Origin of the sequence: Streptomyces sp. NBC_01089 (genome assembly GCF_045162975.1) — a bacterium.
In the GTDB taxonomy this organism is placed as follows: domain Bacteria; phylum Actinomycetota; class Actinomycetes; order Streptomycetales; family Streptomycetaceae; genus Streptomyces.
In genome coordinates this window covers 6,102,508-6,215,448 of sequence record NZ_CP108660.1, presented here as the reverse complement: position 1 = coordinate 6,215,448, position 112,941 = coordinate 6,102,508, and the positions used below count along the sequence as shown (strand labels likewise).

Annotated in this window: 101 protein-coding genes, 1 other RNA gene and 1 pseudogene (2 of these 103 cut by a window edge); 50 read left to right on the top strand and 53 right to left on the bottom strand. The window is 71.0% G+C overall.

Translation table 11 applies throughout. From position 1 onward, the window contains the following. The 4 genes in view from OG510_RS27935 to argH are tightly spaced (at most 26 nt apart) and all read left to right on the top strand, a layout consistent with a single transcriptional unit that may run on beyond the window. A protein-coding gene (locus tag OG510_RS27935; protein WP_406140448.1) for an ABC transporter substrate-binding protein crosses the window boundary here: on the top strand, positions 1-721 show its 3' portion. Its footprint begins 215 nt before the window's first position; only the last 721 of its 936 coding nucleotides appear in the window; its start codon lies beyond the left edge, outside the window; the stop codon is at positions 719-721. Beyond that, positions 718-1,968 carry an amidohydrolase family protein gene (locus OG510_RS27930; RefSeq protein WP_406140446.1) on the top strand — a complete coding sequence of 417 codons (1,251 nt, stop codon included), beginning with the start codon at positions 718-720 and terminating at the stop codon, positions 1,966-1,968. Before OG510_RS27935 ends, OG510_RS27930 begins: the two co-directional genes overlap by 4 nt. After that, a complete protein-coding gene (locus OG510_RS27925; protein ID WP_406140444.1) occupies positions 1,965-2,654 on the top strand; it encodes an AroM family protein in 690 nt (229 codons plus the stop codon). Before OG510_RS27930 ends, OG510_RS27925 begins: the two co-directional genes overlap by 4 nt. 26 nt (positions 2,655-2,680) lie before the next feature. After that, positions 2,681-3,976, top strand: coding sequence for an argininosuccinate lyase (gene argH, locus OG510_RS27920; protein ID WP_406140443.1), 1,296 nt, complete (start codon positions 2,681-2,683; stop codon positions 3,974-3,976). Positions 3,977-4,071: 95 nt separating this feature from the next. Here the strand turns inward: argH and OG510_RS27915 are convergent. After that, a pseudogene (locus OG510_RS27915) lies at positions 4,072-4,158 on the bottom strand (glutamine synthetase); the annotation flags it as partial. A gap of 821 nt (positions 4,159-4,979) precedes the next feature. Between OG510_RS27915 and OG510_RS27910 the strand changes: the two are divergent. Beyond that, the gene (locus OG510_RS27910) at positions 4,980-6,647 is read left to right on the top strand and encodes a hypothetical protein (RefSeq protein WP_406140441.1); all 1,668 of its coding nucleotides are present in this window, start codon (positions 4,980-4,982) and stop codon (positions 6,645-6,647) included. 237 nt (positions 6,648-6,884) lie between these two features. On the opposite strand, the gene OG510_RS27905 is transcribed toward OG510_RS27910, so the two are convergent. Further along, positions 6,885-7,693, bottom strand: a protein-coding gene (locus OG510_RS27905) for an IS5 family transposase (RefSeq protein ID WP_406140440.1) whose coding sequence is annotated in 2 segments (ribosomal slippage) — positions 6,885-7,354 and positions 7,354-7,693 — 810 coding nt in all. Because the reading frame shifts where the segments join, the coding sequence is not laid out codon by codon here. Positions 7,694-7,853: 160 nt separating this feature from the next. Between OG510_RS27905 and OG510_RS27900 the strand changes: the two genes are divergently transcribed. Beyond that, positions 7,854-9,092, top strand: coding sequence for a tyrosine-type recombinase/integrase (locus OG510_RS27900; RefSeq protein WP_406140439.1), 1,239 nt, complete (start codon positions 7,854-7,856; stop codon positions 9,090-9,092). 188 nt (positions 9,093-9,280) lie between these two features. On the opposite strand, the gene OG510_RS27895 is transcribed toward OG510_RS27900, so the two are convergent. Further along, complete coding sequence (locus OG510_RS27895) at positions 9,281-9,907, bottom strand: ribonuclease D (RefSeq protein ID WP_406140437.1); 627 nt, start codon at positions 9,905-9,907, stop codon at positions 9,281-9,283. Positions 9,908-9,914: 7 nt separating this feature from the next. Beyond that, entirely contained in the window at positions 9,915-10,694 is a 780-nt protein-coding gene (locus tag OG510_RS27890; protein WP_406140435.1) for a hypothetical protein, read from the bottom strand. 454 nt (positions 10,695-11,148) lie between these two features. Here OG510_RS27890 and OG510_RS27885 point away from each other — a divergent pair, with 454 nt between their 5' ends. Further along, complete coding sequence (locus tag OG510_RS27885; protein WP_406140434.1) at positions 11,149-11,775, top strand: hypothetical protein; 627 nt, start codon at positions 11,149-11,151, stop codon at positions 11,773-11,775. 130 nt (positions 11,776-11,905) lie between these two features. Here OG510_RS27885 and OG510_RS27880 read toward each other — a convergent pair whose 3' ends face one another. From OG510_RS27880 to OG510_RS27850, 7 genes are all read right to left on the bottom strand, one after another. Then, positions 11,906-13,267 carry a glutamine synthetase family protein gene (locus OG510_RS27880; RefSeq protein WP_164259935.1) on the bottom strand — a complete coding sequence of 454 codons (1,362 nt, stop codon included), beginning with the start codon at positions 13,265-13,267 and terminating at the stop codon, positions 11,906-11,908. 172 nt (positions 13,268-13,439) lie between these two features. After that, the gene (locus OG510_RS27875; RefSeq protein ID WP_406140432.1) at positions 13,440-15,212 is read right to left on the bottom strand and encodes a complex I subunit 5 family protein; all 1,773 of its coding nucleotides are present in this window, start codon (positions 15,210-15,212) and stop codon (positions 13,440-13,442) included. Beyond that, positions 15,209-15,556, bottom strand: coding sequence for a sodium:proton antiporter (locus OG510_RS27870; protein WP_406140431.1), 348 nt, complete (start codon positions 15,554-15,556; stop codon positions 15,209-15,211). The genes OG510_RS27875 and OG510_RS27870 overlap by 4 nt, the downstream gene beginning before the upstream one ends. Beyond that, positions 15,556-16,317: an MnhB domain-containing protein gene (locus OG510_RS27865; RefSeq protein WP_406140429.1), complete on the bottom strand. Its 762-nt coding sequence runs from the start codon at positions 16,315-16,317 to the stop codon at positions 15,556-15,558. Before OG510_RS27865 ends, OG510_RS27870 begins: the two co-directional genes overlap by 1 nt. Beyond that, a complete protein-coding gene (locus tag OG510_RS27860) occupies positions 16,314-16,580 on the bottom strand; it encodes a DUF4040 domain-containing protein (protein ID WP_164259940.1) in 267 nt (88 codons plus the stop codon). The genes OG510_RS27865 and OG510_RS27860 overlap by 4 nt, the downstream gene beginning before the upstream one ends. After that, a complete protein-coding gene (locus tag OG510_RS27855) occupies positions 16,573-17,031 on the bottom strand; it encodes a monovalent cation/H+ antiporter complex subunit F (RefSeq protein ID WP_406140427.1) in 459 nt (152 codons plus the stop codon). The genes OG510_RS27860 and OG510_RS27855 overlap by 8 nt, the downstream gene beginning before the upstream one ends. Then, a complete protein-coding gene (locus OG510_RS27850) occupies positions 17,028-17,201 on the bottom strand; it encodes a hypothetical protein (protein WP_406140426.1) in 174 nt (57 codons plus the stop codon). The genes OG510_RS27855 and OG510_RS27850 overlap by 4 nt, the downstream gene beginning before the upstream one ends. Before the next feature lie 142 nt (positions 17,202-17,343). On the opposite strand from OG510_RS27850, the gene OG510_RS27845 reads away from it, so the two are divergent. The 4 genes from OG510_RS27845 (at position 17,344) to OG510_RS27830 (ending at position 22,687) form a co-directional block, all read left to right on the top strand. Next, positions 17,344-18,033 (top strand): DUF3105 domain-containing protein, encoded by a 690-nt coding sequence (locus OG510_RS27845; protein ID WP_406140424.1) that lies wholly within the window; start codon positions 17,344-17,346, stop codon positions 18,031-18,033. After that, the gene (locus OG510_RS27840; protein WP_406140422.1) at positions 18,030-18,692 is read left to right on the top strand and encodes a DUF305 domain-containing protein; all 663 of its coding nucleotides are present in this window, start codon (positions 18,030-18,032) and stop codon (positions 18,690-18,692) included. Before OG510_RS27845 ends, OG510_RS27840 begins: the two co-directional genes overlap by 4 nt. A 109-nt stretch (positions 18,693-18,801) precedes the next feature. Continuing rightward, a complete protein-coding gene (locus OG510_RS27835) occupies positions 18,802-20,754 on the top strand; it encodes a protease pro-enzyme activation domain-containing protein (protein WP_406140420.1) in 1,953 nt (650 codons plus the stop codon). 181 nt (positions 20,755-20,935) lie between these two features. Beyond that, positions 20,936-22,687, top strand: a complete 1,752-nt coding sequence (locus tag OG510_RS27830; protein WP_406140419.1) for an NAD+ synthase — start codon at positions 20,936-20,938, stop codon at positions 22,685-22,687. Here the strand turns inward: OG510_RS27830 and OG510_RS27825 are convergent. From OG510_RS27825 to OG510_RS27810, 4 genes are all read right to left on the bottom strand, one after another. Next, on the bottom strand, positions 22,659-23,882 hold the full coding sequence (locus tag OG510_RS27825; protein WP_406140418.1) for an MFS transporter: 1,224 nt from the start codon (positions 23,880-23,882) through the stop codon (positions 22,659-22,661). The two genes, OG510_RS27830 and OG510_RS27825, sit on opposite strands and share 29 nt — an antisense overlap. Before the next feature lie 199 nt (positions 23,883-24,081). Next, positions 24,082-25,110, bottom strand: a complete 1,029-nt coding sequence (locus OG510_RS27820; RefSeq protein WP_406140417.1) for an endonuclease/exonuclease/phosphatase family protein — start codon at positions 25,108-25,110, stop codon at positions 24,082-24,084. A 153-nt stretch (positions 25,111-25,263) separates the two neighbouring features. Then, positions 25,264-25,899: a TetR/AcrR family transcriptional regulator gene (locus OG510_RS27815; RefSeq protein WP_406140416.1), complete on the bottom strand. Its 636-nt coding sequence runs from the start codon at positions 25,897-25,899 to the stop codon at positions 25,264-25,266. Between the two features lie 25 nt (positions 25,900-25,924). After that, complete coding sequence (locus OG510_RS27810; protein WP_406140415.1) at positions 25,925-27,535, bottom strand: MFS transporter; 1,611 nt, start codon at positions 27,533-27,535, stop codon at positions 25,925-25,927. A 152-nt stretch (positions 27,536-27,687) separates the two neighbouring features. On the opposite strand from OG510_RS27810, the gene panB reads away from it, so the two are divergent. The 4 genes from panB (at position 27,688) to OG510_RS27790 (ending at position 31,731) form a co-directional block, all read left to right on the top strand. Further along, entirely contained in the window at positions 27,688-28,620 is a 933-nt protein-coding gene (panB, locus tag OG510_RS27805) for a 3-methyl-2-oxobutanoate hydroxymethyltransferase (RefSeq protein ID WP_406140413.1), read from the top strand. 118 nt (positions 28,621-28,738) lie between these two features. Then, positions 28,739-29,779 (top strand): ATP-binding cassette domain-containing protein, encoded by a 1,041-nt coding sequence (locus tag OG510_RS27800; RefSeq protein WP_406142591.1) that lies wholly within the window; start codon positions 28,739-28,741, stop codon positions 29,777-29,779. Next, on the top strand, positions 29,776-30,612 hold the full coding sequence (locus OG510_RS27795) for an ABC transporter permease (protein WP_406140411.1): 837 nt from the start codon (positions 29,776-29,778) through the stop codon (positions 30,610-30,612). The genes OG510_RS27800 and OG510_RS27795 overlap by 4 nt, the downstream gene beginning before the upstream one ends. A gap of 237 nt (positions 30,613-30,849) precedes the next feature. After that, positions 30,850-31,731: an NmrA/HSCARG family protein gene (locus OG510_RS27790; RefSeq protein ID WP_406140409.1), complete on the top strand. Its 882-nt coding sequence runs from the start codon at positions 30,850-30,852 to the stop codon at positions 31,729-31,731. A gap of 74 nt (positions 31,732-31,805) precedes the next feature. Here the strand turns inward: OG510_RS27790 and OG510_RS27785 are convergent, their stop codons facing one another. Further along, the gene (locus tag OG510_RS27785) at positions 31,806-35,345 is read right to left on the bottom strand and encodes an AfsR/SARP family transcriptional regulator (RefSeq protein WP_406140407.1); all 3,540 of its coding nucleotides are present in this window, start codon (positions 35,343-35,345) and stop codon (positions 31,806-31,808) included. A 160-nt stretch (positions 35,346-35,505) separates the two neighbouring features. On the opposite strand from OG510_RS27785, the gene OG510_RS27780 reads away from it, so the two are divergent. Beyond that, a complete protein-coding gene (locus tag OG510_RS27780; protein ID WP_406140405.1) occupies positions 35,506-36,309 on the top strand; it encodes a site-2 protease family protein in 804 nt (267 codons plus the stop codon). A 73-nt stretch (positions 36,310-36,382) separates the two neighbouring features. Here OG510_RS27780 and OG510_RS27775 read toward each other — a convergent pair whose 3' ends face one another. Together OG510_RS27775 and npdG are read right to left on the bottom strand one after the other, a co-directional pair. Continuing rightward, a complete protein-coding gene (locus OG510_RS27775; RefSeq protein ID WP_164266854.1) occupies positions 36,383-36,574 on the bottom strand; it encodes a hypothetical protein in 192 nt (63 codons plus the stop codon). Positions 36,575-36,639: 65 nt separating this feature from the next. Then, a complete protein-coding gene (gene npdG, locus OG510_RS27770) occupies positions 36,640-37,344 on the bottom strand; it encodes an NADPH-dependent F420 reductase (protein ID WP_406140404.1) in 705 nt (234 codons plus the stop codon). Between the two features lie 95 nt (positions 37,345-37,439). Here npdG and OG510_RS27765 point away from each other — a divergent pair, with 95 nt between their 5' ends. Further along, the gene (locus OG510_RS27765; RefSeq protein WP_406140402.1) at positions 37,440-38,042 is read left to right on the top strand and encodes a hypothetical protein; all 603 of its coding nucleotides are present in this window, start codon (positions 37,440-37,442) and stop codon (positions 38,040-38,042) included. A gap of 43 nt (positions 38,043-38,085) precedes the next feature. Continuing rightward, positions 38,086-39,384, top strand: a complete 1,299-nt coding sequence (locus OG510_RS27760) for an MFS transporter (RefSeq protein WP_406140401.1) — start codon at positions 38,086-38,088, stop codon at positions 39,382-39,384. 11 nt (positions 39,385-39,395) lie between these two features. On the opposite strand, the gene OG510_RS27755 is transcribed toward OG510_RS27760, so the two are convergent. After that, the gene (locus tag OG510_RS27755) at positions 39,396-39,626 is read right to left on the bottom strand and encodes a hypothetical protein (RefSeq protein ID WP_164266862.1); all 231 of its coding nucleotides are present in this window, start codon (positions 39,624-39,626) and stop codon (positions 39,396-39,398) included. A 30-nt stretch (positions 39,627-39,656) separates the two neighbouring features. On the opposite strand from OG510_RS27755, the gene map reads away from it, so the two are divergent. Both map and OG510_RS27745 read left to right on the top strand, forming a co-directional pair. Then, entirely contained in the window at positions 39,657-40,514 is an 858-nt protein-coding gene (gene map, locus OG510_RS27750; RefSeq protein WP_406140399.1) for a type I methionyl aminopeptidase, read from the top strand. Positions 40,515-40,643: 129 nt separating this feature from the next. Further along, a complete protein-coding gene (locus OG510_RS27745; protein ID WP_406140397.1) occupies positions 40,644-41,294 on the top strand; it encodes a heme oxygenase (biliverdin-producing) in 651 nt (216 codons plus the stop codon). Between the two features lie 113 nt (positions 41,295-41,407). Here OG510_RS27745 and OG510_RS27740 read toward each other — a convergent pair whose 3' ends face one another. The 4 genes from OG510_RS27740 to OG510_RS27725 all read right to left on the bottom strand — a co-directional run bounded on the left by OG510_RS27740 (position 41,408) and on the right by OG510_RS27725 (position 46,560). Then, positions 41,408-42,415 (bottom strand): urease accessory protein UreD, encoded by a 1,008-nt coding sequence (locus OG510_RS27740; protein ID WP_406140395.1) that lies wholly within the window; start codon positions 42,413-42,415, stop codon positions 41,408-41,410. 131 nt (positions 42,416-42,546) lie between these two features. Further along, positions 42,547-43,287 (bottom strand): urease accessory protein UreF, encoded by a 741-nt coding sequence (locus OG510_RS27735; protein WP_406140394.1) that lies wholly within the window; start codon positions 43,285-43,287, stop codon positions 42,547-42,549. 226 nt (positions 43,288-43,513) lie between these two features. Beyond that, positions 43,514-45,064, bottom strand: coding sequence for an HtaA domain-containing protein (locus tag OG510_RS27730; protein ID WP_406140392.1), 1,551 nt, complete (start codon positions 45,062-45,064; stop codon positions 43,514-43,516). Between the two features lie 92 nt (positions 45,065-45,156). After that, complete coding sequence (locus tag OG510_RS27725; protein WP_406140391.1) at positions 45,157-46,560, bottom strand: HtaA domain-containing protein; 1,404 nt, start codon at positions 46,558-46,560, stop codon at positions 45,157-45,159. Positions 46,561-46,674: 114 nt separating this feature from the next. Here OG510_RS27725 and OG510_RS27720 point away from each other — a divergent pair, with 114 nt between their 5' ends. The 4 genes from OG510_RS27720 (at position 46,675) to OG510_RS27705 (ending at position 50,925) form a co-directional block, all read left to right on the top strand. Next, positions 46,675-47,697 carry a hemin ABC transporter substrate-binding protein gene (locus tag OG510_RS27720; RefSeq protein WP_406140390.1) on the top strand — a complete coding sequence of 341 codons (1,023 nt, stop codon included), beginning with the start codon at positions 46,675-46,677 and terminating at the stop codon, positions 47,695-47,697. Positions 47,698-47,700: 3 nt separating this feature from the next. Beyond that, positions 47,701-48,813, top strand: a complete 1,113-nt coding sequence (locus OG510_RS27715) for a FecCD family ABC transporter permease (protein ID WP_406140388.1) — start codon at positions 47,701-47,703, stop codon at positions 48,811-48,813. Positions 48,814-48,928: 115 nt separating this feature from the next. After that, a complete protein-coding gene (locus OG510_RS27710; RefSeq protein WP_406140386.1) occupies positions 48,929-49,774 on the top strand; it encodes a heme ABC transporter ATP-binding protein in 846 nt (281 codons plus the stop codon). Between the two features lie 173 nt (positions 49,775-49,947). Beyond that, entirely contained in the window at positions 49,948-50,925 is a 978-nt protein-coding gene (locus tag OG510_RS27705) for a hypothetical protein (protein ID WP_406140385.1), read from the top strand. Between the two features lie 137 nt (positions 50,926-51,062). Here the strand turns inward: OG510_RS27705 and OG510_RS27700 are convergent, their stop codons facing one another. Both OG510_RS27700 and OG510_RS27695 read right to left on the bottom strand, forming a co-directional pair. Continuing rightward, the gene (locus OG510_RS27700; protein WP_164266539.1) at positions 51,063-51,791 is read right to left on the bottom strand and encodes a bifunctional DNA primase/polymerase; all 729 of its coding nucleotides are present in this window, start codon (positions 51,789-51,791) and stop codon (positions 51,063-51,065) included. Between the two features lie 94 nt (positions 51,792-51,885). Further along, on the bottom strand, positions 51,886-52,557 hold the full coding sequence (locus OG510_RS27695) for a TetR/AcrR family transcriptional regulator (RefSeq protein WP_406140383.1): 672 nt from the start codon (positions 52,555-52,557) through the stop codon (positions 51,886-51,888). 265 nt (positions 52,558-52,822) lie between these two features. Between OG510_RS27695 and ddaH the strand changes: the two genes are divergently transcribed. Continuing rightward, complete coding sequence (gene ddaH / locus OG510_RS27690; protein ID WP_406140381.1) at positions 52,823-53,692, top strand: dimethylargininase; 870 nt, start codon at positions 52,823-52,825, stop codon at positions 53,690-53,692. Between the two features lie 23 nt (positions 53,693-53,715). Here the strand turns inward: ddaH and OG510_RS27685 are convergent, their stop codons facing one another. From OG510_RS27685 to OG510_RS27625, 13 genes are all read right to left on the bottom strand, one after another. Then, positions 53,716-54,759: a small ribosomal subunit Rsm22 family protein gene (locus tag OG510_RS27685; RefSeq protein ID WP_406140380.1), complete on the bottom strand. Its 1,044-nt coding sequence runs from the start codon at positions 54,757-54,759 to the stop codon at positions 53,716-53,718. A gap of 139 nt (positions 54,760-54,898) precedes the next feature. Then, positions 54,899-55,672, bottom strand: coding sequence for a glycosyltransferase family 2 protein (locus tag OG510_RS27680; protein WP_406140378.1), 774 nt, complete (start codon positions 55,670-55,672; stop codon positions 54,899-54,901). A 171-nt stretch (positions 55,673-55,843) separates the two neighbouring features. Continuing rightward, entirely contained in the window at positions 55,844-57,298 is a 1,455-nt protein-coding gene (locus OG510_RS27675; protein WP_406140377.1) for an alpha/beta fold hydrolase, read from the bottom strand. A 283-nt stretch (positions 57,299-57,581) separates the two neighbouring features. Continuing rightward, positions 57,582-58,646 (bottom strand): hypothetical protein, encoded by a 1,065-nt coding sequence (locus tag OG510_RS27670; RefSeq protein WP_406140376.1) that lies wholly within the window; start codon positions 58,644-58,646, stop codon positions 57,582-57,584. Positions 58,647-58,751: 105 nt separating this feature from the next. Continuing rightward, positions 58,752-60,413 carry an OPT/YSL family transporter gene (locus tag OG510_RS27665; protein WP_406140374.1) on the bottom strand — a complete coding sequence of 554 codons (1,662 nt, stop codon included), beginning with the start codon at positions 60,411-60,413 and terminating at the stop codon, positions 58,752-58,754. Between the two features lie 269 nt (positions 60,414-60,682). Beyond that, positions 60,683-61,486, bottom strand: coding sequence for an IclR family transcriptional regulator (locus tag OG510_RS27660; protein ID WP_406140373.1), 804 nt, complete (start codon positions 61,484-61,486; stop codon positions 60,683-60,685). 321 nt (positions 61,487-61,807) lie between these two features. Then, complete coding sequence (locus tag OG510_RS27655; protein ID WP_406140372.1) at positions 61,808-63,034, bottom strand: beta-ketoacyl-[acyl-carrier-protein] synthase family protein; 1,227 nt, start codon at positions 63,032-63,034, stop codon at positions 61,808-61,810. After that, positions 63,031-63,276, bottom strand: a complete 246-nt coding sequence (locus OG510_RS27650; RefSeq protein WP_406140371.1) for an acyl carrier protein — start codon at positions 63,274-63,276, stop codon at positions 63,031-63,033. The genes OG510_RS27655 and OG510_RS27650 overlap by 4 nt, the downstream gene beginning before the upstream one ends. A gap of 182 nt (positions 63,277-63,458) precedes the next feature. Then, the gene (locus OG510_RS27645) at positions 63,459-63,593 is read right to left on the bottom strand and encodes a hypothetical protein (protein WP_406140369.1); all 135 of its coding nucleotides are present in this window, start codon (positions 63,591-63,593) and stop codon (positions 63,459-63,461) included. Next, positions 63,590-65,455 (bottom strand): acyl-CoA dehydrogenase, encoded by a 1,866-nt coding sequence (locus tag OG510_RS27640; RefSeq protein WP_406140367.1) that lies wholly within the window; start codon positions 65,453-65,455, stop codon positions 63,590-63,592. Before OG510_RS27640 ends, OG510_RS27645 begins: the two co-directional genes overlap by 4 nt. Before the next feature lie 153 nt (positions 65,456-65,608). Continuing rightward, a complete protein-coding gene (locus tag OG510_RS27635) occupies positions 65,609-66,835 on the bottom strand; it encodes a beta-ketoacyl-[acyl-carrier-protein] synthase family protein (RefSeq protein WP_406140365.1) in 1,227 nt (408 codons plus the stop codon). After that, entirely contained in the window at positions 66,832-67,971 is a 1,140-nt protein-coding gene (locus OG510_RS27630; protein ID WP_406142590.1) for a beta-ketoacyl-ACP synthase 3, read from the bottom strand. Before OG510_RS27630 ends, OG510_RS27635 begins: the two co-directional genes overlap by 4 nt. Positions 67,972-68,216: 245 nt before the next feature. After that, positions 68,217-69,506, bottom strand: a complete 1,290-nt coding sequence (locus tag OG510_RS27625) for a multidrug effflux MFS transporter (RefSeq protein ID WP_406140364.1) — start codon at positions 69,504-69,506, stop codon at positions 68,217-68,219. Positions 69,507-69,561: 55 nt separating this feature from the next. Between OG510_RS27625 and OG510_RS27620 the strand changes: the two genes are divergently transcribed. The 4 genes from OG510_RS27620 to OG510_RS27605 all read left to right on the top strand — a co-directional run bounded on the left by OG510_RS27620 (position 69,562) and on the right by OG510_RS27605 (position 72,822). Beyond that, the gene (locus tag OG510_RS27620) at positions 69,562-70,578 is read left to right on the top strand and encodes a Gfo/Idh/MocA family protein (RefSeq protein ID WP_406140363.1); all 1,017 of its coding nucleotides are present in this window, start codon (positions 69,562-69,564) and stop codon (positions 70,576-70,578) included. A gap of 74 nt (positions 70,579-70,652) precedes the next feature. Beyond that, positions 70,653-71,468, top strand: a complete 816-nt coding sequence (locus tag OG510_RS27615) for an SDR family oxidoreductase (protein WP_406140361.1) — start codon at positions 70,653-70,655, stop codon at positions 71,466-71,468. Positions 71,469-71,569: 101 nt separating this feature from the next. Then, the gene (locus tag OG510_RS27610) at positions 71,570-71,905 is read left to right on the top strand and encodes a MazG-like family protein (protein WP_406140360.1); all 336 of its coding nucleotides are present in this window, start codon (positions 71,570-71,572) and stop codon (positions 71,903-71,905) included. A gap of 29 nt (positions 71,906-71,934) precedes the next feature. Continuing rightward, a complete protein-coding gene (locus tag OG510_RS27605; RefSeq protein ID WP_406140358.1) occupies positions 71,935-72,822 on the top strand; it encodes a PhzF family phenazine biosynthesis protein in 888 nt (295 codons plus the stop codon). A gap of 107 nt (positions 72,823-72,929) precedes the next feature. Here the strand turns inward: OG510_RS27605 and OG510_RS27600 are convergent, their stop codons facing one another. Together OG510_RS27600 and OG510_RS27595 are read right to left on the bottom strand one after the other, a co-directional pair. After that, positions 72,930-74,078 carry a D-alanyl-D-alanine carboxypeptidase family protein gene (locus tag OG510_RS27600; protein ID WP_406140357.1) on the bottom strand — a complete coding sequence of 383 codons (1,149 nt, stop codon included), beginning with the start codon at positions 74,076-74,078 and terminating at the stop codon, positions 72,930-72,932. A 132-nt stretch (positions 74,079-74,210) separates the two neighbouring features. Next, positions 74,211-74,477 carry a hypothetical protein gene (locus OG510_RS27595; protein ID WP_406140356.1) on the bottom strand — a complete coding sequence of 89 codons (267 nt, stop codon included), beginning with the start codon at positions 74,475-74,477 and terminating at the stop codon, positions 74,211-74,213. A gap of 268 nt (positions 74,478-74,745) precedes the next feature. Between OG510_RS27595 and OG510_RS27590 the strand changes: the two genes are divergently transcribed. The 7 genes from OG510_RS27590 (at position 74,746) to OG510_RS27560 (ending at position 82,673) form a co-directional block, all read left to right on the top strand. Beyond that, positions 74,746-75,741, top strand: a complete 996-nt coding sequence (locus OG510_RS27590; RefSeq protein ID WP_406140354.1) for a LuxR C-terminal-related transcriptional regulator — start codon at positions 74,746-74,748, stop codon at positions 75,739-75,741. A gap of 248 nt (positions 75,742-75,989) precedes the next feature. After that, positions 75,990-76,199: a hypothetical protein gene (locus OG510_RS27585; protein ID WP_406140352.1), complete on the top strand. Its 210-nt coding sequence runs from the start codon at positions 75,990-75,992 to the stop codon at positions 76,197-76,199. A gap of 162 nt (positions 76,200-76,361) precedes the next feature. Beyond that, positions 76,362-77,369, top strand: coding sequence for a DMT family transporter (locus OG510_RS27580; protein ID WP_406140351.1), 1,008 nt, complete (start codon positions 76,362-76,364; stop codon positions 77,367-77,369). Positions 77,370-77,404: 35 nt separating this feature from the next. Further along, positions 77,405-78,592 carry a M20/M25/M40 family metallo-hydrolase gene (locus OG510_RS27575; protein WP_406140349.1) on the top strand — a complete coding sequence of 396 codons (1,188 nt, stop codon included), beginning with the start codon at positions 77,405-77,407 and terminating at the stop codon, positions 78,590-78,592. A 226-nt stretch (positions 78,593-78,818) separates the two neighbouring features. Then, on the top strand, positions 78,819-79,097 hold the full coding sequence (locus OG510_RS27570) for a DUF3311 domain-containing protein (protein ID WP_406140347.1): 279 nt from the start codon (positions 78,819-78,821) through the stop codon (positions 79,095-79,097). Then, positions 79,094-80,587, top strand: coding sequence for a sodium:solute symporter (locus OG510_RS27565; protein WP_406140345.1), 1,494 nt, complete (start codon positions 79,094-79,096; stop codon positions 80,585-80,587). The genes OG510_RS27570 and OG510_RS27565 overlap by 4 nt, the downstream gene beginning before the upstream one ends. 529 nt (positions 80,588-81,116) lie before the next feature. Then, the gene (locus OG510_RS27560; RefSeq protein ID WP_406140344.1) at positions 81,117-82,673 is read left to right on the top strand and encodes an APC family permease; all 1,557 of its coding nucleotides are present in this window, start codon (positions 81,117-81,119) and stop codon (positions 82,671-82,673) included. Here the strand turns inward: OG510_RS27560 and OG510_RS27555 are convergent. Further along, a complete protein-coding gene (locus tag OG510_RS27555; protein WP_406140343.1) occupies positions 82,651-84,258 on the bottom strand; it encodes a PucR family transcriptional regulator in 1,608 nt (535 codons plus the stop codon). The genes OG510_RS27560 and OG510_RS27555 overlap by 23 nt on opposite strands. Positions 84,259-84,326: 68 nt before the next feature. On the opposite strand from OG510_RS27555, the gene OG510_RS27550 reads away from it, so the two are divergent. The 3 genes from OG510_RS27550 (at position 84,327) to hisD (ending at position 88,828) form a co-directional block, all read left to right on the top strand. Continuing rightward, positions 84,327-85,805, top strand: a complete 1,479-nt coding sequence (locus tag OG510_RS27550; protein ID WP_406140342.1) for a zinc-binding dehydrogenase — start codon at positions 84,327-84,329, stop codon at positions 85,803-85,805. A 137-nt stretch (positions 85,806-85,942) separates the two neighbouring features. After that, complete coding sequence (locus OG510_RS27545; RefSeq protein WP_406140341.1) at positions 85,943-87,436, top strand: CoA-acylating methylmalonate-semialdehyde dehydrogenase; 1,494 nt, start codon at positions 85,943-85,945, stop codon at positions 87,434-87,436. Positions 87,437-87,499: 63 nt separating this feature from the next. Further along, the gene (gene hisD / locus OG510_RS27540; RefSeq protein ID WP_406140340.1) at positions 87,500-88,828 is read left to right on the top strand and encodes a histidinol dehydrogenase; all 1,329 of its coding nucleotides are present in this window, start codon (positions 87,500-87,502) and stop codon (positions 88,826-88,828) included. A 2-nt stretch (positions 88,829-88,830) separates the two neighbouring features. On the opposite strand, the gene OG510_RS27535 is transcribed toward hisD, so the two are convergent. Next, the gene (locus OG510_RS27535; RefSeq protein ID WP_406140339.1) at positions 88,831-89,883 is read right to left on the bottom strand and encodes a LacI family DNA-binding transcriptional regulator; all 1,053 of its coding nucleotides are present in this window, start codon (positions 89,881-89,883) and stop codon (positions 88,831-88,833) included. A 293-nt stretch (positions 89,884-90,176) separates the two neighbouring features. Here OG510_RS27535 and OG510_RS27530 point away from each other — a divergent pair, with 293 nt between their 5' ends. Genes OG510_RS27530 through OG510_RS27520 form a run of 3 tightly spaced genes read left to right on the top strand, consistent with a single transcriptional unit; the run spans position 90,177 to position 94,407 of the window. Beyond that, complete coding sequence (locus OG510_RS27530) at positions 90,177-91,751, top strand: GMC family oxidoreductase (protein ID WP_406140337.1); 1,575 nt, start codon at positions 90,177-90,179, stop codon at positions 91,749-91,751. 2 nt (positions 91,752-91,753) lie between these two features. Beyond that, positions 91,754-93,550, top strand: coding sequence for a thiamine pyrophosphate-binding protein (locus tag OG510_RS27525; protein WP_406140335.1), 1,797 nt, complete (start codon positions 91,754-91,756; stop codon positions 93,548-93,550). A 20-nt stretch (positions 93,551-93,570) separates the two neighbouring features. Continuing rightward, positions 93,571-94,407 (top strand): sugar phosphate isomerase/epimerase family protein, encoded by an 837-nt coding sequence (locus tag OG510_RS27520; RefSeq protein ID WP_406140334.1) that lies wholly within the window; start codon positions 93,571-93,573, stop codon positions 94,405-94,407. 160 nt (positions 94,408-94,567) lie between these two features. Here OG510_RS27520 and rnpB read toward each other — a convergent pair. Together rnpB and OG510_RS27510 are read right to left on the bottom strand one after the other, a co-directional pair. Continuing rightward, positions 94,568-94,972, bottom strand: an RNA gene (gene rnpB, locus OG510_RS27515) — RNase P RNA component class A. 53 nt (positions 94,973-95,025) lie between these two features. Then, on the bottom strand, positions 95,026-95,595 hold the full coding sequence (locus tag OG510_RS27510; protein WP_406142588.1) for a Uma2 family endonuclease: 570 nt from the start codon (positions 95,593-95,595) through the stop codon (positions 95,026-95,028). A 227-nt stretch (positions 95,596-95,822) separates the two neighbouring features. Between OG510_RS27510 and yaaA the strand changes: the two genes are divergently transcribed. Further along, complete coding sequence (gene yaaA / locus OG510_RS27505; protein ID WP_406140332.1) at positions 95,823-96,605, top strand: peroxide stress protein YaaA; 783 nt, start codon at positions 95,823-95,825, stop codon at positions 96,603-96,605. A gap of 212 nt (positions 96,606-96,817) precedes the next feature. After that, positions 96,818-97,435: a bifunctional 4-hydroxy-2-oxoglutarate aldolase/2-dehydro-3-deoxy-phosphogluconate aldolase gene (gene eda / locus OG510_RS27500; RefSeq protein ID WP_406140330.1), complete on the top strand. Its 618-nt coding sequence runs from the start codon at positions 96,818-96,820 to the stop codon at positions 97,433-97,435. Between the two features lie 91 nt (positions 97,436-97,526). Here eda and OG510_RS27495 read toward each other — a convergent pair whose 3' ends face one another. From OG510_RS27495 to OG510_RS27480, 4 genes are all read right to left on the bottom strand, one after another. Then, positions 97,527-98,834 carry a bifunctional RNase H/acid phosphatase gene (locus tag OG510_RS27495; RefSeq protein ID WP_406140328.1) on the bottom strand — a complete coding sequence of 436 codons (1,308 nt, stop codon included), beginning with the start codon at positions 98,832-98,834 and terminating at the stop codon, positions 97,527-97,529. Continuing rightward, positions 98,834-99,577: a zinc ribbon domain-containing protein gene (locus OG510_RS27490; protein WP_203599647.1), complete on the bottom strand. Its 744-nt coding sequence runs from the start codon at positions 99,575-99,577 to the stop codon at positions 98,834-98,836. The genes OG510_RS27495 and OG510_RS27490 overlap by 1 nt, the downstream gene beginning before the upstream one ends. Continuing rightward, positions 99,574-100,443: a Nif3-like dinuclear metal center hexameric protein gene (locus OG510_RS27485; RefSeq protein ID WP_164264295.1), complete on the bottom strand. Its 870-nt coding sequence runs from the start codon at positions 100,441-100,443 to the stop codon at positions 99,574-99,576. Before OG510_RS27485 ends, OG510_RS27490 begins: the two co-directional genes overlap by 4 nt. 205 nt (positions 100,444-100,648) lie before the next feature. Beyond that, positions 100,649-101,692 carry an ABC transporter substrate-binding protein gene (locus OG510_RS27480; RefSeq protein ID WP_406140325.1) on the bottom strand — a complete coding sequence of 348 codons (1,044 nt, stop codon included), beginning with the start codon at positions 101,690-101,692 and terminating at the stop codon, positions 100,649-100,651. A gap of 187 nt (positions 101,693-101,879) precedes the next feature. Here OG510_RS27480 and OG510_RS27475 point away from each other — a divergent pair, with 187 nt between their 5' ends. Both OG510_RS27475 and OG510_RS27470 read left to right on the top strand, forming a co-directional pair. Beyond that, positions 101,880-103,241 (top strand): hypothetical protein, encoded by a 1,362-nt coding sequence (locus tag OG510_RS27475; RefSeq protein ID WP_406140323.1) that lies wholly within the window; start codon positions 101,880-101,882, stop codon positions 103,239-103,241. 121 nt (positions 103,242-103,362) lie between these two features. Next, entirely contained in the window at positions 103,363-103,542 is a 180-nt protein-coding gene (locus OG510_RS27470) for a hypothetical protein (protein WP_164267072.1), read from the top strand. Positions 103,543-103,723: 181 nt separating this feature from the next. On the opposite strand, the gene OG510_RS27465 is transcribed toward OG510_RS27470, so the two are convergent. The 3 genes from OG510_RS27465 to OG510_RS27455 all read right to left on the bottom strand — a co-directional run bounded on the left by OG510_RS27465 (position 103,724) and on the right by OG510_RS27455 (position 106,769). Continuing rightward, the gene (locus tag OG510_RS27465) at positions 103,724-104,665 is read right to left on the bottom strand and encodes a 3-oxoacyl-ACP reductase (protein WP_406140321.1); all 942 of its coding nucleotides are present in this window, start codon (positions 104,663-104,665) and stop codon (positions 103,724-103,726) included. A 99-nt stretch (positions 104,666-104,764) separates the two neighbouring features. Beyond that, positions 104,765-105,841, bottom strand: a complete 1,077-nt coding sequence (locus OG510_RS27460) for a Zn-dependent alcohol dehydrogenase (RefSeq protein ID WP_164267074.1) — start codon at positions 105,839-105,841, stop codon at positions 104,765-104,767. A 73-nt stretch (positions 105,842-105,914) separates the two neighbouring features. Next, complete coding sequence (locus tag OG510_RS27455) at positions 105,915-106,769, bottom strand: MaoC/PaaZ C-terminal domain-containing protein (protein ID WP_406140320.1); 855 nt, start codon at positions 106,767-106,769, stop codon at positions 105,915-105,917. A gap of 340 nt (positions 106,770-107,109) precedes the next feature. Here OG510_RS27455 and OG510_RS27450 point away from each other — a divergent pair, with 340 nt between their 5' ends. From OG510_RS27450 to OG510_RS27435, 4 genes are read left to right on the top strand one after another with little or no spacing between them, the layout of a single operon-like run. Continuing rightward, positions 107,110-108,081: an ABC transporter ATP-binding protein gene (locus tag OG510_RS27450; protein WP_406140318.1), complete on the top strand. Its 972-nt coding sequence runs from the start codon at positions 107,110-107,112 to the stop codon at positions 108,079-108,081. Beyond that, positions 108,081-108,806: an ABC transporter permease gene (locus OG510_RS27445; RefSeq protein ID WP_406140315.1), complete on the top strand. Its 726-nt coding sequence runs from the start codon at positions 108,081-108,083 to the stop codon at positions 108,804-108,806. The genes OG510_RS27450 and OG510_RS27445 overlap by 1 nt, the downstream gene beginning before the upstream one ends. An 11-nt stretch (positions 108,807-108,817) precedes the next feature. Then, a complete protein-coding gene (locus OG510_RS27440) occupies positions 108,818-110,068 on the top strand; it encodes a sensor histidine kinase (RefSeq protein ID WP_406140313.1) in 1,251 nt (416 codons plus the stop codon). 30 nt (positions 110,069-110,098) lie between these two features. Then, the gene (locus OG510_RS27435) at positions 110,099-110,737 is read left to right on the top strand and encodes a response regulator (RefSeq protein ID WP_406140311.1); all 639 of its coding nucleotides are present in this window, start codon (positions 110,099-110,101) and stop codon (positions 110,735-110,737) included. A 17-nt stretch (positions 110,738-110,754) separates the two neighbouring features. Here OG510_RS27435 and OG510_RS27430 read toward each other — a convergent pair whose 3' ends face one another. Both OG510_RS27430 and OG510_RS27425 read right to left on the bottom strand, forming a co-directional pair. After that, the gene (locus tag OG510_RS27430) at positions 110,755-112,221 is read right to left on the bottom strand and encodes an MFS transporter (RefSeq protein WP_406140309.1); all 1,467 of its coding nucleotides are present in this window, start codon (positions 112,219-112,221) and stop codon (positions 110,755-110,757) included. 111 nt (positions 112,222-112,332) lie between these two features. Then, positions 112,333-112,941 carry the 3' portion of a lipid-transfer protein gene (locus OG510_RS27425; protein WP_406140307.1) on the bottom strand. 582 nt of this gene lie beyond the right edge of the window, so the window shows 609 of its 1,191 coding nt (coding positions 583-1,191); its start codon lies beyond the right edge, outside the window — the gene reads right to left on this strand; the stop codon is at positions 112,333-112,335.

Below are 112,941 nucleotides of genomic sequence, written 5' to 3'. Positions count from 1 at the left end.
GAACCCCATCTTCGCGCCGATGGAGTTCAAGCCACCGGGCTCGGCGGAGATGCACGGATTCGATCTGGACTTCGCGCGGGCGCTGGCCAGGACGCTCGGGGTCCGCCTGCAGGTGTCGGTCTCGCCGTTCGACCAGCTGATCAACTCGCTCAACACCGACCGCGTGGACCTGGTGATCTCCGGGCTGTCCGACTCCAGGGCCCGGGAGCAGACCCTGGACATGATCGATTACTTCCGGTCCGGCGCCCAGGTCTTCACCACCACACGGAAGGCGGGCGCCCAGCACGGCCTCCGGGAGCTGTGCGGACGGTCGATCGGGCTGAGCAAGACCACCGACAACTACGGCACGATCCAGAAGTTCAGCGCCGAACAGTGTGTGGCGGCCGGGAAGCCACCGATCGACATCGTCGGCGTGGACTCGTCGGCCAGCGCCCGACTGCAGCTGCAGCAGGGCCGGGTGGACGCCTCCGTACAGGAACCGGAGACGCTCGCCTACGTCATGAAGCAGGCGCCCGGCACGTTCGTCCGGCTGGGGAAGCCGCTGAACCCCGCCCCGTACGCGATCGCGATCTCCAAGCAGAAGAAGCAACTCACGACGGCGGTGCTCCACGCGGCCCGCAAGCTCTTCGACGACGGCGTGTACGCCGAGTTGCTGAGGACCTGGAACTTGCAGGGGTCCGCGCTACCGAAACCTGGCTTGAACCTGAAGGGAAGGCAATGAGCGGAGAAGACCTCAACGTGGTGGGCGCCGCGGCCCTCGTCCTCGTCCGGGACGACGGCGGCCCCCGGCGCGGACGGGCGCAGGGCGAGGTGGAGATCCTCGCCGACGGCGCGGTCGCCATCCGGTCCGGCCGCATCGTGGCCGCAGGACCGACCGACGAGGTGCTGCGCGCCGCGGGCCCCGCCCCGACGCTTGACGCCCGCGGACGCACCGTTCTGCCGGGGCTGGTCGAGTCCCACACCCACCCGCTCTTCGGCGGTGACCGGCACCACGAGTACGCGGAGAAGCTCTCCGGCACAGTCCCGCGGGACCCGACCGCGCCGCGCGGGATAGGCGCGGCCGTGCTGCACACCCGCGAGGCCGATGACGGTGCGCTGCTCTCCGACGCGGCACGTGCCTACGCGAAGCTGCTGCGCGGGGGCGCCACGACCGTCGAGGTGAAGACGGGGTACGGACAGTCGACGCGTCAGGAGCTGCGCGCACTCGACCTGCTGCACCGCTCGCGCGCCACGACCCCGCAGTCGCTGGTGCTGACCTTCCTCGGTGCGCATGTGGTGCCCCCCGAGGCGGCGGACGCGGAGAGCTACGCCGGGCTCGTACGCGACGAGATGCTGCCCGCCGTGGTCGAGCAGGGCATCGCCGACCTGCACGACCTCGTGTGCGAGAGGGGAGTCTTCGACGAGGGCCTCGCCGCGGAACTGCTGGACGCCTCCCGGAAGGCGGGACTCCCCGCACGGGTGCACGCCGACGCCAATGCCGCCTCGCGCGGCTGGGCGACGGCGGTCGCAGGCGGCGCGATCGCCGCCGACCACCTGACCTACACCCCGGACTCCGAGATCCGTGAGGTGGGAACCACCTCCACGGTCGCCGTGCTGCTGCCGGTCGCCGAGCAGCTCTATCTCGACGAACGCCGGGCCAACGCACGGCTGTTCATCGACGAGGGTGTCCCGGTGGCGCTGGCGACCGACTACTGCTCCGCCCTCCATCCGACGTCGACGCTGCTCAGCCTCGCGCTCGGGACCAGCTGGTTCCGCATGACCCCTGCCGAAGCGATCGTCGCGACCACACTGAACGCCGCCTACGCCTGCGCACGCGGCCACGACCGCGGCTCGATCGACATCGGGAAGCGCGGCGATCTCACCATCGTCGACTGCCCGCATCCCAACGAGATCTGCGTCAGCATGGGCACCGCGCCCCTCGGCGCGGTGGTCATCGAGGGACGCGTCGTCCTGGGCGGCTCCGCATGAGGCCCATCGGACTGCTCACCATCGGCCAGAGCCCGCGATCCGACATCGAGCCGACCCTCGCCGACATCCTCGGGGCGGACGTCCCGTTGGTGTGTGAGGGCGCGCTGGACGGCCTGTCGTCCGGACAGCTCGGCGAGCTGGAGGCCCCGGTGGGCCCGGCGGGCATCGAAACACGGCTCGCCGACGGCAGCACCGTCGTGGTCCGGCGTGACGCACTGCCGCCGCTGCTGCGGGCTGCCGCGGCCAGGCTGCCGTCCGACGTACGGCTCGCGGCCTATCTGTGTACCGGCGCACTCCCGGACATCGGGCGCGAGGAACTGCTGGTCCTCGACTCCGGCGCCGTCCTGCACGGCACTGTCGCCGCCACGGCGCAGGGCCGGCGGCTGGGTGTGATCAGCCTCCCCTCCGACCTCGCCGATGCGCCCGAGTCCTGGGCCCACCATGGTCCGGAGGTGCTGTACGCCGCGGCCGACCCGTACGGCGGCGGGCCGCCCGTGGCCGAGGCCGCACGCGAACTGGCCGACTCCGGCGCGACGCTCCTGGTACTGGACTGCATGGGTTTCGGCGCCGGGCACCAGGCGGAGGCCGCACACGGCTCCGGCCTCCCGGTGATCTGCCCCGCCGTGGTGCTCGGCCACACGCTCACCGCTCTCACCGTGCCGGACCCCGGCCACCGCGCACGCTGACGAGACCCCGACGAAACGGAGTAGGAATGACCACCCGACCCAAGCCCCTGTGGAGCGGACGCCTGGAACGCGGCCTCGATCCAGAGGTGTTCGACTTCAGCGTGCTCGTCGAGCAGGATCGCCGGCTGCTGCCGTACGACATCAGGGCCTCGATCGTCCACGTCCGCATGCTCGAACGCCAGGGGCTGCTCGACGCGTCCGATGCGCGGGCGCTGCGGGACGCGCTGGCCGAGGTGGAGTTCGCCCCCGACCGGGACGAGGACATCCACTCCATGATCGAGCGCATCCTCGTCGAGCGCCTCGGTGAACTCGGGAAGCGCGTGCACGCCGGGCGCTCCCGCAACGACCAGACGGCCGTGGCCACCCGGCTGTGGGCCCGTGACGCCGCCGCCGGGGCGGCGCGCTCGGTGGGCAAGCTGGTACAGACCCTCCTCGACCGGGCACGCGGCGAAGGCGATCTGATCCTCCCCGGCTACACCCACCTGCAGCGCGCGCAGCCGATCACCCTGGGGCACCATCTCGCGGCGCACGCCACCGCACTCCTGCGTGACATCGCCCGGTTCGACGCCGCAGGAGAAGCCGCCGCCGTCTCGCCGCTCGGCGCGGGGGCTCTCGCGGGAAGCAGCCTCGGTCTTGACCCGGAGTTCAGCGCGGACGAACTCGGCATGACGGCGAGCTTCGAGAACAGCCTCGACGCCGTGTCCGACCGGGACTTCCTGCTCGACCTGTGCTACGCGGCGACGGTGACGATGGTGCACCTCTCACGCATGGCCGAGGAGCTCGTGCTGTGGACCTCGCAGGAGTTCGCCTTCGCGGAGCTGGCGGACTCCGTCGCGACCGGTTCCAGCATGATGCCGCAGAAGAAGAACCCCGATGTCGCCGAACTCGTGCGGGGACGCACCGGCATCGCCATCGGCAGGCTCACCGGGCTGCTCGCCCTGCACAAGGGGATTCCTCTCTCGTACAACCGCGACCTGCAGGACACCAGGCCGGAGGCGTACGAGCAGATCGACGCCGTACGGCAGTCCGCGGAGGTGTTCTCGCTGGCCTACGCCACGATCGGATTCAACGCCGACACCATGCACGCGGCCGCGGCCGACGGGCGCACGGTGGCGACCGATGTGGCGGAACGACTGGTCGTCGAGGGGAGCACCTTCCGTGACGCCCACCACGCCGTCGCCGCGCGAGTCGCCGCGGGCGAGCAGTTCACGTCCCCCACGGTCGAGGAGGCGGTCGCCGCACGTCACGCGCGGGGTATGCCCGCCGCCTACCGGGAGCAGCTCGACCGGCTCCAGGCGCGCCTCGACGGCCTCGTGCCGTAGGCGCGGCGGCCGTCAGGGCGAACGAGACGGCTCCGGGCCGACGGCGGGATGCCGCCGGCCCGGGTGGCTTTCTCACCCGGTGAGAAAGCCACCCCCTACAGCACCGGCAGGTTCTTCCGCAGCTCGAAGGCCGTGACCTCGCTGCGGTACTCCTCCCACTCCTGCTTCTTGTTGCGCAGGAATTGATGAGCGCTGCCGGCGGCCTGCGGCTGTCCGGCCCAGAACCCCACTGACCAGCTGCGCGAGGGTCGCTGACGGTCGTTGTTGGTCGCTACGGGCCGCCCTCTGACGGCCCAGCGACGGCCCAGGGATGGCCCAGGGATGGCGCCCTCAGCTACGCCGCGCATGGGGAACACGGTGGTAGTGCCTCGCAACTGAACGGCTTTCAAGACCGTGGGGCTTGCGGCTGTCGCACCCTCCTGACCAGCCAAAACCAGCTCACCCTCGAACGTGTATCCACATTTGGCCCGCCCCTGGCCCACAGGGTGATCAGAAGCGGTTCGGTAGGGCGCGGTGTGGACACGATGAGCGGCATGACGTCCGACGAGGAAGCCATAGCAGTAGGGCGCACTCTCGCCGCGCGGGCACACGAGGTGGGGTTCGTCCGTGAGCCGTGGCGCGCAGCTCTTCAGTGGGTTAGCGGGGTCAGGCCCGCGCCCACGTCATTCTCGGTGCATGACCTGGATGAGTACGGCTATCACGGTGCATGCCCCCACCACCGCTGCCCCGACATCGGGAGCGCAAAGGGTGAGGCCCCCGGTCACAAGTCCGACCAGCACGACGAGAGCATGACGCGACTTTCCTGCCTTCATGTGGATCTACCTTCCGTGTCCCAAGTACCTTTCACATCAAGCGTGTTCGCATTGGGATGGGCGCTGACAGCCTCAGGACAAGCGTTGACAGCCTGAGACAGGAGCCGCCTGAGCTTGACGGCGTGTGACACGCCCTGACTGTGGCGCCCTGGCTTCAAGCACCTGACAGGTGTTCGTCGGAAGGAGAGCTGATGGCTACCGCTCAGGCATGGAGGAGACCCGAGCTGGCCGGTCAGCCTCATCTGACAAAGCTCAACGGTGAACTTCACGATCTACGGCTCGACGCCGGCCTACCGTCTGCACGTTCCATTCGGGATCGGGTGGGGAAGGACGCGCAGGGCTACTGGATCGTGAACCATCAGGCGGTGTTGGACGCGTTTCAGAAACCCAACCTGCCGACGTGGGGGCGTCTAGAAGTCATCGTCGACGTTCTGGCCAAACTTGCGCGTCGCGAAAATACAGAACGTGAAGTCAACCGGTTCAAATACCTATGGAAGCGAGCATTCCAGGAAACGGCCGCTCAAGCTTCGGTCGAGCCGCCTGAATCCGAATCTCTTTGCGAAGGCGACCGCGACAATGGACCGGAAGTTGCCGATCGCCCGGAGGAGGCAGCCAGCCAGCGCAGGGACGAGGACGCGCGGGGCCCTTCAACTACAGATGCCGAAACACCTGCGGACCCCGACGACTTCGAGAGGCGCATCAACTACGCGGAGGAGTCGCTCAAGGGACTAATCATCAATGCATCGCAAGCACTGTGGAACGACAAAGACGCTTTGAGGGTATTCCTAGGTATCGTGCGCCGCAGCCCAGGGTTTGTTCGACTGGCCGATGCGAGTGCAGAGAATCGTCCGGCGAACGCGACCTTTTATGGAGTTAAGAGCAGGGAGTTCGAATTGGAACCCTCTCCGGCTCAGCTTGAATTGGTAATGCTCCACAATCTCCTGGAGAAGTACAGGGCGAAGCGGAAATGGTCCTTCACTCGCCTTGAGGAGCAAACCGGTGTTTCGTCGGATGCGTGGATTCGGTGGCACACGCATCGTGAGCTACCTGACCTCGAAGCTCTCGTTGCGTTCTCGAACGTGATGGGGCTGGACTTAGAAGATCACGTGCTACTGCTCGGCCTATGGGAGCGGGCTCGGAATGCACTGGACGTGACCGCCAACTACGAGGCTCTGCCGGATTCGATCAGTTTCGATGATGCGTGGGAGATGCGTAGCCCGAATGCGTCCAGGATGTGGGCTCTTGCTGGAGTCGGGGGCAGTGACCTGACTGCGTTCGGGCCCGATCTGGCTTCCGGGACGGCTCCAGCGTTCATCGTTGCCGGGCCGCCTGGGTCGGGGCGTTCTACCGCCTTGACGACTATTGCACGCTCGCTACTTGCCTCGAAGGTTCAGCTCGTGCTGGCTGCCCCAAAACCGTCTCCTTTGCGCGATATTACAGAGCATGACGGCGTGATGACCTGCCTCGATCAGGGCGAGTTCAAGAATGAGCGCCTAGAGGGATTGATTTCACGAGCTTCCAAGGAGAGTCCGATCGCATTTGTGATTGATGACGCCGAGGCCGTGGACAACATTGACTCTCGGCGCGTGATGTTGAATCTTCTACAGCATGGATTTGACGATGGAATCGCAGTCGTTCTAGGCGGACATGAAGGCGAACTCGGTTCGACTGGCTATTGGTTGAGTGAGGCAAGGAAAGCCCACCGAGGGATGTTGCTAGCACCAAGGGAGAAGTATTCAGGACGCCTCATCGGAACCAAGATGGCAGACGCCATGGTCGGTGGAGATGTAATCCCTGGGAGGGGTTGGCTTCACCTCGGCGACGGCAAACTGATCGCAGTCGTGGTGCCTACCGGATGAGCCTTGGATGCGCGCTGACCTGCCGCGCGCGTGGTCCCAGTCCCACGTGTCCAGCTCCGTGTAGGCAGGCTTCGCCCCGTGTCACGGGATCATCGCCCTCTCGGGGCCGAGTGTGCTCGCACTGGCGTCCCTCTTCATGCTTCGGCGCACGGACGGAACACAGACGCGCGCCGCAAGCCAAGCGCACGCCGCTGCTACGCAGGCGGCCACTGCACCGCCACCGCCTTACTGATCGTTTCAGAATGAGGTCCGGAGTCGTCTCAAGCAGATGATGCTGCAGGCGAGTTGGAGTAGTCCGAGGTGGAGGTCGGCTCGTATCTCGTAGCGGATGCGGAGTCTTTTGAACTGGTGGAGCCAGGCGAAGGTGCGCTCTACGACCCACCGGGTCTTGCCGAGGCCGGAACCGTGCGGGGTGCCGCGGCGGGCGATCTTGGGTGTGATCCCGCGAGCCCGGATGAGACGGCGGTATTTGTCGTAGTCGTAGCCGCGGTCGGCGAACAGTCGCCGGGGCCGGTGGCGTGGCCGGCCGCGCAGGCCGCGGATGCGGGGTATGGCGTCCAGCAGCGGCATGAGCTGGGTGACGTCGTGGCAGTTTCCGCTGGTCAGAGAGACGGCGAGCGGGGTTCCGTGCCGGTCGACGATCAGGTGGTGCTTGCTGCCGGGGCGGGCCCGATCGACTGGCGAAGGTCCGGTGTGAGCCCCCCTTTGAGGGCCCTGATGTGCGAGCCGTCGATCGCGGCGTCGTCCATCTCCAGCAGGCCCTCTTTGCGCAGTTCTGCCAGCAGGACCTCGTGCAGTCGGGGCCATACTCCGGCCTCGGTCCAGTCCCGCAGACGCCGCCAGGCCGTCACCCCGCTGCAGCCCACCCGCTCCGCGGGGACATCCCGCCAGCTCACGCTCTTGCACAGCACGTAAACGATGCCCCGCAGAGCAGTGCGGTCATCCACCGGCAACCGCCCGGGATGCCGATGCCTTCGAGGCGGTCGCTCCGGGAGCAGCGGGGCTATGCGCTCCCACAGATCATCTGGCACAAGGTCAGCAGACACCCACCAGATCCTGCCGACCCGGCACCCAACTGCCAAGCCACCACACCGATCTCATTCTGAAACGATCAACAGAGCTCCAGCCGAAACCACTGTTCAACCTCCCAGGGAGGGCCGCTGGCATGGCCCTCCCTGCGTGCTGTCGAGAAGGGATCCCCGCCGCATGGCCAGCCACATCCAAGACCGCTGGTTCAAGAGCGCCACCAACACCGACGGCAAAACCATCCGTGAAAGGACCGACCGCCACGGCACAGGGCTGCGTTACCGCGCCCGCTACATCGGCCCCGACGGAACCGAGAAGGCGCAGAGCTTCCCCGACGGGCAAAAGCGCCTAGCCGAGCAGTGGCTGACGAAGATCAAGGCCGACATGGACAGCAGCCGGTACATCGACCCGAAGGCCGGGCGCACCACTTTCCGCGAGTACGCCGAGAAGTGGCTCAACTCGCAGACGACCGACCGGACCACGCGGGAACCAGTCAAAGTCCAGATCAGACGCCACGCCATCCCCTACCTGGGTTCGCGCCCGCTCGGTTCCTTCAAGCCAGAGCACATTCGCGACTGGCTCGCCGAGCTGGAGCGGGCGGTGCCCGCATCCTCTTATCGCCGCGTGATCTTCGCGAGCGTATCTGCCGTGTTCACGGCGGCTATGGAGGACGACCACCTACACCGCAACCCATGCAAAGCCACCACCGTGCGGGCCCCGGGCCCGAATAATCGGCGAGTGGTCCCGTGGACTGCTGAGCGCACCTTTGCCGTGCGTGCTGCGCTACCAGAGAGGTACCGCGCAACCATCGACCTTGGCGGCGGCTGCGGGCTACGGCAAGGTGAGATTTTCGGGCTTCCAGTCGATGAGATCGGGTTTGATACCGGCTGGCTGCACGTCGGGTACCAGGTGAAAGTGTCGGACGGGAAGCTGGTGTACTCCCCGCCGAAACGCAACAAGGAGCGCGACGTGCCGCTCGCCGACTCCGTAGCGCTCGCGCTCAAGGAGCATATAGAAGCTCACCCGCCCGTAGCTGTGACGCTGCCGTGGCTGCGTCCTGACGGCCCGCTGGTCACCAAGCGTCTACTGTTCGTTCGCCCCGCCGGTGACGGGGCAGTGCGGCGTACGGACTTCAACACGCGATTCTGGAAGCCCGCCCTAGTAGCCGCCGGCGTCATTCCCGACCCTAAGCCGGGCGACCGTCACCAGGCCGCTCGCGAGCACGGCATGCACGCGCTGAGGCACTTCTATGCGTCCGTGCTTCTAGACGCGGGCGAGAACGTCAAGGCGCTGAGTACGTATCTGGGCCACACAGACCCTGGCTTCACGCTCCGGGTCTACACCCACCTGATGCCAGCCAGCGACGGGCGGTCTCGACAAGCGGTGGACAGCATTTACAGCAGCAGGTGCGTTAGGTAGCTCGACGTTCTACCGCGGTGGAGCTTTCCCCGCTTCATCAAGGCCCTCGCACGGCGCGGCCGCGGGGCCGCCTCAGCGGCCCGGCCTGGCTCATGTCTCCGCCCCGGCTGGCCGGGCCCGGCGGCCCGCTGCGTGCATGCGGGCAAGGTCAGGAAACACCCTCTACGGCTGGGGCGGTCAATCCAGCCTCAGTATTTGAAGGGATCCGCCACGCCATGAAGCCGAAGCTCAACGTGCGCAGGGAGGAAGGCGCAACAGCGATCGTAGAGGTCCAGAAGTCCCCTGCTATCAAGCCGACCTCGAAGAATGTCGTACAGGTCAAGAAGTTTGACCACATCCATGACCGCATACTCAACTTGCTGCTGAGTCAGATCGTCTGCTAGCCAGTCCGTAAACCGGACAGACTTATCGAGCTCCAGCCCAAAGCTCTTGGCCATTAGATGCTTGAGTGAGTACTCGCCCTTGGCGGCACGAGGGGCGAGGAGCTTTGCCGCGATTTTTGTGCAAGCAACCCGCTCCGCCGTCACGTTCCACGCCGCCGCCATGAAGGACAGATCAAAGGGAGCGTGGTGAAAAACCTTAAGCACCCTTTCATCCGCCAATAGGCGACGCAGATTTGGCGGAACCTCGCCAGCAAGGCCAGTGACGACTACTGTTCGCACCGTGGGAGCTGAGAGTTGGCAAGTGCCGATCCGTGCCGCTTGCGGATCGAGCCCATTCGTTTCGATGTCCCAGGCCAGGCGACCGGCTGCGACAATGGCTCGGTAGATCTCGGAGGAGATGTCGCCTGTCAAGACCTGAACATCATCAGCCATAGTCGCGCTACGGGTAGAGTTTGACGCTGGCATCCAGGACCCCTTCGAGATCAGCGCTGAAGAATTCGTAAAGCGAACCGCCTTCTCGGCAGCTAAGGGCAGGAACGGAACCACTACGGCTGTCCTTGTGGTGGTAGAGGCTAACGATGAACACGTCATCAACTCGGTACGCGGTGAAAGCTCTGAACGCAGGTGACACATAGATCTCAACACGCCCGGTTCCGGCTCTCCCGTCGAGATCTTTATACCCATCGACTGCCTCCGTAAGCTTGCTCCGCACGCGGTCCTCGGACATGTGGAAGCGCGTTGCGAGGATCTTGACGCAGTCCGTGTCGTTCGGGTCCGGGAGACAAACCCGAACCCTGGAGTCAGGGCGGGAAGCGATCCGAGTGAGACGCACCTGATGTGTGTTGCGCCACGTCGTAGCCCATGCCGCGAAGATATCTAGCTTCTTTGCGCTACCAAGACGATGCTCCCAGTCGACCACCTTCGAGTAGTCAGTGCCGATTGCATCAAGTCCCGCAGATTCCACGTCGTTCTTCAGACGCAGAACTTCCAGCATCTCCTGGAAGAAGGATCGTCGACCGACCAGCTCCCACAGGAGAGCTAGAGCGACGGAGGCGATCATCAGCCCACCGAATTGGTTCGCGAGCGTTCCGATGGCCTCATGCCGTTCAAACCAACCCAGGCCTGACACGTACAGGAAGCAGATCCCGACGATCAGCGAAATCACCGAGACCAGCCAATACTTCAGGCTGGTCACGCGACGGTACGGGTTGCTCGTCACCTGTTGCCCCTCCTCCACAGATGCGACGGTATCCCGGGCCACTGACAATGAGATGCCGTCGAAGTTGTACAGGGGACTGTAGCGACCTAAGCGAAGCACTGAGCTTCCGTGGTCACTGGGCCAAGGGCTGCGGATCAGCAGAGGGGGCGCCCCTACACACCCGAGCGCCCTTCCGGGCCGTCCTGGGGCCGTGGAAGGGCGCTCGTTGGTGACCAGCGCTGACAACTGGCGACGGCTGTGCCGCAGTTCAGAGCGTTGATCATCCAGTAGACGGCCGCAGGTCACGGCCGTTCGTAATCAGTTGTGGCTGTACTGGTGGGAGAGGCTGAACGGAGCTTGCGACCCGAGTCGCTCAACGAACGGCTTCGACCGCCGTGGCCAGTTCGCCCCCTTGCAGGCGCTTGGTGCACCTGCCACACAGTTGATAGGTGAACCTACAGGGGGAGCGCATCGTATGGCTGCGTTAGGTGGGGACTGGACCGGGCCGTCAGCGTGGGCAGTTGAACGGTTCGGGCAACAAGCCGGCGCGCTCGCTGCCGCCGTGCCGCTGCAACTGGCCAAGGCGCATGCGAAAGCACACGCGACGCACCTTACGGCCAGCCTGAAGAAGCGAAGCCCCTACGGGGTGACGCTCGCGCAAGCAGTACGCGAGTACCTCGCGGACATGGCTCGGGAGCTGGACGAGACAGTGCGCGACGTGCGCGGATACGAGTACGCAGTGGTCAACGAGTGCGCCCTCTTCCCCTACCGGTACGCAGACCGGCCTCGGCCACTGGACCGCGCTCGACTGCCCGCCAACGTGTCCCCCACTCGCCGCCGGCTGTTCTGGGCCCATGGACCGCAGCAGCCGGAAGGCCTGTTCGAGCTGGACGATGGCCTCACGACGGAGGAGTACCTCGGACTGCATGAAGCGTTCGAGGAACTCGGAGCCACGACAAAGCTCGTCTGCGTGTTCTTCACTGCGGACGCGGAGAACGGCATCCACGTCATCCACTGGGGTGAAGCCCTTCTCGAACCCGACCGCTCTTTCACGTGGCCGCACAGCGAGCAGCTCCCGGTTGCACCTGTGCCGCTGGAGTGACGGACGGGCGGCCCGTCCGGCGCCAGACGGCCCACAGACGGCCCAGCCGCAATCAGACAGCCGAGAGGGCCCACGGTCGCCGACCGTGGGCCCTCTCCGGTAAGTGCGCCAGTAGCGCTCTGACCTGCGTCTACAGCACCGGCAGGTTCTTCCGCAGCTCGAAGGCCGTGACCTCGCTGCGGTACTCCTCCCACTCCTGCTTCTTGTTGCGCAGGAAGAAGTCGAAGACATGCTCGCCGAGCGTCTCGGCCACCAGCTCGCTGCGTTCCATCAGTTCGATCGCCTCGCCCAGGTTCTGCGGCAGCGGTTCGATGCCCATCGCGCGGCGTTCCGAGTCGGAGAGTGCCCATACGTCGTCGTCGGCGCCGGCCGGGAGTTCGTAGCTCTCCTCGATGCCCTTGAGGCCCGCGGCGAGCAGCAGCGCGTACGTCAGGTACGGGTTGGCCCCCGAGTCGATGGAGCGGACCTCGACCCGCGCCGAGCCGGTCTTGCCCGGCTTGTACATCGGGACGCGGATCAGCGCGGAGCGGTTGTTGTGGCCCCAGCAGATGTACGAGGGGGCCTCGCCGCCCGCGCCCGCGCTGCGTGCCGAGCCGCCCCAGATGCGCTTGTACGAGTTGACCCACTGGTTGGTGACCGCGCAGACCTCGGCGGCGTGCGTCAGCAGGCCCGCGATGAAGGAGCGGCCCACCTTGGAGAGCTGGTACTCGGAGCCCGACTCGTAGAAGGCGTTGCGGTCGCCCTCGAAGAGCGAGAGGTGGGTGTGCATGCCCGAGCCGGGGTACTCGCTGAACGGCTTCGGCATGAAGGTGGCCTGCACCCCCTGCTCCAGCGCGACCTGCTTCATGACGAGCCGGAAGGTCATGATGTTGTCGGCGGTCGACAGCGCGTCCGCGTACCGCAGATCGATCTCCTGCTGGCCCGGCGCGCCCTCGTGGTGGCTGAACTCGACCGAGATGCCCATGGATTCGAGCATGGTGATCGCCTGGCGGCGGAAGTCCATGCCGACGTTCTGCGGAGTGTGGTCGAAGTAGCCGGAGTTGTCGGCGGGGGTGGGGCGGGTGCCGTCGAGCGGCTTGTCCTTCAGGAGGTAGAACTCGATCTCCGGGTGGGTGTAGAAGGTGAAGCCCAGGTCGGAGGTCTTGGCCAGGATCCGCTTCAGTACGTAGCGGGGATCGGCGAACGACGGGGAGCCGTCCGGCATCAGGATGTCGCAGAACATCCGGGCGGTGCCGGGAGCCTCCGCACGCCACGGCAGGATCTGGAAGGTGCTGGGGTCCGGTTTGGCGATCATGTCGGACTCGTAGACCCGGGCGAAGCCCTCGATGGCCGACCCGTCGAAGCCGATGCCCTCGTCGAACGCCTGCTCAAGCTCGGCGGGGGCCACGGCGACCGACTTCAGGAACCCGAGGACGTCGGTGAACCACAGGCGCACAAAGCGGATGTCGCGCTCCTCCAGCGTACGGAGCACGAATTCCTGCTGTTTATCCATACCGTTCCTACCTATCCTTGCTGGTCAGCCACCTGCTCCCACGCCTCCGGAGTCCCCGGGGCTCATGAGCATCCCACCACACGATTTCCAGCTTGTTGCGAACCCTCGTCCGAACATCTCACCCCGCTCGGGTGTCCCGCAGCCTCCATTGTGAGTCACATGGAAGCGTGCGCTACCAGCGGACCAGCGCACCCAGCAGGGACACCCCCGCGGCCAGCCACGCGACGTAGTCGCCGACGTGCCCCGAGTGGAGCCGGCGCAGTGGCTGGAACCTGGCGGGGCCGCCCGCGCGGGCCGGCCGCCGTACGGCCGCCGTGGCCAGGGCGGCGGCGAGCGCCGTGGACAGCAGCCCCAGGAGCACCCCGGCGGCCGACCACTGCGGCGCGTGCTCCGCCTTCCCCGGGACCGCCTCGTCCAGCGCGTGGCCGATCCCGCCCGCGATGCCCGGTACCAGACCTGCGGCCAGCGCCCCGGCGAGCAGTACCGCGGGTACGACGAGCATGGTGTCGGGCACCCGGGACAGCGGCCGCCCGCCGGTCTCCGGCTCCTCGTGCTCGCCGCTCGTCTCGTACGGCCCGCCGCGCCGCTCGCCGGGGCGCCGGCCGAACCCGCCGAAGACCCGTGCGGCCACGCGCAGCACCGCTCCCCCGGTGAGCGCCGACACCGCGACACAGAGCACCGTGAGGGGCGGTCCTGCCGACTCCTCGATCACCGCCTTGCCCAGCGCCGTACCGAACGGCGGCAGCCCGGCGAGTGCGAGGCCGCCGGCCGTGAACAGCACGCCGACGGCGGGGAGTCCGCGCGCCCTGCCGTGCAGTTCGTGCTCGTCGATGGAGCCGTAGCGGTCGAGGAGGATCCCGGCGCAGGCGAAGAGCGCCGCTTTCACCCCCGCGTGGCCGATTACGTACAGCGCGACGCCCGCCGACGCCTGCGGGGTGAGCAGGCCGAGGCCCGTGAGGAAGAGCCCGGTGTGCGCGACGGTCGAGAAGGCGAGCAGCCGTTTGAGATGGCGCTGGTACCAGCACATGACGGCCCCGACCAGCGCGGTCAGTACGCCGAGTGTCACCAGGGCCCGCTCGGCCGCGGGCGCCGGGACGCCGCCGGGTCCGCCGAAGACGGTCCAGTAGACCCGCCCCGTCCCGTACACCCCGAGCTCGACCATCACCCCGGAGAGCAGCATGCAGACCGGGGTGGGGGCGACCGCGTGCGCGTCGGGGAGCCAGAAGTGGAAGGGGACGGCGGCCGCTTTGACGAGGAGTCCGGTGAGGATGAGGACGAAGGCGGTGAGGACGAGGGCGTCGGGGCCGCCCTGTTCGTCGAGGCGCCGTCCGATGGCCCGCATGCCCAGCTCACCGGTGCGGGCGTAGAGCAGCACGATTCCGGTGAGGGTGGCGTACGCGCCGAGCGAGTTGACGATGCCGAAGGTGAGCGCGCCCTGGACCGCTTTCGCCTCCTCGACCCGGTAGCCGGTGAGCGCGTAGGCGACCACGCTCATCAGCTCGAAGAAGACGAAGGCGTTGAAGAGGTCGCCGGTCAGGACGAAGCCGCACATACCGGCCTGGAAGAGCAGGACGAGCGCGGGGAACGCCCCGGCGTGCCGCAGCGGCGGCTCGGCGAAGTACCGCCAGGAGTAGGCGAGTACGGCGACGACGAGCAGCGAGATGAGGGTGGCGAGGCCGAGCCCGAGCGGGTCGCCGGTCAGGACGATGCCGACGCTCTGTCCGTGCTCAGGGGTCCAGCCGCCGACCCACTCGGCGGTGTGGTCCGTGCCGCCCGTGAGCAGTACGGCGGCGAGCGCGGCGGTGCCGGCGGCGAAGGCGGCGGCGATCCCTTCGGCGGCGATCCTGGGCAGCCTGCGCCCGGCGGCGACCAGCACGACGGCGCCGGCGAGCGGCAGCGCCACGATGAGCGGCAGCAGCTCGTTCAGCTGCCGGGACCCGGTCATCCGCGCAGCTCGGAGAGTTCGTCGGGGTCGACGGTGCCGTGCCGTTTGTCGACCTGCACGACGAGGGCGAGCAGCAGCGCGGTGAGGGTCGCGCCGACCACCACGTCGGTCAGGGCCAGGGCCTGCACGATGGGGTCCACCAGGGGCCGCGAGCCCGGCTTCAGATCGGAGAAGACCGGGGCGGTGCCGCCGTCGCGGTAGCCGACGGAGAGCAGCAGCACATAGGTGGAGGACTGGCAGACGGCGAGGCAGCCGACGGCGTGGATGAGGTTACGGCTGGTGGCGAGGCCGTAGACGCCGATGATGAAGATCCACCCGGCGATCGCGTACGGCAGTACGGACATCACCGCTCCCCCGTCCCTGTGTCCGTGCCCGTGTCCGTCTCCTCGATCTCCAGTGCCTGGTCGAGGAAGCCGGCGAGGAGGACGACCACCGCGCAGGCGACCTCCACGCCGATGGCCGCGTTGAGCAGCGGCACGGTTCCGCCCGACGCGAGGGTGTTGAAGGTGCCGTACGGGAGGAAGTTGGCGAGGAACGACGTCCCGCAGAGGAGCCCCGCGAGCCCCAGGACCAGATACGCGCCCTCACCCGCCGCGTCACCGATGTGGTAGACGCCGATGGGCCTGACCCGCTCCAGCGCCCGGTAGTCGACCGCGATGTAGAGCAGATGCAGGGCGGTGGCCATGACGACGCCGCCCTGGAATCCGCCGCCGGGGCTGAGCTGGCCGTGCGCGACCACGTACGCCCCCGCGAGCAGCGTGACGGGCAGCGCCACCAGCGCGTAGCGGCGCACGGACCGCAGGACGGGCGCGGGCTGGGGGCGGTACTGCCGCTCGCCCCGGGTCTGGCGCAGCAGCACGACCGTGCCGAGGACCGCGCCGAAGAGGATGCTCTCCTCCCCCAGGGTGTCGAAGGCCCGCTGGTCGAAGTTGACGGATGAGATGACGTTGGCGGCGTGGCGGCTCAGCGAGGCCCGCACCGCGCGGTCGCCGTACGGGTGGACGGCGCCGCCGAAGCGCGGGAGCAGCCGGTAGGCGCCGGTGAGCATGGCGGCGAGCCCGGCCAGGCCCGCGGCCAGGACCCACAGGCGCAGCCGCCGGGTCATCCGCTGTGCTCCTTGTGCTCGCCCCGGCGCCTGCGGCGGACCTTGCGTACGGACAGGAGCACCAGCAGCGGGGTGAGCGCCGAGCCCACCGACAGCTGGGAGAGCGCCACGTCCGGGGCCTGGAGGACGGTGAACAGGACGGCCAGCGCGAGGCCGAGGAGCGAGAGGACCAGGGCCTGTCTTGCGGGGTCGCGGACCAGGACGGCCGCGGTGGCCGCGGCCGCGACCAGCAGCAGGGAGATGACGGTCAGTGCGTCAGTCATGGGGCGCCGCCTCCGGGGCCGGGTCGTCGAGTGCCCGGGACGCGACGACGTTCCCGGCGATCAGCAGCGCCCCGATGACGAGCAGTTTGGCCGTCGCCCGGCCGGGACCTGTGACCACGCACAGCGGCAGCACGACCAGCGCGGTGGCGGCGATCGCGGGCCAGGTGGTCCGGGAGCTGTGCGGCGGGTCGTCCGCCAGGTCATCGGCGAGCAGCCGGGCGTACACCAGACTCCCGACCGGGCCGAGCAGCGCCAGTACCAGGGCCAGATCGGTGTACGCGGAGGGGCGGCCGAACCCCTGGGCGAGCAGCAGCAGGGCGAGGCAGACCAGCAGGGTTGCCAGGTTCTGGGCGACGACACGGCGCCGCAGCGGCCCGGTGGCCACCCCCCACAGGGCGGGTGCGACCCCGCACACCAGCAGCGCGGCGGCGGCGAACAGCCAGCCGTTCACCGGTGCTTCACCGCCGTCCGCGCGGCGCGGGCTGCGACCGCCGCCGGCAGCGCGAGCGCCGTTCCCGCCACCGCTTCCAGTCCGTCCACGGTACTGATGAGAATCAGCCACAATCCCGTCAGGGCCGCCCACCAGAGCAGCAGTTCCGCAGCGATCGCGTACTTGTGCACCCTTCGTCCACCTCCGTGTGCCGGTGCCCCGGCCACAGTGCCGCACTCCGGCCGCTCAGGCCCTGTGCCATGCCGCGTGCCCCGCCATTACGATCTGAGCCCCCGGACCGTCCGTATCCCACCAGGACTTGAGGACTCATCGATGGCTTCGACGCAGGGCTCGAAGAACGATCGCAAGACCCGCATAGAGGAGATGCGCCGTGCGGAGAGGTCGCGCGAGCGCCGGGTGCGCATCGCCGTGATCACGGTGGCGGCCGTCGCCGTGGCGGGCCTGATCGGCTTCGGCACGTATCTCGTCAGCGACCACTCGTCCGCCTCGCGGTCCGACAGCACGGCCGGCAGCGCCGCGTCCGACGGCAAGGGCGACGGCGGTACGACGGCCGGGCCCATCAAGGGCGAGAAGGACTGGGACATCAAGAAGCTCGGCCGTACCCACGTCACCACGAAGGTGGACTACCCGATGACGCCGCCGGTGGGCGGGGACCACAACCAGGTCTGGATGAACTGCAACGGGAACGTCTACACCAAGCCGCTCCCGGACATGAACGCCGTGCACTCGCTGGAGCACGGCTCGGTCTGGGTCACCTACACGGACAAGGCCCCGGCCGCCGATGTGAAGAAGCTCGGCGCGAAGGTGGCCAGGACCCCCTACTCGCTGATGAGCCCCTACCCCGGCCAGTCGGGCGCCATCATGCTGAGCGCCTGGGGCAAGCAGGTGACGGTGGACGGCGCCGACGACCCGAGGGTGAACCAGTTCTTCACCAAGTACGTACAGGGCCCGCAGACCCCGGAACCGGGCGCCGCGTGCACGGGCGGGCTGGACGGCCGATGAGCAGGAGCACCCGGCTGATGGCCGTCGCCGCCGCCGTTCTGGTCCTGCTCTGCGCGGCCGCCGCGACCATGGCGTTCACCACCGGCAGTGACAAGGAGACCGCCGCCCCCGCTGCCCGTACGCCCACGGCGGGCTCGGCGGACGCCGGATTCGCGCGTGACATGTCGGTCCACCACCAGCAGGCCGTGGAGATGTCGTTCATCGTGCGGGACCGCACGAACGACGCCGACGTGCGCCGTCTCGCGTACGACATCGCCAACACCCAGGCCAACCAGCGCGGCATGATGACGGGCTGGCTGAATCTCTGGGGCCTGCCGGTGAGCGACGCGGAGCGGCTGCCGATGCAGTGGATGGGGATGGGCCAGGAGCCGTCCACCGACGGGGCGTTGATGCCGGGGATGGCCACCACGGCCCAGCTCGACACCCTGCGGAAGCTGAGTGGCAGAAAGGCGGAGGTCAGCTACCTCCAGCTGATGACGGCCCATCACCGGGGCGGCATCCATATGGCGGAGGGGTGTGTACAGCTCTGCCGGACCGGCGCGGAGAAGAAGCTGGCGCAGGGCATGGTGGCCGCGCAGCAGTCCGAGGTGCAGCTCATGGCCGATCTGCTGAAGGAAAGGGGCGCTTCGGCAACATCGGGATCAACTGCCGGTTCATGACCGTTCCTTGGGGTCTTCTTGGTCATCGCATGCCCCTGGCATGAGCAGTTCATCGGGCAAGGTGTGGCGTACACGCGTACCTGCGACGAACCGCAACACAGGGGGTTCCATGAGATCCAGCCGCTCAAGAATGCGCGCCGGGCTGAGCGTGGCAGCGACACTGCCGCTGCTCGCCGGCGCGCTCGCTCTGTCCATACCCAGCGCCAACGCCGACTCCGGTACGGGCAGCCGCCACACACTCCAGGGCACCAAGCCGCAGTGGGCGAAGGCGTCGGCCGACCGCGGTGCGAGCGCGAACTCGGGCCAGGTGAACGCGCGCGTCTATCTGGCCGGGCGCGACGCCCAGGGCCTGGCCGCGTACGCGAAGCAGGTGTCGGACCCGCAGTCCGCCTCCTACGGCAAGTACCTGAGCGCGAAGCAGGCCAAGGCACGCTTCGGCGCCACGCCCGAGCAGATCAAGCGGGTCACCGCCTGGCTGCGGTCGTCGGGCCTGAAGGTCACCGGCTCGAACCAGCACTATGTCTCGGTCAGCGGTGACGTGAGCGCGGCCGAGAAGGCGTTCTCGACCCAGCTGCACGACTACCGCAAGGGCAGCAAGACCTACCGGGCCCCGACGACGACGGCCTCCGCGCCCGCTTCCCTCCAGGACGCGGTGCTGACGGTCGCCGGCCTCGACAACGCCCCGCACAACGTCAAGCACGACACCACGACGCTGCCCCCGCCCGACGCGGTCTTCAAGAACGCCGGGCCGATGTCGTCGTACTACGGCTCGAAGGTCAACAAGAAGCTGCCGAACGCCTACGGCGAGAAGGCCCCCTACGCCGTCAAGGGCTACACCGGCAAGCAGCTGCGCGCCGCCTACAGCGCGGGCAACAAGACCGGCAAGGGCGTCACGGTCGCCATCACGGACGCCTACGCGTCGCCGACCATCGCGCAGGACTCGGCCAAGTACGCCAAGCGCAACGGCGACAGCAAGTACGCGGCCGGCCAGCTCTCGCAGGTGCTGCCGAGCGACTACACCGACATCGACGAGTGCGGTGCGGCCGGCTGGTACGGCGAGGAGACCCTCGACGTGCAGGCCGTGCACGCGGTGGCGCCCAAGTCGGACATCGTGTACGTCGGTGCCGCCTCCTGCAACGACGACGCGCTGCTCGACTCGCTCGGCAAGGTCGTCGACAACCACCTCGCCGACATCGTCTCCAACTCGTGGGGCGACATCGAGGCCAACGAGACCCCGGCCGTCGCAGCCGCGTACGACCAGGTCTTCCAGCTGGGCGCGGTCGAGGGCATCGGCTTCTACTTCTCCACCGGCGACAACGGCGACGAGGTCGCCAACACCGGTACGAAGCAGGTCGACACCCCGGCCAACTCCGCCTGGGTGACGGCGGTCGGCGGCACGTCGCTGGCCGTCGGCAAGGGTGACAAGTACCAGTGGGAGACCGGCTGGGGCACCCTGAAGTCGAACCTCTCGGACGACCAGAAGACCTGGACGTCCTTCCCCGGCAGCTACAACGGGGGCGCGGGCGGCGGCACCAGCAAGACCGTGGCGCAGCCGTTCTACCAGCGTGGTGTGGTGCCCGGGAAGCTCGCCAAGGCCAACGGCAAGACGGCCATGCGCACCATCCCGGACATCTCCGCGATCGCCGACCCGAACACCGGTTTCCTGGTGGGCCAGACGCAGACCTTCCCGGACGGTTCGCAGCAGTACAGCGAGTACCGCATCGGCGGCACCTCGCTGGCGGCTCCGGTCATCGCGGGTATCCAGGCGCTGGCGCAGCAGGCGCAGCACGGGGTTCCGATCGGGTTCGCCAACCCGTCGATCTACTCCCGCTACGGCACGGCGGCGTACCACGACGTCACCGACCACCCGCTGGGCGCCGGCCGCACCCAGTCGGTCGTCCGGGTGGACTTCGCCAACAGCGTCGACGCGAGCGGCGGTCTGCTGACCTCGCTGCGGACGCTGGGCGCTGACTCCTCGCTGGTCGCCACCGTCGGCTACGACGATGTGACCGGCGTCGGCAGCCCGGGCCGGAGCTACATCAGCTCGTACGCCAGGCGCTGACACCGCCACCGCGGGCAGCACCACCAGCCGCCGCCCCGCCCCCTGCGACCCCGTGGCCACGGGAGGGGGCGGGGCGGCGGCGCCGCGACCGCCGCGCCCTCCGGGGCAGTGGTCCGGGCAGTGACATACCGCGCACCCGCCCAGCAGGACATCGCGTCAGAGAGACGATTACACTGGGCCCGTGCCTCAACTACGCCTCGCACTGAATCAGATCGACTCGACCGTCGGTGACCTCGCCGGGAACGCCGAGGCGATCGTCCACTGGACCCGGCACGCCGTCGGACAGGGCGCCCACCTCGTGGCGTTCCCCGAGATGGTGCTGACCGGATACCCCGTCGAGGACCTGGCCCTGCGGTCGTCCTTCGTCGACGCGTCCCGGGCCGCGCTGCGCGCGCTCGCCGCACGGCTGGACGCCGAGGGACTCGGGGAGGTCCCCGTCGTCGTCGGCTATCTCGACCGCACCGAGAAGGCCCAGCCCCGCTACGGGCAGCCCGCGGGCGCCCCGCGGGACGCCGGGGCCGTGCTGCACCGCGGTGAGGTCGCGCTGACCTTCTCCAAACACCATCTGCCGAACTACGGCGTCTTCGACGAGTTCCGCTACTTCGTGCCCGGCGAGACCCTCCCGGTGATCCGGGTGCACGGCGTCGATGTCGCGCTCGCCATCTGCGAGGACCTCTGGCAGGACGGCGGCCGGGTCCCCGCGACGCGGTCCGCCGGTGCCGGGCTGCTGGTCTCGATCAACGCGTCGCCCTACGAGCTGAACAAGGACGACCAACGCCTCGAACTGGTCCGCAAGCGGGCCAGGGAGGCCGGCTGCACCACCGCGTACGTCGCGATGACCGGCGGCCAGGACGAGCTGGTCTACGACGGCGACTCGATCGTGGTCGACAAGGACGGCGAAGTCGTCGCACGGGCGCCGCAGTTCACCGAGGGCTGTGTCGTGGTCGACCTGGAGCTGCCCGCCGCGGGCCCGGTCCCCTCGGGCGTGGTCGCCGACGGGCTGCGTATCGAGCATGTGACGCTCTCGGACGAGCCGGTCGCCGCGTACCCGGCCGAGCTGCCCGGCGGCTACGCCGACCGGCTCGACGACGACGAGGAGCTGTACACCGCGCTGGTCGTGGGCCTGCGGGCGTACGCCGCTAAGAACGGCTTCTCCTCGGTGCTGATCGGGCTCTCCGGCGGGATCGACTCGGCGCTCGTGGCGGCCATCGCCTGCGACGCCCTCGGCGCGAAGAACGTGTACGGCGTGTCCATGCCGTCCAAGTACTCGTCGGACCACTCCAGGGACGACGCGGCCGAGCTGGCCCGGCGCACCGGGCTGAACTACCGGACCGTGGAGATCGCGCCGATGTTCGACGCGTACATGGACTCGCTCGCGCTCACCGGTCTCGCCGAGGAGAACCTCCAGTCGCGGCTGCGCGGCACCACGCTGATGGCCATCTCCAACCAGGAGGGCCAGATCGTGCTCGCGCCGGGCAACAAGTCCGAGCTGGCGGTGGGGTACTCGACGCTCTACGGCGACTCGGTCGGCGCGTACGGGCCGATCAAGGACGTCTACAAGACCTCGGTCTTCCGGCTCGCCGAGTGGCGCAACCGGGCGGCGGCCGAGCGGGGCCAGACCCCGCCGATCCCGGAGAACTCGATCTCCAAGCCGCCCAGCGCCGAGCTGCGCCCCGGCCAGGTCGACACGGACTCGCTGCCTGACTACGAGGTGCTCGACGCGATCCTGGCGCGGTACGTCGACGCCGACCAGGGCCTCGACACCATTGTCGCGGCCGGTTTCGACCCGGAGCTGACGGCGAAGACGCTCCGGATGGTGGACACCGCGGAGTACAAGCGCCGTCAGTACCCGCCGGGCACCAAGATCTCCGCGAAGGGATTCGGCAAGGACCGGCGGCTGCCGATCACGAACCGCTGGCGCGAGACGAGCTGAGCGCACGCTCCGTACGGGGGCCTTCCGCGACCACGCGGGAGGCCCCCTTCGGCGTACCCCGGTCCAGCACACCCGCGGTCACCGCGATGGCGAGGCCGATCACGGCGAGCACCGCGCCCACCAGGGTCGGCGACATCCAGCCCCAGCCGGCCGCGATGGCGACCCCGCCCAGCCAGGCGCCGCCGGCGTTGGCCAGGTTGAAGGCGGAGTGGTTGGACGCCGAGGCCAGCGTCGGCGCGGAGCTGGCCTTCTTCATCACCAGCATCTGCAGCGGTGTCGTGGTCATGAAACCGACCGCGCCCAGGAGCACCACACTGACCAGCGCGGCCCACTGCACATGGACGGTGAAGTCGAAGGCGACCAGCACGACGGCCAGCCCGCCGAGCGAGCCGTACACGGTCGGGCGCAGTGCCCGGTCGCTCAGCGGTCCGGCGGCCAGCGCGCCCAGCGTCATCCCGATGCCGAAGAGGGCCAGCACCAGGGTCACCGACGACTCGGAGAAGCCCATGACCTCGGTGGTGATCGAGGCGAGATAGCTGTAGACGGCGAAGACCCCGGCGAAGCCGAAGACGGCGGTGAGGAGCCCGAGGAGCACCTGGCGGTTGCCGAGGGCGCGCACCTCGTGGCGCAGGCCCTGGTGCGCGTCGACGGGGACGTACGGAACGAGCCGGGCCAGCGCGGCCAGCGCCACCAGGCCGATCACGCCGACCACGACGAACGTGGCGCGCCAGCCCAGGTGCTGCCCGAGCAGGGTCGCGGCGGGTACGCCGACGATGTTGGCGATCGTCAGGCCGAGGAACATGGTGGCGACGGCGCGGCCGCGCCTGCCCTCGTCGACCAGTCCGGACGCGACGACCGCGCCGACGCCGAAGAAGGCGCCGTGCGGCAGCCCGGCGAGCACCCGCCCGGCCAGCAGCCAGCCGAAGCCGGGCGCGAAGGCGGACGCCAGGTTGCCGATGGTGAACAGGCCCATCAGGAGCAGCAGCATCCGCTTGCGCGGGATGCGGGAGCCGATGGCGGTGAGCAGCGGGGCGCCGACGACGACGCCGATCGCGTAGGCGGAGACGAGATAGCCCGCGGTGGGCACGGATGTGCCCAGGTCGTCGGCGACGTTGGGCAGCAGGCCCATCATCACGAACTCGGTGGTGCCGATGCCGAACGCGGAGATGGCCAGCGCGAGCAGGGCCAGGGGCATGGAGGAAGACCTTCTCTTACGAGAGCGGGAGCACGGGGGACGGTGCGCGGTACGTCGGTGCGGCGGTGCACGGAGAGACCAGCTTAAGTTCTCCTGCTGAACAAAGTCTCCCTGCCGCGTTGTTCCCGCAGGTGAATACCCCGTTAAGTGACGCGTATCTCCCGAGGTCTGCTTCTCCCGGGGCGCGCTCCCCCGGCTCCTAGAGCTTGAGGCGGGCCGCGATCGGCAGATGGTCGCTGCCGGTGCTGGGGAGTGTCCAGGAGGAGACCGGGTCGGCGCCCCTGACCATGATCTGGTCGATCCGCGCCATCGGGAAGCTCGCGGGCCAGCTGAAGCCGAAGCCGTTGCCCGCGGCGCCCTGGGTGGAGCGCATCTGCGAGGTCACCGCGTCCAGCGAACGGTCGTTCATCGTCCCGTTGAGGTCGCCGAGGAGCACCACGTCGTGCAGCGGCTCCTTCCTGATGGCCGCACCCAGCGCGTCCGCGCTCTCGTCGCGCTGCGACGCGGTGAATCCGGCGTCGAGCTTCACCCGTACCGAGGGGAGGTGCGCGACATAGACGGCCACCTTGCCCTTGGGCGTGGCCACCGTGGACCGCATGGCGCGGACCCAGCCGAGCCTTATGTTCACGGGCTCGGTGGCGCTCATCGGGTACTTGCTCCAGAGCCCGACCGTGCCCTCCACCGCGTGGTACGGGTAGGTGGCCGCGAGAGCCTTCGCATACGTGGAGACCTTGCCCGCGGCCAGTTCCTCCAGGGCGACCACGTCGGCGCCCGAAGCGGCGACCTTCTTCGCGGTGCCCACCGGGTCGGGGTTGGCCGCGTTCACGTTGTGGGTGGCGACCACCAGATCGCCGCCTGAGGCCGACTTGTCGGAGATCAGCCCGCCGAAGATGTTCAGCCAGACGATGACGGGCAGCAGCAGGACGATCAGCGCCGTGGCCGAGCGGCGCAGCAGCCCGAGAACGAGCAGCACCGGGATCCCGACGACACCGAACCAGGGCAGGAACGTCTCGGTGAGGCTGCCGAGGTTGCCGACGCTGTTGGGGATCCGGGCGTGGAAGAGCATCGTGAGCGTGAGCAGGACGGCGAAGAGCGCGAGGACGATGCCGCGGCGCCAGATGCCGCGGTCACCGCGCCAGTGGCCGCCGAACAGACGCCGGGCACCGGATTCGGAATGCCCGTGCTCCGAGCTGCCGTGCTCCGTGTCCGTGAAGTGCGCCTGCGCCATACCGTTGCCCTCGCTGCCTTGCCGTACACGCCGTCCCGCCCTTGACACTAAGCGATGGGACGGCACTTTCCGCGCCGTGTTGGCACGGCCCTTCCGTCACGAGGACGTGGCAGGCGGCGCCTGGAGTTCCGGCTGTGACGGAATGCGCATATTTCAGCCGTGCTGCCTCTCGCTCCCACGCGGTGCGAGCCCTTCGAGCAGCGCGTCCACGACCCGCGCGGACAGGCCCTCTTCGAGCTCCGCGTAGGGGCGGAGCACGGTGCGCAGCAGCATGGGCCCCACGATGAGGTCGTTGACCAGGTCAGGGGCCAGGTCGGAGCGGATCTCGCCGCTGGCGATCCCCCGGCGTACGACCTCCATCCCCGTACGGCGCCTGGCCTCGACGACCGTGTCGTGGTACGCCCGCCAGAGTTCCGGATAGTTCTGCATCTGCGCGAAGACGTTGTACAGCAGCGCCGACGAGCGCTTGGCGAGGCCCCGTCTGCGCAGTGATTCGAGCAGGGCGACCAGATCGTCGCGCACCGATGTACCGGGCAGCTCGGGGTCGACGGGCTCGATGTCCTTGAGTACGTCGATGAAGAGCTCCTCCTTGCCCTTCCAGCGGCGGTAGATGGTCGCCTTGCCGACGCCCGCGGTGCGGGCGACGCGCTCGATGGACACCTGGGTGAGCGGGACGCCCTCCTCCAGCAGCTTCACCACGGCCTCGACGATCGACCGTTCGACCGCCTCCGAGCGGGGCCGGCCGCGCCGGTGCTCGGCCGGCCTGTTCTGCTGTTCCGTCGGGGGCACGCCCGCTCCGCCTCTCACTGTCCGTTCAGTCCGTACCGATTGTCGCCGACGCGGGGACGGCGTCCGCCGCCGCTCCGTCGCCGTCGGCGGCCTTCGGGCGTCCGGGCAGGAAGAGCACCACGACGACGGCGCCGAGCAGGGCGACCCCGGCCGAGCCGAGTGCCGTCAGATGCATGGCGTGCAGGAACGCGGTGTCCGCACGGCCCGCGAGCGTCCGGCCCGCGGGGCCGAGCTTCTCCGCGATGCCCAGCGTCGCCTCGATCGACTCCCCCGCCGCCTTGCGCGCACCGGGCGGCACCGCGCCGAGGTGGCCCTCGATGTCACTCCGGTACGAGGCGGACAGCACGGACCCGAGGACGGCGACCCCGAGCGCCCCGCCCACCTGACGGAAGGTGTTGTTGATCGCGGACCCCGAACCGGCCTTCTCGCGGGGCAGCGACTGCATGATCGAGACAGTGACCGGCGGCATGATGTGGGCCATTCCCGTGCCCATGACGAAGAAGACGACCTCCATCACCCAGACGGGCGTATCGGCGCCGAAGAACGCGAAACAGCCGAGCCCGGCGGCGACCAGCACCATGCCGGCCGTGCAGACGGCGCGGGCGCCGAACCGCTCGACGACGAGCCTGGCCCGCGGCGAGAAGATCATCTGGGCCGCGGCGAGCGGAAGCAGCAGGAGGCCGGACTCCAGCGCGCTGTAGCCGCGGACACTCTGCATGTAGAACGCGGAGAAGAAGGTGACGCCCATCAGCGCGAAGAAGACCAGCGCGATGGCGGCGACGGCCGCGGAGAACGCCGGGTTCTTGAAGTAGGTGACGTCGATGGCCGGGTGGCTGCTGCGCTTCTCGTACACCACGAAGCCGATCAGCACCGCGATGCCGCCGAGTGTGGTCAGCAGTACGGACGGTGCGGTGAAGTCGGCCAGTTCACCGCCGCGGATGATCCCGTACACCAGGAGCACGAGACCGACGATGGACAGGCTCACACCCACCGGGTCGATATGGCCCGGGTCGGGGTCCCTGGAGTCGGGGACCAGCAGCACCATCGCGATCAGCGCGACGACCACCACCGGCACGTTGACCAGGAACACCGAGCCCCACCAGAAGTGTTCGAGCAGCACACCGCCGGTGATCGGGCCGATGGCGATGGCCAGGCCGACGCCGCCCGCCCAGATGCCGATGGCCTTGGGCTGCTCGTCGCGCTCGAAGACGTTCATCAGGACGGCGAGGGTGGCGGGCATCACGAAGGCACCGCCGAGGCCCATCACGGCCCGGAACGCGACGAGTTCGGCGGGCGAGGTGGAGAGGGCGGCGAACACCGAGCCGATGCCGAAGACCGCGAGCCCGAAGAGCAGGACCTTCTTGCGGCCGATGCGGTCACCGAGGAGGCCCGCGGTGAAGAGCAGCCCGGCGAAGACCAGCGTGTAGGCGTTGATCGCCCATTCGAGCTGGCTCTGGGTGGCGCCGAGACCGGTGGGCGCGGGGGCGGCGATCGTCTTGACCGCCACATTGAGGATCGAGTTGTCGAGCACCACGATCAGCAGGCTCAGCATCAGCGCGGCCAGGATCGCCCAGCGGCGCCGGTGGACGGCTTCGGGTATGCGGGGCGCTGCGACCGGCCCCGTGGAATTGGTCATGGAAGCAGCGTAGAGCAATTTCGATACGAGACCGTCTCGTATCGAAAAGATTTTACCCGGCGGCGGTCGGCAGGCACGGAGCCCACTTCCGTGCGGCGATGGTGTGGTGCAACCATGGAGGCGGTCCGGGGACGCCGTCAGGGCGCCTCGAGATGACGAACAGGAGCGTTGCGATGACGCGCGCGTTGAACCCTCAGAGCTCCACCCCCTCGCCCGGTGCCACCGTGCCAGGCAGCCCCGCAGCGGAGAAGCCGGCCGACAGCAAGGCGCTGTACGGCGGCCGGAGCAGCAGGCGCATCACCGTCCACGACATCGGCGGCGCCAAGGAGCGCGGCGAGAAGTGGCCGATGCTCACCGCCTACGACGCGATGACCGCGTCCGTCTTCGACGAGGCGGGCATCCCGGTGATGCTCGTCGGCGACTCGATGGGCAACTGCCACCTCGGTTACGACACCACGGTCCCGGTCACCCTCGACGAGATGACGATGCTCGCCGCCGCCGTCGTACGCGGCACCTCGCGGGCCCTGGTCGTCGCCGACCTCACCTTCGGCGCCTACCAGGAGGGCCCCGTCCAGGCGCTGCGCAGCGCGACGCGCCTGGTCAAGGAGGCCGGCGTGGGAGCGGTGAAGCTGGAGGGCGGCGAGCGCTCGCACCAGCAGATCGAGCTGCTGGTGCAGTCCGGCATCCCCGTCATGGGACACATCGGGCTGACCCCGCAGTCCGTCAACTCCATGGGCTACCGGGTGCAGGGCCGCGGCGAGGAGGCCGCGCAGCAGCTGCTGCGCGACGCGAAGTCCGTGCAGGACGCGGGCGCCTTCGCGGTCGTGCTCGAACTCGTACCCGCGGAGCTGGCCGCCGAGGTCACCCGCATCCTGCACATCCCGACCGTCGGCATCGGCGCGGGCCCCGAGTGCGACGCGCAGGTGCTCGTCTACACCGACATGGTCGGTCTGACCGGCGGCAAGGTGCCGCGCTTCACCAAGCAGTACGCGGATCTGCGCCGGACGCTCGGTGACGCGGCGAAGGAGTTCGCCGACGAGGTCGTCGGCGGGACGTTCCCGCAGGAGCAGCACACCTTCCACTAGTCCTTCCGGTTCCTCCGTCCGGATCAGGCCACCGCCGCACGGCCCGACAGCCCGCCGACATCCCCCATCGGCGGGCTGTCGGCATTCTGTCGGTGACTTGTCAGTGGCGGCTGGTCTGATGGTCGGCATGACGCGAAACGACAAGAACCCCGGGAACGGCGGACCCGCCGTACAGGTGCGGGGGCTGGTGAAGCACTACGGGGACACCAAAGCCCTGGACGGCGTGGACCTGGACGTCCAGGAGGGCACGGTCCTCGGTGTGCTCGGGCCCAACGGCGCCGGGAAGACGACGCTCGTACGAGTCCTCTCCACCCTGCTGCAGCCCGACGCGGGCACCGCCACCGTGGCCGGTTACAACGTCCTGACCCAGCCGCGCCAGCTGCGCCGGGTCATCGGCCTCACCGGGCAGTACGCATCGGTCGACGAGAAGCTCTCCGGCTGGGAGAACCTCTACATGATCGGCAGGCTGCTCGACCTGCCCCGCAAGGACGCCAGGCGGCGCGCCGACGAACTGCTCGAGCGGTTCTCGCTGACGGATGCGGCCAAGAAGGCCGCGATGAACTACTCGGGCGGGATGCGCCGCAGGCTCGACCTGGCGGCCTCGATGATCGGCAACCCGTCGGTGCTCTACCTGGACGAGCCGACGACCGGCCTCGACCCGCGTACCCGCAACGAGGTCTGGGACGAGGTGCAGCGGATGGTCGCGGAGGGGGCGACCGTACTCATCACCACCCAGTACATGGAGGAGGCCGAGCAGCTCGCCAACGAGCTGACGGTCATCGACAAGGGCCGGGTCATCGCCAACGGCAAGGTGAACGAGCTGAAGGCGAAGGTCGGCGGCCGCACCCTGCAGATCCAGCCGAGCGACCCCGGGCAGCTCCCCGCCATGGCACGCGCCCTGGCCGAGGCCGGGCTCGACGGTGTCGCGGGCTCGCAGGCGGTGCCCGACGAGGGCCTGCTCAATGTGCCGATCCTCAGCGACGAGCAACTGACCGCGGTGGTCGGCCTGCTGGCGTCGCGCGGCTTCGGCATCACCAACATAGGCACCCACCTGCCCAGCCTGGACGAGGTGTTCCTGGCCATCACCGGTCAGAAGCCCACCGCGGCGCAGGACGGCTACGACGAGAAGACCGACCAGGTCCAGGAGGCCGCGGTATGAGCACGGCAACGATCGAGAAGCCGGCACCGGCCGTGCCGGCCGCGACCGCCGACGAGGGGCGGATCGGACTGCGGGGCAACCTCCGGCACATCGGAGCACTGGCCCGGCGCAACGCGCTGCAGATCAAGGCCGACCCGGAGTCGATGTTCGACGTCCTGCTGATGCCGATCATCTTCACCCTGCTCTTCGTGTTCGTCTTCGGCGGCGCGATCGCGGGCAAGGGCAACCAGACGGAGTACGTCGACTACGTCGTCCCCGGCCTGATGGCGATGATGGGCATGAACATCGCCATGGCCGTCGGCACCGGGGTCAACGACGACTTCAAGAAGGGGGTGATGGACCGGTTCCGCAGCATGCCCATCGCCCGGTCGTCCGTCCTCATCGCGAAGATCGTCGTGGAGATCGGCCGGATGATGGTCGCCATCACGATCCTGCTGACCGTGGGCTTCATCCTGGGTCTCACCATCCACACATCGGTGCTCTCGCTCTTCGCGGCGATCGGCCTGTCGCTGGTGTTCGGCGCCTCACTGATGTGGATCTTCATCCTGCTCGGACTGACCATGAAGACGGCACAGGCCGTCCAGGGGATGGCCATGCTGGTTCTGATGCCGCTGCAGTTCGGATCGTCGATCTTCGCCCCGCCGACCACGATGCCCGGCTGGCTCCAGGCGTTCACCGACTACAACCCGCTCTCCAACCTCGCGGACGCGGCACGGAACCTGATGAACGGCGGCCCCGTCGCGCACTCCGTCCTGATGACGCTCGGCTGGTCGGTGGCGATCACCGCGCTCACCGCGCCGCTGGCGATCCGTAAGTTCCGCAAGAAGACCTGATGCGGCCGCCGGGGCTGACGGTCCGGCTTCGGCGCCCGCGGAGTCGTCGTCCCGCTGCCGCGCGTGCGCGGGACACCGGGCGGGGTTGAGCACAACAGTGGAAGACGAGCGGCCTGCCGCGGCGTGAGGTGGAACACAGCCACTGGACCTCAACCGCGGTTGAGCAAGCAGACTTCCGGTCATGGACGGCGGCCACCTCGTGGCCCCCGTGAACTGCGCAGAGCGAGGAGTCACGTGATGTCCGACAGCCGAGTCGTTGTGGTCACAGGTGCGACGGGGCGGCAGGGCGGTGCCACGGCCCGCGCCCTGCTGAACCGCGGGTGGACGGTGCACGGTCTGGTCCGTGACCCGGGCAGACCCGAGGCGCTGGCGCTGAAGGAGGCCGGCGCCGTTCTGGTCCGCGGGGACCTGGACGACGCGGCCTCGCTGGATGCGGCGCTGGACGGGGCCTACGGCGTTTTCAGCGTGCAGACCTTCACCGGCCCTGACGGCCTGACCGGCGAGGTACGGCAGGGCAGGGCCCTCGCGGACGCGGCTGCCCGCGCCGGCGTCGCACACTTCGTCTACAGCTCCGTCGACGGCGCAGGAAACCCCGGCCGTGTGGCGCACTTCGCGAGCAAGGGCGAGGTGGAGCGGCACATCGAGGCGCTCGCCCTGCCCGCGACGATTCTGCGACCCACCTTCTTCATCACCAACTTCGAACACCTGGGCCCGCAGTGGCAGGACGGCGAGCTGGTGTTCACACTGGCGCTGACGCCGCGGACGAGCCTGCAGATGATCACCCCGGACGACATCGGAGCCTTCGCGGCCGACGCCTTCGACGCCCCTGCGGACTATCTGGGACGCACCGTCGAGTTGGCCGCGGACGCGCTGACCGGCCCGCAGATGGCCGAGGTCTTCGCCCGCGCCGCCGGCCGCCCGGTGCGCTTCCACTCCCAGCCGGCCGAGGAACTCCGCGCGCACAGCGAGGAGATGGCCGCCATGTTCGACTGGTTCAACACCGTGGGCTTCCGCGCCGATCCGGCCGCCCTGCGGGAACGCCACCCCGGCCTGACCACCCTGGCCGCCTGGGTGCGCGACCACTGGTCGGCACCGGTGGAACCGACGCTGCCCGGCTGACGCGCCCGTCGCGGCCCACGCCTGCGTTTGCCGCTACCGGGCGCATCGGCGGCCGGCGCTCGCCGCACCTCAAGTCACGGCTGCTCGCACCGTTCCACCAACGCGATGGCCTCGTCCGGTGTGAGACGGCCGCCCTCGGCGTACGCGCGCTCGTAGTCGGCGTCCCCCAGGGCCGCGCGGGCCGCCGCCTCGGCCTTCTCGCGGTTGGCGCGCTCCGTGGCCGCGCTGAAGTGGCCCGGCGGCAGCTGCGCGTCGGACGCGGCCAGCAGCCGCACCGCGTCCAGCGCGTCCGCCGGCTCCCCGGGGCCCGCCAGCGCCCAGGCGTACGTGACCAAATGGGTGGCGGGCATCTGCGGGGCCACCATCTGCGACAGCGGGTCACCGGTCCGCATCAGTGCCTGCCGCGCCCTGGCGCGGCCCTCGGCGTACCGGCCCTCCTCGTTGTCCAGCCAGGCCATCAGGCCGAACACGATGCCCTCGAAGATGGCGAGCGGGCCCTTCGTGAACTTCTCGTTCAGCAGGCCGAGTTCGGCGCGCGCCTCGGACGTCCTGCCGACGCGGCCCAGCCACATGGCGAGAATCATCCGGGCCATCGGCCAGACCTCGTGCCCGACGTCGGGCCCCTGTTCCTCCTCCAGGACCTGCCGCAGGATCGTCTCGCCCTCATCGTCCAGGCCCGCTTCGAGCAGCACCCCGGCATATCTGGCCCGCAACACCGCGACCTGGGTCCGCGCGCCGAGCCGCTCCGCGTAGCCGAACGCCATCCGGTAGTCCTCACCGGCGAGCAGGAAGTCGCCACGCCGCTCGCGGGCCTCGCCGCGCGCGGACAGCGCCTCGGCCGCCCCCCAGGCGTCGCCGAGCCGGACGAAGATCTCCAGGGCCTCCTCGGCGTCCCTGGTGGCGTCGCCCGCCCAGTCGCTGCGGTTGGCCAGTACGTTGGCCCGCATCTGCAGGGCGCTGGCCAGCTCCCACTCGTATCCGAACTCCCGGCAGGACCGCACCGTGTCGTTGAGCACGTCCCGCAGCCGGCCGGGGGTGCCGGTGAGCATGATCGCGAAGAACCAGAGCGAGGCCGGGGAGCGGCAGGTCTGCGGCAGCCCGGGGCTGTAGGCCGCCACCACCCGGCTGAGCCGCTCCTTGTTCGCCGGTGTGGTCCAGTCGTCGAAATCGTGGTCGGCGGAGGACAGATGGATCAGCCGCACCCCGCGCCGTGCCTCTTCGAGCAGTTCGGGGCTCATCGGCGGCGGGGAGTCCGTGCATCGCGCGTACAGCGGCGGCGCCTTCGCGACCGGCGGCTCGAAGGGATCGGGGCCGAGGTCCGCGGTCGCGCCGCACCAGTGCCGGGAGTCGGCGCGCAGATCGCGCATCTGCCAGAACCAGGCCAGCGAGTGCACCAGGATCAGCGCCTCCTGCTCGTCGCCCGCGGCGACGGCCCGGCGCAGCGCGGTACGTACGTTCTCGTACTCGCGCACCAGCAGGTCGATCGCCGCGAGCTGGCCGTGTCCGCGCAGCTCGGGGTCGGCCAGCCGGGCCAGCTCGCGGTAGTGCACGAGATGGCGGCGCTCGGCGTCGGGGCGGTCCCCCGCCTCGTCCAGCCGCTCGGCCGCGTACTCGCCGACGGTCTCCAGAAGCCGGTAGCGCATCTCGCCCGCGCCCGAAGGGGCGGCCACCACCAGGGACTTGTCGACCAGCGAGCCCAGCACGTGCAGGGCGTCGTCGCCGCACACCGCCTCGACCGCCGCGAGCCCGCAGCCACCGGCGAAGACGGAGAGCCTGCGCAGTACGGTGCGCTCCGGCTCGTCCAGCAGGTCCCAGGACCAGTCGACGACCGCGCGCAGGGTCTGCTGGCGCGCCAGGATGGTACGGGCGCCGCCGGTCAGCAGCCGGAAGCGGTCGTCGAGCCGGTCGGCGATCTGGCGCGGGGAGAGCATCCGCAGCCGGGCGGCGGCGAGTTCGATGGCGAGCGGCAGCCCGTCGAGGCGGCGGCAGATCTCGCCGGCGGCCGCCGGGTCGTCGTCGATACGGAAGCCGGGTCTCGCGGCGCTGCCCCGCTCGGCGAACAGCCGCAGCGCGGACGGCTGGGGCAGCGGCTCCAGGGGGCGTACGACTTCGCCGGGCACCCCGAGCGGCTCCCGGCTGGTGGCGAGGATCGTCAGCCCGGGGCAGCGGGCGAGGAGTTCCTCGGCGAGGGTGGCCGCGGCGGCGACGACGTGTTCGCAGTTGTCGAGGAGGATCAGCATCCGGCGCCGGGAGCAGTGCTCGGCGAGCCGGGTGAGGGGGTCGTCCGCATGCCGGTCGGCAGCACGTATCTCCTCCACGCCCGCGCCGCGCAGCACCGTCTGGCGGGCGCCGAGCGCGCCGAGTACGGCCTCGGGGACGGTCTCCGGGTCGTCCACCGGGGCGAGCTCGGCCAGCCACACCCCGTCCGGCCAGGCCCCGGCTGCCGCCTCGGCCGCCTCCTGGGAGAGCCGGGTCTTCCCGGCCCCGCCCGGACCGAGCAGGGTGACGAGCCGGGCCGACCCGAGGTCGCCGCGCAGGGCGTCGATATCGCTCTCACGCCCGACGAAGCTGGTCAGCCGGGCCCGGAGATTGCCGGGCCGCCCGCGCCCACCGGCACCGTGGTCGGGGACCTGTGTGTCAGGGGTCTGTGTGTCAGAGGTCTGTGTGTCAGAGGTCTGTGTGTCAGGGGTCTGTGTGTCAGGGGTCTGTGTGTCAGGGGTCTGTGTGTCAGGGGTCTGCCCACCTGGGGGGACCGCCCCGCGGGAACCGGCAGTACGGGCAGACACAGCCGCCTCAGCAAGCCCAGCGGCCCCAGCCGACACGGCGGACTCGGCAGGCCCAGCAGCCCCAGTAACCCCAACAGGCCCAACAGGCCCAACAGGCCCAACAGTCTCATCCGGCGACAGCAACTGCACATGCAGCGCGCGCAGTTCGGGCCCCGGGTCCGCGCCGAGCCGCTCCACGAGTCCGCGCCGCACCTCCTCGTACGCCGCGAGCGCCTCCGCGGTCCGCCCCGCGTCCCGCAGCGCCCGGATGCGCAGGGCCTGCAGCGGTTCGTCGATGGGGTGGTCGGCACAGAGCGCGGCCAGTTCCGGCAGCGTCTCATCGGCCCGGCCGAGCGCGAGGGCCGCGGCGAGCGCGGCCCGGCGCGCGTCCAGCCGTCTGGCCTCCCAGCGGGCCGCCACGGCCGTACGGTCGGGGAGATCCGCGAGCACCATCCCCCGCCACAGCGCCAGCGCGTCCTCCAGGAGGCCGGCCGCCTTGGCCGGGTCGCCCTCGTCCAGAGCCCGCGCGCCCTCGCCGGCGAGCCGCTCGAACCGGTACAGATCGACGTCGTCCGCGTCGGCGCACAGCCGGTACCCGCCGTCGGCCGATGCGACGGCCGCGTGCCCGAGCGCCCGCCGCAGCCGGGCCACGAGCGCCTGGAGCGCGCCGGTGGCGTCGGCGGGCGGTTCGCCGTCCCACACCTCGTCGACCAGCACGCCCGCCGGGACGCTCCGGCCCACGCGCAGCGCCAGTACGGTCAGCAGGGCACGCAGCCGCGCCCCGCCGAGCGCGACGGCCGTGCCGTCGGGGCGGAAAGCCTGTGTGGTCGAGAGGATCCGGTAGTGCACGGGCCCATTCTCCGTTACCGCGCCCACTTCAACCGCCCGGTCTCTCAGTCATGCTCCTAGCCTGCCCGGAACCCACGTCCGGCCGCGAGACGTTTACCGCGTGTCACCTGTACGGTCGGGGCTCTTGAGGCCCGGCCCCCACGTATCAGGAGCTCCGTCCATGACCACCGCTTCCACCCGTCGCAGCGAGCGGCGGATCAGTCCGGTCTTCCTGGGGATCGTGGCCGTCATGGCGGTCACCGGCTGGGCGGTGTGGGCGGACTTCTCGAAGGTCCCCGGCTTCTCGGTGTTCCTCTTCGTGACGTCGGCGTGGGTGGTGTCGCTCTGTCTGCACGAGTACGCGCACGCCCGCAGCGCCCTGCACAGCGGTGACATCTCGGTCGGCGCGAAGGGGTATCTCACCCTCAACCCGATGAAGTACACACACGCGATGCTCTCGATCGTGCTGCCGCTGGTCTTCCTGGTGCTGGGCGGGATCGGGCTGCCCGGTGGTGCGGTCTTCATCGAGCGGGGCCGGATCAGGGGCCGCTGGCGGCACAGTCTGATCTCGGCGGCGGGCCCGCTCACGAACGTGCTGTTCGCCTTCGTCTGCACGGCCCCGTTCTGGCTGCACGGGCTGGACGGTATTCCGCCGCTGTTCCGGTATGCGCTGGGCTTCCTGGCGCTGCTCCAGTTCACGGCGGCGATCCTGAACGCCCTGCCGGTGCCGGGCCTCGACGGGTACGGCGTGGTCGAGCCCTGGCTGCCGCACAGCATCCGCCGCCAGGTCGAGCCGTTCGGTCAGGTGGGGATGCTGGCGGTCTTCGCGCTGCTGTGGATCCCGTCGGTCAACCACGCGTTCTTCGACCTGATCGACACGATCCTGCGCGGCGTCGGGGTCAGCGGCAACGACACGTACTGCGGGCAGCAGTTCTACCGCTTCTGGTACGGCAAGCCCGAGGGCTTCTTCTGCCCGACCGGGTGACGGCGGCGGCCGGAGCCGGTGCGGCCGGGCCGGTACCGCGCACGGCGTCAGCGCACGGCGTCAGTAAACGGCGTCAGCGGGTGGCGGGGGCGCCCGCCGACTTCGCGGCGCGGCTCCTGCGCAGATAGAACCAGGCCATGTTCGACGAGAGTCCCGCCAGCAGGATCCAGACGATCCCGATGAGGCTGCCCTGGACGAAGGAGACCACGGCCGCTGCCACGGCGAGGGCGCAGACGACGAGGGCGTACAGAGCGAGGCGGGGCATGGGGGCGGCTCCTGTCCGGGGGCAAAGTCTGTTCGCCCCCAGTGTCCCCCATGCCCCGATCGCGCTCACACGTCGGTGACGCGCAGCCCGGCGTGGGCCTTGTAGCGGCGGTTGACCGAGATCAGGTTGGCGACCAGCGACTCGACCTGGTGGGCGTTGCGCAGCCGTCCGGCGAAGACGCCGCGCATCCCGGCGATCCGCCCGGCGAGCGCCTGCACGATCTCGACGTCGGCGCGCTCCTCGCCCAGCACCATCACATCGGTGTCGATCTCCTCGATGTCCGGGTCCTGGAGCAGGACGGCCGAGAGATGGTGGAAGGCGGCGGCCACCCGGGACTCCGGCAGCAGGGCGGCGGCCTGCTCGGCGGCGCTGCCCTCATCGGGCTTCAGGGCGTACGCGCCCTTCTTGTCGAAGCCGAGCGGGTTGACGCAGTCGACCACGAGCTTGCCCGTCAGCTCGTCGCGCAGCGACTCCAGGGTCTTGGCGTGCCCGTCCCAGGGCACGGCCACGATGACCACGTCGCTGCGGCGTGCGCACTCGGCGTTCTCCGCGCCCTCGACGCCGTGCCCCAGCTCTCCGGCCGCGGTCGTGGCGCGTTCGGCTGCGCGCGAGCCGATGATCACTTTCTGGCCGGCCCTGGCCAGCCGGTAGGCGAGCCCGCGGCCCTGGTCGCCGGTCCCGCCGAGGACGCCGACGACCAGGCCCGAGACGTCGGGGAGGTCCCAGGGATCCCGGGCGGCCGGCTGCTGTGCACTGTCGGTAGAAGTCATGGGCCGACCCTACTTGTTGGTACCCGGCACCCGTACGGATGAGGACCGGCCAACGGCCCCCCGCGGGACGGCCCGATGCGGCAGGATGCCGGGGCATGGATGCCGTACGGGTGGCGCTGCTCCGGGAAGTACTCGCCGGGACGGAGTGGCCGCGCGCGGCCCGCCGCTTCGCCACCGCGCTGCGGTCGTCGGTGGTGCCGCACGGCGGTGGGCTGCTCCTGGTGGGGACCGAGCGGTACGAGCCCTGGCATCTGGCGGCACATCTGGTGGACGAGGCCGCCTGGTCGGGGCTGCCCGAGCTGGCGCCCACCCTGGTACGCCACCGGGTCGGGGGCGGTGAGCCCGCGCATCTGGCCGTGGGGCTGGGCCGGATCGAGGCGGCGGGGCGGGGCGAGACGCTGCTCGTCGTCGCGCCTGAGCTGCCCGGCGAGGGGCTTCTGGAGCGGGTGCACGGGGCGCGGCGTGCGGGGGCCACCGTGCTGGCGCTGGACGGCGGGGATCCCGAGGTGCACGGTCTGGCGCACGAGACGCTGACCGTGGCGGACGGTGACGAGGTGGATCTCGACACCGTGCAGCACCTGGTCAGCGCTGCGGCCGGCGAGAACACCCTGCCCGCGCAGCGCGGCAAGCCACGCTTCCGCGACCGCCTTTCCCGCCTCGCCGACCAGCTGACCGCTCCCCCGCCGAGCCGCTGGTAATCCGGTTGCGGCCGGGCCGCGGAGCACCCGAACATGACCTCTCGTGGCTTCCCGCACGCGGCTCGGCGCGATCCTCCCCGACCTGACTCCCTGGCGCTCGTCCCGGGAGTTCCGGCTGCTCTGGATCCAGGGTCTGATCGCCTTCTTCGGCAGCTCGATGGCGCTGATCGCGCTGCCGCTCCAGATCAAGGACCTCACCGGGTCACCGGCTGCGGTCGGCGCCATGGGGGCGGTCGAGCTGGTGCCGCTGGTCGTCTTCGGGCTGTACGGCGGTGCGCTCGCCGACGCGGCCGACCGGCGCAAGGTCATCCTGGCCACCGAGGCGGGGCTCGGGGTGCTGGCCGTGCTGCTCCTGGTGAACGCGCTGATCCCCGCGCCGATGCTCTGGCCGCTGTACGTCGTGGCCGCCGGGGTCTCGGCGCTGGCCGGGCTCCAGCGGCCCGCGCTCGACTCGCTGCTGGCGCGGATCGTGCCGCACGACCAGCTCACCGCGGCCGCCGCGCTGAACGCGCTGCGCTGGCAGACCGGCGCGATCGCGGGCCCGGCGCTGGCGGGCGTGGTCGTGGCGTACGCCGGGTACCCCACCGCGTACAGCGTCACGGTGCTGGGCTTCACCGTCTCGGTGGCCATGTGCTCACGGCTGTCGCCCGCGCCGCCCTCGCACGACGCCGAGCGGCCGTCGCTGCGCGGGATCGCGGAGGGCGCCCGGTACGCGTGGAGCCGCCCGGTGCTGCTGGGGACGTACGCGATCGACCTGGCCGCGATGTTCTTCGCCTACCCGAACACCGTCTTCCCCTTCCTCGCCGACGATCTGCACGCCACCTGGGCGCTCGGCCTGATGTACGCGGCGGGGTCGGTGGGGTCGGTGCTGCTCAGTCTGACCAGCGGCTGGACGTCGCGGGTCAGACGGCACGGGCTCTTCGTGGTCTTCGGGGCCGCGGGCTGGGGTCTGGCGATCACGGCCGCGGGCTGGTGCACCAACGTCTGGCTCGTACTGCTCTGTCTGGCCTTCGCGGGCGCGGGCGACATGCTCAGCGGCCTCGGCCGCTCCACCATCTGGAACCAGACCATCCCGGAGGAGCTACGGGGCAGGCTGGCGGGCATCGAGGTGCTCTCGTACAGCGTGGGGCCGCAGCTGGGCCAGGTCAGGGCCGGCACCCTGGCCGGCTGGACCGGGACCCGGAACGCGATCTGGAGCGGCGGCCTGGCCTGTGTGGCGTCGGTGGGTGTGCTGGCCGCCGTGCTGCCGAAGCTGCTGACGTACGACGCGGACACCGACGCCGACGCGCGGCTGCGCCGCACCCGCAAGGAGGAGGCGGCGGCCGCGGCGGCGGCTGTCTGACGCGCGGGCCGTCAGCTCTCCTCGTCGGTGGGGGCGCTCTTGTCGTGCCACTTGGGGTCGGTCTCCCACTCCAGGTTGCGCTCGGCCGCCGTCTCCATGGCGTGGGTCGCCTCCTCGCGGGTGGCGTACGGGCCGAAGCGGTCCTTGGCCGGGCACTCGGGGCCCTCTTCGACCTTTTTGTGCTGGATGCAGTAGTACCACTCGCCCGGCTTCGCGGCCGTGCGCCTCTTGAACAAAGCCATGGTCGGCTCCTCTCTCATACACTCGCTGGCATGTCTGGCCAGTCACTGCTCGTACCAGGGGAGCTCTCTCCCACCCGTTCCGTACCCGGAAACATCCGGCGTCCCGAGTACGTGGGCAAGCCCGCGCCGACGCCGTACACCGGTCCGGACGTCCAGGACGCCGACACCGTCGAGCGTATGCGCGTCGCGGGCCGTATCGCCGCACAGGCGATGGCGGAGGCCGCCAAGCACATCGTGCCCGGTGTGACGACGGACGAACTCGACCGGGTCGCCCATGACTTCATGTGCGACCACGGGGCCTACCCGTCGACCCTCGGCTACCGCGGGTTCAAGAAGTCCCTCTGCACCTCGGTCAACGAGGTCATCTGCCACGGGATCCCGGACTCCACGGTGCTCAGGGACGGCGACATCGTGAACCTCGACGTCACCGCGTACATCAACGGGGTGCACGGGGACAACAACGCCACCTACCTCTGCGGGGACGTCGACGAGGAGTCCCGGCTCCTGGTGGAGCGGACCCGGGAGTCGCTCAGCCGGGCCATCAAGGCGGTCAGGCCGGGCCGCCAGATCAACGTCATCGGCCGGGTCATCGAGTCGTACGCCAAGCGCTTCGGCTACGGGGTCGTGAAGGACTTCACCGGACACGGCATCAGTACGTCGTTCCACTCCGGTCTGATCGTCCCGCACTACGACAGCCCGTACGCCACGGAGCTCATCCGGCCCGGTATGACCTTCACGATCGAGCCGATGCTCACCCTCGGCAGCTACGAGTACGACATGTGGGAGGACGGCTGGACCGTGGTGACCAAGGACCGCAGGCGGACCGCGCAGTTCGAGCACACGCTCGTGGTGACGGAGACCGGGGCGGAGATCCTCACGCTGCCGTGATCCGGATTGGCCGGGGGCGGGGCGGGGTACGGCTGTTACCGACAGGACGTCGGAAACCATTGACTTAGGTAAGCCTAAGCATAGAAGATCGAGCCAGGTTCCCGTCCCCCTCGGCCCCGGAGGTCCGCCATGGACGCCTTTTCGACGCTCATCCGCACCGCCTCTCACGAGCTGCACGACCAGGCCAATTCCGCGACGTTCATGAGCGACATGCTGAGCGGCAGGCTCGGGGTGGACGCCTACGCCCGGTACACCGAGCAGCTGTGGTTCGTGTACCGGGCGCTGGAAGAGGGCGCCGACGCGCTGGCCGGGGACTCCGTGGCGGGCCCCTTCATCCTCCCCGAGCTGATGCGCACGGCCGCGCTGGAGCAGGACCTGGCCCATCTGCGCGGGCCCGGCTGGCGGGCGGGGCTGCGGCCGCTGCCCGCCACCACCGCGTACGCGGAGCGGGTGACGCACTGTGCGCGGACCTGGCCGGGCGGCTATGTCGCCCACCACTACACGCGTTACCTCGGAGACCTGTCGGGCGGTCAGATCGTCCGCGACGCGGCGGAGAAGGCATGGGGCTTCCCGCGCAAGGGCGACGGTGTGCGGTTCTACGTGTTCGACCTGATCCCCAACCCGGCCGCGTTCAAGCGTGATTACCGGGAGCTGCTGGACTCGGTGGACGCGGACGACCTGGAGAAGCGGCGGATCGTGGACGAGTGCAAGCACGCCTTCACGCTCAACACGGAGATCTTCCGCGAGCTGGGGCAGGAGTTCACTCCGGTCAGTGCCTGAAGCACGCTTGAAGTTCACCGGCCGGGGCGGGAGTTCGCCCCGGCCACCGTCCGGCATGAGGCGTCCCGGCATGAGACGGCCCGGCGGGAGTTCGCCCGGCCGCGGTGCCCAGGTCAGCGGCCGGCGGTCCTGGTGGCACGGTCCGGGGCGCGCGAGCCGGTGAGCAGACGGCGTGCCGCGTCCCAGCCCGCGTGCCGGGCGGCCGCCACGGACTCCGCGTCGTCGCCCAGCACCCGCAACCACGCGCCGCAGTCGTGCGGCAGCACACTCACTCCGTACCGCAGCCCGGACCGCTGCCCCAGGCCGTCGAGCGCGGTGTGCAGGGCGTCGGCCACCTCGGCCGCGGGCGACCGGCCGGTCACCACGTACAGCGAGGCAAGCTGGGTGTGGCCGGAGAGCATGCCGGGGCCCGACACATCGTGCCGGTCCGGGCACAGCCGTACCGCGTCGAGGGCCAGCAGCCTGCCGTGCGGGCGGCGCACCTCCAGGTCGAGCCCGAGTACGTCGTACCCGTGGCGCCCGCCGGGCCCCGGCCGGCCGGCCGCCACCGTCTCGCCGACGACGAAGGTGGCCGCGGGGTCCGCGGTGATCACGGTGCGCTGGTAGAGCCTGGCACCCGGCAGCGGCACCAGCGGATCCGGCAGGTACTCCAGATACGCGTCGGGTCCTGCCGAGAGGTTGACCAGCCGGGTGGCATAACCCCGCTCCATCGCACGGACCTCGGTCGCGGCTCCCGTCGAGAGATGCGCTTCGGTGTCGGCGCCGCAGCAGACGTCGATACGCTGCCGGTCCTCCTGGACCAGGCCGCCCGCGACGGGGGCCAGCCGGACGAAGGCCATCTGCGGCCGCAGTGGGTCCGGGTACTGCGGCCTGCCGATCCGCAGCGGCATCCTGCTGTACCTGCGGACCAGTTCGGTGCGTCCGCTCTGCCGCTCGAACCCCATCTCCAGGAGGCCGATCCGGTTGGCGGGCTCCCCGGTGGCCGCGCCGGGGGCCGGGGCGTGCCTGGCCACTTCGGGCGGTATCCGGCCCGGGGTGTGGTGCGTGGCGGAGAGCCGCGACGCCCCGCGCGTGCGTCCCGTCGCCGACGCCTCGGGAATGTCGTCCGTGACAAGCGCCATGGTGATTCCTTCCGGTCTGACGGCCGGTGGGCCGGCAAGTCATGCGCTGGGCATTCGTGCGCTGGGAAGTCGTGGCTGTGAAGTCGTGGCTGGGAAGTCGTGGCTGGGAAGTCGTGCGCCGGGGAGCCCGGTCAGTGTGCGGGCGCCGGGGCCGGCGCACGGCCGGAAGTCCCCGACAGGGCCTGGGCGGCGGGCACACAGCCGCCCAGATCGGCGAGTTCACGACGGAGGGCGTCCGCCGTGACCTCCTCGATCACCGGAGCCGCCCCACGCAGCAGCAGCTGGGCCGCGCTGTGGTCGGCCGCCCCCGTACGCCGGGCCGCGGCGGCGAAGGCGGCGCAGAACGCGAACAGCTCGGCGGACACCGCCTGTTGGCGTGGCACACCGGCTCCGGCCTGGATGACGGCGGAGACCACCGCCCGGTTGCCCGGCGCCTCCCTGCGGGCGACCAGGGCGGCGAACTCCTCCACCGCTTCGGAGGGGAACACCGCACGGCCGATGTCGAGCATCCCCCGGCCGGCCCGGGTCGCGGCGGCCCGCTGCTCCCGGCCGAGCTTGGCGGCGTACAGCCGTTCGTCGATCTCGGCCACCTCGCCCCAGCAGCCCTCCGAAGCGGCGGCGTGGGCGAGGGCGAGGGCCGTCGCGTCGGACGGCCCGACACCCTGCCGCAGCAGGGCGTGCAGCAGGGGGCCGAGGCCGTCCTGCTCCACCTGGCCGGGCCGGACGAGGCAGTCCCACTCATAGGCGGGGTCGCACATACCGCCGGGAAACCCGGGGTCGGCCAGTTGCAGGCTGATCAGCAGGGACGCGTGCGGGCCCGGGGCGACCGGGGCTGCGGGCGTCACCGGAGGCCGGGGCCGGTCGGGCTGCACGGCACGTGGCGCCCCTGGCCGGTGCCGGGCGGACCGTCGGCACGTCGGACGGCTGTGGGGCCGTCTCCGTACAGGTACACCGGCTGGCCGACCATGGTTGCCTCGTTTCGGCGGTTCGGGCAGATCACTGAGTGGAGTCGGACACGGCGAAGGCCGCGCTTCCGACGCTACGAGAGCCCGCGGGACCTGCCACTCCAGACGGCCCGATGGAGTGAGCGGCGCGGGGTCAGCCGTGCGTACGCCGCCTGCGCGCCACGGCCACCAGGGCCGCACCCGCCGCGGCGACGGCGGCCGCCGCACCGGCGAGGACACCGGCCGGGATGTCCGTACCGGTGGAGGCGAGTGCGCCTCCGTCCGCGCCACTGCCACCGACGGAGCCGCCCGCCCCGCCCACCGAGCCGCCTCCGACAGTGGAGCCGCCCGCGGTACCGGATCCTCCGCCCGTGCCACCGGCGGCCGCGGTGCCACCGGCGGAACCGGCCGGGAGGTGGGCGTCCGCGCTGAGGGCGAGTGCCACCGTCACCGGGTCGATGGCGTCGCCCGCGTGGTAGAGGGAGCCCGTGGTCTCGTTGGCGAACTGGGCCGCGCCGTCCGCGGTGAAGACCGCCGGGACGTTCTTGAGCTGGACCACATCGTCCTTGGCCGTGTAGTCGGCCCCCGAGAGGTCGAGCGAGGCGAAGTCGACGTCCTGGTGCACCCCTTGGGGTGTGGTGACGTCCGCGCTCAGCGTGCCCGCGGCGCCCTTGGCCACGATGTGGATGTACGAGAGCGCGATGTCGAGTCGGTGCGCGCTGTAGAGGAACCGCACGCTGCCGTCGAAGGCGGCGCTCAGCGTCTTCTTCCCGCTGTTCAGGTCCGCCTGCGCGAGCGGGAAGGCGAAGACGTCCCCGCTCTTCTTCGCACCGGCCGCCGTGCTGATCTCGCCGCCGCTGAGGATGTACGTACGGAAGGACTTCTTGACGCCCCAGGAGAGCGTGCCGTCCACTGCCCGACCGGCCGGCGCCGGGGTCCCGGCCGGGGTCCCGGTGGATGTGGGCCCGGCGGTGGGCCGGTCCGTGGGCTTCCCGGTGGGCTTCCCGGTCGGCTCCTCGGTCGGCCCTGTGCTCGTGCCGGTGCTCGGGCCCGTGCTGGGGCCTGCACTGGGATCCGTGCTGGGATCCGTGCTGGGACCCGTACCGGGGTCAGTCGGGGATGCGAACTCCAGCCGTACGGTGACGGGATCGCCCGCGGCCCCGGCGTACGTCGCCGAGCCCAGCACGTCCCCCGCCTCCTTCGTGAGGGTCGCGGGCAGGTCCTCCATCGAGGCTCCGGTCGCCTTCACCTCGGCGAGCGGAACATCCTGCCGGGTGCCGCCGTCCTTGGTCACATCGGCGGTGATCCGCTGTGCACCGCTGTCGAACCGCAGGTCGGACAGGGTGACTTCGAAGCCGTGGCCCTTGGGCGGCGCGGGCGACGAGAAGGTGACGCTGCCGTCGAAGGCCGCCTTCACCGTGTGCGCGCCGGGGTCGTACGCGCCCTGGGCGCCGCCGAACCGGAAGCTGCCGTCGGTGTTGGTCACGGCGCCGTCGGCCGTTCTTGTCTCACCCGCGGCCATGCCGGTGACGTACGAGCGGTAGGACTCCTTGACGCCCCAGTCCAGAGTGCCGCCCGTGATGTTCAGCGGTGCCTTGGGCGGTCCGTCAGCGGCGAGTGCGGGCAGCGCGAACGCGGTGGCGCCGAGCGCGGTCACGGTGGCGACAGCGGCGGCGAGCGCCATCGGGCGACGGGTAACAGCCATGATCAGGTGTCTCCTTGAGAGATTGCCGACGTGACGGCGTAGCGAAAGGACAGAAGGAGTGGCTTGGCGGCCGGGGGGACGGAGAGCCCCGGTCAGCGCTGCTGTGCGCCCCGGCGTCTGCGGACGGCCAGGAACACCAGAGCGGCGGCGACGACTACCCCCGCGCCGAGAGCGGCATACGTCCCGGTGCGGCCGTCCGCCGACCGGGCCGCCGTGTCCGTGCCCGCGGTGGCCCCGCGCCCGGCCTTCGGCGCCGGGGCCGGTGTGGCGCTCGGTGTGCTGCCCAGGTCGGGCAGGGCGGGCAGGGCGGCCTTGTCGTCGATGGCGACGGCCAGCGACACCGGGTCCATCGCGGTGCCCGGCCGGTACATCGAGCCGAGGAGTTTCGCCCCGCCCGCGGTCAGTTCGGTGGGTGCCTCGTCGAGTGCGATCAGGCCGTGGTCGGCGGTGAGCCGCCCGGCCGCGAAGGTCACCACGGGCGTCCCGGCCGCGGAGAGGGTGCCCCTGCCGCCCTCGACCTTCACGGCCAGACCGGTGAGCCGCACGTCCAGCCGGGTCCCGGTGAAACGGACCGTGCCGGTGAAGTGCGCGTCGAGGGTCTGCTTCTTCTCGTCGTACGTGCCCCGGCCTCCGGCGAAGCGGAAGAGCGCGCCGCCGTCCTGGGCCCCGTCCGACAGGGTCCACTTGCCCCGGGCGACGGCCCCGGTGACGTACTCACGGTAGGTACGGCGCACACCCCAGTCGACAGCGGCGTCGCGGATGGCCCCTGCGGCGCTGTCCTCGGTGGCCTTCCCCGCCGGCTTCCCGGCCGCCGGCGTGCCGGAAGGCTTCCCGGAGGGCTCGCCGGGGTGCGTGGCCGGCGCCAGCACATCGGCCGACAGACTCACCGGGTCGAGCGCCGTACCGGCCGTGTAGTACCCGGCGAACGCGGTGGCACCCTGGGAAGTGAGCGTGGCCGGGAGGGAGTTGAGGGCGATCGGGCTGCCGCCGCCCTTCATGTCGACGCCGGACAGCCCGAGCGTGGCGAGGGGCACCTGCGCCGATGTGGTGAACCGCCCGGTGGCCCTGGACCTGCTGACCATGTCGGCGTACAGCGTGCCCTGCCCGGCGGAGATCCGGACGGTGGGGCGGCTGATGGTGAGGTCGAGTTCCTGGGTGCCGTCCGGTTTCCGGTGGCCGGTGAAGTGGACCCCGCCGGAGAAGGCCGCGGTGAAGGCGCCGCTGTCCGGGGCGTACGAACCGGCCGCCGAGTGGAACCGGAAGCGGCTGCCGCCCACCGTGGCGGCACCGCCCTGGAGCCCCCAACTCCCCTTGGCGATGGGACCGGTGACATAGCTCTGGAAGGAGGACTTGATCCCCCAGTCGAGCCGGCCGCCCTGCACCGTACGGCTTGCCGCGTGGGCCGTGGACGCCGGGAACAGGACCGTGAGCAGGGCCGTCGGCAAGGCCGCGACGAGTGCGACGGCAAGGACACGGACCGGTCTGAACGGCAGCATGGAATCCCCCCCGAAGGGCTGGCGAGTGAGGTAAGGCTAACCTAAGCTATCTCCGACTCGGCTGGAAGCCCTCCGGCCCGGGAACCCCGACGAACCGACAGGACGGTGTCCTCCGTGCGCACATCCCGGACGGCCGGTGTACTGCTCTCCGCGCTCGCCCTCGCCCTGGCCGCCACCGGCTGCGGTACGGACACCACGCCCGCCGCGCGCTCCACCGGCGGCACGGGCACCGCGTCCGCCGCCGCCCCCGCCGACCGCGTCGAACCCCTCGCGGCAGCGCCGCACCCCCGGCTCCCCGCGCAGATACGTTCCGCGGACGGGCGGCGGGTGACGGTCACTTCGACGGACCGGATCGTTCCGCTGACCGGCAGTCTGAGCGAGATCGTCTTCACTCTCGGGCTGGGCAGGCAGGTGGTGGCCCGCGACATCACCGCCACTTTCGAACAGGCGCGGAAGCTGCCGCTGGTGACCCGCGCGCACGACGTGTCGGCCGAGGGCGTCCTCTCACTGCGCCCGACCCTCGTGCTCGCGGACACCACGACCGGGCCGGTGGAGGCCATCGGGCAGATACGGGACGCGGGCATCCCGCTGGTCGTCGTCGACCCGGCGAAGGGCCTGGGCGACATCGGCCGCCGGATCGACGCGGTGGCCGGTGCGCTCGGCGTACCGGAATCGGGCGCGGCGCTGAAGCGGCGCACCGCCCAACGGATCGACGCCGTAAGGAAGTCCGCCCCCGTACGGAAGGGTTCGGCCAGGCCCCGGGTCGCCTTCCTCTATCTGCGCGGCAGCGCCTCCGTCCATCTGCTCGGCGGACGGGACTCCGGGGCCGCCTCGCTCCTGGAGGCGGCCGGTGCGGTCGACGCGGGCAAGGCGTCCGGTCTCGACAAGGACTTCACCCCGATCACCAGCGAGGCACTCGCCAGGGCCGCCCCCGACGCGATCCTGGTCATGACGGCGGGGCTCGCCTCGGTCGGCGGCATCGACGGTCTGGTGAAACTGCCCGGGGTGGCCGAGACCCCGGCCGGGATGGACCGCCGGGTCGTCGCGATCGACGACGGGGTGCTGCTGAACTACGGCCCGCGCACCGACCAGGTACTGAAGTCCCTGGTCACGCAGTTGTACGCGAACGGGAAGTGATCCATGACCACCCGTACCCCCGTCCCCGCACCGGCCGAGGGCACAGCGGCGGGGCCGGCCGGGCCCGCCCCCGGCCCCGAGCCGCGCCACCGGCGCCCGGCCGCCGCCCTGCTGACGGCCGGTCTGCTCTGCGCTCTCGTCCTGCTCTGTCTGCTGTCGGCGGGGACCGGCGCCTACCACATCCCGCTCGGCGACGTCCTCGCCTCGGTCCTGCACCGGGCCGGTCTCGGCGGCTCGGGACTCGACCGGGTCGGCGAGAGCGTCCTGTGGAACGTGCGGCTGCCCCGGGTCGTCCTCGCGCTGCTCGTCGGCGGCTCGCTCGGCTGCGCGGGCGCCCTGATGCAGGGCGTGTTCGGCAATCCGCTCGCCGAACCGGGCGTCATCGGCATCTCGTCCGGCGCGGCGGTCGGCGCGGTCGCCTCCATCGCTCTCGGGCTGACGTTCCTCGGCAACTGGACGGTGACGGTCTGCGCGTTCGCCGCCGGTCTGGTGACCGTGCTGCTGGTGTACACGCTGTCCCGCTCGGGCGGACGGACGGAGGTCGTCACGCTGATCCTCACCGGGATCGCGGTGAACGCCTTCGCCGGGGCGCTGATCGGGCTCTTCATCTTCTTCGCCGACAACGCCCAGATCTCGCAGATCACCTTCTGGCAGCTGGGCTCGCTCGCCCAGGCGACCTGGCCGAAGGTCCTCGCCGTGCTGCCGTGCGCGGTGTTCGGGCTCGCGGTGGCGCCTCTCACCGCGCGGAAGCTGGACCTGCTGGCGCTGGGCGAGCGGCCGGCCCGGCACCTCGGTGTCGACGTCGAACGGCTGCGGATGGTGCTCGTGCTGGTCGTCGCGCTGCTCACGGCGGCCGCGGTGGCCGTCGCCGGGATCATCACCTTCGTGGGGCTGCTGGTCCCGCATCTGCTCCGGATGGCGAACGGCCCCGGGCACCGCTTCCTGATACCGGGCAGCGCGCTGGGCGGCGCGGTGATCCTGGTGGCCGGCGACCTGGCGGCCCGGACGGTGGCGGCCCCTGCCGAGCTGCCGCTGGGGGTGCTGACCGCGCTGTTCGGCAGCCCGTTCTTCTTCTGGCTGCTGCGCAGGACGCGCCGACGCACCGGATGGACGTAGCGGCTGCCCACCCCGCCCACTCCCAGCGCCTGCTCCTGCTCCTGCTCCTGCTTCGGACCCCACCCCGACGCCGTACCGCCGAGGCCCCGACTCCCCCGTACCCATGAGGCGACCCATGCTCCGAGCCCTCTTCCGGCACCGCCCGCGGCAGCTCCCCGTGCCCCGTCCTCCCGGCGCCGCGCTGGCCCATGCCGACCGTCTCTGTCTGAGCCTGGCGGGCCGTGCCGTCCTCCGCGGTGTCGACCTCACCGTCCGGGCCGGTGAACTCCTCGCTCTCGTCGGCCCGAACGGCGCCGGAAAGTCCACGCTGCTCGCCGCTCTGGCCGCCGACCTGCCCGCCACCGACGGCGGGGTACGGATCGACGGGCGCCCCGCCACGTCCTGGCCGCCCGCCGAACTCGCCCTGCGCCGGGCCGTACTCCCCCAGTCCGCCGGCCTCTCCTTCCCCTTTCCCGTCGAGGAGGTCGTCCGGATGGGCCGCGCGCCCTGGGCGGGCACGGAACGCGCGGACGACGACGCACCGGCCGTCGCCGACGCCATGGCCGCCACCGAGGTCGGCGGATTCGCCGCCCGCCCCTTCCCCTCGCTCTCCGGCGGTGAACGCGCCCGGGTCGCCCTGGCCCGCGTCCTCGCCCAGCGGACCCCGCTGCTGCTGCTCGACGAACCGACCGCCGCACTCGATCTGCGCCACCAGGAACTGGTGCTGCGCATCTGCCGGGAGCGGGCCGCCGCCGGGTGCGCGGTCGTCGTGGTCCTGCACGACCTCGGGCTTGCGGCCGCGTACGCCGACCGGGCCGCCGTACTGCACGACGGACGGATCGCCGCCGACGGCCCGCCGTCCCGGGTCTTCACCGAGGAGCTGCTGAGCCGCGTGTACCGGCAGCCCATCGAGGTGCTGGCGCATCCGGGCACCGGGGCTCCGCTGATCATCCCGAAAAGGGCGCCGTCCGGGACGGCTTGAGACCCGCCACGGTCCGCCCGTGCCGCGCTGCCGGCCGGCTCCGCGGGCGCGTGCGGTGCTCCAGGCAACGGTATGGGTGCTGTATCCGGTCCCCACGCCCGTGTCCTTCCTCGCCCCGGTAGGGTTCACCACGTCCTCGAAGGCAGCGGGATCGCAGGAGCAGAAGGCAACTCATGGGCAGGCTGGGGCGGCTGGCGGCGGGGCTCGCGACGACGGCGGCGATAACGCTGACGGCGAGCGGGTGCATGACGGTGCACGGCGAGCTTGAGGTCGTACCGTCGGCGACGAAGGCTGAGGCGGCGCAGGCACTCGCCGCTTTCACCGCCGCGTACAACAAGGCGGACAAGGCGTACGACCCGGCTCTCGACGCGGGCCGGGTCACCGGTCCGCTCGGGGCCATCAACCAGGCGGGGCTCAAGGCACGGCACGTCACCACTCCGGCGGGCAACGCCCAGCACTCGGACCTGAAGCTCACCGACGCCAAGTTCATCATCCCGAAGAAGGCCGGCTGGCCGCGGTGGTTCATCGCCGACACCGACTCCAACCGGGACCAGGACGGCGGCAGCGGCGACACCCGCTGGCTGGTGGTGTTCGTACGGGACGCGGTCGACCAGCAGTGGAAGGCCGCCTATCTGTCGGTCCTGCGCCCGTCCGCGGTCCCCGATTTCGTCACCGACAAGGACGGCTGGGCGCAGCCCGCCGAACCGGCCGACGCCTCACTGGCGGTGGCGCCGCAGAAGCTCAGCGGTGAGTACGCCGCGTATCTGAAGAGCGGCCGCCCGGACCACTTCGCACCGGGCAACGACACCACGGCCTGGCGCCAGGCACGGGAGAAGAACGCGAACCTGCCGGGGCTCTCCACGCAGTACGTGGACCGGGCGCTCACCGACGGCGACTACCGGCCGCTGGGGCTGGCCATCCGGGGCGGCGGGGCGCTGGTGTTCTTCTCCACCCGCTACTACGAGCAGCAGACCGCGGCGAAGGGTCTGCATCTGACGGTGCCCGCGGATGTGAAGGCGCTGACGACCGGTGACGCGAAGAGCACCATCACCAAGGAGCTCGTCTCCAGCCAGGTGGCGCTGGTCCCGGCGAAGGGACAGGTCACCATCCTCGGCCGGCAGGCCGGGCTGACGGCCGCGAAGGGCTCGTAGACGCAGCTGGGCTCCAGGCGCCGCTGGGCCCGGCTGGGCTCGTGGGCGCTTCGGGGCCCGGCAGAGGTCCCGCGGTAGTTCCCGCGGGGCGCACTCCGGTCCGCCTCCGTGCGGCGGACCGGGCGCGGTACGGCTGCTCAGCGGCCGAGGGGCCACGCCACCGCGTGCGCGTCCTGGTCGCCGTCCGAGTGGCGCGCGCAGGCGTCGGTGAGCGTCTCCAGGAGGGTCAGCGGGTCGGGCAGCGGATGTTCGAGCCCGCGCACCCAGTCGACACGGGCTTCACCGGGCAGCCGGGCGGGCGGTACGAGCACATAGCTGCCGCGGCAGTGCCAGCGCAGGCCCGGGTGCTCGTCCATCGTCTCGGGGTGGCAGTCAAGCTCGCACGGCCACCACTCGTCCTCGTCCTCCGGCGTGCCGCGGGTGGCGGTGAAGAAGAGCATCCGGTCGGTGCCCGACTGGGCGACGGGCCCCACCTGGACACCGTGCGCGAGCAGCCGCTCCAGCGCACTGCGCCCCGCGTCGAGCGGCACGTCGAGGACGTCGAGGACCATGCCGGTCGCGGTGATGAAGTTGGCCTCGGGCTGGTTGCGGACCCAGCGCTCGACCTGGGCGCGGTCGGTCGTGGACTGCGTCTGCCAGGCGAAGGAGAGGGGGTGCCTGGCCGGGGTGGGACAGCCCACGCGGTCACAGGAACAGCGGTATCCGACGGGGTGGGCGGCAGGCGAGAGAGGCAGGCCGGCTTCGGCGGCGGCGACGAAGAGCTTCTCGCGCTGGAGGTCGTCTGGAGGGGATTGTCTGGGGCGGCGGCGCAGCCACTGGGTCATTCTGCTCGCCGGGCCACGGTCTCGGCCGAACTCTGTTCCCATCTATCCCCTCACCTCACCCGCTGCATGCACCACGGACCCTCCATGCTGCCACCATCCTGCGCCCCGGGTGACCACACTTACCGGCCGGGGTGGTTCAGCCACCGTCAGGACGGGCTCCGATTCCCCGCAGCACCTGGTCCACACAGATGTCGGCGAAGGCGTGGGTGAGCGGATTGGTGCGCTGGAGCCAGCGGTGGGTGAGCGGCCCGACCAGCATCTCCACGGCGATCCTGATGTCCACGTCAGCGCCGATCTGCCCGGCGGCCACGGCGGACCGCAGCCGCTCCTCGTACAGTCCGAGGGCCGGTTCGAGGAGTTCGCGGGTGAAGCGCCGGCCGAGTTCCGGATCGGTGGACCCGGCCGCGGTGAGGGCGCGGGCGGGGGCGTCGTACTTCTCGTCGTTGAACTGGTCGACGGTGAGCCGCAGCACATGCTTGAGGTCGGCCGCGATGTCGCCGGTGTCGGGGAAGCCGCCCCACTCGCCCTCGTCCTCGGCGTCCCCGGCGAGGGCGACGGACGCGTCGAGCAGGACGGCCGCCTTGGACGGCCACCAGCGGTAGATCGTCTGCTTGCCCACTCCGGCGCGGGCGGCGATGGCCTCGATGGTCAGCTTGTTGTAACCGACCTCTCCGACCAGGGCGAGCGCCGCGTCGAGGATCGCTCTGCGGGAGCGTTCACTGCGGCGGCCGGCATCCGGTGACCTGGCGGGCGGCTTCGCTTCGGGTGACGGGGAGGGGGAAGGGGAAGGGGAAGGAGGCGGGGCCATGGAGGGGAATCTAACATCGGTGGATCCGATACGTATCGTCTCGGTATCCGTGTGATGTGCCGCTTCCGTACGGAGGCCACTTCCGTACGAGGGCCGCTTCCGTACGGCGACCGGGTCCTGGGGGCGGGTCCGGCGGGCGGGTCCGGCAGGTGGGTCCGGCAGGTGGGTCCGGCGGCCGCAGCCGGGACCGCAGCCGGGGCTTTTCGGCCACCGTCGGTGAACCACCCGATCGGTGCACAGCGCGCGAGGCCCCGCAGGGCGGACCATGGCAGCAGCCGGCTGCACACCCGCAGCCCATGTCCGCCGTGAGGAGCCCTCATTGCCTCGTGACGCCACACCCCGGCGCTATCTGATGTGCCCACCGGCACACTTCAGGGTGACGTACTCCATCAACCCGTGGATGGACCCTTCGAAACCGGTCGAACTTCCCCTGGCCCTCGCCCAGTGGGAGGACCTCCGCGACCGCTACCGCACGCTCGGCCACACGGTCGAGATCCTGGACCCCGGGCCCGGCCTGCCCGACATGGTCTTCGCGGCCAACGGCGCGACCGTGATCGACGGGCGGGTGCTCGGCGCCCGCTTCGCCCACCCCGAACGGACCGAGGAGGCCGACGCGCACCTGGAGTGGTTCCGCGCGCACGGCTTCAGGACAATCCACAAGCCCGTCCATGTGAACGAGGGCGAGGGCGACTTCGCCGTCACCGCCTCGTACATCCTGGCCGGGCGGGGCTTCCGCTCCAGCCCGCTCTCGCACGACGAGGCGCAGGAGTTCTTCGGCCGCCCGGTGATCGGGCTCGATCTGGTCGACCCCCGCTACTACCACCTCGATACGGCGCTGAGTGTGCTGGACGAATCGGCGGACGAGATCATGTACTACCCGGACGCCTTCTCGCCCGGCAGCCGTTCCGTCCTGGCCAGGCTCTTCCCCGACGCACTGATCGCGGCGCCGGAGGACGCCGCGGCGCTGGGGCTCAACGCGGTGAGCGACGGCCGCCATGTGCTGCTGCCGCAGGCCGCCGTCGGTCTCTACGCACCGCTGCGGGCCCGCGGATTCGAGCCGCTCGGCATGGATCTGAGCGAGCTGCTCAAGGGCGGCGGCAGCGTCAAGTGCTGTACGCAGGAGCTGCGTTCGTAGCCGGCCGGCTGCTGCGGCAGGTGTCACGCGTGGGGCGGCCAGGCGTCGCCCCACGCGGTGTCCCGGGCCGCGCGGTAGAGGTCGCCGTGGCGCTTGGAGACGGTCTCGCGGGTGAGTCCGCCCGCCTCGGTGCACAGTTCCAGCTGGACCAGGCCCTTGCGGATCTGCGGTCTGCGTACGACACGGGCCGGGACCGTCGCCACCTCGCCCCGGAACGCGGCGACATAGCTGAACTTCTCGTCCTCGTACGCCAGTGAGCCGCCCTTGACCTGCCGGTGCAGCGATGACCTGCTCACCCGGGCCGAGAAGTGGCACCAGTCGGTGCCGCGCACGATGGGGCAGGCGTCGCTGTGCGGGCAGGGGGCGGCGGTCCGCAGACCGGCGGCGGTCAGCCGGTCCCGGGCCGCCATGATCCGCAGATAGCCGTCGGGGGTGCCGGGTTCGACCACGACGACCGCCTGGGCGGCCTCGGCCGCGGCGTCCACGACGGCGGTACGGCCGGCCTCGGTCAACTCCCCCAGGACATACGAGACCGTCACCAGATCAGTGCTCTCCAGAGTGAGCCCCGGTCCGATACGAGAGCGCTGCCAGTCGGCGGTGCGCAGTGCGGGCGAGCCGGACCGCGCGGCGAGTTCACGGCCGAGCACGAGTGCGGGCTCCGCCCAGTCGAGCACGGTGGTACGCCGGGTCCCCGGCTCGTTGCCCCCGTCCGTCCCGTCCGTCCCGTCCGTCCCGTCCGGGTCGTCCCAGGCCCCCGCCACCGCCCAGGTGGCCGCACCCGTACCGCCGCCGATGTCGGTGTGCCGGGCGGGCACCCACCCGGGCACCGCGGCCCGGAAGGCGTCGAGCGCCGCCCGTACCGCTTCGTACGTGGCGGGCATCCGGTACGCGGCGTACGCGGCGACGTCCGAGCGGTCGCGCAGCAGCGGGGTCCCGGTGGGGGTGGTCCCCCGGTAGTTGGCGATCAGCCGCTCGACGGCCTGGACGGCCTGTTTGGGCGGCAGCCCGTCGAGGAGCCCGGCCAGGGCGGTGCGCAGGGCTTCGGCGGTGGGGAGGGAGTCGTTCACCGGAGGAGTCTAGGCGGTGTCCGGCCGCCCTTGACCTCGTGGCGGACGGGGATCTCACGGCGGACGGGGACCTCACGGCGGACGGGCCCGTCCGCTGCCGGGGCCGGCGGTCGCGGACCGCCGGAGCGGCGCGTACGCGTCAGATCCGCGAGTTCCGCAGCGACTGCCACACCGCGCCGGCCAGCGCCCGCGTCGCCCGCGGGACCGACAGATGCTCGTGCTCGCGATACAGGTCCCAGTTGTACTGCACGAGCGACAGCTTGTTGGAGGACAGGGATCCCGCCTGGTGGGCCCTGTACACCGCGAGCGGCTCGGCCAGCCCCCGGGCGTCGGCGCCGTCCCGCATGATCGACAGCCACAGCGCGTAGTCCTGGCGCTTGCGCATCTCCGGCATCAGCCTCGTGCCCAGGACGCTGCGGTCGTACATGGCGGTGAGAGCACCGATGTGGTCCTGGACCAGCATCGCGCGGTAGTCCACGTGCTCCCGCGCCCGGATCACCCGCCCGTTCGGGACCCAGTCGGTGCTGTCACCGTCGTAGTCGGCGGCCATCTTGAAGTACGAGGTGAACGTCAGAGGCGCAGTGGCCTCCGCAGCGAAGGCGAGCTGCTTCGCGGTCTTCTCCGGCAGCCACATGTCGTCGCTGTCGAGAAAGGCCACATAGTCCCCGCGGGCACGCTCGATCGCCAGATTGCGGGCCCGGCCCGCACCGCCCCGTTCGGGGGCGGACTCCGGCAGGACGCGCTCGTCCTGCTCGGCGAACTCGCGGAGCAGGTCCATGGAGCCGTCGGACGACTGGTCGTCGGTGATCAGCAGCTCCAGGTCGCCATGGGTCTGTGTGAGCACCGACCGCACAGCCGCACCGAGGGTGGCCGCCGAGTTGTACACGGGCATCACGACAGACACCAGGGGCACAGCGATTCTCCTTGCCGGATCAGGAATGAAAGTCCATTCAAGCATCGCCATCAAGGACGACTGCACCGAGGCGTCGGCCGCGAGGCCCGCGCACCGGCCATCTCACCGTCTGTGACCTCCTCACGCGCGATTTCACGCGAGATGTCACGCGCGCTGCCGGGCACCGCGTGGTCAGATCTCGCCGTCGGCCATCGCGATCAGCCGGTCCAGGACAGCGGCGTCGGCGCGTACGCCGTCGTGCGCGTGGGCGTCGGTGACCCAGGTCCGCAGCCCGCGTACGGCGTCGGCGGTGGCCAGGGCCTGTTCCCGGTCCACGAACATGTCGTCGTGGTAGACGGCGGCGACGACCGGGACCTGGTTGGCGGCGAGCCGGTCCAGGTCGTAAAGGGCCGGCCAGTCGGTACGCGCGGCCAGGGCCTCGGCGGCGCCGCGCAGCGGGACGAGCGCCGGGTCCTCGTCGAACTGCCAGGGGTAGACCATCTCGCCGGTGAACCGGACCGGAGCGCCCGGGGCCGCGTCGAACGCGGGAAACTCCCGGCGGACGCGGTGCGCGGACCAGTCGGTGGGCCGGCCGCCCTGCGCGTAGATCGGCTCGTGGAGCGCGGCGTACAGCGGCCGCTCCGCGAAGGAGACGGTGGCGTCGACTCCGCGCAGGAACGTGTCGGTGAGCTCGGGGCCGCGGGCGCCGTCGGTGAAGGCGGTCTCCAGGAGGTAGTGCAGCGCGTCGAACTTGGCGGAGGTACCGAAGCCGATACCGAGGGTCTGGAAGCGCCGGACGGTGAGGCGCTCACCGCCGGGCATCCGGACGTCGTGCTCCGCCAGGTGCCCGGCCACCGCGTCGGCGAGGCGCTGGTCGGCGGGGTAGCGGGCGAAGTAGCGCTCGTTGTGGGCCAGGGTGCGGGCGTAGGCGGCCCGGTACACGTCGTCGGCGTGGCCGGTGAGCGTGGGCAGCCCGCCGGTGATGTAGGCGCGGGTGAGCCCTTCGGGGGCGAGGCTGAGGTACGTCAGGGTGGAGAAGCCGCCGAAGCTCTGGCCGAGTACGCTCCACGGCCGGTCGCCCTGGAGGTGGTGGCGCAGCAGTTCGGCGTCGCGCACGATCGAGTCGGCGCGGAAGTGCCCGAGGTATGCGGCGGCGGCCCCGGTGCCCGTACCGAACCGGGCGAGGGTGCGCCGGTCGGCGGGGGTGGAGCGGCCGGTGCCGCGCTGGTCCATGAGGACGACCCGGTAGTCGCGCAGGGCCCTGCGCAGCCAGGCGCCGGCGGCGTTGGGGCGCTCGGCACGGCCGCCGGGGCCGCCCTGGAGCCAGACCAGCCGGGGCAGTTCGCTGTCCTCGCGGTCCTCGGCGACGACCTCCCTGGCGAACAGGGCGATGGACGGCCCTCCGGGGTGCCGGTGGTCCAGCGGCACATCGATGGTGTGGTCGGTACAGACCAGGCCGCCGTGCCGGTAGGAGACAGTGCCGGACGGAGCCTGGCGGGGGGAAGCAGCCTGGTGGGAGGCGGCGCTGTCGGAGGAAGCGTTCTCGGAGGCGGCGTTCTCGGAGGCGGCGTTCTCGGAGGCGGCGTTCTCGGAGGCGGCGTTCTCGGAGGAGAGAGGGGCGGAGGAGAGGGGGTCGGGCGTGGGCATGGGCGCTCCTTCGTGACATCCCGGGGCGGACGACGGGCGGCGGTGGGTCGGCGGGCGAACGGGCAGGCGGTGGGTCGGACCGGGCGGACGGGCCGGCGAGCCGGCGGGGCGTGGGGCGGACCGGGCCGGCGGGCGGGCTGACCGGGCAAGCGAGCGGACGGGCGGACGGGCCGGCCGGCGAACGGGCGGGCCGGCGGTGAGACGGCGGCGGCAGTGGGGCGGAGCGGGGCGCGGGACAACGTAAGCAGGCCCCCCACCCCGCCCCACTGATGTCAGCAGCCGGTCAGTAGCCGGCGACTCCGAGGTCGCGGCAGATCCGGACCAGTTCCGGGTGCACGTAGCGCCCGTTCTCCTCGATCGCCACCCCGTCCAGGTAGATGGACGGGCCGAGGACGCTGCCGTCGGTGTGCGCGGCGGCCACCCAGGGCTCGCCGCCGATCCAGGCGCCCTTGGTGCCGATGCCCAGTTCGACGCAGCCGAAGACCCTCTCGTCCTCCACGATGCGGCCGGTGGGCGCCAGGACGCCGGGGTTGAAGCCGAGCGACCAGTGCGCGACGCGGAACATGTTGGGGTCGTCGAAGGACTCCATCCAGCTGCGGAAGACGTCCGCGTCGGCGCCGCCCTCGATCTTGGTGACGACGCCCTTCTCCACGGTGCAGCGGACCGGCGAGCGCAGCAGCCCGATCTCGTCCGGCGGCCAGAGGGCCCCGTCGAAGACGAGTACGCCGTCCTGGGTCTCCTCCAGCGGGTTCCAGGAGATCTGGCCGGAGAGCATGACGGTCTCGCCGGGCTTCTCGGCCGGCTTGCCCCGCAGGTTGATGGGCCGGTCGCCGTTGCGGCCGACCAGGTCGGTGCCGTTGGCCGAGGTGATACGGACCTCGTCGGCCGCCTCCAGGAGGGCGACGAGCGCGTTGCCGAGGCGGATGACGCCCGGGAAGTCGGGCCTGCCGACGGTGGCGACCAGCATCTGGACGTCCATCGCGGTGAGGTTGGTGTAGCGGCAGCCGTTGGCCATGGCGGCGCGGAACGCGTCGGAGTGCATCACGTACGAGACGGCGAACTCGATCCACACATCGGCGTCGGATATGGCTCCGGCGACCGGCCGGGGCGGCTCCATCGACGAGCCGGGCATCGTCTCGTACCAGACGATGACGGGGTGCGCCCCGGCGGCGGCGACGGCCTGCGCGGTGGCTTCGACGACACGGCGGTCGCTGCTGGTGTCGCCCGTGAGGACGACGTCCTCCCCCGGCTTGACGAGCATGACGTCCTCGACGAGTTTGCGGGCCGCCAGGGCGAGTTCGAAGCTGAGGTACTCGGGGCGCGGTTCGAGCCTGCTGTACATGTCCATGGGGGTGGTTCTCCTTGCGTGCTGAGGGTGCGGGTGGTGCGGGCCGGGAGGCGGCCGGGTCCGTGGCGGGCGGCGGCGGCCGGGCGACGGCCCGGGGGCGGTCCGTCATGTCTTGAGGATCTGGGCGGAGTCGCCGAGTGAGCTGCCCGCGATCAGTCCGGCGCCGACCAGGTTGAGTTCCTCGTCGGCGGCCGGGCCACGCCACTTGCGGTAGCCGACCCGGACGGCGAGGGCGCCGAGGACCAGCCAGCACGCCTGCGGGGTGAGGATCAGCAGACCGGTGGCGAGCATGACGCCCATCTGCCTGCGGGTGCCGCCCAGGAGCTGGATCACGGCTCCGGGTACGGCCCAGATCAGCATGGTGCGCACGGTGTGCGGGTCGCCGAGTCCGCTGCGCAGGGTGTCGGCGTAGACCTTGGCGACGGGCGGGATCAGCCCCTGCCCGAAGTAGGAGCGCCAGACCACGGCGACCACCACGAGCGCGACGGCGAACCCGATGAGGGCGGCCAGGAACTGCTGGCGGCGGCCTTCGCGTTCGTACGGGTCCCAGGGCCGGTGCTCGCGGCGCAGCAGCCAGCCCGCCTTGAGGTCGTACCCCATGTCGGCGAAGGCCGGTCCTGTGGCGGACACATAGCCGATGAGCAGGGCGAGCGGTACGGACGGGATCCCGATCGCGAGGCCCAGGATCAGGAAGATCAGGGTCACGGCGAAGGACGGGAACCAGCCGGACTGCATGGCCGCGAGGCCGACGATCAGCTCATGGACCAGGGCGGCGAACGCGGCGAACAGGACCCAGCCGATGAGGCCGGGCACGCTCATGTCGCCCAGCAGCCCGCCGAGTACGGCGAGGACGGCGGCGCCCGCCGTGAACAGGACGTAGCCGCGGATCAGTGCGCGCCGCAGTCCGCGCTCGTCGACGGTGTACGCCGTGGCCGGGTCGGCGGGCGGGGCGACGGAGGCGACCACGGGGGCGGGTGCGGACTGCCGTGCGCGTGCGCGGCGGCCGATGAGCAGGTGAACGGCCTGGCCCAGGGCGACGATTCCGGCGCCGACCATCATGCCGTGCGGGATGTATCCGGCGCCGAGGTCGGTGTGGAACAGGTCGGGGCTGTACTGGCGGAAGAACAGTCCGACGCCGAACATCATCAGCGCCCAGACGTTGCCGAGGAACGCGACCCCGGCCGCGGAGAGGGGCAGGCTGACGAGTGTTCCGGCGAGGCCGACGACGGTGCCCCCGGCGAGGATGAGGGCCCGGCGGCCGCCCCGGTCGCCCGCCTTGATGGTCTCGGCGGCGGCCGTGCCGGGCGGCCAGGCCGCGTCGGCGGGCAGCAGCCGGGAGCCGAAGGCGCGGTAGAGGACCCAGGCGTCCACGACGAGCCCGATGAACGCCCCGGCCAGCATCGGCCAGACCAGGTCCTTGCGGCCGAAGACGTACGGCACGGCGACCGAGGTGAGCAGCGCGTTGGCGGACGCGAAGGTGGCGGCGGAGATGGCGCTCTGGGCGAGGTTCTGCCGGTGTACGGAGCGCATCCGGCGCAGGAAGTTCAGCGGGATGCGGCCGATCAGCATGGCGACGAGCGCGCCGACGACCGAGGTGTTGGCGGAGATGCCCAGCTTGGCGACCAGGTCGATCCCGATGACGGCGCCGACGGCGGAGAGCACCACCAGGATGACCAGCAGGAGGGGTTCCAGGACGCGCGGGTGCGCGGATTCTTCGTCGGGGCCGGGCGGCGGGACGCGGGGCGGAGCCGGGGCGTGGTGCGCCACGGGGCACCTCCTTCGGTGAGCTCGGGCAGGGGCGGGCGGGGGGCGGCGTGGGGCTTGATGACTCGATGGGGCTTGGTGACTCGATGGCTCGGTGACTCGTGACCCTGTGGCGTGGCGTGCGAGGGCAGCACGCGGCACGCCGGGGACGCGGGCGGGACGCGGCGCGGAGTGCGGGTCAGGTGGGGCGACTGGGGGTGCTGGGGGTGCTGGGGCGGTAGGTACGGATGGTGGTGACGGGGCGGCGGGCGGCGCGGGGTACGTGCTGGCGGTCAGCCGCCCAGTGCGGCGGTGATCTCCGCCGCCCCGGCGCGTACCAGCCCCACCAGGGTGTCGGTCGCCCGGTCCACCCGGTGGGACGGGCCGATGGCGGTGAGCGAGGCGGCGACACCGTCGCCCTGGAAGACGGGGGCGGAGACGGCGGTCACGGCTTCGTCGTACTCGCCGTGGCTGACGCAGTGGCCGTCCGCCCTGACCCGTTCGTAACAGGCGAGCAGGGCGGAGAGGTCGGTGATGGTGCGGTCGTTGAAGCGGGTCAGCCCGGTCGGCCCGAACATCTGCCGGACCTCGCGTTCGGGGTGGTACGCGAAGATCGTGTGCCCGGATGCTCCGGCGTGGCCGGGAATGACCGCGCCGATGATCGCGGTGTAGCGGACGGGCCCGGTGCCGTCGACCGCGGCCTCGCAGCGGTAGCTGCCGCCGTGCGGGACGTTGAGCACGATGCTCTCACCGGTCTCGCGGAGCAGCCGGGCGAGGACCGGGCGGGCCAGCGAGGAGAGCACACCGCTGTGTTCACTGACCCGGGCGAGCCGGGAGAGCGCGGGGCCGGGGCGGTAGCGGCGGGTGGTGCGGTCGCAGATCAGGAAGGTGCGCGCCGTGAGGGTCGTCACCAGCCGCTGGACGACCGCCTTGTCCCAGCCGTGGTGGCGGGCCAGTTCGCTGACGCCCCACTCGGGGCGCTGTTCGGTGAACGTCAGCAGGACGAGGAGTGCGCGGTCCACCGTCTGCAGGACGCCGGCCGGCTGCGGCCCGCCGTCGGGCGGGGTGGTCGTGGGGTCGGCGCCGCGTTCCACCATGGGAGCGACCTCCTTCGCCTGCGTGGTCCGTCATCCGTTTCCGTTGCGGAAAACGCAACGCCGTTGCGTTTTCTGGCGAAAGGATGCGGGTGCGCCCAGCACCTGTCAAGGGTCTGCCGGGAACGCGAACCGGACAGCCGGACAGCCGGATCGCCGGACAGCCGTGGTGCCGGTCCGCACCCTTGCGGACCGGCACCACGGGAAGCGGCACCACGGGAAGCGGCACCACGGGAAGCGGCACCACGGGAAGCGGCGCCCCGCCCCGGGTAGGGGCGCACCCCGGAAAGGGGAAACCCCCGGGCGGCTGACCTCCCGCCCCCGTCAGGCCCGCTGGAAGGCGAGCACGGCGTTGTGCCCGCCGAATCCGAACGAGTGGCTGACCGCGCGCGACACCCGCACCCGGCGGGGCTGCTTGGTCACACAGTCGATGTCGAACTCCGGTGCGGGGGCGGTCAGATTGGCGACCGGGGGTACGAGTCCGTGCTGGAGGGTGAGGACGGTCAGCCCCGCTTCGATGGCGCCCGCAGCACCCATGCAGTGACCGAGCACACCCTTGGGCGCGGTCACCGGGGGCCGGTGCGGATAGGCACGGGCGATCAGCCCGGCCTCGGTGGCGTCGTTGAGCAGGGTCGATGTGCCATGGGCGTTGACATGACCGACGTCAGCCGCGCACCAGCCCGCGTCCCGCAGCGCGGCGTCCACGGCCGCCCCGGCGACCGACCCGTCGGGCCGTGGACTCGTCGGGTGGTACGCGTCGGTGGTGGCACCGGTCCCGGCCAGCAGGGCGCGCGGGGCGACACTCCGGGCCAGGGCGTCGGCCTCGCGCTCCAGGACCATGACGGCGGCGCCCTCCCCCATCACCAGCCCTCGCCGGTCGGCGGCGAACGGGCGGCTGATGTCCGGGGGTTCCTCCCCGGCCCGCAGCGCGGCGGCCCCCGACCGCGCGAACCCGGTCAGGGCGAGCCGGTCGACGATCGACTCGGTGGCACCCGCGACGGCGATGTCGCACTGGCCGGTGACCAGCAGATCGCGGGCCACCGAGAGCGCGGTCGCACCGGACGAGCAGGCCGTGCAGGGCGCCAGGCTCGGCCCGGTGGTCCGCAGCCTGATGGCGACCTCGGCGGCCGCCATGTTGGGGACGGTGAGCAGGGTGCCCAGCGGCGAAGTCGCCTCGGGGCCACGGCGTTCCAGGGCGACCGACTGCTCGTACAGCCCGGTCGAGCCCGCGCTGCTGGTGCCGATGACGATCGCGACCCGGGTGCCGTCCCAGCCGGCCGGGGAGAGGCCGGCGTCGGCGACGGCCTCTTCGGCGGCGAGCACCGCGAGCCTGACGTAGCGCCCCATACGGTAGACGGCCCGGCCGCCGACGGCGTCCGCCAGGTCGATCCCGGTGACCCGGCAGGCGAAGTCGATGGCGCAGCCGTCCAGTTCGGGAACGGTACGGGCGGTGGAGCGGCCCGTGCACACCCCCCGCCAGGTGGCTTCCGTGTCGTTGCCCGCCGGGGTGACCATGCCCAGGCCGGTGACGGCGACCGGAGGGAGCGTCATCGGGCGCCGGCCGTGGTGGCTTCGGTCAGGAACTGGCTGATCCGGCCGAGCGTGGCCCCCTTGTACGCGGAGTCGGCGTCGGCCTCGACACCCAGGGTCTCCTTGACGATGACGCCCAGCTCCGCGACGGCGAGCGAGTCCATCTCCAGGTCGTCCATGGTGGCCTCGGGACGGAGTTCGACGGCGGGGACCTTGAAGGTGTTGGTCAGGACGTCGACAAGGGTCGGGTGCAGCTCGGACATGACATTCCCCTTCACACAAAGCGGACGGGCACAGAGCGGACGGACACAGAGCGGTCGGACATACAACGGGCGGACATACAGCGGACAGAAACAAAGCAGACGGAATGCGGATGAATCGCATCTCATGGACGTCGGTCCAACGGCTGAACGATCTTCCGGTTACGCGGTGACGGAAGGTTTTTTCACCCCTCGGGAAGCGGCGCCGTACGCCGTGCCCGGACAGCGCCGCGCCGCCGTTCCCGGCGGCCGGTACGGGACAGCACATGGACCGTGCCCCAGTACCCGAGCAGCACCGTGCGCAGCAGGAGCCGGTTCACCGCTCCCCCTCCCCGGCCGTACGGTGCCAGGGGCCGTCGGGGTCGTCGTACGCCGAGGGGCACTCCGCGGCCGCACCGGCGGTGAGGGGCACGTCCGCCAGCCACTCCCCGGGCAGGTCGAACGCGTCGGTCAGCAGCCGCGCCTGCCCCGCGACCCGGGCGGCCAGCCGGTCCACCTCGGCCGGGAGCGCGGCGATGTGACGGCCTTCCACGAAACCCTCGTTCAGCAGATCGCCGCTCCGGGGCGCGATGCGTTCCAGGGCGAACAGCCGGCCCAGGGTGTGCAGCAGCTCCCCGGCCGCGGAGCCCGGCGGCCGGGCGTCCGCCGCCTCCGCGACAGCCTCGGCGGCCCGGAGCTGGGCGTGCGCGGTGGCGGCCCGCAGGGCGGCGCTCGCCCCCGCGTTCCACCGGCCGAGCGCGTCCCCCGGTGCGGCCTCGCGCATCCCGGCGCGGGCCCGGTCGAGGTCGACGCACTCGACGGCGGCGAGCAGCTCCCGGAGGAAGGCCGGGTCGGTCAGCTCGCGGCCGGCCGGGGCGGCGGGCGGGCGCGGCGGGTGGTGGTCGCAGACCATCCCGGCCGCCGCCTTGGCGTGGATGGCGAGGTTGTCGCCCTCGGCGGTGATCGCACCCTCGATGCCGGTCACCAGTGCGGCGAGGCCGTTGTTCTCCAACAGGCCCTGGGCGCCGCACCGTTCGCGGCACTCGCTGATGACGGTGCGCGCCTCCCAGGTGATCCAGGCTTTGGCGACGGCGACCAGCCGCTCGGCCCCGGTCCGCCCGCCCGCTCGTGACTGAGCCCCGCCGCGCTCCACCCCACCTCCCTCCGTACCGCCGCGCTCCGTCCACGTACGAAGGACCGTGCGGTGCAGCAGCGTCATCGCGTACGCCGTCGCCAGCGCGCCCGCGAGAGGGGCGTAGTGGCTGCGGTGCGCCATGACGGGCACCCGCTCGGGCGCCCGTACCCCGCCGATCAGCCGGTGCGAGCCGTGGCGGACGGCCACCGCGAGGGCCGCCCGTACGGAGCCGACCGCGCAGGCGCTCATGCTCAGCTTGCCCGCGGTGACCCGGCCGATCGACAGCAGGAAGCGGCTGCGCCGGTTGACCACCTCGCTGCTGAAGGCGCCCTCGGCGTCGAGCCGCCCCTGCGGCCCGGAGAGCAGTGCTTCGCGCGGGACGAAGACCCCGTCGAACGAGGTCAGACAGTGGTCGACCACGCTGCCCATGCGCCGGGGCAGCAGCCGCACGCGTACGCCGGGCAGGGGGCCACGCGGTCCGGTCAGCGCGGTCAGGAACAGGAAGACGCCGAGGTCCCTGCCGTCGACCAGCAGCCGGGCCGCGACCACGCCGCTCTTGGGGCCGCCCGCTGCGCTGGTGTTGGGCATGAACTTCTGGGCCCCCGCGTGCGGGGTGCGCAGCAGGAAGCCGTCCCTGGCCCGGTCGTAACCGGCTGTCGTCTCCAGCGCCGTGGCGTCGTTGCCGTGGTCGAGCTCGGTGCAGAGGAAAGTCCCGGTCCGGGTCAGATCCGCGAAGTCCGACAGGTCCCGCCGCACATCGCCGTCATGGTCGATGAGGGTGCCGAGGAACAGGTTGTAGTGGATGCCCGCGACCGTGGTCAGCGCGGTGTCGACGGGGCTGAGCCACTCATGCATATGGGCCAGTGCCACGGGGTCGGCGGCCAGCCGGAAGGCGCTGTCCAGCGTGGAGTTGAGGATGCGCAGCCGCTCGTACGCCAGCTCCAGCTGTGCGTCCGGTGCGAGAGCAGGCCCGCGCCGGAACGGCTCCGCGGTGAGCAGTGCGCGCCAGGGGCCGTGGGCGGCCCGGTGGTCGTCACCGAACAGCACCCGGACGAGCGCATCACGCACACCGGGGTCACCGGCCTCCCCTGACAGACAGCCGGCAGCCGGGGACTCAAGGGGCTCAGGGGACTGCGGGGACTCAGGTGACTCAGGTGACTCAGGTGACTCAGGAGAGTCGGCCGTCGGAGAGCCGGCAGCCAGGGTTTCCGCAGTCATCTCTCACGCTCCCCGCTGGAAGGCCAGCACGACGTTGTGTCCGCCGAAGCCGAAGGAGTGGCTGACCGCCCGCTCCACTGGCTCGCGGCGGGCCTCCTTGGTCACGCAGTTCAGGTCGAACTCGACAGCGGGGGCGTCCAGGTTGGCGATCGGCGGAATCACACCCTCCGCCAGGGTCAGTACGGTCAGCGCGGCCTCGATCGCCCCGGCTGCCGCGAGCGAGTGCCCCAGGACGCCCTTGGCCGATGTCACCGGTGGCCAGTGCGGGAACACCCGCGCGATCACGTCGGCCTCCATCGCGTCGTTGAGCGGCGTTGAGGTGCCGTGCGCGTTGACGTGCCCGACGTCGTACGGGCTCCAGCCCGCGTCCCGCAGCGCCTCGTCGACGGCGGCCCGCGCGCAACGGCCTTGCGGATCGGGGGCGGTGGGGTGGTGGGCATCGGTGGTGGCGCCCACCCCGGCGAGCAGCGCACGGGCGCGGTGACCGCGGGCGGCCGCGTCGGCGGCCCGCTCCAGAACCAGCACCCCCGCGCCCTCGGCGATGACGAACCCGTCCCGGTCCCCCGCGAACGGCCGGGACGCCCCCGCCGGGTCGTCGCGGCGCCTCGACACCGCGCCCATCTGCGCGAATCCGGATACCACGAGCGGCTGGAGCACCGACTCCGCTCCCCCGGCGACCACCACGTCGCACTGCCCGGAGGCCAGCAGATCACGGGCGACGGCGATGGCCGTGGCGCCGGACGCGCAGGCGGTGGCGGGCGCGAGGCTCGGCCCGTGCGCCGACAGCGCGATGGCGACCTCGCCTGCGGCCGCGTTGGGAATCATCATCGGGACCAGCAACGGGGAGACGGCGCCCGGCCCTTCGGCGTGCAGGCGCAGGGCGTTGTCGGTGAGTACGGAGACTCCGCCGACGCCGACACCGATGACGACCCCCACCCGGCCGCCGTCCCAGCCCGCGGGGTCGAGCCCGGCGTCGGCGACGGCCTGCCGGGCGGCGATCAGCGCCAGTTTGACGAAGCGGTGCATCCGCCAGGTCTTCCGTCCGCCGACCACGGCGTCCAGATCGACTCCGTCCACCGCACAGCCGAAGTCGACCGGCAGGCCGCGCAGCGCGGGCAGCCGGCGGGCGGTGGAGCGGCCGGCCAGGACCGCTTCCCAGGTCGCGGCCGTACCGGCACCCCCCGGGGTGATCATCCCCAGTCCGGTCACAGCGATCTCGGGTGTCCTCATGAGAGCTCCTCGGAGAGTGCGGCCGCGGCGGGCCGCGCAGCGGTGGTACGGGAAGCGGTGGTGGCGGAAGCGGCGGGAGCGCCGGTGCGGGAGGCCGCCGTGCCAGAAGCAGCAGGGGCGGCAGCGGCGGCGACGGCGGTTCCGGAACCCGGGGCAGCAGGAGTCCCCGCCCAGCGCAGCGCGGCCGATCCCCAGGTCAGGCCGCCGCCGAAGGCGGTCAGCAGCACTCGGTCGCCGGTCCGCAGCACGCCCCTGGCGTCCGCGTCGGCGAGGGCGAGCGGGATGGAGGCGGCGCCGGTGTTGCCGACACGGTCGAGGTGGGTGACGCACCGGGCGGGGTCGATACCGAGCCGTCCGGCGACGGCGCGCAGGATCCGGGCGTTGGCCTGGTGCGGTACGAAGTGGTCGACCTGCCTGGGGTCCCAGTCCAGCTTGGCGAGGAGGGCGCGGCAGGAGCCGGTCATCCGCTCGACGGCCTGCTGGTAGACGGCCGCGCCGCGCATCCGGAAGTAGCCGTCGCCCGGTCCTGCGGGCCCCGGCACCGACCGGGCCCGTGAGCCGCCGCCCGCCACGGTGATCAGGTCGTGTCCTGTGCCGTCGCTGCCCAGGTCGAAGCCGAGCAGTTCCCCGGGGGCCCCGGCGGGTCCCGCCGCGATCAGTGCGGCTCCCGCGCCGTCGCCGAAGACGACCCCTGACCTGTGGTCGTCCGGGTCGAGCCAGCCGGAGTACGTGTCGGCGCCCGCCAGCAGGACGCGCTCGGCGATTCCGGCGGCCACCAGGCCCTGGGCGCAGGCCAGTCCGTAGATGAAACCGCTGCACACCGCCGACACGTCGACCGCCGCGACGGAGCCGAGACCCAGCCGGGCCGCCACCGCGGGAGCCGTGGCCGGGCACGGGTGGTCGGGGGTGGCGGTGGCCAGGACGAGTGCGTCGACGCGTGGCCGCCCAGCGCGCTCCAGGAGCCGCCGGGCCGCCTCGTACGCCAGGTCCCCGGTGGAGACGCCGGGGCCGCTCCGGTGGCGGGCCCCGATCCCCGTGCGGGTCCGCACCCAGGCGTCGTCCACGCCCCAGTGCGCGGGTAAGGCGTCGTTGGTGACGCGCCGCGGCGGCACCCACCCGGCCACCGACTCGACCAGAGCCACCCTGTCCCCCCTCGTTCGTACGCTGTCTGCGGCAGCAGAACGGCGTTCGAGGCGGAAGGGTTTCGCAGCACGCGGCCGAACGGGTGGCCCTTGTTCATCCGTTCGAACCATGCATCCGTACCGCGATGACCTGCGGCGCTGCGGTACGGACCCGCCGGGCGGCGGAAAGCGCTCAGCCCCCGGCGCGCGGCCGGGCGGCCGGGCGGCCGGGCGGCCGGGCGGCCGGGCGGCCGGGCGGTCTACTCCGCGGCCCGCACCGTGACCGCGGGCGCGGGCGCCTTGCGCTGCCACGGCCGGCACAGCACCAGGAAGCAGGTCATCGCGCCCACCCCGCACACCAGCTGGACCACGGCCATCGGGGCGGCCGTCGCCTCGCCCGCGATACCGACCAGCGGGGACGCCACCGCGCCGAGCAGGAAGGTGGAGGAGCCGAGCAGCGCCGATGCCGAACCCGCGGCGTGCGGGGTGCGCATCAGCGCCTGGGCGTTGGTGTTCGGCATGGCCATGCCCATCGCCGACATCAGGACGAAGAGCCCGGCGGCGATCGGGAAGAGGCCGACATGGCCGAAGACCCCGGACGTCATCAGCAGCAGCGCCGTGGCGGCGAGCGTGATGACGGCAAGCCCGAAGCCGAGCGCCTTGTCCAGGCTGACGCGGCCGACGAGCAGCTTGCCGTTGATCTGGCCGACCGCCACAAGACCGACCGAGTTGATGCCGAAGAGCAGGCTGAACATCTGCGGCGATGCGCCGTAGATGTCCTGCACCACGAAGGGCGAGGCCGAGATGTACGCGAAGAGCGCCCCGAAGGCGAGCCCGCCGGCGATCAGATAGCCGGTGAAGACCCGGTCGGCGAGGAGCGAGCGCATCGTCCGCAGCGCCTGGCCGACACCGCCGGTGTGCCGCCGCTCGGGCGGCAGCGTCTCGTGCAGCCACTTCCACACCACGAGTGTCAGCAGCGTGCCGACCACGGTGAGCAGGATGAAGACTCCGCGCCAGTCGGTGATCTGCAGGATCTGGCCGCCGATGAGCGGGGCGACGATCGGGGCGACACCGGAGATCAGCATCAGCGTGGAGAAGAACCGCGCCATCTCCATGCCGTCGTAGAGATCGCGCACCACCGCACGGGCGATGACGATGCCGGCCGAGCCCGCGAGACCCTGCAACAGCCGGAAGGTGATGAGCAGTTCGACGCTGGGCGCCAGGGCACAGACCGCGGTGGCGGCGACGTACACGGCCATACCGATGAGCAGTGGCCGCCGCCTGCCCCACTTGTCGCTCATCGGCCCGACGACGAGCTGGCCGAGCGCCATACCGATCAGGCAGGCGGTGAGGGTGAGCTGGACGGTGGCGGCGGGCGAGTGCAGCGCGTCCGTGACCTCGGGCAGCGCGGGGAGGTACATGTCCATCGACAGCGCGGGCAGCGCGGTGAGCCCGCCGAGGACGAGGGTGACCAGGATTCCGGTGGTGCGGGCGACGGCAGGGGCGGGTAGCCCGGTGCGTATGTGCTCCGGGGCAGAGGTCTTCGGCATGGCCTCTATGCTCTCAGCCCAGAGGGCATGGTAGGGACGAATTATGGGGGCCGGGATGGAAAGACCTGTGCGGTGGGGTGTGCTCGCCACGGGTGGCATAGCCGCCGCTTTCACTGCTGACCTGCAAGGACTCCCGGACGCCGAGGTGGTCGCTGTGGCGTCGCGCACTCTCGCGTCCGCGAAGGGATTCGCCGGGCGCTTCGGCATCCCGCGCGCCTACGGCAGCTGGGCGGAGCTGGCGGCCGACCCGGACGTCGACGTCGTGTACGTGGCCACCCCGCACGCCGCTCACCGGGCCGCCGCCGGGCTCTGTCTGGAGGCGGGGCGCGCGGTGCTGTGCGAGAAGGCGTTCACACTGAACGCGAGGGAGGCCGCCGAGCTGGCCGGTCTCGCCCGCTCCCGCGGCAGCTTCCTGATGGAGGCGATGTGGATGTACTGCGACCCGCTGGTCCGGCGGCTGACGGAGCTGGTACGGGACGGGGCGCTCGGCGAAATCCGTACCGTACAGGCGGACTTCGGGCTTGCCGGCCCCTTCGCCGCAGGCCACCGGTTGCTCGACCCGGCACAGGGCGGCGGAGCCCTGCTCGACCTGGGTGTCTACCCGGTGTCGTTCGCGCAGCTGCTGCTCGGCGAGCCCGACCGGGTACGGGCCGAAGCGCGGCTCTCGCCGGAGGGCGTCGACCTGGACACCTCGATGCTGCTGGGCTGGGAGAGCGGGGCGACGGCGCTGCTGAGCTGCTCGGTCACCGCGGACACCCCGCGGACCGCGGCCGTGACGGGGACGGCGGGCCGGATCGAGATTCCGCGCGGCTTCTTCCAGCCGGAGCGGTTCGTCCTGCACCGGGACGGCCGGGAGCCCGAGGAGTTCACCGCCGGGCAGTACGGCAGCGGGCTGCGCGGTATGCAGTACGAGGCGGCCGAGGTGATGCGGGCCGTGCGCGCGGGCGAGACGGAGTCGCCGCTGGTGCCGCTGGAGGGCACGCTCGCCGTGATGCGGACGCTCGACGCGGTACGGGAGCGGACGGGCGTCCGCTATCCGGCGGACACGGGACCGGCCGGGGACCGGGGCTGACCTGGGGCTGGGGCCGGGGGCGAGGCGGGGCCGGGGCTGAGCAGGGGCCCGCGTCTGTCGTAATCTGCGCCCCCATGGACACATCCAGGAAGAGTGCATCCCAGAAGACGGCTCAGAGCACGCCCCAGAGCACGGCTCCGAAGACGGCTCGGAAAACCGCGGTGGTCACCGGCGCGGGCTCCGGTATCGGCCGGAGCGTCGCCGTCGCCCTGGCCGACGCGGGCTGGTCGGTGGCGCTGGCCGGGCGCCGCGCGGAGAAGCTGGCCGCGACGGCCGCGCTCACCGGCGGCGAGACCTTCCCCGTACCGGCGGACGTCACGTCCCCCGACGAGGTGGCCGCGCTCTTCGGCGCGGTGCGGGAGCGCTGGGGGCGGCTGGACCTGCTCTTCAACAACGCCGGTGTCCCGGGCCCCGGCGGGGTGCCGGTGGAGGACCTGACGTACGAGGCGTGGCGGCAGGTCGTGGACACCAACCTGACGGGTTCGTTCCTGTGCGCGCAGGCGGCCTTCCGGCTCATGAAGGAACAGGATCCGCAGGGCGGCCGGATCATCAACAACGGCTCCATCTCGGCGCACGCCCCGCGCCCGGACTCGATCGCGTACACGGCGACGAAGCACGCCATGACGGGCCTCACCAAGTCCCTCTCGCTGGACGGCCGGCCGTACCGCATCGCTTGCGGGCAGATCGACATCGGCAACGCGGCCACCGAGATGACCGAGCGGATGCGCAGCGGAATCAAACAGGCCAACGGCGAGCTGCTGGCCGAGCCGGTGATGGACGCGGCGGACGTGGCGCGCACGGTGCTGCACATGGCGGAGCTGCCGCTGGAGGCGAATGTGCAGTTCGCGACGGTGCTGGCGACGACGATGCCGTACGTGGGCCGCGGCTGAGGCGAGGGAGCGGCGTGGGCGCTCCGGAAGGAGCGCGGGCAGGGGCGGGGGCGCAAGGGCCACGGGGCGCGCGGCGTCACCGGCATGGCAGGGTGCCGTCCATGGACGAACACGCCTGGAACACCGTCGATCGACTCCACGCCTGGCTGGCCGGTTCCACCTCCCGGCCCCCTCAGGAGGAGACCCTGCTCCGGATCCTCAAGCTCTCCGAGGAGGTCGGCGAGGTCGCCCAGGCGGTCATCGGTGCCACCGGCCAGAACCCACGCAAGGGCACATCGCACAGCTGGCAGGACGTGGAGGCCGAGCTGTGCGATGTGATCGTGACGGCGATGGTGGCGCTGCGCACGCTGACCCCCGACGCGGCCGGGGTGTTCGCCGGACATCTGGAGCGGGTCGCGGACCGCTCCCTGAGCCGACCGGCTCCCGGAGGGGAATGACCGCGGCGGCCGGGCGGTTGGCGACGGACATGACGTCACACGCCCGCCCTCGCCCCGAGGTACTCCGCTACACCGCGTTCTCCGCCGACCCCGCCGGGGGCAACCCCGCCGGGGTCGTGCTGGACGCAGCCGGTCTCGACGACGCGGCGCAGCTGGCGATCGCCGCGGAGCTCGGGTACAGCGAGACCGCGTTTCTGACCGCGCCGCCCGAAGGGCTCGGCGGGGAGCCCGGACGGGCGTTCACCGTCCGGTACTTCAGCCCGCAGGCCGAGGTCCCGTTCTGCGGGCACGCGACGGTCGCCACCGCGATCGCCTTCGCCGAACGGCACGGCCCCGGCGGTCTCCTCCTCGCCACCCGCGCGGGCACGGTGCCGGTGACGGTGGCCGATGAGGACGGCACACTGCGGGCCACCCTGACGAGCGTCGACCCTGCCGTCCTGGATGTGGCCGGGCCCGAGGTGGCCGAAGCGCTGGGCGCGCTCGGCTGGCAGGCATCGGACCTCGACCCGGCTCTCCCGCCCCGTATCGCCTACGCGGGCGCGCGCCACCTGGTGCTGGCGGCCGCGACCAGGTCCCGGCTTGCGGACCTCGCGTACGACTTCGACCGGCTGACCGCCTTCATGCACACCCTGGACCTGACCACGCTCCAGCTGGTCAGGCGGGAGTCGGAGACGGTCTTCCACGTCCGGGACCCGTTCCCGGTGGGCGGGGTGGTCGAGGACCCGGCGACGGGGGCCGCCGCGGCGGCGTTCGGGGCGTACGCCCGCGAGCTGGGCCTCGTCGCGGCGGACGCGGTTCTCACCCTCCACCAGGGTGCGGACATGGGCCGCCCCGGCGAGCTGACGGTCACACTGCGGGCGGGCGACTCCCGGGTACGGGTGAGCGGCACGGCCGCCCGTATCGCGGAGGACGGCTGACGGGGCGGGCGGCCGGGCGGGGCGGGCAGGGCAGCCGGGGCAGGATGTCCCGTCCGGGCGCCCGGGCCGCCCGGGCGCCCGCAGCGCGCCGCCCGCCGCCCGGCGGTTCAGTGCTTGCGGGTGCGGCGCGGCTTGCGGTTGCGCAGGGCCACCGTGCCGGCGGCGAGCAGCGCGGCCGCCCCGCCGCCCGCGCCGAAGAGCGGCCAGGAGGACGAGGAGTCGCCGGAGCCGCCCGAGCCGGACCGGGCCGCGTTCGGGCCGGCCGCCGGGGTGGCGGCGGCCGAGGGGCGGCCGCCCTCGCTGACCGGGGCGACGAGCGTGCCGACCGGGGTGACCCGGCCCGCCGCCCGGAAGCCCCAGTCGAGCAGCGCCGATGTGTCCTTGTACACCTGGTCGTATCCGTTCACCGGATGCATGACGGTGACCAGCAGGGTGCGGCCGTCCCGGGTGGCGGCGCCGGTGAAGGTGTTGCCGGCGTGCGTGGTGTAGCCGTTCTTGACGCCGATCATGCCCTTGTACTCGCCGAGCAGCCGGTCGGTGTTCTGGATCTGGAACTTCTTGCCGCCCCGGGCGGGGAACTCGGCGGTCCGGGTCGCGCAGTACGCCCGGAAGTCGGTGTTCCGCAGCCCGTGCCGGGCGAACAGCGACAGGTCGTACGCCGATGACACCTGCCCGGCGTGGTCGTACCCGTCCGGGCTGACCACATGGGTGTCGAGAGCCTGCAGATCGACGGCCTTCGCCGCCATCTCGCGCACGGTGGCGGGCACACCTCCGTTCATGGCGCTCAGCACATGGACGGCGTCGTTGCCCGAGCGCAGGAAGACCCCGTGCCACAGCTGGTCGACGGTGTACGTCGTACCAGCCTCGACCCCGACCAGGCTGCTGCCTTCCGGTATTCCGGCCAGGTCGGCCGCGGTGACCCGGTGCTTGAGCGCCTTGTCGAACTTGGGGAGCACGGTGTCCGCGAAGAGCATCTTGAGCGTGGAGGCGGGCGGCAGCCTGTGGTGCGCACGGTAGGAGGCCAGCACCTCCCCGCTCTCGTAGTCCGCGACGAGCCAGGACTGGGCGGCAGCCTTCGGAACGGGAGGCGCGCCGCCGAGACGCCGTACCTGTATCCCGTCGAGGCCGAGCCGCTCACCGCCCACGGCACTGGCGGCCGAGGCCGGTGCGGCCCCGGTGGCGAGAAGAGCGGCGGGCACGGCAGCGGCGGCGAGGCCGAGCACTGCGCGCCGGGAGGGCGAAGCGTCGCTGGTCACTGAGGGATCGTACGAACCGGAGCTGTGCGCGGGTGCGGCGGGGGGGGTGCGGATCACTCGAAATGCTTGCCCTTCGCCGGACCCGTCCCCAGGGCCCGGGTCACAGGGGCCCCACCCCTCCCTTCCCCTCCCTCACCACCGGACCGCCTGCCAGCCGCGTAAGGCCGGTGAGGATTCCGTTGCCCGGCGGGCGATGTCGCGTGCGGTGGTCGTGGCGGCCGCGGCGTCGGGGGCCTGGATGAAGAACGTGAGGTGGGCGCGGGCCGCCCCGGGGTGCAGATGGAGGTGTTCCAGACCGTCGCTCGGGAGGGCCGACACCCAGAAGAGATCCACGTCGCACGGGGCGAGCTCAGGGGGCGGGGTTCCGCGGGGCGTGAGTGTCACCGTGACGATGTGCATCGACCGACCTCTATCAGGAATCGGGAGGTGAAGCGGAGGGAGAGAGAAGGGAGAAAGGAAGGGAAGGCAAGGGAAAGGGGAGGCAAGCGGGAGGGGGGATCGGCCTGCTTCGCCGATCCTGGGGGTGTGTGCGGCCGGTCGGTAGGGGTGCGGGCTGGCAGGAAGTGCTCGCGGCAGGAGGTTGCCCGGCGCGGTATGGACCTGCGAAAATCGATCTGTTCCGGGGGCGGACAGGACATCCTGATGTGCAGTACGAGGGGGATTTGTCTTGTTGTCCGCGCTGGGCATCGACGAGCGTGCCGAGACCGTGTACCGGCTCATGCTCGATCAGGCCGACTGGGGCGTCGCCGAGATCGCCGCTCATCTGGGGTTGACCGAGACCGAGGTCAGAACCGCTCTGAACCGGCTGGCGGAGCTGAATCTGCTGCGCACCTCGCTCCTGGCCGAGGGTTCGCTCCGCCCGATCAACCCCGCTGTCGGTCTTCCGCTGCTGCTCGCCGAGCAGGAGCGTGAAGTGCTGCGTAAACAGCAGCAGTTCGCCGAGACGCAGGCGGCCGCCATGCGGCTCCTGGAGGAGTACGCCGACCGCGGGGCGTCCCGCCACGACATCGAGCAGCTGACCGGGATCGATGCCATCCAGGACCGTCTCGAACAACTCGCCCACGCCTGCACCTCGCGGGTCATCTCCTTCATGCCAGGTGGTGCCCAGTCCGCCGCGAGCCTGAAGGCGAGCAGACCGCTGGACCTGTCCGCCCTGGGGCGGGGCGTCGAACTCCTCACCGTCTACCAGGACAGTGTGCGCAACGACCCGGCGACGCTCGCGTACGCCCAGTGGCTCACCCAGCTCGGCGGGCAGGTCCGCACCGCCCCTGTACTGCCGGTGCGCATGGTGCTGTTCGACGACCGGGCCGCACTGCTGCCGGTCGACCCGGACAACACCAGGCGAGGGGCGGTCCAGTTGGGCGGGCCCGGGGTGATCCTGGCGCTGGTCTCGCTGTTCGACGCGGTCTGGGAGCGCGCGGCCCCCTTCGGCACCGACCGCGACCGCGAGCTCAACGGCGAGGGGCTCACCGGGCAGGAGGCCCAGTTGCTCCGGCTGCTCGGGCAGGGGCTGACCGATGAGATCGCGGCCCGCAGACTGGGTATCGGGCTGCGGACCGTACGGCGGATGATGGCCGACCTCATGAGCCGGCTGGACGCCCGTTCCCGCTTCGAGGCGGGCGTACGGGCGGCCCAGCGGGGCTGGCTCGACGAGGAGCGCTAGGCGGGGCCCGCCTGCCGCCCGCACCGGCCGGAGCATGCCGGCCGGGCCGGGCGGCCGGTCGTGACCTGCGGCGATGACGGCATGAGCGTGCCGGGTGCAGTAGCTGCCACCCGGAATCTCTACCCCCGCCGGGGCGGATCGGGAAATCTGTTCCTCACCGGGGCAGCGCGCCGGACCGGAGATCGACCGGTCGGCGCCCCCCGGGAGAACTTCCCGGAACACTCACCGCTCCCGATTGGGGTACCGCCATGTCTGCTGCCGCCCGCCGCATCGCCACCGCATCCGCCCTTGCCGCCCTCGCCCTCACCGGCCTCACCGCCGGTGCGGCCGCGGGAGCCGAGCGGCCCGCGTCCGGTCCCGTCGGGGTCACCAGCACGGTGGCCGCAGGCGACAGCACGGGCATCGGCTGGGACAGCGCCACGCCCCAGGCCGACAGGAGCAGCATCGGCTGGGACTGACCCCTCAGCACCGTCAGCACCATCAGCGCCCTCACCGCAGTCGGACACCGTCGGCACCGTCAGCGCCCCCAGCGCAGCCGGCACCGTCAGCGCCCTCCGCACAACCCACGTGTACGAAAACCGAGTTCAGAGAATGCGAACGCGTAACAGAGAGATGTTGTGATGCAGCAGTTGGAAACGCCCGTGGACCCGGTCAAGGCCGAGCAGGCCGTACCCCCCGATGAGCCCGCCCCGGCCGCGCCGCAGCCGCCGGCCGAGGGAGTCGGGGAGCGCTCGGCCCGCGCGGTGGTGTGGCTCGGCCCGGTCCTCGCGACCCTCGCCACGCTCATCTGGTCGGGGAACTTCGTCATCGCCCGGGCCCTGCACGAGGACGTCGCTCCCGTACAGACCGCATTCTGGCGGTGGATCATCGCGATGCTGGCCGTGCTGCCCTTCGCCGCGAAGGCGGTCTGGCAGCAACGCCACCTGATCCGCACCCACTTGAAGTATCTGAGCGCGGCGGCGCTGCTCGGTGTCACCCTGTTCAACACCCTGATCTACCAGGCAGGACGCTCCACCAGCGCCACCAACCTCGCACTGATCGCCGCCGCTTCACCCGTGCTGATCGTGCTGTTCGGCATGATCGGCCGCGGCGGCGAGAAGGTCACGGGGCGGCGCGCCATCGGCATGGTGGTGGCGCTCGTCGGTGTGGTCGCGCTGGTCTCGAAGGGGTCGTTGTCGGTCCTGCTGCACCTGGACTTCGCCGTGGGCGACCTGTGGATGCTGGCCGCGACGGCCACCTTCGCCGGCTACACCGCACTGCTGCGCCGCAGGCCGGAGGGGATCTCCGGTATCTCGTTCCTGTTCACGACCTTCCTGCTGGGTACGGTCCTGCTGGCCCCCGCCTATGCCGTGAGCCTGGCCGTACAGGGCGGCTTCACCCCGTCGGGCGGCACGGTCGGCGCCCTGCTCTACATCGGTGTCGCCTCGTCGGCCATCGCGTACTTCACCTGGAACAAGGCCATCGACCTGATCGGCGCGGCGCGGGCCGGAATCATCTACTACCTCCAGCCCGTCTTCGTCGCGGTCGTCTCCTATCTCGCCCTGGGCGAGGCCACCAGCGCGATGCAGGTCGTCTGTATGGCGCTGATCATCACCGGCATCGCACTCGGTGCCGGCAAGAAGAACTGAACCACCACTCCCGACTCACGAGGACAACACGCACCATGGACACCGCACACGTACCCGGCATCAACGCGCAGCGCCTGCTCACCGATCTCACCCACCTCTCCCAGATCGGCGCGGGACCCGACGGCGCCGTCCACCGCATCGCGGGGAACAAGGCCGACTGGGCGGGCCGTGACTGGATCGACAAGACCATGCGGGTCGCGGGGCTGCACTCGTACTACGACGACACCGGCAATGTCTTCGCCCGCAGGAAAGCCACCGAAGGCCCCTGGCTGCTGATCGGCTCGCACGCCGACACCGTGCCGGGCGGCGGCCATCTGGACGGGGCGTACGGGGTGATCGCGGCCATGGAGGTGCTGCGTACGCTGCACGAGAGCGGCCATCCCATGGCCGACCATGTGGAGACCGTCGCCTGGTTCGACGAGGAGGGTGTGACACCGGAGTCGAACGGCGGCCTGGTCGGTTCGACCGCGCTGACCCGGGATCCGCACGCCGACGAGCTGGTCGGCTATCTGGAACTCCATGTGGAACAGGGCCCGCGCATGGAGGCGTCCGGTCTCGAACTGTCCCCCGTCACCGGCATCGTGGGCGTACGGCGCTACACCCTGACCGTCCGCGGCCAGGAGAATCACGCCGGCACCACGCCGTTCCATCTGCGGGCCGACGCGGGGCGGGTCGCCTCCCGGATGGCTGCGGCCCTGCGGGACATCTGCACCGAGGCGGACCCGTTCTCGATCGGCAACGCGGGCGTCATCGAGTTCGGCCCCGGCGCGGCGAACGTCGTGCCCGGCACGGCGCGCACCGAGATCGAGATCCGGGCCGGGCAGGAGAGCACCCTCGACCTCATCGAGGCGGAGCTGCGGGACCGGCTGGCGCAGGTGGCCGTGGAGGAGTCCTGCACCGCGGCGCTGGACCGTACGTCCGCCAAGCCCGCAGCACAGTTCGACAAGCGGCTGGTGGACACGGTGGACGACGTCTGCCGGAGCCGGACGGAGGCGTGTGAGGCGCTGCTGTCCTACGCGGGCCACGACGCGAGCGTCATCAGCACCCGGCTGCCGACCGCGATGCTGTTCGTCCCCTCCACGGGAGGTTTCTCCCACTCCAACCGGGAGCACACCCCCGACAAGCAGCTGGTCCTGGGCACGCAGGCGCTGCTGGACGCGGTGGTACGGACGAGCGCGCTGCTGCTGAACACCCTGGGCGACGACGTCATCCTGGCCGCCTGATCCCTCCGCCGGCGGGTATGCGTACGGGCGGGGCCCGCACCGGGCCGCCGCCCGCCAAACCCCCTCCCACCAGGGCGAGTTCAACGGAATGTTGATTTGGGCGCGGTCACTCCGGAGCCTTGACAGGGATCCCGTACCGGCAGCTACGCTCATGCCGGAAATTCGATTCCGCATAGTGGAATAACACGTGGAACAACACCGCTCACCACTACCCCGGGACGTCCCCATGCCCCCTGCGCCCAAGCCCCGTCCGGCGGGCCGCGCCCTGCTCCCCCTCCTCGCGACGGTTCCCTTCATCGGGATCCTCGGCGGAATCTGGTTCGCCGACCGCGTCAAGCCCTACGTCCTCGGGATGCCCTTCATCCTGTTCTGGATCGTGCTGTGGGTGGCCCTGATCTCGGTGGTCATGGCTGTGATCTACCAGCTCGACCCCCGCAACCACGAGCAACGCGACGACGCCCCCCACACCCACGACCCCCGCACCCACCAGGAGGACCCGGCATGACCGCTCTCGTCGTCATCCTGGGCTTCCTCCTGGTCGCGATCTGCCTCGGCCTGCAGGCCCGCCGCGGCAAGGACATGGACCTGGAGGAGTGGTCGGTCGGCGGCCGCAGCTTCGGAACGAGCTTCGTCTTCCTGCTGCTGGCCGGCGAGATCTACACCACCTTCACCTTCCTCGGCGCCTCAGGCTGGGCGTACGGCAAGGGCGGCCCGGCCCTCTACATCCTCTGCTACGGCGCACTGGCGTACGTGATGTCGTACTGGCTGCTGCCGTCGATCTGGCGGTACGCCAAGGAGCACCGCCTGGTCTCCCAGTCCGACTTCTTCGCCAAGAAGTTCGACAGCCCGCTGCTCGGCGCGCTGGTCGCCCTGGTGGGCGTCGTGGCGATGGTGCCGTACCTGGTCCTCCAGCTGACCGGCATGGGGATCATCGTCTCCGAAGCCTCGTACGGCCATATCTCCAAGACGCTCGCGGTGATCATCGGTACGGTCGCCCTGACCGTGTACGTGACCATCTCCGGTATCCACGGCTCGGCCTGGACCGCGGTGCTCAAGGACGTCCTGATCCTCTCGGTGGTCCTGTTCCTCGGGATCTATCTGCCGCTGCACTACGCGGGCGGGGCCGGGCACATGTTCCGCACCATCGACACCGCGCACCCGGGCTTCCTGACCCTCCAGCACAGCGGGCTCAGCCCGTCCTGGTTCGTCTCGACGGTCCTGCTCTCCACGCTGGGCTTCTATATGTGGCCGCACTCGTTCAGCGCCTCCTACAGCGCCCAGAACGAGCGGGTGTTCCGCCGGAACGCCATCTTCATGCCGCTCTACCAACTCGTCCTGCTCTTCGTGTTCCTGGCCGGATTCGCCGCACTGATCGCGGTTCCCGGCCTCAAGGGGGCGGACGCCGACCTGTCCATGCTGCGGATCACGGTCAAGTCCTTCGACCCGTGGTTCGTGGGGGTCGTCGGCGGCGCGGGTGTGCTCACCGCACTGGTCCCCGGCTCGCTGCTCCTGCTGACCTCGGCGACCTGCCTGGCGAAGAACATCTACAAGCTCGCCCGGCCGGCGACGACGGACCAGTCGGTGGGCCGGCTGGCCAAGCTGCTGGTGCCCGTACTGGCCCTGATCGCACTGTTCTTCACCTTCAACGGCGGCAGCAGCATCGTGAATCTGATGCTCATGGGGTACGCCCTGGTGACGCAGCTCTTCCCGGCGCTGCTGGTCAGCCTGGGACCGCTGGGACGGCGCAGGCTGGTCAGCAAACAGGGCGCGGCCGCGGGCATCGTCGTGGGTGTCCTGATCGTCGGCGCGGTGACCGTCAGCGGAGCCACCGTCGGCAGCCTGCTGCCGGGGCTGCCGCAGGCGGTCAAGGACCTCAACGTCGGCGTCGTCGCCCTGGTGGCCAACACACTCGTGATGTTCGCGGTCTCGGCGGTCTCCCGTACGGCGACGAGCGGAGCCGCCACCGAAACGGCTGCTGAGGTCAGTGTCATCTGACGGCCCAGCCACCGCATACCGGTTCGAAGGTGCCCCATCATGCTGCGCATGGTGGGGCTTCTCGATGCGCCGAGGGCTCCGGCCGAGGCAGCATCACGCGGGGGCGGCCCGCGTACGCGCGATGCCGAGCATCCATGTCTTGTGCCTGCTGTGCGATCGATTGCCCACTGTTCGGCACTTCCCGGACTGTGCAGCACGGAGCATATCGCTGCACAGAGTGTGTCTTTCAATGCCCGGTCACGTTGGCGCATTCTACTATTCATCGCGAATTCAGAGTTGCCGATCGACGGACAGCTACAGGCCCCCGAATACTGCGCGCCGCCACTCCGAGAAGTCCGACGAGCAGTCACCGAGTTCCCCCTTCTTCACGGAGGGCGACACCCCCGCACTCGTCGCCGGTGCACCGGATATCGTGCCCGACCGACCACGTTTCACTACTGTCGACCGGTATCGGCGGGGCCATACCCCCCTTACGTGGCTCGCGCGAGTGCATGACCGGCTCGTCCGAGTGCGGCTCAGAAAGGACACCATGAGCGCCGAAAGCACCGGAGTCCGCTCTCGAAGCGGAAAACCTGCCGAAGCCGACAAAGTCAGCCTTTCCGTGCCACCTGAAAAACCTGTTGGAAACCTGCGCGGCACCATGGGCACGCTTCAGCTCGCTCTGACCGTGCTCGCCATGTCGGCGCCCATCGGGAACGTAACCGGCGTACTACCGCTCGGAATCACCCGCGGTAACGGGATCGGCACGCCAGTGATCTATGCGTTCGTCGGCGTGATCTTTCTGCTGTTCGCCGTCGGATTCACCACGATGACTCGCAACTTGCCGAAGCCCGGCGCCTTCTACACCTACATAACCGCGGGGCTCTCCCGAACACTCGGCCTCGGCACGGGACTACTCGCCGCCTTCACTTATCTGGTCTTCATGATCGGCAGCTACGCGTTCTTCGGGGTTTCCATCGAGAACGTACTCAGTTCCTTCGGTGCGCCGAGTACGCCCTGGTGGCTTTGGTCCGCCATCTGTTGCGTCATCATCACCGCGCTCGGGCACTTCAATGTCGAGCTTTCCGGCAAGGTCCTTTCGGTCTTCATGGTCGCGGAAGTCGTGCTGGTGATGCTGTTCAACGCGCCCGTTCTCTTCACAGGTGGCCCGCAGGGCTACCAGGTTGAGTCCTTCCAGCCGGCGCATGTGTTCCAGGGGGACCTCGGCGTCGCCACTCTCTTCGCGATCACGTGCTTTCTCGGGTTCGAGTCCTCCGCGATCTACCGCGACGAGGTCAAGCGGCCCGAGCGGACCATACCGCGCGCAACCTATCTCGCGATCTCCGGTCTCGCAGGGTTCTACGTCCTCACTTCCTGGGCGATTGTGACCTTCTGGGGGCCGAGTCATGTGGCCGCGGCTGGTTCGGCGAACCCTACGACTCTGTTCAGTGAGGGGTTCCGCCACTACATGGGTGACACCTTCACTCAGATCATGATCGTCATGGTCGTCACCAGTGTTTTCGCCGGTGCGCTGTCGACCCACAATTCACTGTCTCGGTATCTCTATTCGCTCGGCCGTGACCGTATCCTGCCTGCCTTCCTCGGTAAGGCCCACGGTCGGCACGGCTCCCCGTCGAATGCATCCGCTTTCGCCACCGGAGCAGCGGTGATCTGCATGCTCCCGTTCCTTCTCAGCGGGCTCGATGCCGTTGCGATGTACTCGTCCATGTTCGCGCTCGGAACGTTCGCCCTGCTTATCCTGTTCACGCTGACCACGGTCTCGGTACTGCGCTACTTCCGGATCATCGAGCACGCGGAGAGGGTCTGGAACACCTTGGTCGCACCGGTCCTCGCACTCGCCGGACTCGTACTCCTTCTCACGCTGACTTCGGTCTACTACTCGATGTCGATCGGCGCGCCGCAATGGCTCGCTTACGGACAGCAGTTGCTCCTGGTCGCCGTGGTGACCGTCGGCGTCCTGATCGCCCTGCGGTGGCGCAGGACCCGCCCCGGTGTCTACGCGAGCATCGGCGGCGGCTCCGGGAAGCACCACGATGCGAGAAGGGCGGCCGAGCCGTCGCCCCTCACCACGACCGGCCCTCACTAGCAGCACCCGGACGGTGCGGGCCCATCAGGTCGAGGGCGCGGAGCGCCAGGGAAAGGCCGCCTCGCACCTCGGGGTCGTCGACGGACCTGCCGAGCAGCGCGTTGAGACGCTCGATACGGTAGTAGAGCGTGCGGCGCTGGATGAACAAGGTCTCCGCGGCCCGCGTCTTGTTGCCGTCGGCGGCGAGGTATGCCTCCAGCGTCGGCAGCAGCGCGTTCGTCTCGGTCGCATCGTGCCGCAGGAGCGGCCCGAGCTCGACATCCACATATCGGTGCAGCTCAGGCCCATCGGCCAGGGCGACGAGCAGGCGCAGGACGCCCAGCCGGTCGAAGTGGAGCGTGGTGGGTTTCTCCCTGGTGACCGCAACCGACGCCGCGGTGCGGGCCTGCCGTGCCGCGTCCACGAGGCGCTCGGCGGGACCGCTGCGGCTCACCCCCGCTCTGGCGCCCTGGGCGTCGAGCTGTTCGGTGAGCTGCTGCCCTGACACCTGGTTGGTCAGTCCGACCACGGCCAGCACCCGGTCGCCCGTGTCGGCCAGGACGGCCGGCAGTTTCATGCTCTTCAACACCGGCTCCAGCACCGGCTTGGCGGAGTGGTCGTCACCGGGCTCCTTGCAGACGACCACCACGACAAGCGGCCGGTCGCGCAGGTCACGGCCCACCTTGAGCGCCCGGTCGACGAACTGCTCGCCGGTGATGTCGCCCAGCAGCAGCCGGTTGATCAGTGAACTCTGCCGGTGGGAGGCGCGCGCGCCGCTCTCCCGGTCGCCGAGCAGGGCGATGGCGATCGTGTCAGCGGCGCGGTCGAGGGCGTATGCCTGCGCCCCCGAGAGGGCCGCCTTTCCGTTGAAGACGTGGATCCAGCCCCACGCCTCGCCGCGCAGGACGATCATGCGGCGCGTACAGCCCGGCTCCTCGTGCGACTGAACCACCGTTGACCTGCTGTGCTCGCTGGGAGCCCCGGTCCGGTGGGCCATCCTGGCGTGCAGCCCCCAGTTCTTCATCAGCAGATCGGTGTCGGCCGTACCCCCGGCGTACGCCACGACCTGGTGATCGGTGTCCTCCAGCACCACAGGGGAGCCCACGTGATGGGCAAGCGTCTCGGCGAAGGACACATGACTGCGACTGGCCAGAAGCAGCTGGATGAAGTCGGCGTTGAGCCGCTCGAAGGCGAGGAGGTCGGCGTTCCTCTCGTCGGAGATCAGCTCATGCACCTGCGCGGACACCTCGACGAACGGCAGCTCGTCCTCCAGTCCGATCAAGGGGAGGCCCAACTGCCGGGCCTCGTCCACCAGAGCCGACGGCATCGTGGTGAACGCCCTCCCACCCAGTTCCACGACCAGTGCGGCGGCGTTCGCCGCGCTGACCTCCTGGACGTAACGCCGCTGCTCACCCGGCGTCCGGCCGACCCCTAGCCCGGCCGTCAGCAGCAACTCGCCACCCGTCAGGAAACGGGCGATGTCGGGGATCTCGACAGGATGGACCCAGCGGATGGTCCGGTCCAGATTCTCCTCACCCGCATACACGCGGACCTCGGTCCGGCTGAAGACCTCCAGTTGGAGTGCGGCTGCTACGGACAGAGCCATGACGGAACCTCTTCGGAACAAGTAGGAACTTCACGCGGGTGTTCTGGTGGCGCTGCGAGGGTGCGCCGATGCAACTGGCCGGGGGCCGTCGTACGCGGGACGCCCGGGGCCACGGTCGGGGGCAGGTCCCCATGGTGCCCTGTACGACGGGCCCTGAAATTGCACGAACGATGCAGTGTTCAGCGACATCCTTGCACAGTCTGTGTCTGCCTTACGGGTGGCCCTCCCCTGCATGCTGGTGGACGCCACAGCATCAGTCGCGTACCGCAGGCAGCGAGCGCGAAGGGGCAGGGCCCCCGGCGGCCGGGGGCGGGAGCCGCACCCCCGCCCCGCGAGCGCGTCGGCAGCCGGCCAGGTGCCCGCTCTCCCTCAGCGCGAGGCACCAGGACCTCGCCGGGCCCACCGCGCCAGGACGTTCCATCTGTACTTGGAGGACCACCATGAGAGCCGCCGTCGTTTCGCGCCCGTCCGGACCATTCCGCATCGCAGACCTGCGGATGCCCCGGCCCGGGCCGGGAGAGATCCTCGTGCGCGTCGCCGCCTGCGGTGTCTGCCATACCGATCTGCACGTCCACGACGGCTCGGTGGCCTTCCCCTTCCCCGCGGTTCTGGGGCATGAGATATCCGGAAGGGTGGTCGAAACGGGTGCCGGTGTGGACCATCTCGGCCCCGGCCAGAGCATCGTCGGCGCTTTCATCATGCCGTGCGGCTCCTGCGCGATGTGTGCTTCGGGCCGGGAGGAACTGTGCGAGCCGTTCTTCGCGCACAACCGGCTGAACGGCACCCTCTACGACGGGAGGACCAGGCTCTTCGACGCCAACGGCGATCCGGTGTGGATGTACTCGATGGCAGGTCTGGCCGAGTACGCCGTCATGCCCGCGCTCGGTGCGGCACCGATCCCCTCGGGCGGCCATCTCAAGGACTCCGCGATCCTCGGCTGCGCCTTCCTGACCGCCTACGGCGCGCTGGTCCATGTCGGTGAGCTGCGTGAGAGCGACTCCGTGGTCATCGTGGGCGCCGGGGGTGTCGGCCTCAGCGCCGTAGCCGTGGCCAAGGCCCTGGGAGCCGGTCGTATCGTGGCCGTCGACGTCGCCGACGACCGGCTGGGGACCGCATCGCGCCTGGGGGCGACCGACACGGTCAATGCCTCAGCCACCGACCCGGTCCAGGCAGTCCGCGACATCACCGGTGGAGGAGCCCGCCTCGTGGTGGAAGCCATCGGGCGGCCGGACACCTTCCGGCAGGCCACAGAGATGGCAGCCGACGGCGGCCGGTGCGTGATGATCGGCATCGCACCGGCCGGCCGCACGGCCGAGGTCGAGATCACCCGGCTCGTACGTCGCAAGATCCAGGTCTGCGGGTCCTTCGGCGGACGCCCCCGGCAGGACCTGGCACACCTGGGCCGGCTCGTCGCCGACCGGCGCCTCGACCCCGGAGCCCTGATCAGCCGGCGCTTCCCGCTGGACCGGGCCGACCATGCCTACCGGCTTCTCAGCGAAGGAAAGATCGTCGGCCGCGCTCTCATCGAGATCGACCACGACGCCTGACACCTCGTATCGCCGAGTTCATCAGCAGCGCCACCCCGCCCCACGTGGACGCGGCACGAGCCGCCTGCCCGGCCCGCCTCTCCCTCCTGCGGCCTCTCCCCATCAGCGATTCCGACGACAGCAGAATGGATCAGCCCATGGCAATCACGCTGCACCACTGGCGCAACGGTACGGCCTTCGAAGGCGTCGGTGACCGGTACTCCGATGTCACCAACCCGGCGACCGGAGAGGTCACCGCTCGCCTGGCACTGGCTGCCCAGAGCGACGTGAATGCCGTCGTGGAAGCAGCAGTTGCGGCTTCCCCCGCATGGCGCGACACATCGCTGGCAGCGCGGACCCGTATTCTGTTCCGCTTCCGCGAGCTACTGAACGCCCGCAAGCCCGAACTCGCCGAGATCATCACCTCCGAGCACGGCAAGGTGCTCTCCGACGCACTCGGCGAAGTCAGCCGGGGCCAGGAGGTGGTCGAGTTCGCCTGCGGTATGCCCCACCTGCTGAAGGGCGGTTTCACCGAGAACGCATCGACCAGGGTCGACGTCCACTCCGTGCGACAGCCTCTCGGCGTGGTCGGCATCGTCTCGCCGTTCAACTTCCCGGCCATGGTGCCCCTGTGGTTCTTCCCCCTGGCCATCGCGGCGGGCAACACCGTCGTCCTCAAGCCGAGCGAGAGGGTTCCCACCGCCGCGCTGTGGCTGGCCGAGCTGTGGAAGGAAGCGGGACTTCCCGACGGTGTCTTCAACGTACTCAACGGGGACAAGTCAGCCGTCGACGGCCTGCTAACCCACCCGGACGTGGAGTCCGTGTCCTTCGTGGGGTCCACGCCGATCGCGCGGTACGTGTACGAGACGGCCGCCGCACACGGTAAGCGCGTCCAGGCGCTCGGCGGGGCCAAGAACCACATGGTCGTACTGCCCGACGCCGACCTCGATCTCGCCGCTGACCAGGCCGTCAACGGCGGGTACGGCTCCGCGGGTGAGAGGTGCATGGCCATCTCGGCTGTGGTCGCTGTCGGCAGCATCGCCGATGAACTCGTCGACAGGATCAAGGCGCGCACGCTCCGGCTGCGCACGGGCGACGGCACCCGCGGCTGCGACATGGGCCCCCTGGTGACCGCGCAGGCACAGCAGCGGGTGTCCGGCTATGTGGACGCCGGTGAAAAGGCCGGCGCCGTGCTCGTGGTCGACGGGCGCGAGGTGCGTGCGGACGCCGACGGGGCAGGCTTCTTCGTCGGCCCCACTCTCTTCGACCACGTCGGCACCGACATGAGCGTCTACACCGACGAGATCTTCGGGCCGGTCCTTTCCGTCGTCCGCGTGGACAGCTACGACGAAGCCGTCCAGCTGATCAACCGCAACGCGTACGGCAACGGAACCGCGATCTTCACCAACGACGGTGGTGCGGCCCGGCAGTTCGCCAACGAGATCAGGGTCGGCATGGTCGGCGTGAACGTCCCGGTCCCCGTCCCCATGGCCTACTACTCCTTCGGCGGCTGGAAGCACTCCCTGTTCGGTGACAGCCACGCCCACGGCACCGAGGGCATCCAGTTCTTCACCCGCGGCAAGGTCATCACCACCCGATGGCTCGACCCCAGCCACGGCGGGATCAACCTCGGATTCCCCGAGAACGCCTGACCGCCGCGCCTCCTCGGGCCGAACAGTCCCACTCCCCTTCCCTCTTCCTCAAGGAGACCAGCCGTGCCCGTTGTCCTGAAGTCCGCCGCCGCCAAGAGCGGTGCGCGCAGCAGCCGTCCGGAGGTCGTCGACACCGTCGCCGAGGTCATAGCCGACGTGCGGGCCGACGGCGACGACGCCGTCCGCCGGTACTCGGCGAAGTTCGACTCCTGGGACCGGCCGTCCTACCGGCTCGGCGCGCGGGAGATCACATCCATCGTCTCGTCGGTCCCCACCAGCGTGCTCGATGATCTGCGCTTCGTGCAGCAGCAGGTGCAGAACTTCGCGCAGGCACAGCGCGACTCCGTACACGATTTCGAGATCGAGACCCTGCCGGGCGTGTTCCTGGGACAGCGCAACGTCCCGGTCTCGGCGGCCGGTGCCTATGTGCCGGGCGGCCGTTACCCGCTTACCGCTTCCGCGCACATGACCATCGTCACCGCGAAGGTCGCGGGCGTCGAGCGGGTGGCCGCCACCACCCCTCCGAACGAGGGTGCCCCGCCGCCTGTCAGCGTCGCCGCCATGCACATGGCGGGCGCGGAGGAGATCTACGTACTCGGCGGAGTGCAGGCGGTTGCCGCCCTCGCCCTGGGCACCGAGACCATCGCCCCGGTCCATATGCTGGCCGGCCCCGGTAACGCCTATGTGGCCGAGGCCAAGCGGCAGTTGTACGGCGAGGTGGGCATCGACCTGTTCGCCGGGCCCACCGAGGTGCTCATCGTCGCCGACGCGACCGCCGACCCGTTCACGGTCGCCGTGGACCTGCTCAGCCAGGCCGAGCACGGACCGGACTCCCCGGCGGTCCTGATCACCACCTCCCGGGAGGTCGGACGGCGCACGATCGAGTTCATCGACGAACTGCTGCCCGCCATGCCGACCGGGAGGGTCGCCGGTGCGGCCTGGCGCGACCACGGCGAGGTCGTGGTGGTGGACGGCCAGGACGAAGCCTTCGCCCTGGCCGACACCTACGCGAGCGAGCATGTGCAGATCTTCACCGCCGAACCGCGGGACGCACTGACCGGTATGCGGGACTACGGGGCCCTCTTCCTCGGTCAGGACACCTGCGTTCCCTACGGTGACAAGGTCATCGGGACCAACCACGTCCTTCCGACCATGGGCGCCGCCCGGTACACCGGCGGCTTGTGGGTGGGCAAGTACCTCAAGACCGTGACCTACCAGGAGGTCCGGGACAAGGCCAGCAGTGCGCTGCTGGGCGAGATCTGCGGACGGGCCTCCCGCCTGGAGAACTTCGAGGGCCATGCCCGCTCCGGCGACCTGCGCGCGGCCCGGCACGGCGGAGCGAGCCTGTCGTGGAGCGATCACGACGTGCGCTTCGGCGGATCCGGCAAGTGAGGTCAGCCGTGCCCCGGCCGGGCGGTCGTCGCCCGTACGACCAGTTCTGTCGGCAGCAGGATCTCCTTCGGCTCGGCGCCGGCGATCACATCGAGCAGCAGCTGGGTGGCGCGGCGCCCCTTTTCGACCAACGGCTGGCGCACGGTGGTCAGTTGAGCACCGGCCGCACCGGGAAGGTCGTCGAACCCGATCACCGAGAGATCCTCCGGAACGCGCAGGCCGCGGCTGCCGGCGGCACGCATCGCCGCGAGTGCCAGGACGTCGGTACCGGCCAGCACGGCCGTGAGGGGGCCGGTCTCCAGCAGGGTCTCGGCAGCGGCCAGCGAAGCGGTCTCGTGGAAGCCTCCCGCCTCGATCACGGTGGCCTCCTCCCACGGCAGGCCGGCCGCGCGGAAGGCGGCAGCGTAGCCCGCCAGCCGTTCCTTCATCACCCGGTCGCGTGCCGCGCGCTGCCGGGCGGGAGCGACAGGACCGCTGTAGCCGTCGGGCACCAGCCTGTCGACCAGGACGCCGACGGAACGGTGGCCGAGGGCCAGCAGGTGAGCGGCGGCCGACCGGGCGGCCGCCCGGTCCTCGATGCCCACCCAGGGAAGCCCTCCGGGGTTGGGACCGTCGATCACCACCACCGGCAACCGCCTGCGCAGCACCGTCTCCACCGCGGGATGCCCATCGGGCAGGGCGTAGGCGAGGAAGCCGTCGACGAGCCCCCGCAGCAACACGCCGGAACTCCGGGTCAGCCGTTCCGACTCCAGCGGACACGGCAGCAGGGTGAGCGCGGTCTCGGACACCTCACCGACCTCGGCGATTCCCCGCAGCAGCGCGGCCGTGGCCGGATCGTCGAAGGCATAGGGCAGCGAGTCCGTGACCATCAGGCCGAGCGCCCCGACCTGTCCGGTGCGCAGCGTACGGCCGACCGAGTGCGGACCGGCGTATCCGAGTTCATCGGCGATCTGCAGGATGCGTTCGCGCTGCGGTGCGGACAGCTTCTCCGGCCGGCTGAACGCGTAGGAGATGGCCGCCTGGGAGACACCCGCCGCCCGTGCTACATCACGCATGGTGACCACTGGCGTCTGCTTCCCCTCGTCGGCGTGGTTCGCCGCCAACCCTACCCAGCGTGCTTCCGGGCGGGGCGCGCCACCTTCACACCTGTTGACAGCCGAGGTCACGGTGTTAGCCTCGCGGCGGTTAATCGAATAACTAAATCCTCGGCCCCTGCCTCGCCGCCCTTGCGGACCGTGACGGGTGCCGCACACCCCGGGGCGGGCGGACGAGCGGTCCGCGTACTCCCCGACACCCCGTGGCGGATGTTCCGCACGCACCCCTCCAGCTCCAGCCAGGGACGAACCCCATGAACGGAAAACCAGCTCTGCCCAACGACGGCCCCACCAGGTCGCACTACGACTTCGTGATCGTCGGCTCCGGCATGGGCGGCGCCACGATGGCCTATGCCCTCAAGGACGTCGGTGCCAGTGTGCTTCTCGTCGAACGCGGTGATTTCCTGCCGCAGGAGAAGCAGAACTGGGACGCCGGAGCCATCTTCCGCCGCCACCGCTACCAGAACGCGGAGCAGTGGTACGACGCGAGCGGCAAGGCCTTCACGCCCGGCAACTACTACTACGTCGGCGGCAACACCAAGCTCTACGGCTCCTCGCTCGTACGGTTCCGCCGCGAGGACTTCCGGGCGACGGAGCACGAGGCCGGCACCTCGCCCGAGTGGCCGTTCCCGTACGAAGTCCTGCAGCCGTACTACCTGCGTGCCGAGACGCTCTTCCGTGTGCACGGGGACCAGTCGGACGACCCCACCCTGGACCGGTCCGAGCCCTTCCCCCATCCGGCGATCGGACACGAGCCGCCGGTCCAGGAGGCCGCCGACGCCCTGACCCGGATGGGGCTCACCCCGTCGAGCATCCCGCTCGGCCTGGACCTGCGGGAAGGCGGATCCTGTATCCGCTGTGCCTTCTGCGACGGTTTCCCCTGCCGGGTCCTGGCCAAGTCCGACGCCGACGTCTGCTGTGTCCGGCCCGCCCTGGCCTCCGGTTCGGTCGAGCTGGTCACCAACGCCCGGGTCGCCCGGGTGCTCACCAACGACGCCGGCAGCAAGGCAACCGGAGTGGAGCTCATCCACAACGGAGCGCCCGTCAGTATCGGCGCCGACACCGTGGTCGTCTCCTGCGGTGCCGTCAACTCCGCGGCCCTCCTGCTGCGCTCGGCGAGCCCGCAGCACCCGGACGGGCTCGGCAACTCCTCCGGCACGGTCGGCCGCCACTACATGGTGCACAACAACTCCGTGATGGTCGGCGTCCACCCGACCCGCAAGAACACCGCGGAGTTCCAGAAGACCCTGTACTTCAACGACTTCTACACCAAGGGCACTGCGGACCACCCCTACCCGCTGGGGCACGTCCAGCTCATCGGCAAGCTCCAGGCGGACATGATGGCCGGCCAGCGCCCCGCCATCCCCGCCTGGGCACTCCGCTACGCCGCCCACCGCAGCATCGACTGGTGGCTGTTCACCGAGGACCTGCCCGACTCCGACAACCGCGTCACCCTGACCCCTGCCGGGGACATCCAGATCAGCTGGAGGCCCAACAACGTCCGTGCGCACGAGGTCCTCGTCCGGGAGACCAAGAAGATCCTGCGCGGAATGGGTTACCCCCTGGTGTTCAGCCAGCGGACCGGCATCGAGGTCAACTCCCACCAGGCGGGCACCGTACGGGCCGGCACCGACCCCGCGACCTCCGCGCTGGACGCGAACTGCCGCTCGCACGACGTCGACAACCTGTACGTCGTCGACTCGTCCTTCTTTCCGTCGCTGCCGGTGATGAACCCGGCGCTGACCATCGCCGCGAACGCCCTGCGCGTCGCGGACCACCTCACCGGCGGCTCCCCCGCCGCCCCCGTCCAGCACACGAACAAGAGGTAGCTATGCCCAGGCTCACCGGCGGCCAGATCGTCGTCGACTTCCTGATCCGCGAAGGAGTGGAGAAGGTCTTCGCCGTCCCGGGACACGGCAACACCGCCCTTGTCGACGCCTTCGTCGACCGCAAGGACGAGATCGAAGTCATCCCGGCCATGCACGAGCAGGGCGCCGCCCACATGGCCGACGGCTATTACCGCGCGACCGGCAGGGTGGCAGCCTGCTGTACGTCCATCGGCCCCGGTGCGACCAACACACTCACCGGTCTGACCACGGCCTTCGCCGACTCCCAGCCCTTCCTCCTGATCACCGGCGCGGTGCACACGTACATGGAGAACCACGGGGTACTGCAGGAGATCGACCGGCCGCACGGGAACAACTTCCCGCGCATGGCCGAGCCCGTCGTCAAGCGCTGGTGGCAGCCGAGCCGGGTCGACCAGCTCCCCACCGTCCTGGCCCAGGCCTTCAACACCATGTACGAGGGGCGCCGCGGCCCCGTCCTTCTCGACATTCCGCAGGATCTCCAGGCCGAGTACGGCGAGTACGAGCCGGAGGAGACCTACCGTCGGCGCGCGCACGGCCGCCCCGGCGGCGACCCCGAGCGCATCGCCGAGGCCGCCAGGCTGCTGGCCGGCGCCCGGCGCCCGGTCATCCTGGCCGGCGGTGGCGTCATCGCCTCCGAGGCCGGCGCCGAACTGCTGGCCGTCGCCGAACGCCTCGGCGCGCCCGTGACCCACTCCTTCATGGGCAAGGGCGCTTTCCCCGCCGACCACGACCTGTACGCCTGGCCCTGCGGTGACATGGGCTCCATCCCCGGCAACGGCGTCACCCGCTCCGCGGATGTCATCCTCGCGGTCGGCTGCCGTTTCAGCGACCGCATCACCTCCTCCTACAAGCCGGGCGTCACCTTCAGCATCCCCGGCACCAAGCTCGTCCAGATCGACATCGACGGCTTCGAGATCGGGCGGAACTACCCCGCCGAGGTCGGTGTCGTCGGCGATGCCAAGGCGAGCCTGGGGGCCCTGCTGGGCGAGCTGAACGCGCTCGGCGACGCCCCGGACTGGCGCTCGTCCGAGTATTTCGCCGAGTTGCAGGACCTCAAGGCGCAGTGGGAGGAACACCTGCGCCCGATGCGGGCCACCGACCACCTGCCGATGACCAACTCCCGTGCCATGGTGGAGATCCGCCAGGCCCTGCCCCGAGAGGGCATCCTGGTCACCGACTCCAGCAATCCGGCCAATCAGGCTTTCAACGAGTTCCCCGTCTACGGGCCCCGTACCAACATCGTCGCCGGCGGCATGTCGGGGATCGGTTTCGGCCTGCCGGCCGCCATCGGCGCCCAGGCCGCCGTCGATGACCGGCCGGTCCTGGCGATGGTGGGTGACGGCAGTTTCCTGCAGACCGGCACGGAACTGGCCACCGCGGTCATGCTCGGCCTTCCGCTGGTCGTGGTCGTCCTGAACAACGGCGGCTGGGAGGCGATCAAGGACCTCCAGATCAGTCTCTTCGGCGAGGAACGCCAGATCGTCAGCGGCTGGACCACCAAGGACGGCAAGCCGTACTTCGCCGACATCACCGCGTTCGCCCGCTCGCTGGGCTGCACGGCCGAACGCATCGAGGACCCCGCAGAACTCGCGGACGCCGTCCGCCGCGCCTTCGCCACTCCGGGTCCGGTGGTCATCGAGGCCATGAGCGCGCACGAACTGCCCTGGACCGAGATGCACCCGACCGGCTGGTGGGACATCACCGTTCCCGCCTACCACGGCCCTACCCGTGACGAGTACGTCGTCCAGCGCGGTTTCTGACCGAAGGGAAGGTACACACCATGGGCAACATCGAACTCGGCCTCAACCTGGAGTTCGCCCGCTTCGAGAACGGCTCCTTCGACTGGGCCATGGACCAGGCCGCGGCCATCGGCTACAAGTACGTCGAGCCGATGGTCCACTGGGGCCGTGAACTGCTCAGCGCGGCCGGCTACTTCCACAGTCTCTCGATGCTCGATGACCCGCTGCGCCTGAAGCACGCCGCGGAGCGCCGGGGGCTGAGCATCTCCTCGCTGTCCAGCCACGCGCCGCTGGCCAAGCCTGAGATCAGCGTCGAGTACCTGCGGCAGTCCATCCGCTACGCCGCCGAGTGCGGCGCCCCCATGATCATGATCGACGACGGGCCGCTGCCGTCCTGGACCACCGAAGAGGAGAACTACACCCTCATGCGGTACACGCTCCAGGAGGCAGCCCTGGTGGCGGAGGCCAGGGGCATCGCCATCGCGATCGAGACGCACGGCGAGTACACCGCCACACCTGAGCGGCTCGACCGCCTCATGGGACTCATCGACAGCCCGGCGCTGACCATCAATCTCGACACCGGCAACAGCTACCTGAGCGGCAACGACCCGCACGAGTGGCTGGAGGACATCGTCGGCCGCGTCACCCACCTGCACGCCAAGGACATATCGCACGAGGACGCCGCCCGCTACCGGGGCAAGGTGCGCGGCATGCTCGGCTGCGCCTGCGGCGAAGGCGTCATCGACTGGGACCGCATCGTCGCCACACTCGCCCGTGCCGATCACGAGTTGGTGCTCTCCGTGGAGTGCGCGTCCCTGGACGCGGCCACCAGGAGCTACCAGCACCTGTCCGAACTCATCGACAGGCACACCTCCTGAGGAACGCCGCAACCGGAGCAGGCTCTCTTACGGGCAAGCTCGTACGGGAAGCGGAGGAGATCACACGGTGCGCCGATGGCCTGGAACGGGCCGGAATCGTCGTCGGGCTGTTGTGGTCGCGCCGAGCGCGGTCACAACTCCCGGCACGAGGCGGTGACGGCAGACGAGCCGGCCTGTACGCCGGGTTCTGTCACCCGGAAACCTCGCGGTCGCCGGGGAGACGGCCATCCATCTACGACCGGCATTGCTGCCGGCCTCCTGCGGTCTACCCGCGAACTCGGGCGAGCAGCCCTCGAACGTCCGCGCAAGGCCGTCCTGCGACGGCCTCTCTTGACCTTGCTCCAGGTGGGGTTTACCTAGCCGCCTGAGTCACCTCAGGCGCTGGTGGTCTCTTACACCACCGTTTCACCCTTACCGGGGGCCTTGCGGACCCCGGCGGTCTGTTTTCTGTGGCACTGTCCCGCGGGTCACCCCGGGTGGCCGTTAGCCACCACCTTGCTCTGTGGAGCCCGGACGTTCCTCGGGAAGATCCAAAAGACCTTCACGCGGCCGTCCGGCCGACTCGTCTGCCGTACCGGCCATGCTACCCGGCGGACCGGGGCAGGCCGGACCCGGACGTCAGACGAAGTCGCCGGTCTCCAGCTCGAAGGCGAAGGGATCCGGGAGCGCCAGCGGCTTGCCGAACGGGATGGTGCAGCGCTGCCGGTAGTCGGCGCCCTCAGGGTCGCTGAACAGCGTCACCGAGGACTCTTCACGGTCGACGAGAAGGTAGAGAGGGATCGTGCCGCGTGCGTAGCAGCGACGCTTGGCCTCCCTGTCTGCCTGCGGCTTGCTGGAGGTGACCTCGACCACCAGGGCCACACCATCACAGGGCATCCACGGCTCGGCACCCCGGAAAAGCCTCTGGTCCATCGGGGCAAAGGTGCCGTCGGGGATGGCATGGTTCTTGGGGCAGCCACCACCGCTCCTCAGCTTCAGCCCCTTGTTCCCGGCGAACTGCATGGCCAGCCGTGAGCACCTGGCAATCTGATCCACGATCAGACCAATGTAATCCTCATGATCCCCGTCCGGCGGCGGCGTCACGACAATCTCCCCCTCGATCAGCTCCGCGCGGAAGCCCTCCGGCGTCTCCAGCGCCAGGAAGCCCTCCAGCAGGACCTCTGCCTGCGTGAGCGGGTCATGCGGCATGGCAGTCATGTCACGCCCCTTCCTCGGTCGCTCGCCAGACTGGGACATCGGTGGCTCCACCGTCCGTGAGATGGGAGATCTTCGCTCGATCGTGGCACACGTCGGCTCCGGCGGAGGGCTGTCGGCGGTTCCTGTCGTGGAAGCGTCGGAGGTGGTGGGCGGCCGGGGCCGTGCTGGTCGTCCGTCTACCCTGGCAGTCGCTGTCGTACGTACGAAGGAGACCTGCTGTGCTCGTGCTCTTGCCGCCGTCCGAGGGAAAGGCCGCAAGCGGCTCAGGCGCCCCGCTGAAGCCGGAGTCGCTGTCGCTGCCCGGACTGGCCGGGGCGCGGGCCACCGTGCTGGACGAGCTCGTCGAGCTGTGCTCCGCCGACGAGGAGAAGGCGCGCGAGGTCCTCGGGCTGAGTGAGGGGCTGCGCGGCGAGGTCGCCAAGAACGCCGGTCTGCGGACCGCGGGCGCCCGGCCCGCCGGGCAGATCTACACCGGGGTGCTGTACGACGCGCTCGGCCTCGCCTCGCTGGAAGCGGCGGCGCTGCGGCGGGCCGAAAAGTCGCTGATGGTCTTCTCCGGGCTGTGGGGGGCGGTGCGGATCGGCGACCGGATCCCTTCGTACCGCTGCTCGATGGGGGTGAAACTGCCGGGACTCGGGGCGCTGGGCCCGTACTGGCGCGGCCCGATGGCCGAGGTCATGCCGGAGGCCGCGGGCGACGGTCTGGTACTCGATCTCCGGTCCGCCGCGTACACCTCGGCGTGGAAGCCGAAGGGCGAGGTCGCCGACCGTACGGCTTCGGTGCGGGTGCTCCATGCCCCGACCCGGAAGGTGGTCAGCCACTTCAACAAGGCGACGAAGGGGCGGATCGTACGCGACCTGCTCGTCACCGGGGCGGTTCCGGCCGGGCCCGACGAGCTGGTGGAGGTGCTGCGCGAGCTGGGGTACGAGGTGGAGACCCCGGCGGCGGTCAAGCCGGGGAAGCCCCGGGAGCTGGATGTGCTGGTGGACGAGATCCACTGAGCCGCCGGTCCGGTCGAGCCGGTCAGGCCCGTCATGCCCGTCGGCCGGTCAGGCCCGTTGGCCGGGAGGGCAGGGAGGCGCTCGGCCGTCAGGCGCTCAGCCGGGAGCGCACTGCCGGGCCGGGCCCGCTGGGCCTCGCACCGGATCGTCATGCGTTGCACAGGGTGCAACGCACGTTGCGCAGGGCGTGTGTGCCGGGGCAGGATGCCGGTATGACTTCCGTGCTTGACCTCGCTCCCGTCGTTCCAGTTGTCGTCATCGACGATGCCGCCGATGCCGTGCCGCTGGCGCGGGCCCTGGTCTCGGGCGGGCTGCCCGCGATCGAGGTCACGCTGCGGACGCCCGCCGCGCTCGACGCGATCCGCGCCATCGCCGCCGAGGTGCCGGAGGCCGTGGTCGGCGCGGGCACGGTGATCTCCCCGGACGGGGTCGCGCAGGCGGTGGCCGCCGGGTCCCGGTTCCTGGTCAGCCCCGGCTGGTCGGACCGGCTGCTCGGTGCGATGACCGACTCCGGTGTGCCGTTCCTGCCGGGTGTCTCCACGACCTCCGAGGTCGTACAGCTGCTGGAGCGCGGCATCACCGGGATGAAGTTCTTCCCCGCGGAGGCCGCGGGCGGCACGGCCTACCTCAAGTCTCTGGGCGGGCCGCTCCCGCAGGCCAGGTTCTGCCCCACGGGCGGTATCTCGCTGGCCTCGGCACCCGCGTATCTGGCGCTGCCGAACGTGGCGTGCGTCGGCGGTACGTGGATGCTGCCGGCCGACGCGGTGGCGGCGCGGGACTGGGACCGGGTGGAGCTGCTGGCCCGCGGCGCCGCCGCGTTGCGCGGCTGAGAGTCCGCGGGGGGAAGGGCCAGGCCCCCACCCACCACCATCGGCCCTCCCCCGAAGCCCCGGCTCGCGCAGCCCCGCGCCGCCCCGTGGCTCAGCGCAGGTGCGACGTGTCGTTCAGCAGACGTACGGACGCGTTGCCGTCGGCGTAGTACGCGACCGTCGACACCGACGCCGCCGACAGCTCCATCCGGAACAGGGACTCGGGCGGTGCGCCCAGCGCGAGCCGTACCAGCGTCTTGATCGGGGTGACATGCGTGACCAGCAGCGCCGTCGTGCCCCGGTGGCGTTCGATCAGAAGGTCACGGGCCGCCGCGACTCTGCGGGCCACCGTCGTGAAGCTCTCGCCGCCGCCCGTCGGGGCCGCCTCCGGCGAAGCGAGCCAGGCGTCCAGGTCGGCCGGGTAGCGTTCGCGGGCCTCGCCGAAGGTCAGCCCTTCCCAGGCGCCGAAGTCCGTCTCGCGCAGGCCCTCTTCGACCTGCACCTCCAGGCCGAGCCGGTCGGCGACCGCCTTCGCCGTCTCACGGCAGCGCCGCAGAGGTGAGGAGACGACCGCCTGGACCGTGCCACGGGCGGCGAAGGCGGCCGCCGCGTCGGCTGCCTGCGCGCGGCCGGTGGCGGACAGCTCGGGGTCCGTGCCTCCGCTGCCGGAGAACCGCTTCTGCGGAGTGAGCGCCGTCTCGCCGTGCCGCAGCAGGATGAACGTCGCCGGAGCGCCCAGATCGGCAGCGGCCCCCCAGCCGACAGCCTCCCGGACCGGCTCGTCCCGGACCGGCTCGTCCCGGACCGGCTCGTCCCGGACGGATTCCTCCCGGGCTGAATCCTCCCGAGCCAGGCCATCCCGGGCCGAGCCATCCCGAGCCAGGCCGTCCCGAGCCGAACCCTCCCGGGCCAGGCCATCCCGGGCAGAACCCTCCCGGGCCAAGGCGTCCCGGGCCAGGCCATCCCGGGCGGCGAGTTCCGCCGTCGAGTCCGACGGCTGCCACTGTCCGCCGGACCGGCCCGCGTCCATCGCCTCGTTCGCGAGCCGGTCCGCGTGCTTGTTCTGCGCGCGCGGGATCCACTCGTACGTCACCTGATCGCCGGGCAGCACCGCCGCCGCCTTCGCGGCCAGCGGTTTCATGTCGGGGTGCTTGATCTGCCAGCGCCCCGACATCTGCTCGACGACCAGCTTGGAGTCCATCCGTACCCGGACCCGGGCCGCCGGGTCCAGCGCGGCGGCGGCGCGCAGCCCGGCGATCAGGCCCCGGTACTCCGCCACGTTGTTCGTCGCGACACCGATGTACTCCGCGGCCTCGGTGAGCGTCTCCCCGCTGACCGGGTCGAGCACGACGGCGCCGTAGCCGGCGGGGCCCGGGTTGCCCCGGGAGCCGCCGTCCGCCTCCACGACGAACTCCCGCATCAGATGCCCGAGTCGGCCGTACGCACCAGGATGCGGCGGCAGTTCTCGCAGCGCAGGACCGTGTCGGGGGAGGCCGCCTTGACCTCGTTCACCTCGGTGATGTTCAGCTCCAGGCGGCAGCCCTCGCAGCGCCGCTGGTAGAGCCGGGCCGCGCCCACGCCGCCCTGCTGCTCGCGCAGCTTCTCGTAGAGCTTCATCAGGTCGGCGGGGACCGAACCGGCCACGACCTCGCGCTCCTTGGTGAGCGTGCCGGTCTCGCGGTCGATCTCGGCGGCGGCCACGTCCCGGCGCTCGGTGGCGTCGGCCACCTTGGCCTCGACGGACGCGACCCGCTCGGTGAGCTCGGTGGCCCGCTCCTGCGCGGACTCGCGGCGCTCCATGACCTCCAGGACCACGTCCTCCAGGTCGCCCTGGCGCTTGGCCAGCGAGGCGATCTCGCGCTGGAGGTTCTCCAGGTCCTTGGGCGAGCTGACCGCGCCGGAGTCGAGGCGCTGCTGGTCGCGGAGCGAGCGCTGGCGGACCTGGTCGACGTCCTGCTCGGCCTTGGTCTGCTCGCGGGCGGTGTCGCTCTCCTCGGTCTGCACGGCGACGCGCAGGTCACGGAGCTGGGTGAGGTCCTTGGTCAGGGAGTCGATCTCGGCGTGCTCCGGCAGCGACTTGCGCTTGTGCGCGAGCTGCGACAGGCGTACGTCGAGGGACTGGACGTCGAGAAGTCGGATCTGGTCGGCGTGCGCGGCGTTCAGTTGGGGGCTCCAGAATGCTCGGTTGCGGTGGACGCCGCGTGGGCGGTCCAGGGGTCTGTGACCGTACGGGACACATGGGTGCGCAGACCCCATCCGTTCCGGTCGGAAATCTCGTCGAGCTGGGCCGCGGCCTGGGTGCACCAGGGCCACTCGGTGGCCCAGTGCGCCGCGTCGAGCAGGCCGAGCGGCGACTGCTGCACGGACGACTGCTGCACGGCTTCGGACACCGGGTGGTGGCGCAGGTCAGCGGTGAGGAATGCGTCGGCTCCCGCGGCGCGTGCCTGGCCGAAGAGGCTGTCGCCCGATCCGCCGCTGACCGCGACGGTACGGACGAGCGCGCCGGGGTCGCCCGCGACGCGGATTCCCTGCGCGGTGGCGGGCAGCCGGGCCGCGGCCAGGGCGGCGAACTCCCGCAGCGGCAGCGGGTGGTCGAGCTCGCAGACGCGGCCGAGACCCCGGCGGCCGAGCGGATCGGTGGGGTCGGGGACGAGCGGACCCACCACCCGCAGGTCGAGGGCGCCCGCGAGGGCGTCGGAGACGCCGGGGTCGGCGGTGTCGGCGTTGGTGTGCGCGACGTGCAGGGCGATGCCGTGTCTGATCAGGGTGTGGACGACCCGGCCCTTGAAGGTGCCGGCCGCGACCGTCGTCGTACCGCGCAGATAGAGCGGGTGGTGCGTGACGACCAGCTGGGCGCCGAGCCGTACGGCCTCGTCGGCGATCTCCTGGACGGGGTCGACGGCGAAGAGGACACGGTCGACCTCGTCACCGGGGTCGCCGCAGACCGTGCCGACGGCGTCCCAGGATTCGGCCCGCTCGGGCGGCCACAGGGCGTCGAGCGCGGAGAGGACTTCAGACAGACGGGGCACGGTTACAGGTTACCCGCGCTCCGTGCCCCGGCTGCCGGTCGGCCCCGGCGGACCGGCAGCCGGGCCCCGGCAGACCTGCTATCGGCCCCGGCGCACCCGCCGCGGGGCCCGGCGGACCTGCCGTGAAGCCTGCCGGGACCCGCGCTTCCGCGCCCGCCGGGCCCGCTGTCTCCCCCGCCCCCTCGCTCCCCTCGCTGTCCTGGTCCTACTTGACGAGGTACCCCTGGAGGTCGTCGAGGACCTTGTTGGCCGCCGTCACACCGAGCCCCAGGTACCAGGTCTCGTCCGGGACGTTCTTCGCCTGTCCGTCCTTGACCGCTTTGAGGTTCTTCCAGAGCGGGTTGGCCTGGACGGTGTCACGCTTGGTGGCCTTGGGGTCCCCGTACACACCGGTGAAGATCCAGTCCGCGTCGGCCGAGTCGATCTTCTCGGGGCTGACCTCCACCGCGAGGTCCTTCACCTGCTGGCTCTTGGGCCGCGGCAGTCCGGCATCCTTGAGGATCGTGCCGATGAAGGAGTCCTCGGCGTAGAGCCGGATCCGGTCGGGCATGTAGCGGACCATCGAGATGGTGGGCTTGTGAGCGCCGACGTCGGTCCCCAGCTTCCTGGCGCGCTTCTCGTACGCGCCGAGCTCGGCCTCGGCCTGCGCCGTCCGGTCCAGGGCCGCGGCGTTCAGCAGGTAGTTCTGCTTCCAGGTGAAGCCGGGGCGGATGGAGAAGACGGTCGGCGCGATCTTCTTGAGCTGGTCGTACTTGTCCGCGGCGCGCAGCTGGCTGCCGAGGATCAGGTCCGGGTGGAGGTTGGCGATGGCCTCCAGGTTGAGGCTGTTGATGGTGCCGACGTTCTTCGGGTCGCCCGCGTTCTTCTTCAGATAGCCGGGGATGCCTTCGCTACCCTCGGTGGGCGCGTAGCCGACCGGCTTGATGCCGAGGGAGACGACGTTGTCCAGCTCGCCGACGTCGAGCACCACGACCCGCTCGGGCTTCGCCTTGAGCACGGTCTTGCCCATGGCCTGGGTGATGGTGCGCGGGAACTGGCCGGGCTTGGCATCGGTGCCGAGCGCGGCGGTCTTCGTCGCCGCGTCGCCGAAGTGCTTGCCACCGGTGGCCACGTCCTTCTTGGCCGCCGAGTCGGCCTTGCCCGAGCCGGACCCCCCGTCGCCGCTGTCGCTGCTTCCGCAGGCGGTGAGGGCGAGCGCGCCGGTGAGCGCGAGGGCGGCGGCAGCGGTGCTGCGACGGCGTAGGGACATGGGGAAGCTCCTGACAGAAACTACTTAGGCGTGCCTTACCTTAAGCTGTGCCCCGGTTGTGAGCACACCCGCCCCCTCCCTCTCAGGTGAACACCGGGACCGCCACCCGTATGTGTGAAGCGGCAGGCACGGGCCGGCTCGGCAGGACGTACGAAAACTAGCTTCGGTGTCCGGAGGTGACCGAAATATGACGCCCTCGGCCACGAAGAGCCCGACAGACACCGCCGTACGGACCGGAGTACGGACCGCAGTGCTGACCGTCGTACGGACCGCCACTGGGGGCGGCACGGCGGACCGCGCGACGGACCGGGCGGACCGGACCGACCAGGCCGTGGACGGTGCGACGGACGACGCGGCAGGCGGTGCGGCGGACGGCGCCGCGGCCGGTGCGGCGGACCGCGCGCCCGGCGGCGGCTCGGCGCCGGAGACGGCCGGATTGACCATCGCCGGCGACGGTTCCTACGCGGCCCGGCTGGCCCGCCGCACCGGGGACGCCTGGTTCCCCGAGCGCTGGACGCTGGACGGCCCCGAGCCGTACGCGGTGGAACTCCCCGGCCTGCAGCCGGAGGAGCCCGGCTCCGATGTGCTGCCGATGGCCGACGGGCGGGTGCTGATCCGGCGGTCCGTGGCAGGGCGGCACGCCTTCTCGCTGCTGTACCCGACCGGGCCCGGCACCGGCGAACTGCCGCTGGGCGCCGTCGAGTGCGAGCGGCTGGCGCTGCTGCCGCCCGCGCCCGGAGGCAGCCGTGCGTACGCGCTGGCGCCCGGCCCGCACTCGACTGCCATCTGGCTGGTGGCGGGCGGCGACTTCGGGCCCGAGCACGTGGCCGATGTGCCGGGCCGCTGCACCGGCGGGGTGTGGCTGGACCGTACGGGACGGATGCTGGCGCTGGACCGGGAGACGGGCGGGGTCACCAAGTCGGTCGCGGTCGATCTGGAGCGCGGCGGCGAGGTCACCGCGCTGCTCCAGATCGCCGACGGCAGCGACGACCGGCTGCTGCTGGCCGACCCGGACAGCGGTCTGCTGCTCGTACGGTCGGACGCCCCCGGGGACGACCGGCTGGGGTGGGGGGTGCTGGGGAGCCGGCGGCCCGTGCGGTTCCCCGAGTCCCTGCGGCTCGAAGACGCGGTGCTGACGCCGTTCGCGGTGCAGCCGGGGCAGGTGCTGATGCCGGAGAGCTGCGGGGTGGCGCTGCGGATCGAGAGCGCGGAGGGCAGCCGGCTCGGGGTGTGGCGCCCCGCCGGGCGGCGGCTGCTGCAACTCGCCTCGCCCGAAGGGTGGTTGGCGGGCGCCGGGCTGTGGAGCGCGGAGGGGGTGCTCCGGCTGCCCTGTGCCGCGGGGACGGGCCCCGTCGGTGTGGTGGACATCGAACCGCTCGGCGCGCTGCCGCTCGATCCCCGGATGGACTCGGCGTGTGACGCGACCACAGAACCCGCACAAGCGGAAGTCGCTGGTCAGGAACCGTGCGGGGCCCTGGTGACTCCTGCTGTGTGCAAGCCCGTACCGTTGCAGCAGGCGCCTCTGACGAGCCGCTCGCAGCCTGGTTAGAATCGCGGGCCTGCACACGCAGCAGTGATCGCGTACGCATGATCTCTGCATGCGTGGGAACAGCACTGCACAGCACGGCAAAGTAGCGATCACAGCGATTTGACGGGGGAGATTTCCCATCATGTCTGAAGCCAGGACCGACACCGCCCAGTCGCGCCCGCAGCCTGCGGCCGCCGACCGGGGCGAAGCCGGAGGCTCCGGAAAGCACCGGGGGGGTGCGGCGTCCACCGAGGCGTCCCAGGCGGAGACCAACGGCCGCCACCGCCGCTCGGCGGACCATCAGCACTCGAACGCGGCCTGACGGGCCACACACGCACCACAGTTCACGCAACACCGTTCAAGCACCACGGTTCACGCATCACCGTTTACGCACCACCGTTTACGCACCACAGTTCAGCGCACACCGGAAGGGCCGGTCCCCGTTTCAGGCGGGGACCGGCCCTTCCGCCGTCAGCCGTATCCGTCCGGCGAGGCCGCCCGGATCAGCCGTGCTTGAGCGTCAGGACCTCCGCTGCCGCGAACGTCTCGTTCGGCGGCCGGTCCGCGTAGTACGGCGAGATCACCTCGTCCAGTTCCTCGTACGAGAACGCCGTCTTCGCCGTGTCGAACTTCGCCGCCACCCTGGGCCGTTCCACCACGGCGACCATGCCGCCATGCACCACCAGCAGCTGCCCGTTGACCTGCGCGGCCGCCGGGGACGCCAGATAGCCGACGAGCGGTGAGACGTGCTCGGGTGCCAGCGGGTCCAGTTCGCCCGCGTCCGGCTCGGCGAAACCGGCGAACACGTCCTCGGTCATCCGGGTCCTGGCGCGCGGGCAGATCACATTGGCGGTGACGCCGTACTTGGCGAGCGCCAGCGCGGTCGACGTGGTGAGACCCACGATGCCGCCCTTGGCCGCCGCGTAGTTGGGCTGGCCGGCCGAGCCCGCGAGGAACGCCTCCGAGGAGGTGTTGACGATCCGGCCGTAGACCGGGCCGCCCGCCGCCTTGGACCGCTCGCGCCAGTGCACCGAGGCGAAGTGGGTGGTGTTGAAGTGGCCCTTGAGGTGGACCCTGATCACCGAGTCCCACTCGCTCTCGGACATCGAGAAGACCATCCGGTCGCGCAGGATGCCCGCGTTGTTGACCAGGATGTCGAGCTTTCCGTAGGTGTCGACGGCCAGCTGGACGAGTCCGCGGGCCTGTGCGTGGTCCGCGACGTCGCCGAGGTGGGCGACCGCCTGTCCGCCGGCCGCGCGGATCTCGGCGACGACCTCGTCGGCCGGTGCGGCGGACGCCTCTCCCGAGCCGTCACGGCCCGGCGCTCCGAAGTCGTTGACGACGACGCTCGCGCCGAGCCGCGCGAGTTCGAGCGCTTCGGCCCGGCCGAGGCCGCGGCCGGCCCCGGTGACGATCGCGGACAGGCCATCAAGTGGCAAGGACATGGACGAGCTCTCCTTAGCGGGGGTCGGATCCCGACGGCTGGGGGCGGATCCCGACAGTGGGGGGTCGGATCCCGACAGCGGGGGTCAGATCTCGACAGGTCAGATCTCGATGCAGGTGCGCAGGGCCTCGCCGGAGCGCATCTGGGCCAGCGCGTCGTTGATCCCGGCGAGTTTCACCCGGTGGGTGATCAGCCCTTCGAGGTCGATACGGCCCGACCGCCAGAGCGAGATGGCCCGCTCGTACGAACGGACCACGTCCCCGCCGCCGTACATGGACGGCAGGATCCGCTTCTCGTCGAAGAACAGCTCGAACATGTTGAGCTGCAGGAAGTCGTCCATGGCGCCCGCGCCGACGATGCACAGGGTGCCGCCGCGCCGTGTCGTCTCGTACGCGGTGCGCGCGGTGGCCGACTTGCCGACGACCTCGAAGACGTAGTCGAAGCCCTCCCCCGCCGTGATGCGCAGCTTGGCGTCGTCCAGCGCGTCCGGCGCGACCGCCTCGGTGGCGCCGAAGGACAGTGCGGCCTCCCGGCGTGAGGCCACCGGGTCGACGGCGACGATCTGGGAGGCGCCCCTGAGCCTGGCGCCCTGGATGGCGGAGATACCGACACCGCCGCAGCCGATGACGGCGACCGACGAACCGGCCTCCACATCGGCGGTGTTGATGGCGGCGCCGAGTCCGGTGGTCACCCCGCAGCCGATGAGCGCGGCGATCTCGAACGGCACGTCGTCGGGGATCGGCACCGCGCACCCGGCGCCCACGACGACCTCCTCGGTGAAGGTGCCGGTCCCGGCGAAGCCGAAGACATCACCGCCAGGGCGCTTGAAGTTGGGGGTGCCCGCGTTCATGAACCCGGCGAGGCACAGCTCGGTCTGGCCGCGTTTGCACGCCGGACAGGTGCCGCAGGCGGGCAGCCAGCAGATGACCACCCGGTCGCCCTGCTTGACGCCGGTCACCCCGTCGCCGACGTCGAGGATCTCGCCGGCGCCCTCGTGTCCCGGTACGAACGGCGCGGGCTGCGGCAGCACCCCGTTCATCGCCGAGACGTCGGAGTGGCAGAGGCCGGTGGCCCGGACCCTGATCCTGACCTTGCCGGGGCCGAAGCCCACCGCCTCGATGTCGTCGAGGACTTCGAGCTTGTCCTGGCCAATCTCGTGCAGTACGGCTGCGCGCATGGTGCGGCTCCTCACATACGGCTGGTCTGGTGGATCAAGGGGTGGGCATCGGTGACAGGGGGGTGAGGTGAGGTCAGTGGTGGGTGACGACCGTGTCGGCGAGTACCGGCGCCTCGTCACGCTCGACGGCCGAGACCGTCGCCTGGATCTTCCCCGGCGACTGCCACATCCGGATCCGCAGCGTCTCGCCGGGGAAGACCACACCGGCGAAGCGGGTGGAGTACGAGTCGACGCGGGCCACATCGCCGCCCAGCGCCGTGTCGACCACGGCCTTGAGCGTCATCCCGTACGAGCAGAGCCCGTGCAGGATGGGCCGGTCGAACCCGGCGAGCTTGGCGAACTCCGGGTCGGCGTGCAGCGGGTTCCAGTCGCCGGAGAGCCGGTAGAGGAGCGCCTGGTCCTCGCGGATGGCGCGGTCCTCGGTGCGGTCGGGGGCGCGGTCGGGGACGTCGAGCCGCACGGACGGGCCGCGCTCGCCGCCGAAGCCGCCCTCGCCGCGTACGAAGATCTGCGAGTCACTGGTCCACAACGGGCCCTGGTCGTCGGAGACTTCGGAGCGCAGCACGATGACGGCCGCCTTCCCCTTGTCGTACACGGCCTGGACCCGGGCGGTGGACCGTGCCGACGCCTTCACGGGGATCGGCCGGTGCAGGGTGATGGTCTGCCCGCCGTGCAGGACGGCCGCCAGATCCACCTCGATACCGGGTGCGGCGAGCCCGCCCATCAGCGCCATACCGGCGCCCGCGACGGTCGCGAAGCTGGGCAGGACGTGGAGCCTGGACTCCAGGGTGTAGCGCAGTTCGTCGGCGGCGGTGGCCGGCCGGCCCGCGCCGATTCCCAGGTGGTAGAGCTGGATGTCCTTGTGGTCCCAGGCGATCTCGCCGGAGCGGGGCTCGGCGGCGATGGCCTGCGCGGCATCAATGGGCATGGGGCGAGCGCTCCTTGACGGTGGAAAGACCTCGGTGCGACCGTCCGCACCGTCAGGCGCACCGAGGTCGTACGGGACCGGCCTCCGGCGCCCTTTGTAGAACGCGTTCTAGGCCGATGGCCCCATGTATAACGCACCCCTCTTGAGTTGTGAAGACTGCTGACGCCACGTCAGATGTGCGTCCGCCGCACGGCCCACGACATCCGGCCACGGGTGCGGGTGCAGCGCGGGTGCGGGCCCGGGTGCGGGTGCGGTGCGGGCGCGGCCGTGACATTTGTCCCGGGCGGCCGGGTACAACCGCATCTGCCCGCGGAGCCCGCCGGCTCCGTAGCGTGTGGGCATGACGCAGACAACAGACACCGGACCCGCGGTGAGCTTCGCGGGAGCGGTCAAGACCTTCGGGGCAGTGCGGGCCGTGGACGGCGCCGACCTGGAGATCCTCCGGGGGGAGACCGTCGCCCTGCTGGGGCGCAACGGGGCCGGGAAGTCCACCACGATCAGTCTGCTGCTCGGCCTTGACGAGCCCGACAGCGGGCAGGTGCGGGTCTTCGGCCGGACACCCGCGCAGGCGGTCGGGGCCGGGCTCGTGGGCGCGATGCTCCAGGCGGGGCAGCCCATCCCCCGGGTGACGGTGCGGGAGCTGGTCGCCTTCGTGGCCAGTACGTATCCGCGCCCGCTCCCGGTCGCGGAGGCGCTGGACATGGCCGGGCTCGGTGCGTACGGGGCACGCCGGGTCGACAAGCTCTCCGGCGGCCAGATGCAGCGGGTCAGGTTCGCCGTCGCGCTCGCCGGGAATCCGGAGCTGATCGTCCTCGACGAGCCGACCGCCGCGCTCGACGTCGAGGCCAGGCGGGCGTTCTGGGACTCGATGCGGGCGTACGCACGGCGCGGGAACACCGTGCTCTTCTCCACCCACTATCTGGAGGAGGCCGACAGCAACGCCGACCGCATCCTGGTCATCCACCGGGGCCGCATCGTCGCCGACGGCAGCTCCGAGCTGCTCAAGCGCGCGGCGGGCGGCAGCCTGGTCTCCTTCGACCTCGCGGGCAGCGGCACCGAGGGGCTCCAGACGCTGCCCGGCGTCACCGCCGTGGAGATCCGCGCGGACCGGGCGGCACTGCGTACGGACGACTCGGACGCCACCGTCGTCGCGCTGGCCGAGCGGGGCGCGATCCGCGGTCTCGCGGTCGCCCCCGCGACGCTGGAGGACGCCTTCCTGGCGCTCACCGCGCAGGATGCCGGTGACGACATCCCGCAGGGCCCCGGGACCCCTGCGGTCCCCCCGCACACCGGACAGAAGGCAGCGGTCTGATGCTGGAATACGTGAAGCTCGAAGTGCGCCGGACGCTGCGGGACTCCGGGTTCGTCATCTTCGGCATCGGTATGCCGGTGGTGATGTATCTGCTGTTCACCAACATCGGCCCGAGCGACCCCGACTCGGCGGCCTGGCGGGTCACCTCGATGGTCGGCATGGCGGCGTACGGGGCGCTGGGCGCCGCCCTGGGGGTCGGCACCGGGGTGGCATCGGACAAGTCGCTGGGCTGGCTGCGCCAGCTGCGGGTGACCCCGCTGCCGTCGTCGCAGGTGGTGCTGGGCCGGGCGATCTCCGGCTCGGTGACCGTGCTGCCGGGGATCGTGGCGGTGCTGCTGGCCGGGGCGCTCATCAACGGCGTACGGATCGACGCCTGGCAGTGGGCCGTCCTCACGCTGCTGCTGTGGGTCGGCGCGCTGCCGTTCACCCTGCTCGGGATCGGCAACGGCTACCGGCTGACCGCCCAGACCACGGGCGTGGTGAACGTGGCCTGTCTGATGGGGCTCGCCATCGTGGGCGGGCTGTGGTTCCCGGTCGAGGCGTTCCCCGGCTGGCTGCGGTCCGTCGCCCGCTACACCCCGACCAACCGCTTCGCCGACCTGGGCTGGTCCACCACCCAGGGCAACGCGCCCGCCCTCTCCACGGTGGCGGTGCTCGGCGCCTGGCTGCTGGCGTTCGGCACGTACGCGGTCATCTCGTACCGTCGGTCCGCGAGGACCGTGTGACGGGAGAGATCATGCACGCGAAGCTGGACCTGCTGAGGCGGCGCTGCGGAAACCGCGCGCGGCGGCGGAAGGACATCAGGGACCGGAAACGGCCGGGCCCGCCGAACGCCTTCACGCTGCTGCCGTGGCTGCTGCTCGGCCTGGGCAGCTTCTCCAACCTGATCGGCGGCGAGGCCCCGAACCCGTGGATCGGCGGGGCCGGGCTGCTGGCCTTCAACTCCCTCTACATCTCGGTGACGTTCCGGGCGTTCCACAAGGAGAGACGGCAGAGCCGTACGACGCTCTGGCTGCTCGGCGCGATGGCCGCCATCACCTACGGTCTGGCCCTCGGCTACGGCGGCAGCTGGCTGCTGTACTTCCCGCTGCTCTCGCTGGCCGTGGGCACCACCCTGCGCGACCGGCGGCTCGGCTTCACCCTGATGGTCATCTCCGGCTCCGCCGGCTACATCTCGGGCAGCGAGGGGCACAGCCCGTGGGACCCCTGGACGCTGGGGTACGGCACATTCATCTCGGGGGCGGTGACGGCGGCGATCCTGACGCTCTCCGAGACCGTCATGGAGCTGCGCTCCACCCGTCAGGAGCTGGCCCGTTCGGCCGTGGAGAAGGAGCGGCTGCGCTTCTCGCGCGATCTGCACGATCTGCTCGGCCACACCCTGTCGGTGATCGTGGTGAAGTCGGAGGCGGCCCGCAGGCTGGCACCGCGCGACATCGACGCCGCGCTCTCCCAGATCTCCGACATCGAGACCGTCGGCAGACAGGCCCTCACCGAGATCCGCGAGGCGGTCACCGGCTACCGGGACGCCAGTCTGGCCGGCGAGCTGGACAGCGCACGCTCCGCGCTGACCGCAGCCGGTATCGAGCCTGTCGTACGGCAGTCGGGGCCGCCGCTGGAACCGCAGAGCGCGTCCCTGCTCGGCTGGGTCGTCAGGGAGGCCGTCACCAACGCCGTACGGCACAGCGGGGCCACCCGGTGCGAGATCACCGTGGACGGCGAGAAGCCGGAACGGGTGCGGCTGGTGATCAGTGACAACGGCCGGGGCGTCGGCTCGACGCCACCGGGCAGCGGGCTGAAGGGCCTGACCGAACGTCTCGCGGCGGCGGGCGGCTCACTGCAGGCGGGCCCGGGCCAGCGGTCCGGTTTCCGCCTGGTGGCCGAACTGCCGGTGGAGACCACCGCACCGGACGCCGCCCAGGACACCGCCACGGACGCCGCACCCGGCGCGGCCCACGGGGCGGTGCACGGCACACCGGGCCCCTCGTAGCCGGTGGTCCTCCCGCCCTAATCTGTCTCCGTGAACGAAACGCCGCAGGACCACCCGGCCCGTTGTGTACGAGTCCTCCTCGCCGAGGACCAGGGCATGATGCGGGGAGCTCTCGCCCTGCTGCTCGGCCTCGAGGACGACATCGAGGTGGTCGCCCAGGTGGCCACGGGCGACGCGATCGTCGCGGCGGCCCTGGACGCGAAACCCGATGTGGCACTGCTCGACATCGAACTCCCGGGCCTGAGCGGGCTCGACGCGGCCGCCGAGCTGCGGACGCGGGCGCCTCAGTGCCGGGTGCTGATCCTCACCACGTTCGGCAGGCCCGGATATCTGCGCCGCGCGATGGAGGCGGGCGCCGCGGGATTCCTGGTCAAGGACGGTCCTGTGGAGGATCTGGCCGCCGCGATCCGGCGGGTGCTGGCCGGGGAGACGGTCATCGACCCGGCCCTGGCCGCGGCCGCGCTGAGCGCCGGGCCCAGCCCACTCACGGCGCGCGAGTGCGATGTGCTGAACGCGTCGGTGGACGGGGCGACCGTCTCGGACATCGCGGGGAAGCTGCACCTCTCGGAGTCGACGGTCCGCAACTACCTCTCGTCCGCGATCGGCAAGACCGGCACCCGCAACCGCATGGAGGCCGTACGGTCGGCCCGGCAGCAGGGCTGGCTCTGAGGCGGGGGCGGGCGCGGTCAGTCGCCGGACGGCTCCGAGGCGGCGACCGGGCGGCCGATGACCTGCTTACGCCTCCCGGGCATCCACACCAGCATCAGCAGCGCACCCGCGAGCAGGATGAATCCGCCGCACCGGAACGCCAGGGCGTACCCCTCGGTCAGCGCCTCGGCCCCCGTGCCGCCCCGGGTACGGGAGGCGGCGACGGTCGACAGGACCGCGAGGCCCAGGGAACCGCCCAGCGTGCGGGAGGTGTTGACCAGGCCGGAGACCAGGCCCGCGTCGCCGGGCGCCGCGCCCGATGTGGCGAGCGAGGTGAGCGGGGTCATGGCGAGACCGGCACCGGCCATCATCAGCATGCCGGGCAGCATGATCGAGGTGACGTACGCACCGTGCGCGGTCATCGTCGACTGCCAGCCGAATCCGGCCACGGTGATCAGGATGCCGGCGAACGCCAGGTTCCTGGCACCGAAGCGCGGCATCAGCCGCGGGGCGAACTTGGATGCGGCGACGACGCTCAACGAGCTGGGAATGAGGGCGAGTCCGGCGCGGAGCGGCGAGTAGCCGAGCACGTTCTGGGCGTACAGCGTCATGAAGAACCACATCCCGAAGCTGCCCGCGCCGCACACGAACATCGCGGCGTTGGCGGCGGCCACCGCGCGTACCCGGAACAGTTTCAGCGGCATCAGCGGCAGCGTGGTGCGCGCCTCGGCGGCCAGGAAGAGCCCGATGAGCAGCAGCCCGGCGAGCAGCGGCACCAGGGTCGCCGCGGCCGTCCACCCCCGGGCCTCGGTCTGCACGATCCCGTACGCCAGGGTGGCGGTGCCTGCCGTGACCAGCACCGCGCCCGGCAGGTCGAGCCGCCGCGCGCCCGCGGCCCGGCTCTCGGAGATCCAGCGGGCCGCGCCCACCAGGACGAGCGCGCCGACCGGCACATTGATCAGCAGCACCCAGCGCCAGGAGAGCGCGTCGGTCAGCACCCCGCCGACCAGACCGCCCGCCGCGCCGCCGCCCGCGCCGACGGCCGTCCAGGTGGCGATGGCCCGCGCGCGTGCGGCGCCCTCCGGGACGGCCGAGGTGAGGATGGTGAGCGTCGACGGGGCCAGCACGGCGGCGCCGAGCCCCTGGACGGCGCGCGCGACGAGCAGGTGCCACTCCTGCTGGGCGAGCCCGCCGGCGAGCGAGGCGAGCGTGAAGAGCCCGAGCCCGACGAGGAACATCCGCTTGCGGCCGAAGAGGTCACCGGCCCGGCCGCCGAGGAGCATGAAACCGGCGAAGGCGATGGCGTACGCGTTCACCACCCACTGCAGCCCGGTGGCGCTGAGATCCAGGCTGGTGCGCATCGAGGGCAGGGCGACATTGACGACGGAGACATCGAGGACCACGAGGAACTGACCCGCGCACGCGGCGAGCACCACCGGCCAGGTACGGGTGGTCGGGGCCGGCCCTCGTGTGGTGGTGCGGGCGTTCGATGATGTGCGCAGCATGAGTGCCATCGTGGCATCAGCGCACCGCACCGGGCATCCGCATATCGGCCCAGTACGCCTGGTCCGCAGGTCTTGCGGCTCCGGTCCCCCGGCCCTCGGCCCGGGGTGTCCTCAGCCCCGCCGCAGCAGCGTCACGACCGCGGCCCCGCCGAGACCGATGTTGTGCGCGAGCCCGACCCGGGCGCCGGAGACCTGGCGGCCGCCGGCCTCTCCGCGCAGCTGCCAGACCAGTTCGGCCGCCTGGGCCAGACCGGTCGCGCCCAGCGGGTGGCCCTTGGAGATCAGGCCGCCCGACGGGTTCACCACCCACCGGCCGCCGTGTGTCGTCGCCCCGCTCTCCACCAGCTTGCCCGACTCCCCGTCGGCGCACATGCCCAGCGCCTCGTAGGTCAGCAGTTCATTGACCGAGAAGCAGTCGTGCAGCTCGACGACGTCCACGTCGTCGATGCCGAGCCCGGACCGCTCGTACGCCTGCCGTGCCGCCTCGCGTGACATCGGCCGGCCCACCGCGTCGATGCACGAGCCGGAGGCGAAGCTCTCCTCGGTGTCCGTCGTCATGGCCTGTCCGGCGATCTCCACCGCCTTGTCGTGCAGCCCGTGTTCGACGACGAACCGCTCGGACACGACGACGGCCGCGGCGGAGCCGTCGGATGTCGGCGAGCACTGGAGTTTGGTGAGGGGGCGGTGGATGGTCTTCGCCGCCAGGATCTCGTCCACGGT

What these genes read in the sequence shown, in the direction of transcription:
- OG510_RS27930 (WP_406140446.1), top strand. Translation starts at nt 718, where the DNA reads ATGAGCGGAGAAGACCTCAACGTGGTGGGCGCCGCGGCCCTCGTCCTC.
- OG510_RS27925 (WP_406140444.1), top strand. Translation starts at nt 1,965, where the DNA reads ATGAGGCCCATCGGACTGCTCACCATCGGCCAGAGCCCGCGATCCGAC.
- argH (WP_406140443.1), top strand. Translation starts at nt 2,681, where the DNA reads ATGACCACCCGACCCAAGCCCCTGTGGAGCGGACGCCTGGAACGCGGC.
- OG510_RS27910 (WP_406140441.1), top strand. Translation starts at nt 4,980, where the DNA reads ATGGCTACCGCTCAGGCATGGAGGAGACCCGAGCTGGCCGGTCAGCCT.
- OG510_RS27900 (WP_406140439.1), top strand. Translation starts at nt 7,854, where the DNA reads ATGGCCAGCCACATCCAAGACCGCTGGTTCAAGAGCGCCACCAACACC.
- OG510_RS27895 (WP_406140437.1), bottom strand. Translation starts at nt 9,907, where the DNA reads ATGGCTGATGATGTTCAGGTCTTGACAGGCGACATCTCCTCCGAGATC.
- OG510_RS27885 (WP_406140434.1), top strand. Translation starts at nt 11,149, where the DNA reads ATGGCTGCGTTAGGTGGGGACTGGACCGGGCCGTCAGCGTGGGCAGTT.
- OG510_RS27880 (WP_164259935.1), bottom strand. Translation starts at nt 13,267, where the DNA reads ATGGATAAACAGCAGGAATTCGTGCTCCGTACGCTGGAGGAGCGCGAC.
- OG510_RS27875 (WP_406140432.1), bottom strand. Translation starts at nt 15,212, where the DNA reads ATGACCGGGTCCCGGCAGCTGAACGAGCTGCTGCCGCTCATCGTGGCG.
- OG510_RS27870 (WP_406140431.1), bottom strand. Translation starts at nt 15,556, where the DNA reads ATGTCCGTACTGCCGTACGCGATCGCCGGGTGGATCTTCATCATCGGC.
- OG510_RS27865 (WP_406140429.1), bottom strand. Translation starts at nt 16,317, where the DNA reads ATGACCCGGCGGCTGCGCCTGTGGGTCCTGGCCGCGGGCCTGGCCGGG.
- OG510_RS27860 (WP_164259940.1), bottom strand. Translation starts at nt 16,580, where the DNA reads ATGACTGACGCACTGACCGTCATCTCCCTGCTGCTGGTCGCGGCCGCG.
- OG510_RS27845 (WP_406140424.1), top strand. Translation starts at nt 17,344, where the DNA reads ATGGCTTCGACGCAGGGCTCGAAGAACGATCGCAAGACCCGCATAGAG.
- OG510_RS27840 (WP_406140422.1), top strand. Translation starts at nt 18,030, where the DNA reads ATGAGCAGGAGCACCCGGCTGATGGCCGTCGCCGCCGCCGTTCTGGTC.
- OG510_RS27835 (WP_406140420.1), top strand. Translation starts at nt 18,802, where the DNA reads ATGAGATCCAGCCGCTCAAGAATGCGCGCCGGGCTGAGCGTGGCAGCG.
- OG510_RS27825 (WP_406140418.1), bottom strand. Translation starts at nt 23,882, where the DNA reads ATGCCCCTGGCCCTGCTCGCGCTGGCCATCTCCGCGTTCGGCATCGGC.
- OG510_RS27820 (WP_406140417.1), bottom strand. Translation starts at nt 25,110, where the DNA reads ATGGCGCAGGCGCACTTCACGGACACGGAGCACGGCAGCTCGGAGCAC.
- OG510_RS27810 (WP_406140415.1), bottom strand. Translation starts at nt 27,535, where the DNA reads ATGACCAATTCCACGGGGCCGGTCGCAGCGCCCCGCATACCCGAAGCC.
- panB (WP_406140413.1), top strand. Translation starts at nt 27,688, where the DNA reads ATGACGAACAGGAGCGTTGCGATGACGCGCGCGTTGAACCCTCAGAGC.
- OG510_RS27800 (WP_406142591.1), top strand. Translation starts at nt 28,739, where the DNA reads ATGGTCGGCATGACGCGAAACGACAAGAACCCCGGGAACGGCGGACCC.
- OG510_RS27795 (WP_406140411.1), top strand. Translation starts at nt 29,776, where the DNA reads ATGAGCACGGCAACGATCGAGAAGCCGGCACCGGCCGTGCCGGCCGCG.
- OG510_RS27790 (WP_406140409.1), top strand. Translation starts at nt 30,850, where the DNA reads ATGTCCGACAGCCGAGTCGTTGTGGTCACAGGTGCGACGGGGCGGCAG.
- OG510_RS27780 (WP_406140405.1), top strand. Translation starts at nt 35,506, where the DNA reads ATGACCACCGCTTCCACCCGTCGCAGCGAGCGGCGGATCAGTCCGGTC.
- OG510_RS27775 (WP_164266854.1), bottom strand. Translation starts at nt 36,574, where the DNA reads ATGCCCCGCCTCGCTCTGTACGCCCTCGTCGTCTGCGCCCTCGCCGTG.
- npdG (WP_406140404.1), bottom strand. Translation starts at nt 37,344, where the DNA reads ATGACTTCTACCGACAGTGCACAGCAGCCGGCCGCCCGGGATCCCTGG.
- OG510_RS27765 (WP_406140402.1), top strand. Translation starts at nt 37,440, where the DNA reads ATGGATGCCGTACGGGTGGCGCTGCTCCGGGAAGTACTCGCCGGGACG.
- OG510_RS27755 (WP_164266862.1), bottom strand. Translation starts at nt 39,626, where the DNA reads ATGGCTTTGTTCAAGAGGCGCACGGCCGCGAAGCCGGGCGAGTGGTAC.
- map (WP_406140399.1), top strand. Translation starts at nt 39,657, where the DNA reads ATGTCTGGCCAGTCACTGCTCGTACCAGGGGAGCTCTCTCCCACCCGT.
- OG510_RS27745 (WP_406140397.1), top strand. Translation starts at nt 40,644, where the DNA reads ATGGACGCCTTTTCGACGCTCATCCGCACCGCCTCTCACGAGCTGCAC.
- OG510_RS27740 (WP_406140395.1), bottom strand. Translation starts at nt 42,415, where the DNA reads ATGGCGCTTGTCACGGACGACATTCCCGAGGCGTCGGCGACGGGACGC.
- OG510_RS27730 (WP_406140392.1), bottom strand. Translation starts at nt 45,064, where the DNA reads ATGGCTGTTACCCGTCGCCCGATGGCGCTCGCCGCCGCTGTCGCCACC.
- OG510_RS27725 (WP_406140391.1), bottom strand. Translation starts at nt 46,560, where the DNA reads ATGCTGCCGTTCAGACCGGTCCGTGTCCTTGCCGTCGCACTCGTCGCG.
- OG510_RS27715 (WP_406140388.1), top strand. Translation starts at nt 47,701, where the DNA reads ATGACCACCCGTACCCCCGTCCCCGCACCGGCCGAGGGCACAGCGGCG.
- OG510_RS27710 (WP_406140386.1), top strand. Translation starts at nt 48,929, where the DNA reads ATGCTCCGAGCCCTCTTCCGGCACCGCCCGCGGCAGCTCCCCGTGCCC.
- OG510_RS27705 (WP_406140385.1), top strand. Translation starts at nt 49,948, where the DNA reads ATGGGCAGGCTGGGGCGGCTGGCGGCGGGGCTCGCGACGACGGCGGCG.
- OG510_RS27700 (WP_164266539.1), bottom strand. Translation starts at nt 51,791, where the DNA reads ATGGGAACAGAGTTCGGCCGAGACCGTGGCCCGGCGAGCAGAATGACC.
- OG510_RS27695 (WP_406140383.1), bottom strand. Translation starts at nt 52,557, where the DNA reads ATGGCCCCGCCTCCTTCCCCTTCCCCTTCCCCCTCCCCGTCACCCGAA.
- ddaH (WP_406140381.1), top strand. Translation starts at nt 52,823, where the DNA reads ATGGCAGCAGCCGGCTGCACACCCGCAGCCCATGTCCGCCGTGAGGAG.
- OG510_RS27675 (WP_406140377.1), bottom strand. Translation starts at nt 57,298, where the DNA reads ATGCCCACGCCCGACCCCCTCTCCTCCGCCCCTCTCTCCTCCGAGAAC.
- OG510_RS27670 (WP_406140376.1), bottom strand. Translation starts at nt 58,646, where the DNA reads ATGGACATGTACAGCAGGCTCGAACCGCGCCCCGAGTACCTCAGCTTC.
- OG510_RS27660 (WP_406140373.1), bottom strand. Translation starts at nt 61,486, where the DNA reads ATGGTGGAACGCGGCGCCGACCCCACGACCACCCCGCCCGACGGCGGG.
- OG510_RS27655 (WP_406140372.1), bottom strand. Translation starts at nt 63,034, where the DNA reads ATGACGCTCCCTCCGGTCGCCGTCACCGGCCTGGGCATGGTCACCCCG.
- OG510_RS27650 (WP_406140371.1), bottom strand. Translation starts at nt 63,276, where the DNA reads ATGTCCGAGCTGCACCCGACCCTTGTCGACGTCCTGACCAACACCTTC.
- OG510_RS27635 (WP_406140365.1), bottom strand. Translation starts at nt 66,835, where the DNA reads ATGAGGACACCCGAGATCGCTGTGACCGGACTGGGGATGATCACCCCG.
- OG510_RS27625 (WP_406140364.1), bottom strand. Translation starts at nt 69,506, where the DNA reads ATGCCGAAGACCTCTGCCCCGGAGCACATACGCACCGGGCTACCCGCC.
- OG510_RS27620 (WP_406140363.1), top strand. Translation starts at nt 69,562, where the DNA reads ATGGAAAGACCTGTGCGGTGGGGTGTGCTCGCCACGGGTGGCATAGCC.
- OG510_RS27615 (WP_406140361.1), top strand. Translation starts at nt 70,653, where the DNA reads ATGGACACATCCAGGAAGAGTGCATCCCAGAAGACGGCTCAGAGCACG.
- OG510_RS27610 (WP_406140360.1), top strand. Translation starts at nt 71,570, where the DNA reads ATGGACGAACACGCCTGGAACACCGTCGATCGACTCCACGCCTGGCTG.
- OG510_RS27605 (WP_406140358.1), top strand. Translation starts at nt 71,935, where the DNA reads ATGACGTCACACGCCCGCCCTCGCCCCGAGGTACTCCGCTACACCGCG.
- OG510_RS27595 (WP_406140356.1), bottom strand. Translation starts at nt 74,477, where the DNA reads ATGCACATCGTCACGGTGACACTCACGCCCCGCGGAACCCCGCCCCCT.
- OG510_RS27585 (WP_406140352.1), top strand. Translation starts at nt 75,990, where the DNA reads ATGTCTGCTGCCGCCCGCCGCATCGCCACCGCATCCGCCCTTGCCGCC.
- OG510_RS27580 (WP_406140351.1), top strand. Translation starts at nt 76,362, where the DNA reads ATGCAGCAGTTGGAAACGCCCGTGGACCCGGTCAAGGCCGAGCAGGCC.
- OG510_RS27575 (WP_406140349.1), top strand. Translation starts at nt 77,405, where the DNA reads ATGGACACCGCACACGTACCCGGCATCAACGCGCAGCGCCTGCTCACC.
- OG510_RS27570 (WP_406140347.1), top strand. Translation starts at nt 78,819, where the DNA reads ATGCCCCCTGCGCCCAAGCCCCGTCCGGCGGGCCGCGCCCTGCTCCCC.
- OG510_RS27565 (WP_406140345.1), top strand. Translation starts at nt 79,094, where the DNA reads ATGACCGCTCTCGTCGTCATCCTGGGCTTCCTCCTGGTCGCGATCTGC.
- OG510_RS27560 (WP_406140344.1), top strand. Translation starts at nt 81,117, where the DNA reads ATGAGCGCCGAAAGCACCGGAGTCCGCTCTCGAAGCGGAAAACCTGCC.
- OG510_RS27555 (WP_406140343.1), bottom strand. Translation starts at nt 84,258, where the DNA reads ATGGCTCTGTCCGTAGCAGCCGCACTCCAACTGGAGGTCTTCAGCCGG.
- OG510_RS27550 (WP_406140342.1), top strand. Translation starts at nt 84,327, where the DNA reads ATGCAACTGGCCGGGGGCCGTCGTACGCGGGACGCCCGGGGCCACGGT.
- OG510_RS27545 (WP_406140341.1), top strand. Translation starts at nt 85,943, where the DNA reads ATGGCAATCACGCTGCACCACTGGCGCAACGGTACGGCCTTCGAAGGC.
- OG510_RS27535 (WP_406140339.1), bottom strand. Translation starts at nt 89,883, where the DNA reads ATGCGTGATGTAGCACGGGCGGCGGGTGTCTCCCAGGCGGCCATCTCC.
- OG510_RS27530 (WP_406140337.1), top strand. Translation starts at nt 90,177, where the DNA reads ATGAACGGAAAACCAGCTCTGCCCAACGACGGCCCCACCAGGTCGCAC.
- OG510_RS27525 (WP_406140335.1), top strand. Translation starts at nt 91,754, where the DNA reads ATGCCCAGGCTCACCGGCGGCCAGATCGTCGTCGACTTCCTGATCCGC.
- OG510_RS27520 (WP_406140334.1), top strand. Translation starts at nt 93,571, where the DNA reads ATGGGCAACATCGAACTCGGCCTCAACCTGGAGTTCGCCCGCTTCGAG.
- OG510_RS27510 (WP_406142588.1), bottom strand. Translation starts at nt 95,595, where the DNA reads ATGCCGCATGACCCGCTCACGCAGGCAGAGGTCCTGCTGGAGGGCTTC.
- eda (WP_406140330.1), top strand. Translation starts at nt 96,818, where the DNA reads ATGACTTCCGTGCTTGACCTCGCTCCCGTCGTTCCAGTTGTCGTCATC.
- OG510_RS27495 (WP_406140328.1), bottom strand. Translation starts at nt 98,834, where the DNA reads ATGCGGGAGTTCGTCGTGGAGGCGGACGGCGGCTCCCGGGGCAACCCG.
- OG510_RS27480 (WP_406140325.1), bottom strand. Translation starts at nt 101,692, where the DNA reads ATGTCCCTACGCCGTCGCAGCACCGCTGCCGCCGCCCTCGCGCTCACC.
- OG510_RS27475 (WP_406140323.1), top strand. Translation starts at nt 101,880, where the DNA reads ATGACGCCCTCGGCCACGAAGAGCCCGACAGACACCGCCGTACGGACC.
- OG510_RS27470 (WP_164267072.1), top strand. Translation starts at nt 103,363, where the DNA reads ATGTCTGAAGCCAGGACCGACACCGCCCAGTCGCGCCCGCAGCCTGCG.
- OG510_RS27465 (WP_406140321.1), bottom strand. Translation starts at nt 104,665, where the DNA reads ATGTCCTTGCCACTTGATGGCCTGTCCGCGATCGTCACCGGGGCCGGC.
- OG510_RS27460 (WP_164267074.1), bottom strand. Translation starts at nt 105,841, where the DNA reads ATGCGCGCAGCCGTACTGCACGAGATTGGCCAGGACAAGCTCGAAGTC.
- OG510_RS27455 (WP_406140320.1), bottom strand. Translation starts at nt 106,769, where the DNA reads ATGCCCATTGATGCCGCGCAGGCCATCGCCGCCGAGCCCCGCTCCGGC.
- OG510_RS27450 (WP_406140318.1), top strand. Translation starts at nt 107,110, where the DNA reads ATGACGCAGACAACAGACACCGGACCCGCGGTGAGCTTCGCGGGAGCG.
- OG510_RS27445 (WP_406140315.1), top strand. Translation starts at nt 108,081, where the DNA reads ATGCTGGAATACGTGAAGCTCGAAGTGCGCCGGACGCTGCGGGACTCC.
- OG510_RS27440 (WP_406140313.1), top strand. Translation starts at nt 108,818, where the DNA reads ATGCACGCGAAGCTGGACCTGCTGAGGCGGCGCTGCGGAAACCGCGCG.
- OG510_RS27430 (WP_406140309.1), bottom strand. Translation starts at nt 112,221, where the DNA reads ATGCTGCGCACATCATCGAACGCCCGCACCACCACACGAGGGCCGGCC.